Source organism: Pseudomonas sp. FW305-70 (assembly GCF_058783925.1).
The window spans coordinates 1-87,189 of record NZ_JBYSYZ010000022.1 but is presented as its reverse complement, the minus strand read 5'-3'; the positions used below and the strand labels follow the sequence as shown (position 1 = coordinate 87,189).

Below are 87,189 nucleotides of genomic sequence, written 5' to 3'. Positions count from 1 at the left end.
GCGGTAGTTCAGTCGGTTAGAATACCGGCCTGTCACGCCGGGGGTCGCGGGTTCGAGTCCCGTCCGCTGCGCCATATCTGCCCCGAGGCCCACTGAACGCCTTGGAGCTACGAAGAAACCACTGGTTACTTCGAGTCGATAGCAAAGACCCTGGTCGAAAGACCGGGGTTTTTTGTGCCTGCGATTTGGCTTTTTCTCCTGCCTCGCGACCCTCAGGGTTTCGCATCTGCCGGCCTGGCGCGGATGCCCGATGACTCTCGAAAATCCCCCTCAATAACCCGCAGCCTTGTTAAACCGGTACCTGCGCGGCCGAAATGCCTGCCTGTCATTAAATAATTCAAGCATTTACCGGGTGCAGTTCGTACAAAGGGCTTGGATTGTCTGCGCAACACTAATTAGAATGAGTCGCATTTAAAATATTTCTTCACCCAGGGTTCCTTCAGATGAGTGATGCCGCGATGCCGCCGGAGCAAGCCTTCCACGACCTGTACCGCGACCATCGGGGCTGGCTCGAAGGCTGGTTGAGACGACGCATGAGCAATGGCAGCGATGCGGCGGACCTGAGCCAGGATACCTTCGTTCGTGTCCTTGCCAGCTCTCAGCGCATCGCCGACTTGCAAGAGCCTCGCGCCTACCTGGCGACCGTCGGCAAACGACTGCTGAGCAACTTCTACAAGCGCCGCAGCCTGGAGCAAGCCTATCTCGATGCATTGGCGCTGCTGCCCGAGGACTGTGTGCCGTCCCCGGAGCAACGCTGGATCCTGCTGGAAACCCTGCAGGCCCTGGACGAATTGCTCGATGGATTGCCCGGGCCGGTACGGCGGGCGTTTCTCTTGAGTCAGCTGGAAGGCCTGGGCTACCAGGAGATTGCCGAGCGCCTGCAAGTCTCGGAACGCACGATCAAGCGCTACATGGCTCAAGCCTACGAACATTGCCTGCTGGTGGGCATGTGAACGGTTCGGCACCTTCGGCCCAGGCCCGACAAGTCGTGCGGGCCGCCGCGCAGTGGCTGGCCCTCATGGAATCCGGCTGTGCCAATGATCGGGACCGGGAGCAGCTGCAGAGCTGGCGCGACAGCCATTGCAGCCATGAGCAGGCCTGGCAGAAAGCGCAGTGCTTGCGTCAACGTTTTGCCGACCTGCCATCGGGCCTGGCCATGGCCAGTCTGGACCGGCCGCAAGCCAGTCGACGCACGGTGCTCAAGCGCGCCGTCGGTGCGGTGGCGTTGCTGCCGACCGCCTGGTTGATCAGTCGGCAGTTGCCTCTGGATACCTGGGGGGCCGACCTGCGCACCGCCACCGGGGAAAGCAAAAAAGTCCGGTTGGCCGATGGCAGCTCTGTGCAACTGAACACGGCCAGTGCCGTCGATATCGATCTGAAGAACCGGTACCTGACACTGGTGGAAGGCGAAATGGCACTGAACGTGCCCGGGACTTCGCCGCTGACGATCCTCACGCGCTTCGGGCAAGTGACCGTCAGTCAGAGCGAAGTGTGCGTGCGTCAGGGGCAGGCGGGCTGCAAGGTGTCAGTGCTTCGAGGCACGGTGCAGTTGCAGCCTCTGCACGGGCCGGTCTTTTCGTTGCGCGGCGGCCAGCAAGTCAGCCTTCAATCGGCGGGTGCCGGCGCTGTGGAGCCATTCGATGTGCTGGCCCCTGGCTGGCGTGACGGAGTGCTGATGGCGCAGAACCAACTCTTGGGGGATTTCCTGCGCGAGCTCAGTACCTATCGTCCGGGCGTGTTGCGTTGGGAGCCAGCGCTGGAATCGCTGCGCATCACCGGCAGTTTTCGCCTGGAAGACACCGATCGCATCCTCGCGCTTCTGGCGGTCAGCCTGCCGCTGGAGGTGCATTCGCGTACGCGTTATTGGGTAACGCTGGTGCCGCGCAAAAATAGTGTTTAACGCGTGTCCCCTTTTTTCGCGGCGCTTGTCATTCAAGGCAAGTGAAACGAAATCAGAGAGATTCTCAATGCCTGCAGTGATGCCTTGTAGTACGCGTCTGGCTCCATCCCGGTTGCGCCCGTTGATGCACTTGAGTCTGTTGTTGAGCCTGAGTGCCTGTCCGTTGTTCATCACTGCCGGTTGGGCCGAAGACGCGCCACGGCGCAGCTATCAGGTGCCAGCCGGTAGCCTCGGCGCAGCGCTGACCCGTTTCGCCGGGTTGGCCGGGGTCAATCTGTCCGTAGACCCGGCACTGGTGAGCGGGCGCACCAGCCCTGGCCTTTCCGGCGACTTCGCGGTGGAGGAGGGCTTTGCCCAACTGCTACAGGGTTCCGGTCTGCAACTGCAACCGGTGGGCGAGCAGGCGTACATGCTGACCCCGGCGCCAACAGGCAGCACCCTGCAACTGGGCGCTACCTCCATCTACGCGACGGCGGACACGGCGCACGGTGATCCGTATGCCGGCGGGCAGGTCGCACGCCGTGGGTCGCAAGGCTTGCTGGGCTCGAAAGACTTCATGGAGACGCCGTTCAGCGAGACCACCTACACCAGTGAGTTGGTGAAAAACCTGCAGGCTCGTACCTTGGGCGACCTGGTTGCCAGCGATCCCTCGGTTCGCGCCACCAACCCGGCGGGTGGGCGGTATGAGCAGTTCACCATTCGCGGAATGAGCCTGTTCAACAGTGATGTCTCCTACAACGGTCTCTACGGCATTCTGCCGACGTACACCATCGACATGGAAATGGCCGATCGCGTCGACGTCCTCAAAGGCCCGAGTCAGCTGATCAATGGCATCTCGCCGCGGGGCAGCGTGGGCGGCGGGATCAACGTGGTGCCCAAGCGCGCCACCGACGTGCCCATTACTTCGTTTACCGGCAACTACGCTTCCGACAGCCAGGTCGGCGGTGCGGTAGATATCGGTCGGCGCTTTGGTGAGGGGGACATGTTCGGTGTTCGTTTCAACGGCGTGAAGCAGTCCGGCGACACCGAATGGGATCACCAGAGTGTTGACCGCGAGATGGCAGTGCTGGGCCTGGATTTTCGCGGTGAGCGCCTGCGGCTCTCGACGGACGTCGGGCATAACGAGCGTGACACCGACGCCCCGCAGGAGCGTGTGCAGGTCGGCGCCAAAGCTCAGGTTCCGCACGCCAGCGATGTTCGCCACAACTATGCACAGCCGTGGAGCAAGGCTCGGACCAAGGACACCTTCGGTACGGTGACCGGCGAGTACGATGTCAGCGATTCCGTCATGGTGTACGCCGGTGCGGGGGCGCGTAAAAGTAATCACGACTTCCTTCGGCACGCCGTAGCGGTCACCAACAACGCGGGCGATTTCAGCGTTCAGCCACGTGACTTCACCCGCGACGAAAATGTCCGGACAGCCAATGCCGGGGTACGCAACTGGTTCCATACCGGTCAGGTGAGTCATGAAATCAACCTGGCTACCAGCTACTTCTACATGGACTTCGAAAACGGTGGCGCCCGTTATGCCGCCGCCCCGAGCAACCTCTACAACCCTGTGGAAACACCTACACCCATCACGCCCACGCGACTCGACTCAGAGGTTTATACCGAGAACCGTTCCAGCAGCGTGGCGTTGTCCGACACATTGGGCTTCTTCGATGACCAGGTGCTGTTGACCCTCGGTGCACGCTGGCAGCGAGTGCAGGTTGACGACTGGACGGATAATGTCAAAGGCGACACGGGCTACGATGAAGAAAAGGTTTCGCCCTCGGGCGGCATCCTGTTCAAGGCCACCGACAAGCTCTCGTTGTATGCCAACTACATGGAAGGCCTGAGCCAGGGCAAGATCGCCCCGTCGACCTCGGTGAACGAGGACGAGATCTTCCCGCCGTTCATCAGTCGGCAGGTCGAGGTCGGTGCCAAATATGATGCGGGTGCATTCGCCGTTACCACTGCGGTGTTCCGGATCAAGCAGCCGGCCTATGAAACCAACGCCACGACGCGGGTTTTCGGCCCGAACGGCAAACGCGAAAACAAGGGTGTGGAAGTCAACGTGTTCGGTGAGCCGCTCAAAGGTTTCCGTCTGGTCGGTGGCGTCATGTACATCGACAGCGAACTCACCGACACCACCAACGGCACCTTTGACGGCAACCGCGCGCCCGCCACGCCGGAATACAACGTCAGCCTGGGGGGCGAGTGGGACGTGCCGAATGTACAAGGCCTGACCCTCACCAGCCGCGGCATCTATTCCAGCTCGCAGTATCTGGACCAGTCCAACAACAAGGAAATCGATGCCTGGACGCGTATCGACGTGGGTGCGCGCTACGCCTTCAAGGTTGAAGAAAAGAACATCACCCTGCGCGCCAATGTCGAGAACGTGGCCGACAAGCGTTACTGGAGTTCGGCCGGGGCCTCGGATGACAGCGAGCCTGGATTGACGCTCGCGACGCCACGAACCTACCTGCTGTCGGCGACCGTCGACTTCTGAATCGATTCAACCGTGGATTGCGCCACAGGGAAGGGCGCGACCGAGTTGTGTCGTGAATCGATTGCAGAGGACGAAAGCATGCCCGGCCTGATTTACCCGCTCAAGAAAGAACAGCCCGATACGCCCTCCAGGCGCACGCTGCTGCGCCTGTCCCTGGGCCTGCTTGCACTCAGGTTTGCCCCGTCGACGTGGGCCCGGGCCGACGCCGCGCCGCTGCGGGTGATCACCCTGTTTCAGGGGGCCACGGACAGTGCCGTGGCGTTGGGCATCACACCCTGCGGCATTGTCGATTCCTGGAGTGAAAAGCCCACCTATCGCTACCTGCGCTCGGCGCTGGAGCCGGTGCCCCATGTCGGGCTGGAAACCCAGCCCAGCCTTGAGGACATCGCGCTGCTCAAGCCGGACGTGATCATCGCCTCGCGCTTTCGCCATGAACGTATCGCGCCGTTGCTCAAGCAGATCGCCCCGGTGGTGATGCTCGAGGAAGTGTTCGAGTTCAAAAAGACCCTGGCGTTGATGGGCCTGGCCTTGCACCGCCAGCAGCGCGCCGACGAGGTGTTGGCCCGCTGGCAGTTGCGCACGGCACAACTGCGCGAGCAACTGCAGCAGGAATTTGCCGGGCGCTGGCCGCCGACGGTGTCGATTCTGGATGTCCGTGAGGACCATATCCGCAGTTATCTGCCGGCCAGTTTTCCGGGTTCGGTGATCACCGAGCTGGGGTTTGGCTGGAGTGAGGCCAGTCGGGCGGCGAACGGGGTATCGATCAAACTCACCAGCAAGGAGAGTCTGGCGGTGGTCAATGCTGACATTTTCTTTGTCTTCTTGCGCGCGGAGAAACCGGCAGTGCAGCGAAACTATGAAAGCCTGGTGCAGCATCCGCTGTGGCAGCAAATGCGTGCGCCGCAACAGGGGCAGGTGTGGCGGGTCGACGGGGTGGCCTGGAGCCTGTCGGGCGGGATGCTCGGGGCGAACCTGATGCTCGATGACGTTGCGCGGCTGGTCACGGCGGACCTGTCCTGATGAGCAATGGTTTGAAGTTGTGCTGTGCCGCCGTCGTGTTGCTGCTCAGCGGTGTGCTGAGCCTGGCGGTCGGAGCCACCTGGATTCCGCTGTCGCACATTGCCGCCGCGTTCGTGCATCCCGATCCGCTGAGCGTCAGTCACGTGCTGGTGACCACCACGCGCCTGTCGCGCACCTTGATGGCGATGGCCGTGGGCGCGAGCCTGGCCGTGGCGGGGGCCTTGATGCAGGCGCTGACGCGCAATCCGCTGGCGTCCCCCGGGTTGTTCGGGATCAACGCCGGCGCGACGTTTTTCATCATCCTGTGCTCCTCGCTGTTTTCGCTGTCATCCCCGGATGCCTGGCTGTGGAGCGCGTTCATCGGCGCGGCCGTAGCCGGCAGCCTGGTGTGGCTGATCGGCAACATGGGGCAGGGCAGTCTCAGCCCGCTGCGCATTGTGCTGGCGGGTGCGGCGATGGCCGCCTTGTTCTCTGCGTTCAGCCAGGCGTTGCTGGTGGTCAATCAGGATGGACTGGACACGGTGCTGTTCTGGCTGGCGGGCTCGTTGACCGAGCGCAGCCTGTCGGTCGCCGCGCCACTGCTGATCTGTGGCGTACTCGGGTTGTTCGGCGCGATGTTGCTGGCGGGGCAGGTCAACGTGCTTGACGCAGGCGAGGAGATCGCCACCGGCCTGGGGCAGCGCACCGGTTTGATCCGGCTGCTGATGAGCGTGCTGGTGGTCTGTCTGGCGGGCAGTGCCGTGGCATTGGCCGGCAGCATCGGGTTTATCGGCCTGCTGGTGCCGCACATGGTGCGCAAGGGCCTGTCCATCGATCATCGCTGGTTGTTGCCGGGGTGTGCGCTACTCGGCGCGATTGTCCTGCTGCTGGCCGATACCTTGTCGCGGGTGTTGATCCTGCCGCAGGAGGTCCCGGTGGGCGTGATGACGGCACTGTTCGGCGCACCGTTTTTCATTCTGCTGGCCCGGCGTGGAGGTCGTTATGGATAAGGTCCTGACCTGGCGCCGTAGCGGCTTTTCCCGGCGGATCAATGTCGCCACGTTGTGGCGGTTGCTGGCGGCGTTGATGGTGACGGCGCTGATCATGCTCGGCTCACTGTCGCTGGGCAAAGTCATGCTGTCGCCGTTGGAGGTGCTGCGGATTGTGCTGTCGAGCCAGGACGCCAGCCTGACGTTCATCGTCGAGCAACTGCGCTTGCCGCGCATGCTCCTGGCGGCGTTGGTCGGGGCGGCGTTGTCGGTGTCGGGGTTGATTCTGCAAAGCATCATCCGCAACCCGCTGGCTTCACCTGACCTGCTGGGTATCACCAGCGGCGCCAGTGCGGCGGCCGTGCTGTATCTGGCGTTTTTCTCCGTGGCGCTGGGCCAGCAGTTTCTGCCGCTGGCGGCGATGTCCGGTGCGGGGCTGGCGGCATTGGCGATCTATCTGCTGGCCTGGAAGCAGGGGGCCTCACCGCTGCGCCTGGTGTTGATCGGGGTCGGCATCAGCGCGATGTTGACTGCCGCGACCACCTTCATCCTGGTCTTCAGTCCGCTGACCACGACCCTGTCGGCCTATGTCTGGCTGACCGGCAGCGTGTACGGCGCCAGTTGGCCGGAACCACTGGCGCTGGGGCGCTGGTTGTTGGGTATCTGCCCGCTGCTGGTGCTGCTGGCCCGGCAGGTGAGGGTGCAACAACTGGATGACGCTCTGGCCCAGGGCATTGGCGTTCGCGTGCAGTGGCTGCGCGCCGGTTTGTTGCTGGTGAGCGTGGCATTGGCTGGAGCTGCGATTGCCTGGGGCGGGGCGATCGCGTTTGTCGGGCTGATTGCGCCGCACATTGCCAAGCGCCTGGTAGCCCCGGGTTTTGGTGGCCAGGCGGCGATGGCCGCGTTGGTCGGGGCGAACCTCGTGGTGCTGGCCGACCTCGCCGGGCGTGTCCTGTTTTTGCCGCTGGATCTGCCGGCCGGGATTTTTGTCGCCGTGCTGGGCACACCCTTTTTTCTCTATTTGTTGATTAAACAGCGTCATTAAGGAATTCAACGCATGACGTCGATTGCAAGTCGCGGCCTGACCCTGAGTTACCAGCGCCAGGTCATTATTGACGCGCTGGACATGCAACTGCCCCAAGGCAAGATTTCGGTACTGATCGGCAGCAACGGCTGCGGCAAAAGCACCTTGCTCAAATCCTTCGCCCGGCTGCTCAAACCGCAGCAGGGCTCGGTGATCCTCAACGGCGTGGATATCCAGCAAAAGTCCACGGCCGCCGTGGCCAGGGAGTTGGCCATTTTGCCTCAGACCCCCAGTGCGCCGGAGGGCATCACCGTGCGGCAGTTGGTGGCGCTGGGACGTTATCCGTATCAGAGCTGGATGCAGCAGTGGTCGGCTGAAGATGAGGCCATGGTCAACCGCGCGCTGACGCAAACCAGTCTGCAGGCCCTGGCGGACCGACCGGTGGACGCGTTGTCCGGCGGGCAGCGCCAGCGCGCGTGGATCGCCATGACCCTGGCCCAGGACACCGGCATCGTGCTGCTCGACGAACCCACCACGTTTCTCGACCTGGCGCACCAGATCGAAGTGCTGGACCTGCTGCGCGACCTCAACCGGCTCGAAAACAAGACCATCATCATGGTGCTGCACGACCTCAACCTGGCCTGTCGTTACGCCGACCACATGGTTGCGGTGCACAACCGGACGGCCTTTGCCCAAGGGCGGCCCGACGAGGTGTTGACCGAACCCCTGGTCAAAACCGTATTCGACCTCAATTGCCGGATCATTGCCGATCCGTTCTTCGGCACACCGTTGTGCATTCCTTTTGGCCGGGAATTGCCGCAATGAGTCTGGCCCGGCATTTCACCGCGTCGCAGTGGACGGTGTTGTCCGGCGGCTTGCGGCTCAAGGACGGCGACGAGCGCGACCCGTTGCGCTCGCTGATGGCCCGGGACTTGTTGCAGGAGGACGTGTGCGAGCAACTGCTGGACACCTTGGGCCCGGTGATCGGCTCGCCGACCCGGGCGATCACCGCCTCGCTGCTGGGCAAGCGCTTGTCGTTTCTGGCGACCGGCGCCTGTTTGTATGCGCTGTCGGCGTATGACAAGGGACTGTTGTTGACGCTCGACAACACGCTGATTGAATACGGCCACGATGAGGGGCAGTGGACGTCGTCGATGCCCCTGCATCACGGTCTGCCGCTGACCTATGGGGCCAATGAGCGCGAGGCCTGGCGGGAGGCCCTGGTGCGGGGGCTGTTCGCGGGACTGCTGCAACCGTTGTGGCACACCTTCAACCGTGTCACCGGTGTCTCCCGGCGCATCCTCTGGGAAAACACGGCCGTGCGCGTGTACTCGCTGTATGAAAAACGCATGGCGAAAATCGACGACCCGTCAGTGCGCGAGCGCTGTGAAGCGGATTTCAATTGGCTGCTGACACACGCCGAGCCTGCGTTGTTCGGTCTCGATTACAACCCGCTGAGCCATTTCCGCCGACCGCCGACGCGGGTGGACGATGGGCAGCGCAGCATTCGCTTTCGCCGAACCTGTTGCTTCTATTACCTGGCCACCGACCCCGCTGAATACTGTTCAACCTGCCCGTTGCTACGTCCGGGGAAATGCCGATGAGATGTGCATTCAGGGTGATGGGGCAGGCGCCTGAACGATGGCTCAGGCGCCTGCCCTTCACAGAAAGTGCCTGGCTCAGCCTTGCAGATAGACCGCGTGGGTATGGGTGTATTCGTACAGCCCGTGCTTGCCATCCGCGCCGCCGATGCCGGACTTGCGCACACCGGCATGGAAGCCTTGCATGGCTTCGAAGTTCTCGCGGTTGACGTAGGTTTCGCCAAAATCCAGCTCACGCATCGCCTGCAGGGTTTTGCTCAGGTCGCGAGTGTAGATCGACGAAGTCAGGCCATAGTCGCAATCGTTGGCCAGGGCGATGGCTTCGTCCAGGTCGTCGATTATCTGGATCGGCAGCACTGGCCCGAAAATCTCTTCGCGCATGATCTCCATGTCCGCGCGGCAACCGGCTAAAACAGTGGGCTGGAAATGGAAGCCATTGGGCAGGTCGGCCACTTGCCCGCCACTGATCAGGCTGGCGCCCTGGCTCAACGCGGTGCGGACTTTGCGGTTGACGCTGTCCAGCCCCTGGCGGTTGATCAGCGGGCCCATCTCCACGTCGGGCTGGGCAATCGGATCGCCATAGCGCGTTGCACTCATGGCCGCCGCGATGCGTTCGATGAACTGATCCGCCACCTTGCGCTCGACATAGACCCGCTCGGCGCAATTGCACACCTGGCCGCTGTTGATGATCCGCGAATCGCGGATCGCCCTGACCGCCAGGTCGAGGTCTGCATCCGCCAGCACAATGGCCGGCGCCTTGCCGCCCAGTTCCAGGTTGAGCTTGGTGATGTTCGGCGCGGCGGCGGCCATGATCCGTGAGCCGGTGTCGACGCTGCCGGTGAAGCTGATCATGTCCACGCCCTTGTGCGCGCTCAGTGCCGCGCCGACTCGGCCGTCACCGCAGACCACGTTGAACACGCCGGGCGGCAGGTCGGTTTCGGCGACCAGCCGGGCAAATTCGAAGCAGTTGTTCGGGGTTTCTTCGCTGGGCTTGATGACGATGGTGTTGCCGGTCAGCAGGGCCGGGGCCATTTTTCGGGCAATCAGGAAGAAGGGGAAATTCCATGGCAGGATCCCGGCCACCACGCCCAGTGGTTTGCGGAGCAGGAAGATGTTTTCGTTCTGGCGGTCGCTGGTGATGATTTCACCTTCGATGCGCCGTGCCCATTCGGCCATGTAGTCGAGGTAGTCGGCGGTGAAATTGACTTCGACTTCTGCCAGCCCGCTGATCTTGCCTTGCTCCAGGGTGATGGTGCGCGCCAGGTGCGAGACGTTTTCCCGCAGCCTGGCGGCGATCCGGCGCAAGTAGCCGGCGCGGTCATTCGCCGGTTTGCGCGCCCAGTCTTTCTGCGCGGCACGGGCGGCAGCGAGGGCGCGGTCGACGTCCTCGGCGGTCGAGGCCGGGACTTTCGACAGCACGGCGCCGGTGGCCGGGTTGATCACATCGAGGTGGGCAGCGCTGGCCACGAACTGGCCGTCGATGAAGTTTTCGTAAACAGGCACGGATGACATGGTGCGACTCCTTGGCAGATCAGTAAGTGCGTGACGGTGCTTGAGGGGTGGCAGGTTCGCGGTAGCGGGCGAGGGTGGCCATGGCGCCTTGGCGCAGCAGGCTGATGTCGATGGCCACTGCAATGAACTGGCAGCCCCAGCGCTGGTAGCGGCGGGCGTCTTCTTCGTTGGGGGCGAGAATCCCGCAGGCCTTGCCGGCCGCCAGTGTGGCGTTCACGGCGTGTTGAATCCGCTCCTGGACTTGCGGGTGGCCGGGGTTGCCGGCGTGACCCAGGCCGATCGACAAATCCGCCGGCCCGATAAACACCGCATCCACGCCCTCGACGGCGGCAATCGCAGCGACGTTTTCCACGCCGGTGCGCGATTCCACCTGGACGATCAGGCACAGTTGTTCGTGGGCGGTATTCAGGTAATCCGGCACAGCGTCCCAGCGCGTGGCCCGGGTCAGGCCGCCGCCGACCCCGCGAATGCCGTGGGGCGGGTAGCGCATGGCACGCACCAGCGCCTGTGCCTGTTCGGCGGTTTCGACCATCGGGATCATCAGCGTCTGCGCGCCGATATCCAGCAGTTGCTTGATCAGGTTGGCATCGCCATTCACCGCGCGCACCACTGGCGCAGTCGAGTAAGGCGCCACGGCCTGCAACTGGGCGAGTACGCCGGGCACGGTGTTGGGCGCGTGCTCGCCATCGATCAGCATCCAGTCGTAACCGGTGGTGGCGACGATCTCGGCGGCGTAGCCGGTGGCGAACCCGGCCCAGATGCCGTACCGGGTTTGGCTGTTGTTCAGTGCGGCCTTGAACGCGTTGTGCGGCATGTTCATCACGAACTCCTTTCTCAGCGGTTATACGGCCGATGCAGTTGGCATTCCGGGTTGAGGGTCACGCCGAAACCTGGCTGGTCGAGTGCGGACAGGCGCATGCGGCCATTGACCGGCACCGGTTCGCCGAGCAATTGCGGGTGGAACATCGGCACCACTTCGTCAGCCTTCGGCGCCATCATCAGGAACTCGGCGAAGGGGCTGTTATGCCGGGTGGCGACGAAGTGGTAGCTGTACACCGAAGAGCCGTGGGGGATGACCAGCGCGTTGTGGGCGTCGGCCAGGGCCGAGATCTTCACCAGTTCAGTGATCCCGCCGCACCAGCCGACATCCGGCTGAATGATGTCGCAGCAGCCCATCTCCAGCAGCATGCGGAAGCCCCAGCGCGTGGCTTCATGTTCGCCGGTGGTCACCAGCATGCCCTTGGGCACGTTGTTGCGCAGGGCGGCGTAGCCCCAGTAATCGTCCGGCGGCAGGGCCTCTTCGATCCATTTCAAGCCATGTTCGTGGGCGCCGACCGCCAGTCTGGTGGCGTAGTTGAGGTCCAGGCTCATCCAGCAATCGAGCATCAGCCAGAAGTCCGGGCCGACACGCTCGCGCATGGTCGCCAGTTCTTCGAGGTTTTTGCGCAGGCCTTCTTCGCCTTCGGCCGGGCCGTGGTGCAGCGGCATCTTGCCGCCGATGAAGCCCATTTTCTGCGCCAGGTCCGGACGGGCGCCGGTGGCGTAGAACTGCAATTCGTCGCGCACCGCACCGCCGAGCAACTGGTGCACGGGCTCCTGGCGGATCTTGCCGAGCAAATCCCACAGCGCCAGGTCGACGCCGGAGATCGTGTTGATGACGATGCCCTTGCGCCCGTAATACAGGGTCGACTGGTACATCTGGTCCCAGATTTTTTCGATGTCGGTGACCCGGGCGCCTTCAAGGAAGCGCGCCAGGTGCTTCTCGACAATGTAGGCGGCCGGCTCGCCGCCCGTGGTCACGGCAAAACCGACGGTGCCGTCGCTGGCCTCGATCTCCACCACCAGGGTGCCGAGTACGTTGATGCCGAAGGTGCGGCGGCTCTGGCGGTACTCGGGGTATTTGCTCATCGGCGTGGCAATGTGATCGTCGATCCAGTGGCCGTCGGCCTGGTCGTGATAATCCGCGCCGCCGCCACGCAGGGTGAAAGCGCGGACGTGTTTGATGGTTGGAATGCCCATGGTGTGATTCCTTTTGTTAAACGGCTGTCAGGTCAAATGGTGGCCGGTTTGTTCGAGGCTTCATGGCCGGGCGCGCGTACGCCCAGCACCAGCAACGCGGCGATGACGGTGGTCACGGCCAGCACGTACAAGCCTGCTGCCGGTGAATGGAAAGCGCCTTCGGCCCAGTTCTTCAGGATGGGGGCGATGAAGCCGCCGAGGGCGCCGAACGAGTTGATCAGGGCGATCCCGGCCGCGGCAGCGCTGCCGGCGAGGTAGCTGGAGGGGAAGGTCCAGAACACCGGTTGCACGGCGATGAAGCCGGAGGCGGCAAAACACAGGGCGATGATCCCCAGCAGCGGATTGCTGAAGGTCACCGAGCAGGCGATCCCGGCGGCGGCCATCAGCAAGGTCAGGCACGCGGTGCGGCGGCGTTCGCCGGTGCGGTCGCTGTAGCCGGGGATCAGGTAGGCGGCGATCAAGGCGCAGATCCATGGAATCGCCGTGACCAGGCCGACCATCAACCCGACCTTGGTCCCCAGCAGTCCGCCGACCTGGCTTGGCAGGTAAAACACCACGCCGTAGACGCTGGCCTGGATCAACAGGTAGATCAGGCACAGGTACAGCACCGAGGGTTGGCAAATGACGTTGAGCAGGCTGCGGCCGTGGTTCTGTTTATGGCTGTCTTCCTGATCGAGCAGGCTTTGTACTTGCTGGCGTTCCTCGACGGTCAGCCACTTGGCGTCGGCCGGCCGGTTGTCCAGGTACCAGTAGGCCCAGATGCCCACCGCCGTCGCCATCAGGCCTTCAACGGCAAACAGCCACTGCCAGCCGTGGAAGCCGGCGAAGCCGTCCAGTTCCAGCAGCAGGCCGGACAACGGGCTGCCGAAGATGAACGCCAGCGGCGCACCGAAATAGAAGAAACCCATGGCCTTGCCGCGCGCGGCGCTGGGGAACCAGTAGGTGAGGTAAAGGATCACGCCGGGGAAGAAGCCGGCTTCGGCCACGCCCAGCAGGAAGCGCAGGATGTAGAAGCTGGTTTCTGTGTGGGCGAAGACCATGGCGGCGGAGACCAGGCCCCAGGTGACCATGATCCGGCACATCCACAGGCGGGCGCCGACGCGGTGCAGGATCAGGTTGCTCGGCACTTCAAGCAACGCGTAGCCCACGAAGAACACCCCGGCGCCGAAGGCGAAGGCGGCATCGCTGATGTTGGTGTCGGCTTGAAAGGCTTGCTTGGCGAACCCGACGTTGGCGCGGTCGAGGAAGGCCATGATGTACATCAGCAGGAGAAACGGGAGTAGCCGCCAGGAAATTTTGGCGAGCAGAGGCGCGGGTAGAGTCTTCATCGCAGTTTTCCTTTGGTAGGGCATTTGTTCTTATGGGGAAGACTGTACGGCCGCTGATCGATGCGTTACAAATCGAATCTAGCTCACAACTGATACCTTGAGAGTATCGATAAAAAAGGCCCGCCATGACCACGCCGATCATCTCCCGCAGCCTGCTCAATCGCTTGCGCTACAAGCATCTGCACATGCTGGTGACGCTCAGCTCCAGCCAGAACCTGCACCGCGCTTCGCAAAGCCTGAACATGTCGCAACCGGCGGCAACCCGCATGCTCCATGAGATTGAAGACATGTTCGGCTGCGATCTGTTCGAGCGCCTGCCGCGGGGGATGCGCCCGACAGCGCTGGGCCAGGAGCTGATTCGCTTTGCCGAGTCGGCCATCAGTGGTCTGGACCGTTGTGCCGAGGACCTGATGGCGCGGCAGCAGGGCGGCTACGGCTATCTGTCGATCGGTACCATCATGGGCGCGGCGCCAGGCCTGGTCATGGATTCGATTGCCGAGATCAAGGCGCTCAATCCGCAGCTGCGGATTCGTATCATGGGCGACACCAGCGACCAGGTGATCCAGTTGCTGGAACAGGGCCGCATCGACCTTGCCATCGCCCGGCGCAATGCTGCCACCGACAGTGAGCATTACGTCTTCGAGCAATTGGGTAACGAACGCTTGCTGGTGGTGGTGCACGCCGGCCACCCGCTGGCCCGGCGCAAAAAACTGGACATGGCGGAGCTGGTCAGCGGTTGGCCGTGGATCCTGCAACCGGAAACCAGTCCGGCGCGCATCGGCCTGGATCAGGCGTTGCAGCGGTTAGCCTTGCCGCTACCGGCGGACATCATCGAATGCAGTTCGGTGTACTCCATGCAGCAACTGATTCAGCTGACCGACGCGATCATGGTCCTGTCGGAAACCGCATTGCGCGACTATCTTAAAATGGGCCTGGTGGTGGCGTTACCGGTGGAACTGGATGTGCAGATGGCGCCATTCGGGTTGTTGTTGCGCAAGGGCGAGCACATCAGCCGGGAGTTGGGGTTGTTCATCGAACTGCTGCGTCGAAAAGTCGCGGTTTTTTGATTCCTTGGTCAGTTTTTAGTTTTCCGCGAAGGCATAAGCCTATAAACTTAACCTTTCGGTCAGCTTTGCACTGTCAACAACAGCCCTTTGCATCGTCGAAAAGGGCTTCTGCACGACTCGAGATTTCCAGTACATAACCAGAAGGGCGGACCCCATAACCGCCCAGAGGATGATCCATGTCCAACCGTGATATATCCCGGCGCTCGTTCCTTCAGGGCGGGCTGGTAGCGGGTGTGAGCGTGACGCTCACGCCATTGAGCAGCCAGGCGCTGGCCGCCTTGATGGAAAACAGCGTGACCGTGCCGTCCGAGCAGTGGCTCGGCAACAATGGCCAGGCGCGCGCCCGTAACGATGCCTTGTCCAAGGTCTGCGGCAGCAAGGTCTTTGCCCGCGACATCCGCGCCAAGGACATGCCGGGCTGGCCGCAGCAGCAAGGCCACGCCATGCTGCTCAAAACCATCAAGGCCGACCACATCTTCGCCGGCATCGACCTGTCGTGGCTGGGCGCCGGGTTGCAGCCGGACCGCATCGTCACCGCCGAAGACCTGGTCAAGGACGGTATCGTGTTCCCTGAGGAACACGCCCCGGATCCGTTGTTGCCGGCCGGCAAGGTGCCGATGTTCATCGGGCACCCGGTGGCGATCCTGATCTGGAACGACTTCGAGCGCTTCCGTCAGGCCAAGAACCAGCTCAAGTTCAATGACAAGGCCATCCGCTACGGCGATAAAGTGCCGTTCTATGAAGGCGATCCATACGGCAGCTTCCGCTACGTGCGCGTCGGCGGTGCGACCTCGGCCGACGAAGACGAATTCGCCAGCCTCAAGGATTCGATCCTGTTCCCGATGCTGAAAAACCGTCGTCCGGTGTGGAACTCCCAGCCGAACCTGCACGGCAACCTGACTGAGCGCGGGTTGTTCTACGCCGAGCGCATGAAGCAGCAGATCGATACGCCGCCGGACAACTGGCTGGTGTTCGACGAGCGCTACAAGACCCCATCGATCGAGCCGGCCGCCCTGGAGCCGGACAACGGCAACGGCTGGTACGACCCGGCCACCAAGACCTTGCATTTCGTTGTCGCCACCCAGTGCCCGCTGGAAACCGCGACCGAGACCGCGAAGATGATCGCGCCGTCGCGTTTCGGCCTGGCCAACCTGAACATGCACCCCGGTTACACCGTCGGTTACGGCTCCAAAGACCACAACATTTTCGTCTACTACGCAGCGCTGGCCGCGTTGTACGGCGCCGGTGTGCCGGTGCGCCTGGCCAACGACCGCTACGAGCAGTTCCAGAGCGGCATCAAGCGTCACCCGTTCGACATTCGCTACCAGTTGGCGGTGGACAAGAACGACCACAGTTTCAAGATCTTCCGCGCTGAAATGAGCGTCGACGGTGGCGGGCGAATCAACTACAGCCCGTCGGTGGCGGCGGTGGGCGCCACGGCCGCGCAATCGATCTATTACATGCCGCAGAACGACCTGCAGGTCACGGCTTACCATTCCCGTGCGGTAGAAGCCGGGTCGATGCGTGGCTACGGCACCCTGCAGAGCATGGCGTCGACCGAAATGATGGTTGACGAAATCGCCGATCGCCTCGGTATCGATGCCATTGAACTGCGCCGCAAGAACGCGCTGCGCTCGGGCATGAAAAACACCCAGGGCGCGATCCCGGCCGGTGCCTTGCGCCTGCACGAGATTCTCGACAAGGCCGCTGTCCACGAAGTCTGGAAAAACCGCGACGCGCTCAAGAAACAACGCGAAGCCGCCGATCCGGATAACTGGTACGGGGTGGGTTTTGCCATCTGCCAGAAAGACTTCGGCACCGGTTCCGAAGCGCCGATGGCCAGCATTGAATTCACCGCCGAAGGTCGCATCAGCCTGCGCCACATCGGTATCGAGATCGGCACCGGCATGTCGACCTCGCAGGCCATGGTCGTGGCCGATTTCCTTGGTGTCCCGGCGCACGAAGTGAAGACCGGTGAAACCGAATGGAAAGAGTTGCAGCTGATCAGCAGCGGCAACCCGTACATCATGAGCCAGGCCGAACAGGATAATGTCCTGCGCAACCCGCGTTGGGTCGGCAAGGTGGCTTCGGCATCGTCGGCCACCAACTCGGCGTACTACTTCAGCCACGCCACCCGTGAAGCGGCACGCGTGCTGTTCAACCACGGCCTGTGGCCGGCGGCGATGGAGATCTGGCGCCAAGGCCCTTACGGCGGTCAGGCCAACCCTTACGTGGTGCGCCGCGAAGATGCCCATTGGGTCGATGGCAAACTCACCGCCAACGGCATGGAACCATTGCCGTTCGCCATGCTGGCCAAGCGTGTTCACGAGCGCGGCCTGGTGAGCGGCGCCACGGTGCACGGTTTCAACCGCTGGAGCTGGGCCGAGGCCGAGTTCAGCATCGACGGCGTGCGTGAGCGCTTGCCGCTCGATGGCCTGGCCGTGAAGTACGGCGACGGTGCACCGAAAGCGAAGAAGGCGCAGATGAACAGCGCCGGTTTCCATTTGCTGGACCGGCAGAGCATCGCCTATCCGGCAACCCAGTTGAACAACGCGGCAGTGACTTACTACAGCCCGGTGGCGACGCTGGTGGAAGTGAAGGTCAACAAGGGTTCGAACGAGGTGTCGGTACTCAACCATCACTCGTGGGTCGAGTGCGGTCGTGTGCTGGTGCCGGAACTGGTCAAGGGCCAGCTCGAGGGCGGCATCGCCATGGGCATCGGCCATGCGCTGATGGAAGAAATGCCGCTGTACGAAGGCGGGCCGGGGGAGGGTGACTGGAACTTCAACCGTTACCGCCTGCCCATGGCGCGGCACGTCGCGGTGTGGAAGCAGACGGCGGAGATCCTGCCGCCACTCTCGCCAAGCGACCCGTCCAAGGGCATCGCCGAAGTGGTGATGATTCCGGTGGTCGGTGCCATCGGCAATGCCGTGGCCCATGCCATCGGTAAACGTGTCCGCGACCTGCCTATCACTTCTGCACGCATCAAGGAGGCCCTCAATGGCTAACCGTCCGCTTCAACTGACCCTCAACGGTCAATCCGTCGGCCCGGTGGACATCCCTGATGACCTGCCGATGATCGACTACCTGCACGAATACAAGAACCTCACCGGTTCGCGCCTGGGTTGCGGCCAGGGCATCTGTCACGCCTGCGTGGTGATCGTCGACAACCCCGACGGCACCAGCGAAGAAGTGCGCACCTGCATCACCGGTGCGCACTATTTCGAAGGCAAGAAAGTGCGGACCATCGAAGGCCATGCGACCTGCGACGAGCAGGGCAAGGTCACCGAGCTGAACCCGATCCAGCAGCGCTTCGTCGACGAATTCGCCTTCCAGTGCAGCTACTGCGCACCAGGCTTCGTCAATGCCGCGACCGTGCTGGTGGAAAAGCTGCAGCGTCAGCCGATCGTCAAAAGCCAGCTGGAAAAAGTCATCGAGGACAGCCTCGGTCATCACATCTGCCGTTGCACCGGGTACGTGCGCTACTACAGCGCCACCCGCAACGTGCTGACTGATCTCGGCCTGGTCAAGGAGGGTTAAGCATGAAGTCACTATTGTCCCGCCTGACGCTGGCGGTCGGCCTGGCTGCGCCTGTGTTGCTGGCCCACGCCGATGAGGCGCAGGTCAAGCAAGGCGCGTACCTTGCCCGCGCCGCCGATTGCATGGCCTGCCACACCGCGCCGGGTGGTGCACCCTATGCGGGCGGCCTGCCGATCGTGTCGCCGTTCGGCACGATCTACGGCACCAACATCACCCCGAGCAAAGAACACGGCATCGGCCTGTACAGCGATGACGAGTTCTTCGCCGCGCTGACCGAAGGCAAACGCCGCGATGGCGCGAACCTGTATCCGGCGATGCCGTACACCTCGTATCACCTGATGCCGCGCGCCGATTCCGATGCGATTCATGCCTACCTGAAAACCGTCGAGCCGATCGAGCGCGCCGCCCCGGTCACCCGCCTGAGCTTCCCGTTCAACGTGCGCCTGGGCCTGATGGGCTGGAACATGATGTACGGCAAGGATGTGAAGCTGGAGTCTGCCGAAGGCAAAAGCGAAGCCTGGAAGCGCGGCCAGTACATGGTCGATGTGCTCGGCCACTGTGGCGAGTGCCACACCCCGCGTGGCTTGCCGGGTGCGATGCAGCAGGACAAACGCATGACCGGCGGCATTCTCAATGGTTATCTGGCGCCAAGCCTGTTGGCCACTGACCTGGCGGCCCGTGGCTGGAATCATCAGGACCTGAGCTCGTTCCTCAAGCTCGGCATGAGCGCCCAGGGCACGATGTTCAACGAGATGTTCCCGGTGTTCCACAACAGCACCCAGGGCCTGAGCGATGCGGATCTGGCGGCCATGGCGACCTTCCTGCTGGGCGATCAGCCGCCAGCGGCGAAAGTGCTCACCGAAGTGCCGTTGGACAAACTGAGCCCGAGTGCCCAGCGTGGCCGTCAGGAATATTTGAACGTCTGCGCCGGTTGCCATGCGCCGGGTGGCGAGGGCAAGCCGCACATCGCCGTCGCCATGCGCGGCAACACCACGTTGCGCCTGGAAGACCCGCGCAACCTGCTGCGGGTGATCGACGACGGTATCGGTGAGCAGAAGTTCTCCGGGTTCGAGCACATGCAGCCGATGCCGGGCTTCGCCGAGAAGTTGAGCGACGGGCAACTCACGGATCTGCTGAACTACCTGCGTCAGGGCTGGGGTGGTCAGCCCAATGACCTGGCGGTGAACGACGTGCAGGCGTTGCGGGCCGATGCGCCGCCGCTCGAGCACAAGGCGCACTGATATGCAGCATCTCGATCTGCAAGTGGTGCGCCGGGCGCTGGAGTGGTCGACGGCCGGTCAGCGCATCTGGCTGTGCACGGTGCTGGCCACGTACGGCTCGGCACCGCGCGCACCGGGTTCGCTGCTGGCGGTGAACACTGACGGGCACTGGATTGGCTCGCTGTCCGGTGGTTGTGTCGAGGAGGATTTTCTCGAGCGAGTCGCCGAGGGCGCGTTTCTGCGGCCGGTCAGCGTCGTTCGTTACGGCGAAGGCGACGACCCACGCTCGCGCGTCAGCCTGCCCTGTGGCGGGGTGCTGGATGTGCTGGTCGAGAAGCTTGACGCCGATTGCGAGGTGCAAGCGCATTTGCGCGAGCTGGAGTCGGCGCTGTTGGGCCGACGTCGATTGATCCGTGAAGTCGATCTGCAAAGCGGTGCGCGCAGCCTGTTCGATGATCGTGAGCAGGGAGTGCGCATCGAGCGTGAAATCGACCGCGTGCGTGTGCGCGTCGGCGCGGCCCAGCGCTTGTTGCTGGCCGGCTATTCCAGTGTGGCTCAGGCCTGCGCGGAATTTGCCGTGGGCCTGGGTTTCGAGGTGATTCTGTGCGATCCGCGGGACGAAGTGCTGGAAGGCGTCGTGCTGGACAACGTGGAGATTCGCCGCCAACTGCCGTCGGTGTTCATCGCCGACGGCGGCTGCCACAGCGACACGGCGGTGGTGGCGTTGACCCACGACCCGCGTATCGATGACCTGGCAATGATGGAGGCGGTTCGCACCGAGGCGTTCTATATCGGTGTGATGGGCTCGATGCAGACCTCACAGAAGCGCTTCGAGCGGTTGCGGCGTATTGGTGGCTTGGGCGATGCCGAACTGGCGCGGATTCATGCGCCGATCGGCTTGAACCTGGGCAGCAAGACGCCAGCCGAGATTGCCCTGGCGGTACTGGCGGACATCCTGCGGATTCGCAGCGGTATCCCACGAGATCGTCTCTAACCCCCAAAACCTGTGGGAGCGAGCTTGCTCGCGATGAGGTCGTAACATCCAACACATCCGTTGGCTGCCAGACCGATATCGCGAGCAGGCTCGCTCCTACAATGTATTGCGTGTCGCTTAGTACCCGAATTTATCCCGCAATCCGTAATACCAGGCGCCCAATGCCGCAAACGGCGTACGCAGCAACTGTCCGCCAGGGAACGGGTAGTGGGGCAGGTCGGCAAACGCGTCAAAACGCTCGGCCTGGCCGCGCAACGCTTCGGCCAGCACCTTGCCCGCCAGGTGCGTGTAGGTCACGCCATGGCCGCTGCAGCCCTGGGAGTAGTAGATGTTGTCGCCCAGGCGTCCGACCTGAGGCAGGCGCGACAGGGTCAGCAGGAAGTTACCGGTCCACGCGTAATCGATCTTCACGTCCTTGAGCTGCGGGAAGGCCTTGAGCATCTTCGGTCGAATGATCGCTTCGATGTTCGCCGGATCCCGCGCGCCGTACACCACGCCGCCGCCGAAAATCAGGCGCTTGTCACCGCTGAGGCGGTAGTAGTCGAGCAGGTAATTGCAGTCTTCGACACAGTAGTCCTGAGGCAGCAGGGTCTTCGCCAGTTCATCGCCCAGTGGCTCGGTGGTAATCACCTGCGTTCCGCAAGGCATCGACTTGGCGGCCAGTTCCGGCACCAGATTACCCAGATAAGCGTTGCCGGCGACTATGATGAATTTGGCCCGGACCTTACCCTGCGGCGTGTGCACCACCGGATTCGCACCGCGCTCGATACGCACGGCCGGCGACTGCTCGTAGATCGTCCCGCCCAGGGACTCGACCGCCGCCGCTTCACCCAGCGCCAGGTTGAGCGGGTGGATGTGGCCGCCACTCATGTCCAGCATCCCGCCGACGTACTGATCACACGCCACCACTTCGCGAATGCGGCGCTGATCCATCAACTCGAGTTGGGTGTGGCCGAATCGCTCCCACAGGCGCTTCTGCGACTCCAGATGACCCATCTGCTTGGCAGTCATCGCGGCGAACACACCACCGTCCTTCAGATCGCACTGGATGTTGTACCTGGCGACCCGCTCACGAATGATCCGGCCACCTTCAAACGCCATCTGCCCCAGCAACTGAGCCTGCTTGGGGCCGACTGTGCGCTCGATGACATCGATGTCGCGGCTATAGCTGTTAACGATCTGCCCGCCATTACGCCCGGACGCCCCGAAACCCACCTTGGCGGCCTCAAGCACCGTGACCTTGAAACCGTTCTCCAGCAGAAACAGGGCAGAGGACAGCCCCGTGTAACCGGCGCCAATCACGCAGACATCGGTCTCGACGTCATCCTGCAACGCCGGGCGCGGCGGAACCGCATTGGCCGATGCGGCGTAGTAGGACTCTGGGTAGGGAGTGTTAGCCATCCGGCAGCCTCTGTTTAATATATTTTACGAGTGCGTTGATCCTACCCGAGTTGAAAATCGCCCGCCAGCCACCCGGAAAATCTTCTTTGTACCGGCAAAATTAAATATTTTGCATATTCATAGGGTTAGCGCGAAAAAAGGTGTTGACACCCCTCCGGAATTCCGTAGAATGCCGCCTCACAGCAGGCACGTAGCTCAGTTGGTTAGAGCACCACCTTGACATGGTGGGGGTCGTTGGTTCGAGTCCAATCGCGCCTACCAAACAAAATCCGCTCTGCTGGGCGGTCTGGAAGGGCTCACCGAAAGGTGGGCCCTTTTTTGTTGTCCTGGATTTCATCAAAACGTTCACAAAATATAGGGTCCGTTCACACGCGGCAATGTGAACGTCGCCAGGCGCAACGCAGAGCCTGTGGCTCAGCCGTGGTAATTGAGGCCGGCTCGATTATTTCGTCTTCCGGCTCACCAGGCTCCTGTTCCAGTGCCCTCAGGCTTTTGGCTCTGACCAATTGCGACATCTTTTCGGTAATCTCGTAAGGTGTCGTGACACTCGAAAGCATGCGAGCGGCGGTTTCAAAGTCGGCGCTTATCAGGCTCTTCAGTAGGCGCTGGTGAATGTCCTGCTGGTTGTTGATGCCGTGCTCTTTCTGACCCTCCTGAGGTCCGGCTTGAACACGCCTGGCACCTCAACCCTAAACTTCTCGAAGTGGTTCGCGAAATTGCCATGTGGTGGGTTGCCGCGTTTCTGGTGATCCTGTGATACAGCATAGTGGCTATGAGTCTGCACTTTTCGGTTACCATTGCGTACCTGGGATTAGTTTGCGATTACTCGCACGCGTTGCACATGGAAGGGAATCAATAACATGGATAGTGTGCGTTCTGTACAAGTTATCGCCGTGACCGGCGGAAAGGGCGGCGTCGGCAAGACGACTGTGGCCGTGAATCTATCATTGGCGCTGGCGAAACTTGGACGGCGAGTCGTATTGCTTGATGGCGATCTTGGCTTGGCGAATATCGATGTCCTGTTGGGGCTTTCCCAGCAGTACACGCTTGCCGATTTAATCGAAGGTCGCTGTGAGCTTTCCGATGTGCTTTTGCGCGGTCCGGGCGGGATACGAATCGTCCCCGCGGCTTCTGGCATCCAGAGCATGGTGCATTTGTCGGCGGCTCAGCACGCAGGCCTGATCCAGGCCTTCAGTGAAATCGGTGACAGTCTCGATGTGCTGGTGATTGACACAGCTGCGGGCATCGGCTCGTCGGTGGTCAGTCTCGTCCGGGCGGCCCACGAAGTCATGCTGGTGGTCTGCGACGAACCGACCTCGATCACCGATGCCTACGCACTGATCAAACTGCTTAATCGTGATTACGGAATGGACCGTTTTCGGGTGTTGGTCAATATGGTGCAGGGCCCGACGGAAGGTCGCGCGCTGTTCGCTAAATTGGCCAAAGTCACCGATCGCTTCCTCGACGTAACCCTGCGGTATGTGGGAGCGATTCCGTACGATGAATGTGCGCGCAGGGCAGTGCAGAAGCAGCGGGCAGTCTACGAACACTTTCCGCGCTCCAAGTGCGCCCAGGCATTTCAGGAAATCGCTTTATTGGTCGACGCTTGGCCTTTGCTGGCTACCCCCAGGGGGCATATGGAGTTCTTCGTTGACCGACTCGTCGATAATTCGAGGGGGTGACATCTTTCTTCTGTTCGTACGGGATTTCATGCAGAGCGCCCACAAAGTATCGGCTTCGTTCACACGGGGCAATGTGAACGGCGATTCAGGCTCAAAGTCTGGAAGGGGTTGGGGCGCAGTAGTGCGATAAATTACTCGGCCTGGAGCAGTCCCCGGCTTTAATGCCTGCGGTCAGACAATGGGTGCCAACAACTATTAAGGAATAAGAGAAGTTCCCTGGTTGGGATCAATCAGGACTTTTGCATTTGGATTAATTTAAGTTGGTTGAGTTGATTCGCAATCAGCGATGTTTAGTTCAAGTTATGTTGAATCCCTGACAGGAGTTTCTCTGCGTAGCTTCCTTTAACTGTATGAATCATATTTCGCGTGGCGGAATATCAAGCCAGTTGCGGCGCAGCTGCAGTGCAGGGCGACTGGGCTAGCATCAGGCTTCTTGTCGCTCTTGTGGCTGACGGGCATAGCGATTTATTCAGCTGGCGCCACTAACGAAACAGTCTATAGAAACTCTTGATTTTCTTTCTCGTCTTTAACACTTTTCAGGCGCCAAATATTTGAACTTCTAGAGTTGATCGAAAAGCGATTGGCTTTAGCGCGATTTATTCATACGCGTCATTACAAACTCAGCCATAAGTAAGGAAACGTCCAACTAGAACAAGCGGCGAGGAGTACTGCAATCCCGACAAAAGACAAAATATTGACAACAAAAAACAGTCACACTCTCCCAATTAAGTCGGTGATATATCATGATCAAGATCATGGCCTACTTTTTAATTGGAGCTGTAACTGCAGGATGCAACGGCATCGTAAAACCCGACTTTTCGGGTGCTGCCAATGATTCATACTTTTTAGTCCATTCGGGGTTTCCCGCACCGTATCTATACATGGCCTCGGCCGTGCAATGGAACGATGACTATGCGGTAACCACGCGCCACACTCCGTTCATCCCCAACGTGAAGTACAGCTGCAGCACGGGCTGTGATCTCGTCTTCATCCTGCACAAGGCCAACGGCCGCTACCCATCATGGCGCGCACCGCGTGTGGGCGAGAGCATCACTGCCGTTGGGGCGAGTCCTTACCTCATGACCACTACCGGGAAAGGCAAGGTGTATCAAACGCCGTTCCTCAATACCGATGAACGCAGCGGTGATCTCTATGCCATCCATGATGCCCCGCTGGTCAAGGGCATGTCGGGTGGGCCGGTCCTCACCAGTGACGGCTGTATTGTCGGCATCAATATCGGTTTCTACTCAACCACTCTGAACGATGTGAGCAATCACTCCGGTGTAAAGGGTGCTGAGAGGATCAGCATCTTTATTCCTTACTCGATCATTCAGCGCGAGTGGGGGATATTGCAGGCAAAGCTCAACGATCCACACGGCGCCAGGTATGTCGTGAAGTAACTTTTAGCTATCAGCCAATTGGCTATCGCGCCTACCAGGCAAAATCCGCCCGGCCTGGCGGTCTGGAAGGTCCCACCCTAAGGTGGGCCCTTTTTTGTTGTCTGTCGTGAATGTCGGTGCAAATAAACACGATCAAGATAAAAACCGATGCGGCGCCACTCCGTGGTGTCGGGCGACCAACAGGATGGCGATCAAAAGATAAAAACGGATTTCGATGAAGATTGACCAGTAGGCGCCATCGATAGACGGTACTTTCATGAACTCGCTGGGCATCGTCATGTTGGCGAGGTATTGAGTAAAAGTAGCTGAAAAGCGTCCATTGCCCATCAACATCACGAAGCCGCTGATCGTGAAAAACAGCTGACCCCCCGGATATCCATACTGTGCAGCTGGAATAATCCAGGGGTAAGGCATGATGGACAGATCGTCGTAAGCATGCCCCCCGAAAAGAATAATGAAAGAACAGGACGACAATTGCCGCGATAAACCGAAGTAAATTGATTTCGTTTACGCGGTCTTTAGTCATGGTTACAACCAATTGGATAACCCTGGAGTGCGGTGGTTTCTTGTTGGTAGGCGCGCATCCAGCCTTCAGACCCGACGAAAGCAAAGCCAGGTCCATCGGCACCTTGCCACGAGTCTCACCCACTGCGTTACGCCTGCGGGATTTTTTTGGGGGATTGTGATGCGAGGAGTGGGTGGGAGCCAGGCAACAGGTGATTGCATCCAGATGGCATGTTCCATTGCCAGTGCCGAATCCACTTACCTGTTGCCGGGTAAATCGATCAGTATGTCGCTTGCCTCATAAAAGGTCAGAGCGCGAAACCCGTCGCATGAACCAGATGCACCTCCTGCGCTCCAGCGATCAGGTGCATGGGGACGTTCTGTTGTACGTCAATGGACGGTACCTCGAAGCTCCCTACAATCTGGAGGTGTCGCTCGCTCAGTTCGGTCGACTCTGCTGCTTTTTCCTTAGCCATTCTCGCGTGGTTCATTGCGATTTCGTTGAGCGTTGACACGTTACATCTCCCGGTGACTGACCAAGCGTATCGCTGGAGTCCTTAAGCATTGATTGAATGGCTGCTGCGTCAGAATTATGTCGTTCCGGCGCTGCTACGCGCGATCTGTGCAATCCTCAAGCCACGGATGCGGTTGAACTCATCGTTGTGTTTTCGCAGGCGACGAATGGCGGACAACGGTGGATGATGATCCGGATTCTTGGCCATTCAGGCGTAAACTAGTGGGGCTGCCTCATTGAAAGGAGCCGCCCATGAACGTCGATCAAATCAGCAAACAGGCACCCGTAGACAAAGCCGTTTGGGATCAATACTTCTGCGCTGCGTTGATTGCCGAAAGCAATCTGACAGCCCCGGTTGTGGGCGGGGCTACGCACGAAGACAGGCAGAACCTGTTGATCGAGAGGGCTAAAGCCCTGGCCGACAAAATGATGGAAAACCGGAAGTAACCAGAGCCCAGCCATCGCGCTGGGCTCTTTGCATGCGGCGTTCTTTGCATGCGGGGGTTATGCGCCGATGCTGGCGATGTGCGCGTTGTGGGTCAGGCGATGAGCTCTACCTTGCCGCTCGCCAGGCGATAGACACCTCCCACGATCTTCAGCATGCCTTTGCTCTGCGCATCGGTCAGCAAGGGTGAAGCCTGTTTCAGGCTGTTGACCGAATTTTTGACGTTCTGCGCGGTGGCGTTTTCCATCAGGCTCCCGGGTTGCTTGAGCACGGCCTCGATGGCCGACTTGAGCGCGTCAGTCAGTTTCGGGATATGGCCGGGGAAAACCGTCTGGTCCTTGACGGCCTTGATACCGGCCTCGATGGCGCCGCAGCTCTCATGGCCGAGTACCAGAATCAGCGGGGCGCCCAGCACGGCAACCCCGTATTCAAGACTGGCCAGGCCTTCCGGGGTGACAAAGTTGCCCGCGACGCGGATGGAGAAAAGATCGCCGCGCGCAGTGTCAAACGCATACTCCGGGGCGATGCGCGAGTCAGAGCAGCTCAGCACGGCCACAAACGGATTTTGACCCGACACCAGGGCCTCTCGCTCAGCCTTGAAATCATGAGTCTTGGATGTACCGCTTACATATCGTTCATTGCCCTCCATCAGTCTTTTCAGCGCCATGTCGGGACTGATCACGTTTTGTGGTTTGGGTGGGGCTGTCGCTTTTTCGGCTGCCTGGATGATCTGGCCGGGCAGTGTGCCGGCAAGCAGCAGGGCGCCTGCGCTCAATCCGGCAAATTGAAGAAAACGACGACGGCCTGTTGTGTTTGAAGCAGAGCTTGAATCACATGATTCACACATGATTTTGTTTACTCAGTTCAATGCGGTGAGAGTGAGTTGCTGTTGGGGCTGGGACTGCCGCGGTCGCTCAATGCCAGCGCAGTGGAGTCTAGTTGGTCTGTCATATTGTGTACCGGGCCTGGTCCGAGGATGCCGTGCAAGCAGCCATTTCATGGGCTACTACTGTCAGGCTCATACAGCTTCTACCTGGCAGGAGTTTCTCGATGCTGACTCATTGGTTTCTGGCGGCGGTTCATCTTTTGGCGGTTGCGTTGGGATTCTGGGCGGTGCTGACTCGAGGCACGGCTTTTCGGCGTCTGGCCGATGGGACCGCAGAAGTGCGCAGTGTCCTGATGGCGGACAATATCTGGGGTATTTCAGCTGTCGTGTTACTGATCAGCGGGGGGATGCGAGCCTTTGGCGGGTACGAGAAAGGCACGGACTATTACCTGCATCAGCCGTTGTTTCATCTGAAGATGACGCTGTTCGTGCTGATCTTGCTGCTGGAGATTGCACCCATGGTGACGTTGATCAAATGGCGGATAGCGCTGGGCCGCAAAGTCGCCTTCGATACCGGCCGTGCGAAGCTGTTTGCACGGATCAGTCATGTCGAGGCACTGCTGGTGCTGTTGATAGTGGTGGCGGCGACTGGCATGGCGCGCGGGGTGATGTTTGCTTGATCACGCAGCGAGCGCGTCCTTCCCCAGGATAAACAAGAAACGTCCGACAGCCAGAGCCTTGAGCTTGTCGCTAGTATCGACCCCTGAAAGCCTCGATGCGATGCTGAATCTTTAGCCAGCCGTGGTTGCGCACTGAACGGGCTGGCTACTGACTGCAACAGAACTCAGGATTGCGGCTTTTCCGGGGCGGTCAGGCCGGCCTGAATGCGCTGATAAATCTCTTCACGGTGCACTGCAACGTCCTTCGGGGCGTTGATGCCGATCCTGACTTGCTGGCCGCTTACGCCCAGGATGGTGATCGTAATGTCATCACCGATATTAATGCTTTCACCGACTTTGCGGGTGAGTATCAGCATGGTCTTCTCCTTGATTGCTTTGTGGGGCACCTGATTCGGACAGTGCAGAGGTCGGTGGTATGTATAGATTAGTGCGAAGTCTCACAGTTTGGGTGCCTCTTTCTGACGCGCAGATGTGGCATTAATTCCCAAGGCGTAACTATACAGAGGCCGCCACCATGATTCTCGTTGTTTTGAGCCCATTTTATGGCACTCGTGAAGTATTCATGGATGTTAAAATCCCCGCTTTAAGCATTTAGAGGGAAACGCCGTGCGCAAAATGGTCTGGGTACTCGCGATGTTGGCACTGGCGGGATGTGGAGAGGGCAGCAGTGTGGATGCGCCGAAGCCAAAGCCGGCCGTGGCTGCCGTACCCGCGGCAGCGTCCGGCCCGCAATGGGATCTTGAAGTGCGAGGTGAAACCCCTCAGGCGGTCAGTGATTTGAGTGGCTGGCTGATCGAACACAGTTTCATGTCCAGCGTCGTCAAGGAAAATGGCAATACGCGAATCCTGATGGGGCCGTTCAATTCGAAAGCCGAGGCCGAAGCCAAACAGGATGAGGTCCGTGCTGTGCTCACTCGCTCGAAGAAACAGAACATCGAATTGCTGGTGCTTGAGCGTCCGGCCGCTCAATAACAGTCGGCAGCGAAGATGTTGGGCAAACCAAAAGGCCTCGGGGGTTTAGCCTCAAGGCCTTTTTTGTTTCAGGTGCCGCCTGGATTCAGCCGCAGGCCTTCATGTCCACCGGGCCGACGAACTCGTTGCCGCGTCCCATGACGCACCCCACGCTCTGGTTGCGTTGCCGTTCCCAGGCCTGTACGGGGTAGGTTTTGTCCCAGGCTTCGTACAGTTGTCGATCCTGTTTCGACAGGCGCAAGCCATACTGCTTGCTCATGTAGAAGTAGGTCCGGGCGATCATGCCGCGAATGGAAGGGCGGGGCATGACTTTCTTGGCCTTGAAGTCGACTTGGGTCAGGCACGAACCATACTGTCCCGACTGTTCGGGCAGCCAACCGAAACTGAAGTTGCTGCGATCGCCATTGACCTCGCCGATGCTGGGCACCAGGTTGTGCAAATCAGCTTCGGCCTTCTGGTAAACCGGATCGTAGCGGGTGCAGTTCTTGCGACCGCCTTCTTGCCAGCACTGGCGTTGATGGCCGATCTGCCAGGCCGGAACGATATGCTCCCACTCGATGCGGGATGCGCGCTTGGCATTTTTACGCGGCACATAACCGCAGGCGGCAAGGTCCACCCGGTTGCCGGTGTACTTGCAGCCACAGTAAAACTCGGTGGATTGGGGAGCGTAGAGCTTCCACGCGACCTTTTTCGCTTCGGTGAAGGTGCGCGGAGCGTCGGCTTGCGCAGCCATGACAAAAAACACAAAAAACAAAGCAAACCAGCGGGCACTCATCGAATCAATCTTCCTTCGGCACAACCCAGAAAATCTGCACGCCGCCATCGTCGCGATAGGCGAGGGTGACGTTGTCGTTCTCGTCGATTTCTTCCAGCAAGCGTTCCCATTCATCCACCGGCTCGTCAGGCAGGCGGAAGATCAGTGCTGCCCTGGCCTTTTGTGCGGTGGGGGAGTTGATGATTTTCTGAACGCGCAGGCCCATGCGTACGTAGGTGTCAGAAGAGGCAGAGGTAGTGTCCACGGAATTATCCTTATTAAGCTGTACGTGCATACAGTATTTAACTGTAGGCAATTTCGCAACTGCTTAAAAATCAAGAAAATCCTCTGACAGCGGTTTGTTCTATTTGGTGTAAGGCGCAGGGAGTTTTTTTGTCAGATCGAGCAGCGCCAATCGCCAGGACTGGAGAGTGGCGCACAGGGTGCCCGACCGGATCGGTCGGGCGAGGGCGAATCAGTATTCCCAGAACATCCGCTGCAGCTCTTTGCTGTCATTGGTCTTGGTCAGCGCGACCATCGCCAGGATTCGGGCCTTTTGCGGGTTCAGGTCGTGGGCCACGACCCAGTCGTATTTATCGTCAGGCTGTTCGGCGTTGCGCAATACGAAGCCGCCGGCGTTGACATGGGAAGAGCGAATGATCTGCACGCCGTCCTTGCGCAGAGCTTGCAGGGCAGGGACTACCCGCGACGATACCGAGCCATTGCCGGTGCCGGCGTGGATGATGGCTTTGGCGCCTGATTGGGCGAGCGCCTTGTAGGCGGTGTCGCTGACATTGCCGTAGGAATAGGCAATCTCGACGTCAGGCAGGCTCTTGATGGTCTTGATGTCGAATTCGGAATCCATGGTGTGGCGCTTGGCTGGCAAACGGAACCAGTAGGATTTGCCTTCTACCACCATGCCCAGCGGACCCCAGGGGCTTTTAAACGCTTCGGTCTTGATGTTGATCATTTTGCTGACGTCGCGACCCGACTGGATTTCATCGTTCATGGTCACCAGCACGCCTTTGCCTCGCGCATCCTTGCTGCTGGCCACGGCCACGGCGTTGTACAGGTTGAGCATGCCATCGGCGGACATCGCGGTGCCCGGGCGCATGGAACCCACGACAATGATCGGCTTGTCGGTTTTTTCCACAAGGTTCAGGAAGTACGCGGTTTCTTCCAGGGTGTCGGTGCCGTGGGTGATCACGATGCCATCGACGTCTTTGCTGTCGGCCAGTTCGGCTACGCGGCGGCCCAGTTGCAGCAGGTTTTCGTTGGTGATGCTTTCGGAAGCGATTTGCATGACCTGTTCGCCACGAACGTTGGCCACCTGGCTCAGTTCTGGAACGCCGGCGATCAATTGTTCAATGCCGACTTTCGCCGCTTGGTAGGTCGCGCTGTTGGCGGCGCTGGCGCCGGCGCCGGCAATGGTGCCACCGGTGGCCAGGATCACCACGTTGGCCAGTTTCTGTTGGGTTTCGGCTTCTTTGGCCTGAAGGGCGGTCGGCAGAAGCAGCAGCAGGGCCAAGGCGCCCGGAACAAAGGTCTTGAGTGCAGATGTCATTATTTTTCTCTTCTAGTTGTGAGACGGTGCAGATGCAGGTTCATCTAGATACGCCCCGGGCGAATCTGAACGCCGGAGGTGCGAGGAGAAGAGCAGGATCTGTACCAGTAACACCCTGAATCGAAAAATACGCTTAACTTAATGATTTGTAACGGTATTGCAGTTTGTGTCCTAAGGCGGTTCCGGGGCCGGGCGTCCGGATTGCCGAACATGTTTAGCTTTTGCGTTCGGCTCTCCGAAACGGAGGGCAGTCCTGTTCAAGACTTGAGCGCGTGAAATCTTCGTTAACGACTAAAGAAAAGCGCGCGTCGGTCGATGCTCCCCCAAGGGATCTATTTCTGCAGGAGTTCACATGTCGTTATCCATTGGCTTCCCGAATGCCGCAAACATCACCATCGGGGGGAAGCCTGCGGCGACCATTCGTGCCTCGGGCGATGCGACAGAGGATGCAGGGGCCCAGGCGCTGGGGGTAAAGGAAGGCGACGGCACCCAGGTTAAAACCGGTCCGACAGGTCTGGGGCAAAGTGCCGGCGCACAGGCCGAATCGGAAACCAGCGATAACACCAGTTTTGCGGTGAAGATCCTGCTCAAGCGCCTGAAGGAGTTGCAGCAGCAATTGCGTGAGCAACAGCAGCAATTAGCCCAGGCCCAGGCGGCGTCCTATCCGACCCCGGAAGCCAAGACCACCGCGGTAGCGGCCATTCAGGCGCAGGTTGCCGCAACCAACGGCGCCATCCTTCAGGTGAGTGCGAGTCTGGTCAAAGAGTTGACCAAGGGTTCCGGCACGGGATCGGTGGTTAACACCACGGCATGAACTGAGTGCCGTTTTTCGCCAATCCGCTCTGAAGGCACTTTTCAGGTCGTTGACAAATACCGGCAGGATTCGCATAGTCTGGGTCACGCAAACGTTTGCGCGCCCCCTGTAATGGCTTTCCATCACAGTGGGTCGTGAAGCTTACGCCAGCGCAAGCGTTGCTCACAATAATCATAAGATCGGAGTGAACCCATGAAGCTGCCATTTGCTGGACGTCTTCTCGCTGTCGCTGTGCTGGCTGCCGCATCCGCTGCACTGCCTGTCTCTTCTGCCTTCGCTGAAACCACAGAAAAACCGAAAGTCGCACTGGTCATGAAATCCCTGGCCAACGAGTTTTTCCTGACCATGGAAGACGGCGCCAAGGCCTATCAGAAAGATCACTCCGGCGAATTCGAGCTGATCTCCAACGGCATCAAGGATGAAACCGACACCGCCGGCCAGACGCGCATCGTCGAGCAGATGATCCTGGCCAAGGTCAATGCGCTGGTGATTGCGCCGGCAGATTCCAAGGCCATGGTGCCGGTGATCAAGAAGGCCATCGATGCCGGTATCACCGTGATCAACATCGACAACCAGCTGGACCCCGCCGTGGTCAAAAGCAAAAACATCAATGTACCGTTCGTAGGCCCGGACAACCGCAAGGGGGCGCGGCTGGTGGGCGACTACCTGGCCAAGCAGCTGAAGGCCGGTGACGAAGTCGGCATCATCGAAGGTGTGTCTACCACCACCAATGCCCAGCAGCGCACCGCAGGTTTCAAGGATGCGATGGAGGCGGCGCAGATCAAGGTCGTGTCGTTGCAATCCGGTGACTGGGAAATCGACAAAGGCAACAAGGTGGCCGCCTCGATTCTCAGCGAATATCCGCAAACCAAGGCCCTGTTGGCCGGCAACGACAGCATGGCGGTCGGCGCGGTGTCTGCCGTGCGCGCCGCGGGCAAGGCCGGCAAGGTGCAAGTGGTCGGCTACGACAACATCAACGCCATCCAGCCGATGCTCAAGGATGGCCGAGTGCTCGCCACTGCCGACCAGTTTGCAGCCAGGCAGGCGGTGTTCGGCATCGAGACGGCGTTGAAGATTCTCAAGGGCGAGAAGGTCGACGGCGGCGCCAATGGCGTGATCGAAACGCCGGTAGAGTTGGTCACCAAAGAGCAGGTCACACAGTAACCTTCTGGCGACGCAACGGCGCTCGTCCAGCTGGACGGGCGCGTGGAGAGTTTTTATGTCCGCTTGCGCTACGAACGCTGTCCTCTCGGTCAGCGGTATCGGCAAGACCTACGCCCAACCGGTCCTGGCCGGCATCGACCTGACGCTCATGCGCGGTGAAGTGCTGGCGCTGACCGGCGAGAACGGCGCAGGCAAAAGCACGCTGTCGAAAATCATTGGCGGGCTGGTCGCGCCGACTACCGGCCAGATGCAGTTTCAGGGGCAGGACTATCGCCCAGGCAGCCGGAGCCAGGCAGAAGACCTCGGCATCCGCATGGTCATGCAGGAACTCAATCTGCTGCCGACCCTGTCGGTGGCGGAAAACCTGTTTCTTCACAATCTGCCCAACAGCGGCGGCTGGATCAGTCGCAAGCAATTGCGCAAGGCTGCCATCGAGGCCATGGCTCAGGTCGGGCTCGACGCCATTGACCCGGATACCCTGGTCGGCGAACTGGGCATCGGTCATCAGCAAATGGTAGAGATCGCCCGCAACCTGATCGGCGATTGTCATGTGCTGATTCTCGATGAGCCCACCGCGATGCTCACGGCACGTGAAGTCGAAATGCTGTTCGAGCAGATCACCCGCCTGCAGGCTCGCGGCGTATCGATCATCTATATCTCTCATCGCCTCGAAGAACTGGCGCGGGTCGCGCAACGCATTGCCGTGCTGCGCGACGGCAATCTGGTCTGTGTCGCGCCGATGGCCAACTACAACAGCGAGCAACTGGTCACCCTGATGGTCGGTCGCGAGCTCGGTGAGCACATCGATATGGGCGCGCGCAAGATCGGCGCCCCGGTGTTGACGGTCAAGGGCCTGAGCCGATCCGACAAGGTTCGCGACGTGTCGTTCGAAGTGCGTGCCGGCGAGATTTTCGGCATTTCCGGTTTGATCGGCGCGGGGCGCACCGAGTTGTTGCGCCTGATCTTCGGCGCCGATATCGCCGACAGCGGCACGATAGCCCTGGGCTCGCCGGCGCAGGTCATTACTGTGCGTTCGCCGGTGGATGCGGTCGGGCATGGCATCGCGCTGATCACTGAAGATCGCAAGGGCGAAGGCCTTTTGTTGACGCAGTCGATCGGTGCCAATATCGCCTTGGGCAACATGCCCGGCATCTCCAGCGCCGGCTTTGTCGACAACGATGGCGAAAACGCCCTGGCCCAGCGGCAGATCGACGCCATGCGCATTCGCAGCTCCGGTCCGGCACAGTTGGTGTCCGAGTTGTCCGGTGGTAACCAGCAGAAAGTCGTCATCGGTCGCTGGCTGGAGCGCGATTGCTCGGTGCTGCTGTTCGACGAGCCGACCCGGGGCATCGACGTCGGCGCCAAGTTCGATATCTACAACCTGCTCGGTGAGTTGACCCGCAAGGGCAAGGCGCTGGTGGTGGTTTCCAGCGACTTGCGCGAGCTGATGCTGATCTGCGACCGGATCGGTGTGCTGTCAGCAGGAAGCCTGATCGATACGTTCGATCGCGACAGCTGGACCCAGGATGAGTTGCTTGCCGCTGCTTTTGCCGGCTACCAAAAACGTGATGCGCAGCGCTTCGACGCCGCGCCTAGGGATCTTCCATGAAAACCGCTTCTTTGGCCGGCACACGCAGTGGCAACTTCTATGGCCTGGGCACCTATCTGGGCCTGGCGGGTGCCTTGTTGGCGATGATCGTGCTGTTCTCGGTGTTGAGCAGTCACTTCCTGTCCTACGATACGTTCAGCACCCTGGCCAACCAGATTCCGGACCTGATGGTGCTGGCGGTCGGCATGACCTTTGTGTTGATCATCGGGGGCATCGACCTGTCGGTAGGTTCGGTGCTGGCACTGGCGGCCTCGACCGTCAGCGTGGCGATACTGGGCTGGGACTGGAGCGTGCTGCCCGCAGCGTTGCTCGGCATGGCCGTCGCGGCGCTCGCAGGCACTATCACCGGTTCGATCACGGTGGCGTGGCGGATACCGTCGTTCATCGTGTCCCTGGGCGTGCTGGAAATGGCGCGCGGAGTGGCGTACCAGATGACCGGGTCGCGTACGGCCTACATCGGCGATGCGTTCGCCTGGTTGTCCAATCCGATCGCCTTCGGCATTTCACCCTCGTTCATCATTGCGTTGCTGATCATATTCATCGCCCAGGCCGTGTTGACCCGCACGGTGTTCGGTCGCTACCTGATCGGTATCGGCACCAATGAAGAGGCCGTACGGCTGGCGGGGATCAATCCGAAGCCCTACAAAATCCTGGTGTTCAGCCTGATGGGACTGCTGGCCGGCATTGCTGCGCTGTTCCAGATTTCTCGCCTGGAAGCCGCCGACCCGAATGCCGGATCCGGTCTTGAGTTGCAGGTGATTGCCGCCGTGGTGATCGGCGGGACCAGCCTGATGGGCGGGCGCGGCTCGGTGATCAGCACGTTTTTTGGCGTTCTGATCATTTCCGTGCTGGCCGCGGGGCTGGCGCAGATCGGGGCAACCGAACCGACCAAACGCATCATTACCGGCGCCGTGATCGTGGTGGCGGTGGTGCTGGACACTTATCGCAGTCAACGCGCAAGCCGGCGGACCTGAGTCATGGCGACTATCAAAGATGTAGCAGCCCTTGCCGGCATTTCCTACACCACGGTTTCCCATGTGGTGAACAAGACCCGCCCGGTCAGTGAGGAAGTCCGGATCAAGGTCGAGGCGGCGATCAAGACCCTCGACTACGTCCCCAGCGCCGTGGCCCGTTCACTCAAGGCCAAGACTACGGCGACCATCGGCCTGTTGGTTCCCAACAGCCTCAACCCGTACTTCGCCGAGCTGGCCCGGGGGATTGAGGATTACTGCGAGCGAAACGGTTACTGCGTGATCCTGTGCAACTCCGACGACAATCCGGACAAGCAGCGCAGCTACCTGCGTGTGTTGCTGGAAAAACGCATCGACGGCCTGATCGTCGCCTCGGCCGGCGGCGACAGTGGCCTGGTACAGGGTCTGAAAGGCGTGCGCACGCCCATGGTGATCGTTGACCGCGGACTGGACGGTGTCGATGCCGACCTGGTGCGTATCGACCATGAATACGGCGCGTACCTGGCGACCCGACACCTGCTGGAGTTGGGCCACCGGGATATCGCCACGATCAGCGGGCCGGAAAACACCAGTGTGGCGCAGATGCGTCTGGCGGGTTATCGCAGGGCCTTGAAAGAGGCGGGCGTCGAAGTCTCTCCCGAGCGCGTGCTGGCAAGCGATTTCACCAGCACCGGCGGTTACAGTGCTGCCGCGATTTTGCTGGAAAGCCATCCGCCTACCGCCATTTTTGCCGCCAATGACATGATCGGCATCGGTGTGCTGCGGGCCGCCGCCGAGCGCAATATTCGCGTACCGAGCGAGTTGTCGGTGATCGGCTTCGACGATATCCAGATGAGCCGGTATGTCTACCCGTCGTTGACCACGGTGGGGCAATCGATCCTGCAGCTCGGTGAAATGGCTGCCGAAGTGCTTTTACGGCGAATCGCCACGCCGGGCCTGACGACCGATCAGCGGATCGTGACGCCGAGTATTGTCATCCGTGAATCGACGGCGCCGTTGGCCGGCGTGTTTACCCACTTCCGTTGAAAACAGAGAGCCGTTGAAAATAGAGCGCCGTTGAAAACAGAGAGCCGCTGAACCGACAGCGTCGCCGAAACAGAATCGATGAGTAGCAACGTATGCCAGCAAAAGTAGTGGTAATAGGCAGTTTGAACATGGACCTGGTGACACGGGCGCCGCGTTTGCCCAAGGGCGGTGAAACGCTGATTGGTCAGTCGTTTGCCACCGTCTCCGGCGGCAAGGGCGCCAATCAGGCTGTGGCGGCGGCACGGCTCGGAGCCCGGGTGTCGATGATCGGTTGTGTGGGCAATGACGCCTATGGTGAGGCGTTGCGCGGGGCGCTGTTGGCCGAGCAGATCGATTGCCAGGCGGTGAGCACCGTTGACGGTTCCAGCGGCGTGGCATTGATTGTGGTCGACGACAGCAGTCAGAACACCATCGTGATCGTCCCTGGTGCCAACGGTGCATTGACCGCTGAAGCCATTGACCGTTTTGATTCGGTGATACAAGCGGCGGACGTGCTCATCTGCCAGCTGGAAGTGCCCGATGCCTCCGTTGGCCATGCACTCAAGCGGGGGCGCGAGCTGGGCAAGACGGTCATCCTCAACCCGGCGCCGGCCAGCCGTCCGTTGCCATCGCACTGGTACGGGTCTATCGATTACCTGATTCCCAACGAGAGCGAAGCGTCGGCCTTGAGCGGAGTGTCGGTTGACTCCCTGGAGACCGCGCAAGCGGCGGCGACCCGGCTGATTGCCCTGGGCGCCGGCAAGGTGATCATCACCCTCGGTGCGCAAGGTTCGCTGTTTGCCGATGGCCAGCGATTCGAACATTTCCCCGCGCCCGTCGTAAAGGCTGTCGACACCACGGCGGCGGGCGATACGTTCGTCGGTGGTTTCGCTGCGGCGTTGGCTGCGGGGCAGGATGAGGTACAGGCGATCCGCTTCGGTCAGGTGGCTGCGGCGCTGTCGGTCACCCGGGCCGGCGCGCAACCTTCGATTCCCGCCTTGAGCGATGTGCAGGCGTTTAAAACTCCATGAAAAAGACACCCTTGCTCAACATCGCCTTGTCGCGGCTGATCGCCTCATTGGGGCATGGCGACATGGTCGTCATCGGCGACGCCGGTTTGCCGGTTCCACCGGGCGTTGAATTGATCGACCTGGCCTTGACCCAGGGCATTCCGGATTTTGTCAGCACCTTGAAGGTGGTGCTCAGTGAGATGCAGGTCGAAAGCCATGTGCTGGCTCAGGAGATTTTCGATAAAAAACCGTCGCCCCTGATCGCCCTGGATGAACTGAACGGTGAAGGCGCACTGGGGCGCCGTGAGGTGCTCAGCCATGAACAATTCAAGGTCCTGAGCCGACAGGCAAGGGCGATTGTTCGTACAGGCGAGTGCCAGCCGTACTGCAATATCGTGCTGTTCGCCGGGGTTACGTTTTGACGGACTGCCTGCCTTTGGATTTCCCATGCACAAGGAGTGCGCCATGTATCGCTATGCTCAGAAACTGCACCAACTGCTCCGGAGTCTGCTGCTTTTGTCCCTGATTACCGCAACGAACGCCCAGGCGGCGCAAAAAATCGACTTGATCATCGACACCGATCCGGGGGCTGACGATGTCGTTGCCCTGTTGTTCGCCCTGGCGTCGCCGGACGAGCTGAATGTCCGGGCGCTGACCACCGTTGCGGGCAACGTTCGCCTGGACAAGACCTCGCGCAATGCGCGACTGGCCCGGGAATGGGCGGGGCGCGAAGAGGTGCCGGTCTATGCGGGTGCGCCCAAGCCCCTGATGCGCACACCCATCTATGCCGAGGACATTCATGGCAAGGAAGGGTTGTCCGGCATTGCCGTGCATGAGCCCAAACAAGGCCTGGCCAAGGGCAGTGCCATCGCTTATCTGATCGACACCCTGAAATCCGCCGAGCCCCACAGCATTACCATCGCCATGCTTGGCCCGCAGACCAACCTGGCCCTGGCGCTGATCCAGGAGCCAGGTATCGTCCAGGGCATCAAGGAAGTGGTGGTCATGGGCGGTGCGCACTTCAACGGCGGCAACATCACGCCAGTGGCCGAGTTCAACCTGTTCGCCGATCCGCAAGCCGCCGAAGTGGTGCTCAAGAGTGGCGTGAAGCTGACCTACCTGCCGCTGGATGTGACCCACAAGATCCTGACCAGCGAAGCGCGTCTGAAACAGATTGCTGCGCTGAACAACAATGCCAGCCGTTTGGTGGGCGACATTCTCAATGAATACATCAAAGGCGACATGGAACACTACGGCATTTCGGGTGGCCCGGTGCATGACGCCACGGTGGTCGCTTACCTGCTCAAGCCGCAATTGTTCAGCGGTCGCTCGGTCAATGTGGTGGTCGACAGCCGCGAGGGGCCGACTTTCGGGCAAACGATCGTTGACTGGTATGACGGCTTGAAAGCGCCGAAGAATGCGTTCTGGGTTGAAAGCGGCGATGCCCAGGGCTTCTTCGATCTGCTGACCGAGCGTCTGGCCCGTCTGAAATAAGCTGCATGCCCCGCAGCTGCCTGCCTGCGGGGTTCACTCCCGCCCGCTGGCAGCGTCGCCCTTCTGGTCCGACAGGTGCTTCTCGAAAATCTGCTCGATGAACGATTGGGCGGCTTCGGTTCCAAGGTCCCTGACCAGCAGGTCGATACCGATAATGGCAAGCTCTTCCGTGCTGCCTGGACTGTAGGAGCTGTGGCCGTCCTGCCACTTTGCCTTGATGTCAGCGTCGATACTTACGGTGGTCATGATGGCACTCGTGAAGTCGGGGGGGAGGTCTGAGTGCCGAGTTAACCATTTTGCGGGGCTTTTGACACGTCGACTTAGGCATGAAAGAAGGGCTATGCGACACTTGGTCTCTGTCGAATTTTCAAGGAGCACGCTGTGCAGATCGATTTGAACTCCCCGGATGGCCTGACCCTCGAGGCCGTGCGTCAGTTGCTGGCCGGCGCCAGTGACGATGAGCACACCCAGTTGCGGGTCACCAAGGGAGGCATTGCCTATATCTCCTCGGGTGTCGTGGGCGGTACCGATATCGACGGGTTGTTGTTCCGGCTCGAAACCTGGGCCAAGGGCTCCGGATATGTCGGACGGGTCGCGGCCAGCGATGAAGTCTGGGTCATGCAGATCTTCAATGCCTTGAAAGAGAACTGGCCCAATCCGCCTTACGACTACATCGACGTCTATTGAGCGTTGTTCATATTCAGTCACGATTCAGTGATTAAGGGGAGGGCGGCGCTCAGGCAGAATCGCGGCTCGTCCGGATTGCGGGCAGGGTGCTGGCACTGCCTGCCTGTGAAACCAAACGCCAGTCTGGTTGTCGCACGATCTCAGCTTAATCATTGAATAAGGAGGCTTCATGCCTTGGAAGCTCGCGTCATTGGGTACTTTGCTGGCCGTTGCCACGCTGGCCGGTTGCAGCACTGCCTCTACGGAGTCGGCACCTGCGGATGTTGCGACGACTGACACGGGTCACAGCCGCTGTGAGGCGAAGGCTGCCGAGTTCACCATCGGCAAACAGGCATCGCCGCAGTTGCTTGAGCAGGCGCGTACCCGCGCAGGGGCGCAAAGCGCGCGGTTCCTGCTGCCAACCGATATGGTGACGCTGGAGTACCGTTCCGATCGCCTGAACCTGAACACCGATGCCAGCAGGGTGGTCACCCGGGTCAACTGCGGTTGATCCCCAGGCTTTTGTTTCATCCATAAAAAACCCCGTCACATGGACGGGGTTTTTTTAGTGCGCCTGGAAATTACTCTGGGCGAACTTGAGCAGCTTGCATACCCTTTTGGCCTTTCTCAGCCACGAAGGAAACAGTCTGGCCTTCTTTCAGGCTTTTGAAACCGTCGCTTTCGATAGCTTTGAAGTGTACGAACAGGTCGTCACCGCCACCTTGAGGAGTGATGAAGCCGAAGCCTTTTTCATCGTTGAACCATTTAACGGTGCCGGTTTGGCGATTAGACATGGTGTATCTCCAAGAAACATATATTTTCAGTAGTACTGTGCTGCTCAGGCCAACTGGGCACACCCGAGTATCATAGTCGAAATGTTCGGTTTGGGACCCCCCCGGGTGAGCTGTTTGCCGATCAGTCGTGGTTTCTTTATGCCTTGAAATGGCTGGAAGCCCCGTTTTATAAGGCTTCTAGCCGAAAGTGAAGGCGATAAAAAAAGCTGTAAAACCTTCATAAATTGTACGGAATGGCCTGTTTCGGGGGCTTTTTGCCAGTAAAACAGGGTTGAAAACGCCGATCTGTGCTTATTTTTTGGCTTTGTTCCCAGCCTTGCAGGCTGCAATCTGGTCAAAGGCTTTCTGTTTCATGGCGTCACTGGCTTTGTTATCCATCAATGCCTGGATGTCGCTGGCCGGGAACGACTTGATTGCATCCGCACCACAAGCGCAGTGGGCTTTGGCCGCGGCTTCACCGATTTTTTGCGCGGCCGCAGGCACGCACTGAGACATGTACTTCTCGCGTTCACCTTTTGGCCATTCGGCGTGGGCGGCCAGCGGCAGCAGCAGAACGATTGGTGCGACTACAGCGAAAAAACGATTCAGACGCATGCCAGGATGCTCCTTTGAGGTCGATGTCTTGTTATCTGAGCGCTAACGCGCGGCTCAAGTTCATCACTCTGGCATAAAAGCAGCTGATTTGCCGCGTTGGAAAGCCTCTGCGCAGCTACCACCGTTCATCTGTGCTAGCATGCCCCGCTCGGGCGTTTGCAGGCTCCGGCGGACCTTCAGTCCCGGTCGCGGCAGATGCACGATTAACCCTGATTTGAATCCCAGTCACTCTGGTTCGGTTTTCCGGTTGGCCGCAAGGCTCCTGCCGCTGTAAGGCAGGCGTTCGTCATTGAATGGCCTGGACCGGATCTTGTACTGGCTCATCCCAACCCACGTGACCTTTGGTAGGGGTCACCACTAGGAGAGGAGGCGCCATGCCAACTATTACTCTTCCCGACGGCAGTCAACGTTCATTCGATCACCCGGTTTCCGTAGCCGAGGTCGCCGCCTCCATCGGTGCAGGCCTGGCCAAGGCCACCGTTGCCGGCAAGGTCGATGGCAAGCTGGTCGACGCCAGTGACATCATCGACAGCGACGCGTCGCTGCAAATCATCACGCCAAAGGATGAAGAGGGGCTGGAGATCATTCGCCACTCTTGCGCCCACCTGGTTGGCCATGCGGTCAAGCAGTTGTACCCGACCGCCAAAATGGTCATCGGTCCGGTCATCGACGAAGGTTTCTATTACGACATCGCCTTCGAACGTCCTTTCACTCCGGACGACCTGGCGGCCATCGAACAGCGCATGCAGCAGCTGATCGAGAAAGATTACGACGTGATCAAGAAAGTCACTCCGCGCGCCGAAGTGATCGAAGTGTTCCAGGCCCGTGGCGAAGACTACAAGTTGCGCCTGGTCGAGGACATGCCGAACGAACAGGCCATGGGTCTGTACTATCACGAAGAATACGTCGACATGTGCCGCGGTCCGCACGTGCCGAACACCCGCTTCCTGAAATCCTTCAAGCTGACCAAGCTGTCCGGCGCCTACTGGCGTGGCGATGCCAAGAACGAGCAATTGCAGCGCGTCTACGGCACCGCATGGGCGGACAAGAAGCAACTGGCGGCTTACATCCAGCGCATCGAAGAAGCCGAAAAACGCGACCACCGCAAGATCGGCAAGCGCCTGGGCCTGTTCCACACCCAGGAAGAGTCGCCGGGCATGGTGTTCTGGCACCCGAACGGCTGGACTCTGTACCAGGTGCTCGAGCAGTACATGCGCAAGGTTCAGCGCGACAACGGCTATCTCGAAATCAAGACGCCGCAAGTCGTTGACCGCAGCCTGTGGGAGAAATCCGGGCACTGGGCCAACTACGCCGACAACATGTTCACCACCCAGTCGGAAAACCGCGACTACGCGATCAAGCCAATGAACTGCCCTTGCCACGTGCAGGTGTTCAACCAGGGCCTGAAGAGCTACCGCGAGCTGCCGATGCGCCTGGCCGAGTTCGGTGCCTGCCACCGTAACGAGCCATCGGGTGCCTTGCACGGCATCATGCGTGTGCGCGCATTCACCCAGGACGACGCCCACATCTTCTGCACCGAAGAGCAGATGCAGGCCGAGTCCGCCGCGTTCATCAAGCTGACCATGGACGTCTACGCCGATTTCGGCTTTAAAGATGTCGAGATGAAGCTGTCCACTCGTCCGGAAAAACGCGTCGGTTCCGACGAGCTTTGGGATCGCGCCGAAGCGGCACTGGCCGCAGCCCTTGACAGCGCGGGCCTGCCGTACGATCTGCAGCCGGGCGAAGGTGCGTTCTACGGTCCGAAGATCGAGTTCTCGCTGAAAGATTGCCTCGGTCGCGTCTGGCAATGTGGTACCCTGCAGCTCGATTTTAACCTGCCTGTGCGTCTGGGAGCCGAATACGTCTCCGAAGACAACAGTCGCAAGCACCCGGTGATGTTGCACCGGGCGATCCTGGGGTCCTTCGAGCGGTTCGTCGGAATCCTGATCGAGCACTACGAGGGTGCGTTCCCTGCGTGGCTGGCTCCGACCCAGGCAGTGGTGATGAATATCACTGATAAACAGGCTGATTTTGCCGCCGAAGTGGAAAAAACTCTCAACGAAAGCGGGTTTCGTGCCAAGTCTGACTTGAGAAATGAAAAGATCGGCTTTAAAATCCGCGAGCATACTTTGCTCAAGGTTCCTTATCTCTTGGTTATCGGAGATCGGGAAGTCGAGATGCAGACTGTCGCTGTGCGTACTCGTGAAGGTGCTGACCTGGGCTCGATGCCCGTCGCCCAGTTCGCTGAGTTCCTCGCCCAAGCGGTTTCCCGGCGTGGTCGCCAAGATTCGGAGTAATTATTATTAAGCGTGAAATGAGACAAGATAAACGAACTGCACCGAAAGCCCCGATCAACGAGAATATCTCGGCACGCGAGGTTCGGTTAATTGGGGCTGAAGGTGAACAGCTCGGGATTGTGTCAATCGAAGACGCGCTTCTTAAGGCTGAAGAGGCCAAGCTGGATCTGGTGGAGATTTCCGCCGATGCAGTACCACCTGTTTGCAAACTGATGGACTACGGCAAATCGATCTTCGAAAAGAAGAAGCAGATTGCTGCGGCCAAGAAAAACCAGAAGCAGATTCAGGTTAAAGAAATCAAGTTTCGTCCAGGGACGGAGGAAGGGGATTACCAGGTAAAACTGCGCAACCTGGTACGTTTCCTGAGTGACGGGGACAGGGCCAAGGTATCCTTGCGATTCCGCGGCCGTGAGATGGCCCACCAGGAGCTGGGGATGGAACTCCTCAAGCGAGTTGAAGGTGACTTGCTCGAGTACGGTTCGGTCGAACAGCATCCTAAGATGGAAGGACGCCAGCTGATCATGGTCATCGCCCCGAAAAAGAAGAAGTAATCAACAGGGCACGGCAGGCCTTCTGATTATGTTTATCAACTGAATGCGGAGTATCCGAACATGCCAAAAATGAAGACCAAAAGTGGTGCTGCTAAGCGGTTTCTGAAAACTGCTAACGGTATCAAGCACAAGCACGCTTTCAAGAGCCACATCCTGACCAAAATGTCGACCAAGCGTAAGCGTCAACTGCGCGGTAGCAGCTTGCTGCATCCGTCTGACGTGGCAAAAGTCGAGCGCATGCTGCGCCTTCGTTAATTTTAGTCAAGAATAGAGGAAGTAACTCATGGCTCGTGTAAAGCGTGGCGTCATTGCCCGTAAGCGTCACAAAAAAATTCTGAAACTTGCTAAAGGCTACTACGGCGCACGCTCCCGCGTATTCCGTGTTGCCAAGCAAGCGGTAATCAAGGCAGGCCAATACGCCTACCGTGACCGTCGTCAGAAAAAACGTCAGTTCCGCGCTCTGTGGATCGCTCGTATCAACGCTGGTGCTCGTATCAACGGTCTGTCCTACAGCCGTTTCATCGCCGGCCTGAAAAAAGCGTCCATCGAGATCGACCGTAAGGTTCTGGCTGATCTGGCAGTGAACGAAAAAGCGGCGTTTGCTGCGATTGTCGAGAAAGCTAAAGCCACCTTGGCTTAAGTACCCCCGACAGTCACCCGGCCTCGCATCTGTGGGGTCAGGTGTTAAACGTCATAAATAGGGGAAGAGCCTTCAAGCTCTTCCCCTATTTTGTATCTGGAGTCTGTACATGGAAAACCTGGATGCGCTCGTCTCTCAAGCACTAGAGGCTGTGCAAAGCGCTGAAGATATCAATGCCCTGGAGCAAATCCGGGTTCACTACCTTGGCAAGAAGGGTGAATTGACTCAGGTGATGAAGACCCTGGGGAATTTGCCGGCAGAAGAGCGTCCGCAGGTCGGCGCGCTGATCAACGTTGCCAAGGAGCGTGTCACAGAGGTCCTTAATGCGCGCAAGGCATTGTTTGAAGAAGCCGATCTGGCTGCCAAACTCTCCGCCGAGTCCATTGACGTGACCCTGCCTGGCCGCGGTCAGACCTCTGGTGGTCTGCATCCGGTTACCCGCACTCTGGAACGCGTCGAACAGTTCTTCACCCGCATCGGCTACGGCATCGCCGAAGGCCCTGAGGTCGAAGACGACTATCACAACTTCGAAGCGCTCAACATCCCAGGCCATCACCCGGCCCGGTCGATGCATGACACCTTCTATTTCAATGCGAACATGCTGTTGCGCACCCATACCTCGCCGGTACAGGTCCGCACCATGGAGTCCAAGCAGCCGCCGATCCGCATCGTCTGCCCAGGCCGCGTATACCGCAGCGACTCCGATATCACCCACTCGCCGATGTTCCACCAGGTCGAAGGCCTGCTGATCGATCGCGACATCAATTTCGCCGACCTCAAAGGCACCATCGAAGAATTCCTGCGGGTGTTCTTCGAAAAAGAGCTGGCGGTGCGTTTCCGTCCTTCTTACTTCCCGTTCACCGAGCCATCCGCTGAAGTCGACATGGAATGCGTGATGTGCAGCGGTAAAGGCTGCCGCGTCTGCAAGCAGACCGGCTGGCTGGAAGTGATGGGCTGCGGCATGGTTCACCCGAACGTGCTGCGCATGTCCGGTATCGACCCGGAAGAGTTCTCGGGCTTTGCCTTCGGCATGGGCGTTGAGCGTCTGGCCATGCTGCGTTACGGCGTGAACGACTTGCGTCTGTTCTTCGACAACGACTTGCGGTTCCTCGCGCAATTTCGCTAGTCGTAACGAATTCTTAGGAGAGCAGGATGAAATTCAGTGAACAATGGCTGCGTGGCTGGGTTAGCCCGCAGGTAAGTCGCGATGAGCTGGTTGCTCGTCTGTCGATGGCCGGTCTTGAGGTCGATAGCGTTACGCCGGCCGCCGGTGTTTTCAGTGGCGTGGTGGTTGGCGAGGTGCTGAGCACCGAGCAGCACCCGGACGCCGACAAGCTGCGCGTGTGCCAGGTCAGTAACGGCTCGGAAACCTTCCAGGTGGTTTGCGGTGCGCCCAACGTGCGCCCGGGCCTGAAGATTCCTTTCGCCATGATCGGCGCGGAGTTGCCAGGTGACTTCAAGATCAAGAAGGCCAAGCTGCGTGGCGTTGAATCCAACGGCATGCTGTGCTCGCAATCCGAGCTGCAGGTCGGTGAAGGTAACGACGGTCTGATGGAACTGCCGGCCGATGCGCCGGTGGGCAAGGATTTCCGCGTTTACCTGGACCTGGAAGACGCCAGCATCGAGGTTGACCTGACCCCGAACCGTGGCGACTGCCTGTCCCTGGCCGGCCTGGCCCGTGAAGTGGGTGCTTTGTACGCCGCTCCAGTGGTCCGTCCGGTGGTGGCTTCGGTGCCTGCCGCGCATGACGAAGTGCGTTCGGTAGAAGTGTTGGCGCCAGCCGCGTGCCCGCGTTATCTGGGTCGTGTGATCCGTAACGTCGACCTGTCCAGGCCTACACCGCTGTGGATGGTAGAGCGCCTGCGTCGCGCGGATGTGCGCAGCATCGATGCTGCCGTCGACATCACCAACTACGTGATGCTGGAGCTGGGTCAGCCACTGCACGCCTTCGATCTCGCCGAAATCAACGGTGGCATCCGTGTACGCATGGCCGAAGACGGTGAGAAGCTGGTGCTGCTCGACGGTCAGGAAGTCAGCCTGCGTAGCGATACGCTGGTGATTGCCGACCACTCCCGCGCACTGGCAATCGCTGGCGTCATGGGTGGCGAGCACAGCGGTGTGTCCGCGACCACGCGTGATGTGTTCCTGGAAAGCGCCTTCTTCGACCAGATCGCCGTGGCAGGCAAGGCCCGTTCCTATGGCCTGCACACCGATGCATCCCATCGCTATGAGCGTGGCGTGGACTGGCAACTGGCCCGCGAGGCCATGGAGCGCGCGACTGGCCTGCTGCTGGAAATCACCGGTGGTGAAGCGGGTCCGATCATCGAGACCGTCAGCGAACAGCACCTGCCGAACATTGCTCCGGTCACCCTGCGTGCCCAGCGCATTACCCAGATGCTGGGCATGGAAATGGATTCGGCTGAAGTGGAGCGTCTGCTCAATGCCTTGGGCCTGACCATTACTGCCGACGGGGCAGGGCAGTGGCGTGTAGAAGTGCCAAGCCATCGCTTCGATATCAGTCTGGAAGTCGACCTGATCGAAGAACTGGCACGCCTGTACGGCTACAACCGTCTGCCGGTTCGTTATCCGCAAGCGCGTCTGGCGCCGCAAGCCAAGGCCGAAGCCCGTAGCGACCTGCCTGAACTGCGCCGCCTGCTGGTTGCCCGTGGATATCAGGAAGCAATTACCTACAGCTTCATCGATCCGAAACAGTTCGAGCTGTTTAATCCGGGTGTTGAGCCGTTGCTGCTCGCCAATCCGATCTCCAATGACATGGCCGCGATGCGTTCGTCCTTGTGGCCGGGTCTGGTCAAGGCGCTTCAGCACAACCTGAACCGCCAGCAGGATCGCGTACGTCTGTTCGAAAGCGGCCTGCGTTTTGTCGGTCAGCTCGAAGGCCTGAAGCAAGAGCCGATGCTCGCCGGTGTGGTTTGTGGCAGTCGGTTGCCGGAAGGCTGGGCACAGGGTCGCGATACCGTCGACTTCTTTGACGTCAAGGCTGACGTGGAAGCGGTGCTGGGCTTCGCCGGCGCCCTGGATGCGTTCACTTTCGTGCCTGGCAAGCACCCGGCATTGCACCCGGGCCAAACCGCACGCATTGAACGCGATGGTCGTCTGGTCGGCTTCATTGGCGCGATCCACCCCGAATTGTCGAAAACCCTCGGTCTCGACCGTCCGGTCTTCGTCTTCGAGCTGGTTCTGGCGGAAGTCGCGTCGGGCAAAATGCCTGAATTCCACGAGTTATCGCGCTTTCCTGAAGTGCGTCGTGACCTTGCACTGATTGCGCACAAAGATGTTGCAGCCACGGCTGTGCTGGACGTAATCCGTGAAAATGCAGGCGAATGGCTGACAGACCTCAGGCTATTTGACGTGTATCAGGGTAAAGGCATTGATCCTGATAGAAAAAGCCTCGCAGTCGGCTTGACCTGGCAGCATCCATCGCGCACTCTTAATGACGATGAGGTGAATACCGCAACGCAAAACATCCTCACCTCGCTCGAACAAAGGTTGAACGCCACGTTAAGGAAGTGACGTATGGGGGCTCTGACGAAAGCTGAGATGGCGGAACGTCTGTATGAAGAGCTGGGCCTGAATAAACGGGAGGCCAAGGAATTGGTCGAACTGTTTTTTGAAGAAATCAGGCACGCTCTCGAAGACAACGAACAAGTCAAATTGTCCGGTTTCGGCAATTTCGACCTTCGGGACAAACGCCAGCGGCCTGGCCGCAATCCGAAAACGGGGGAAGAAATCCCGATCACGGCTCGCCGTGTGGTCACCTTTCGTCCAGGGCAGAAGTTGAAGGCCCGAGTTGAGGCTTATGCTGGAACCAAGTCATAACGACGAGCTCCCCGTCATCCCGGGCAAACGCTACTTCACCATTGGTGAAGTCAGCGAGCTGTGTGCGGTAAAACCACACGTGCTGCGCTACTGGGAGCAGGAGTTTCCTCAGCTCAACCCGGTCAAGCGCCGCGGAAACCGCCGGTATTATCAGCGCCAGGACGTGCTGATGATCCGGCAGATCCGCGCGCTTCTTTATGATCAGGGGTTCACCATCGGCGGAGCGCGCCTGCGCTTGTCCGGTGATGAGGCCAAAGACGACACCACCCAATACAAGCAAATGATCCGCCAGATGATCGCCGAGCTCGAAGATGTTCTGGTGGTACTCAAGAAATAAATTCCTGCTTTTAAATACTTCCAGTTTTCAAAAGCTTGCGATATATTCTTGAGCGTTCCTCGAGATGAGGAACGGGTAACACGCCTAGTCGGGGCGTAGCGCAGTCCGGTAGCGCACTAGCATGGGGTGCTAGGGGTCGAGTGTTCGAATCACTCCGTCCCGACCATTATTCCTGAGTAAAATCAGACACTTAAGCCGATCAGATAGATCGGCTTTTTTGTGCCTGCGCAAAACCCGCGCAAAACTGGCGCAAAACTACCCAGTGATTTCGCTGATATTCAGGTCCGGAATTGCCTCGGTCCAGATGATTTCCTCGTGGTCCCGCTGATAGTTTTTGGTCATGCCTTCGCTCGCATGGCCTGCGATCTTCTGCCCATCCTTTCCGGCTTTCTTGTACAGGTGCAGCGACAGCGCTCGCACTTCGTGGAAGCCTGGCATCTCTTCCTCCTTCCATCCTGCGTAGCAATTCGCTGCCTCCCTGGCTTCTTTGAATGCTCGCGTCAAATACCTTTCCTCAACCTTCGTCCAGTGGTCCTTAGTCTGCGCCTGCTTCTGTTTCCGGCGATCAGGCTTTCGATGCACCAAGTATGGCGACGCGGTGTCGTCACGGCAGCGGCTGATTACAGCCTGTAGCTCGGGCGTCACTCGAAAGCGAATCCACGCCGCGTCACTGGCCTTGGCCGTCTTCTTCTGCACCAAGTACAGAAACCCCTCCCGAACTCCGTCGAACCGCATGTCCAGAATGTCCGTTCGGCGCTGGGCAGTGATCAGGGCGAGGTCGATCGCATTCTGTAACCAGGCTGGTGATTTCTCCCGGATGGCTATCAAGCCTTCGACGGTATGGCGCTTCCGTTGTTTCTTTTCGATCCGGTTGATGGTGCTGGCTGCCGGGTTGTCCGGGCACAGGCCCTTGGCCGCTGCATGGTTGAAGATGTCGATCAGTAGGGCCCGGCATTGGTTCGCGGTGCGCGGGGTGAGTACGTCCAGCATCTCCGCGATCATGCGGATCGTAATCTGATCGACTGCTTTCCCTTCGAATTGCTTACGGAAGCGCCGAAAGTGCACCGCGTACAGATTGAGCGTGCCCTTGGCCAGCTCGCGGGGAGGCAGCACGTCGCGTTCGTAGGTATCCAGGAATCCGGCAAACGATTCGGTAGAGGTGTTCATCACAGCACCGACCAGGTCGGCTCCACGCATGAACTCCAGATTCAACTGCTTCGCGGCGTCGATTGCCTTGATGCGGTCGGTACCGAACTGAAACCACTTGCCGTCGGTTGGCCGGCGGTAGCGATAAGTCGAGCGCCGCGCATCGAAGTACAGGTTCTGCGGAAGGCTCTTGTTCGCAGTGTTGCGCGGCCGTGGTGCCATCATGCAGCTCCTTTCAATACCATCGCCACCAGGTCGTTGCCGTCCGAGCGGGTGAATGCGGTCCAGTCAACGTACCAGAGTTTCCCGATCTGCTCGCCGGGGACTATGCCGTTGCGGATGTGGTTGCGAATTGCCTGGGGGCATTGCGGGGTTCCGTTTTCGCCCCAGCGCCGGCGCTGAAACTCGCTGATCTTGATCAGTTCTTTTTTCATTGGATGCTCCATGCCGCGCGTGGCGGCAGAGGGTGGGTGTTTGGAATTCTGATGAAGGGCGTGAGGCACGCTTTGAAGGTGAGCTACGGTTTATTGGTTCACCTCGCCAGTTGCGTTGCACAGCTCCCCTCCTGAAGTGACTGGTGAGGTGAACCCTTACCGCCGCGGCCCCTTGTATATGAGCCAGAGCATGTAGAGCGGCGCTGCTATTGGGATGGCCTTGGGGTCATCTCGCTGGATTTTTCGGTCAGCTTCCATTTGGTGTTGTTGCTCTGGCTGTGATCGGCCTCGACAAACCCATCACGTTTCATCCTCTCCAGTTCCCGGCGAATCTCGGGGGTGTCGTGGGCGCCGGAGACGTGAAACTTGAACCACCAGATGGGAAACCAGCCGCGGACACATTTCTCGTTCTTTCGCATGTACTCGATGATCCGCTCTCGCAAGGACGCGGCAATTTCTTCAGGCATGACTTCGTCCTTGCCGCTATAGCGGCTATCAAATCCACATCAGGGAGAGGTATCGTTGCCGCCATAAAAAAATGGAGGTGGGGGATGGTCGTACACGGAGTTGAATACTGGTTTTGCTGTGCTTCAAGCGTTGTCGAAGGTCACGATGGCCTTGCGATGGAATGCTGGAGAGATAACAACGGCCCGTTGTTTGAAATCTTTCGAAACGACGAAACGCTTCGTTTTGAGGTGACCCTGTTCGCTGAGAATGTTCCGCTTGAACTGCTTGAGTACGCGGTCCCGATTGCCCGAGAGTGGTTAGGAGATTTTGTACCCTATCCCTGACGTCGAGTATTTGCCGCTATCGCCACTGACTTTGAAGGGGGAGGGAATTAGTGCTGGGCGTGAGTTGCGTTCCAGCGCTCGAAGGCTTCCTGCGTGGTGTCGGCAACTATCTTTTCGTCGCACTGGTAGCAGCTCGCTACGCCGCCGGACGCGCCGACATCTCGGTGACCTTGCGTACATGGGTTCATGTGCCAGTCGTCATCCTTTTCGGGATCTGCGTCAGCGGCCTCGACAACCAGCGTCTTCCCACAGGAGTGGCAGAATTGCATGCCGTTCTCTGTCGGTCCGTCCTCATGAAAGGACCAGGCCACACCGCAGTCGCTGTTCCAGATTCCGGAGTCGTCCTCTTGGCTCCACTCGCACGTGCCCTCGCGGTCATCAAGTCGCTGATCCGCTGCGTTCAGGTGCTGCTGCAAGGCGTCACGCTCGCTGCGAAACTGATTGATGTTGTCCTGTGCCTGATCAACGATTTGCTGTGCTTCGTACTTGTCGATTCAATTGCCGATGTCCTTGGCCTTAACTACGCGCTTGCCGTCGGGCGAGTGCAGTAAGCCGTAGTGCTTGAGTGAGCAGATTTTGTCCCAGTACTCCATGCCCTGACGCGGCGTGGTGACTGAGTTGGATTGGTTTTCTGTGGGCATGGGGGGACCTCGTCGGTATAGTCGATATCCATTAATAATGGGGGCGACAAAATGGCGGACAGTCTTTTTCATTACACAGACGTTGGCGCTGTGAAATCTATTCTAGAGAATCGAGAATTTTGGCTGACCGACATACGGTTTTTAAACGATTCTCAGGAATTAAATGATGGCGTAGTGTTTATACTTGACGCCCTTTCAGAGTTGAAGAAGGGTGCGGAGAGCGGCGATTCGTTTATTCTTCAAGCTATAAATGAGTTGAGTTTTGCATTCGATAGTCATATGTCAGATTGGATTGATAATCAACCTACGTTTGTCTGTTCGTTCAGTGAGTCGGTCGACCAGCTTAGTCAATGGAGAGCTTATGGGTCTTATGCGATAGAGTTTGATAGTGATCTACTTTTGGGAGATGTTGAACTTTTTGACTGTGTGTATGATCGAGAGTTAAAGATTAAAATAGCTGCTGAAGATGTCAGTCAGTCGGTGCAAGGACTCGCACGAGACTTTAAGGAATTTGGCGATGAAATCCAAGAAGATTCCTTGATTCACCTATCTACTCTCGTGAGAACCGCGTCTACATTCAAAGATAAAAATTTTTATGAAGAGCATGAGGTTCGATGTGCCATTGACTTATCGATACCAAGCTCGGATTTAAAATTTCGCCAGCGGGGAAGCTTATTGATTCCATATACTACTGTTAAATTTGCATTTGAATGTATTAAAGCAATTCACATTGGGCCTATGCGCGACCAAGACCTCGCCTATACTGCGATGAAGGCATTTGTTTCAAATATAGAACACGAGGGCTTGAAGCAGGGATGGGGTAACAGTCGCCAAATAAAAGTAGTTAAATCCAACATTCCTTACAGGGCGCCCTGATCCCGCCTCTTTAAGCGGCCAGTCGTTGGTAAAGCTCGATGACGTCGACGGCATTGGCCCTGACCAGGGCTTCCGCTTCATCGGGACAGACGCTGTTGCCGATCAGCCGGACCTGATCCGTCTTTCGCCGGGGCATGCCCGGGGGGAGGGTGGTAAGGGATCAGCTACAGTTCAGCGAACAATAATGGAGGTGAGTTATGCGATGCTTTGTTTGTGATGAGCCAGCGACGGATATCCCTGATGTTCAAGAAGGCCGGCTGGTGGATTGTGCGGGCTGCGGCTGGTATCGCATCTCTGGAACTGCGCTTCAATTGATGCGTAACAACGTTCGAGTTTTCAACGTACCCAGGAGCAAGGACTGGCTCCGGAGTCAGAGGGAACGTGGAACATTGCAACCGCTTATTGAGGCGCAAAACAATCTGTGGGACTGATCAACCCAGACCGTCGAGCTGCCGCAGAATCCGCATCCCGACCCAGCGCACGACAGTGACCGCCTTGCTGTTCCCGATCGCCCTGTAGCGCGGGCCGTCAGGGCAATCGCTTGCTGGCTTGCCGCGGAATAGGTGAGAGCAACTATTAATGCAATTGCTCTCATATGTAGATTACGACTGTGGTTCGATGCTAAAGATGTGAGCTTTAAGCTTTTCGTTCTTTTTATGGCCGTTCTCGCCATGGTGAATTTCACGATGGCAAGTTGGGCAAATCGCCCCAATGTATCGAGGGTGATCCAGGCCTCCATCGGAAAGTCGATTGATGTGGTGGGGTTCGAGATAAGGTGAACCATTTTTCTTTTTGAATGGTGCGTCCTCGTTGCAGCTCTCGCATTTTCCGAGTGCCCTTTTCAACACATAGTCCGCTATGCGTTTACTACGACGATAAACTGTCCTAAGAGCGGATCCCTTGCCTGCGCTTGCACCAGCTTTTGCAGCAGCTAGAGCTAGTCGCCTTGCCTCGGCCAGCGTCATGCTCGGATCCAAATCATCATCATCCTCCTCATCATCAGCGATGTATTGAAGGTCGATTTCTAGCCCCATAGGAAACAAGTTAAAAATGACTACTTTTCGATCATTCCCTTTCTTGTCTGGCCCACGGCCCCACTCATGATTCGCGCAATAAAACTCTCCCAGATAGCGTTGACCCTGGCTTTTTCCTAACGACTCGAATAGGTGAAGAGCCTTACCTTTTACGGCGTGTTCGAGAATCGCAAGGTTTCCATTGGTGAGTGTCATATCGCCGGTTTGGCCTTCACCCGTGTAGGCAAAAACCCCATTTTCATCACGCGTGTCCGTATACCCATACTGTTCGCCTGAGTTCCCAGTGAAAATAAAGATCGCCGGAGACCGTGCTGATGCTGAGATTCCGTTCCGGTGGCTGCCACCAAATAACTTATGTATTTCTGTTTGCCTGTCGTAAACCTGGCCAATCACAAACCGAAGTTCTGGCTCAGATGTTCGTGGAAGGTCAACGATCATGAACCCGTGACGCTCCAGGTATCCGTTTGTAGGCTTTCCACCAGAGAAGTCACCTACCGGAGTGCCTGTAGCCAGAGAAACGATCTTCTTCGGGGGGTAAAGTTGGTTGTTCGCGCTAATCGCATAGCGTTGAGCTTGATTGTCCATCCAGTCCTTCCACTTTGGCCTGTGCCGAAACTTCTCGTCGAACAGTTTTAGCGCGCGTTCAAGCTTTTCTTTTTTGACGGTAGGTAATTTCAAAGTGACTTCCTTGTGGACGGGGCATTCACCGGGTGATGAATGCTCACCTGCCGAGCAATTTCGTGCAATAGCGAAATGGTAGCTTATCGCGGTGAGCCAGGCGGTTCAGGTGCCCAGTCGATGCCGAGCCATGCTCGCAGCGCCAATGCCGCTGCAGACGTTCCCGCATTTGATGGGTGAGAAGGCGGCTTTGCCGGCTGGCGTGATTCGTTGAAGTGGAGTATTTGTGTCCGACTCGGCATGAAGTTGGACTTAGGAGTTGGGTATGGGAAAAAAGCTGGAGTTGTGGGGTGGCATAGGTACTGTTGTTTATTTGCTATTAATTTCAGTAACCGTGGGATTTAAGTTTCAAGAATTTCAAGATCTTAAGCTTAATGAATTAGGAGACTTCCTAGCGGGTGTATTTGGTCCTATAGCTTTCCTATGGTTGGTGCTCGGATTTCTGCAGCAAGGTAGGGAACTAAAGTTGAGTTCAGATGCTTTGCAACTTCAGGCGGTGGAATTGCAGAACTCGGTAGAGCAACAAAAGGAAATGGTGTCGGTGGCAAGAGAGCAAGTTTCAGCCGAGTTAGAACAGATCAGGATAGAACGCGACCGTCGACTCGCGGCATTGGAGCCGATTTTTGCATTTAGGGAGGTCTACGGCTATTTGCAAAATGATGAGTATCTTTTTGTTGGTAGCATAACTAATGCTGGAAACAAAATTACTGATTTAAGTATCTCTGTTGACAATGCAGCATACAGGCTTCCTCATGCTTATTTTTCTTCACTTCTCCATGGGGTAGCGGTAAATTTTCATCTGTATTTAAGCAGTCTTGATGAGCATTCTGAGGTTGTTTTTACATTTAACTATAAAAATGATGAAGGGGCTTATGGCTCTCAGTCATTTAAGATGGTTCCGATTCCACCAGAGCCAAATCGGGGGCCTGGCTTACTTCGCGTATAGAATTGATGGGTAGGCTGGCGTGATTCGTTGAAGTGGGGTATTTCTGTTCGACCCGGCCCGGTACGGAGCCGGATCAAGGAGCTGTGATGAGCGAGTTTGAAGTTTTCTCTTTTGCCAAGAAGATGACCGATGCGGTCGGAACACTACGCGATGCGGGTCATCTTGTTCCCGCAGTGATGCTTACATACGCAGGCATCGACCAGATGGCTTGGCTATCGATTCCTCAAGAGCGCTCATCTGCAAAGGATTTCAAGGCTTGGGTGGAGGGATACATGCTTTCCAAGAATCCGATGGCTTGCACAGCAAGTGAGCTTTGGGAGGCTCGTAACGGTCTGCTACACACAGGGACTGCTGAATCCTCTGCCAATCAGAACGACAGCTCTATTCGCAAAATCCTTTACACCTATGGCAGTGCACACTGTGCTTCCAATAGCTCAAACGATACTGTGTTCATAAAGGCCGAAGACCTGATAGTTGGGTATCTGACAGGGGTGCTTTGGTTTATGGAAGACCTGAAAGCAGAACCGGCCAAGCTTCAATCTGCGTTGGAGAAACTGAAACGAACGCTTACTTCGCGCGGATTACCGTCTGATTGATCCATGTGATGGATTAATGATTTCGTCGTCTGGCTCGCCTGGATCTTTTGCCAGGGCGCGGAGGCTCTGGGTGCGGAATGACTGCGACACCTTTTCGGATATCTCGTAGGGTGTCGTGACACTCCGCAGCATCCACGCGGCAGTCTCGAAGTCGGCGGCAATCACATTGCGCAGGAGGTTTTGATACAGCTCCTGCTGGTTGTTGAAGCCGTGTTCTTTCATCAGGCGCTTGAGGTCCGACATGAACACGCCTGCCACCTCAATCTTGAATACGCCGATTCCCTTCGCTGCATCGTCCGTAGCTTTCTTCTCGCGCTTCCTGCGCTGCTTCATGGCTTCCGCCGTCGGCTCCTGCTGTTCCTCGGCCATAGACTGCCTCTTCAATTCCGTGGGCTGGTAGATCCAGCCATGTCTGTCGTCGGCGCTGGCGCACTTGGTTGCTGATGCGTCTCATGCTGCCCTCTGCTGATTCCATACACCTACGGCGTCAAACACACGAGCCGCCTGTTCTTCTGTCAGCGAGACCTCGGCAGGAATGGCAATCCAGCCCGAAGCGACCCGATGATTTGGATTGCTTTCGGCGACCAGGGCTTTGTAGGTGTCCTCGATCACGTCTTCGAGGTGGGCGGCCAGATAGTTGCCTTGAGGGGCGACCTCTACCGATTTGGTGTAGCGGTGGCCGCGCTGATCGCGGCACTGGACGCTGATATAGATCGTCCAGCGATGGGCAAAGTCGCAGACGGCTTCGGCCATGCGTTGTCCTGGCGGGATGCTCTTGCAGCTCTTCCGATTGAGCATCCCTTGGCGTCCGGTGGGGTCGATGTGGACCACCGCGACGTGATTGGAATTGAGCAGTGCCCGGCTCGCTCGCTCTATCCGGGTACGCATGTTGTTGGGCTTTCGCTTTTTCATTGCGTCACCGCAATCTGGCGATTGGCCTTTGCTTCAAACTGCATGGCGAGTTCGTGAGCGGCCTTGTAGTCGTTACGGAAGGCGCGAGTCTTGCCGGTGGTGCGGTCTTTAATCTGATACATGCCGAAGCTTCCGCCGGCGACTTGGTAACGCACTGGTTTGTCTAGGGCTCGTCGATCAACACGACTGTAGAACCCGGAGCGGGCGGCCTTTGTTCGTTGCAGCAGTTCACCGACCTCATCGATGCGCTCTTGAAATGATGGATGCATGGTTGATTCCTCGGAGTAGGTTAGGTGTACTCATCAGCACCCTGGCCACCTGCTGCTGGCCATTGGGCAGGGAAGGGGGCTGATTGATAAAAGGCTGGCGTAAAAAAGCCCGATCGAAACCGGGCTATTGTTTGCGTCACGAAGACCCGCTTAAGTGATCGCTGGTGTTGCCATCGGGAGCGTCGATAGGCCCGCCTGAATGCGCTGCGTGATTTCTTCTCGATGCACAGCGACATCCTTGGGCGCGCTTGTCCCGATGCGTACCTGTTGGCCGTTCACACCCAGTACGGTGATCGTGATGTCATTGCCTATGTTGATGCTTTCACCTGCTTTACGAGTCAAAATCAGCATTGTCCATTTCCTTGCATTAGTTGGTTTCCCAATGCCGCCTTGTAAGAAGCGGCATCAGTGAAACGTCACTGCATTACGCGGATTTCATTGCGAGGGAACCACGCTCCGTCAACCTGAACCATGCAGCCAACAAAGGCGGCGTAGCGGGTCTCTCGGTCAGTCTGGACGCCGTAGTAGGAGCAAGTGGCCCGAGATGCTAGGTTGCTCAGCAACATGCCGCCGGCGATCAGTGCCAGCAGGGTCAGCAGAACTTTTGTCGCGGGCTTCATGCCTCGATGCCGTAGTCAGCTAGGCGCAGACCGAAATGCATGCCTATTTCCTTCAGCACCACCAACTCCGCTGGCTCGATCAGACCATCAGCTTGGGCAACGGCAAGAATGTTGACGAAGGCTTCCTCCGCGTCGGCCGGAACGTTTTTGATGTCGGCCAGTTCACGCTTGATCGCCAATCGACCTACTTGGAAGTTGGCGTTCAACTGGCCTGTGAAGCGATTGATGGTTTCGGTGATCTCGCTGCCGAAGTGCGTCAAATTCGGGTTGGAGCGGATCAACTCATCCAGCTTGGAAACCTCGCTGGCTTCAATCTCACCATCAGCTGCAGCGACCAATAGGCCGCCGCCGACAATGGCCTGCATCAAGTCGCGGTTAACGACCTTCTTCATTTCGGCCTGGGCGTTGCCGACTTGCTTTCCGAAAAGCTTTTTCATTCCGAACATGGTGTTTCCTCATTGCAGGGGAGGGGATTTCCCACATAGCCCTGCTGGCAAGGCTATGAAGTGAAATCTGATTGGGCTGTCAGCGGGACTCAGATACGGCGCACTTAGGTGGGAGTCGCCCACGCCGGGTGCGTTAGTCTTTTTGCTGGTGACAGCCTTGTATCGGTGAGGTTGTTAAAGAGCGGCGGGAGATCCCGCGTCGCCGGTCTATTTCGTGGCAACGACTTAAATATCTCCTGCGGAGCTATTGAAGTCAACTCCACGGGAGATAAATATTCCTATGGCCATAAAAAAAACCCGCATTGCGCGAGTTTTTATGGCGATCAAATATTGGCAGGCAGTCTCCAGGAGACACGGATGGCGTCGTCTTCTTCTGGGCTCAACGTTACGTCTTCGGTATCGGCTATGTCCTCAAGGAGTCGCTTCCAATCTTGTGGGCATTCATCTGAGGTTTTACGAATGACGGCTGTCTTTCGTTTCTGAGCGGTTGGGGCGCTAATGATTTTTTGGATGCGGAGACCGAGAAGCTCAAATGAGTCCGGCAATGTTGGTTTGTTTTGTGGTTTTGCCATAGCACTGCTCCATTTGTGTATGGATCTACACTGAGCGGTTTGCCTTGATAGTGCTAAATATTAATGATTAAAAACAATCATTTAATAAAAAACCCGCTGTTGGCGGGCTTTAGGAGGGAGGGATCCAGGGGGGCAAATTGAGCGGATCAGATTTAGATTCTGCCCAATACTTTACTTGGGGCAAGGATTGCCCCTACGTAATGAATATTCTCGATATCAGACCGAGCGATCGTCAGTCGTTCACCGTATGCCGTGTTTATCGACATGAGGCTGACTTCTTCATCGGTTTCGAAGAGAAGTTCCTTGACCATGCTTTGGCCATCGGTAGTGGTGATCATCACATACTCACCTGGCACTAGGCGGTGATTGGGCTCGCAAACGGCGATCCAACCACTACGAATTGCCGGAGCCATCGAATCACCCTTAAGTCGGAGTGCATAGGCGTCCTCATCTCTGGAGTAGGTCTCAACCCAGCCAGCAGCCTGGTCAAGACTTGTCCAGTAGCCTTCGTGACCGAGTTGCGCTGTTCCAACAATATCGATTCGACGAGGAGAGCTGGTAATTGGCGGGCCTGGTTCGACGTTTGACTGCAATGATTCGACTGATGGAACAGCATTGGCAGCAATCGCTAAATCAGAGATTTCTTTTGCGATCCGGGGGCTAAACCGCTCTACGGGTATGCCAAGCATTTTAGCTATCTCAGCTGCCATTTCCTTGTTGAGCGCACGGTTACCATTCAAGTGACTGCTAAGCGTGCCTTGGCTCATGCCTACGGAGAGCGCGATCTCTTCTTGAGTCAGCTTCTCACCTTTAGGGGCACGCGCATTGTAGGAAGCCAGCTCCGCTTTTAATGCGGCGCACTCCGTCTTTTCCCAGTCAAGTAATGGTCGTCTGTCATTTTTCATTTCCGAAGAATATTCCCGGTGGAGATACATTGCCATCTCCTTTGGAGTTGATTAAAAAAGCTCCATGGGAGATATTATCGCCTCAGATACACCACCGGAGATCGGACAGTGCGTCAAATCACCCTCAGCCAATTTGCTACCGAGAAGGGGCAGACCAAGGCCGGAAATTTGTTAGGCATGACCCAAAGTTCAGTAAATAAAGCTCTGCAGGCAGGGCGTGACGTATTTGTTACGGAGCACGCAGATGGCTCTTTCACCGCTGAAGAGCTCAGACCATTCCCGGTCCAAAGCGCCAAAAGGTCGCGTCGCCGGATGCTGCCCATTTCATGAGCAAACTTTGAGCGCAACGGCGCCGAGAGAAAACTAGACGATGAAATCGCCAGTGCTAGACACCCGTCGCAAAGCAGTCATTGCCTCCGCCAATGCATTCCCTGGTGGACTTGTATACGCCTCTGACTTTCTTGGCGAGGAGAATCTCAAGCGTTTCAAGAACCGGATTTACGAGTCAGCAGGCGTCAAGCCCCTCACCGACGATGAGGTCTGCACGCTTGAGACAGAAGCCAAAACCACCTTCTTGCCGGACTACATCTGCGCGATGTACGGCGGCGTTTTTGTTCGCCTGCCTGAGGTTGGCGATCTGGACAACGTAGACATGCACCAGCGCTCGTTGCGTACCTCTGTGAAGCGTGGTCGGGTTGACCAGTTTCTTGCCCTGGCGCTGGAGGACGGTGAAATCACTGCTGCGGAAGCCGCAGAAATTCTGGCCTTGCACGCCAAGCACTTGGCTGCCCGGCACGAGGAGGTGACCGCACTGATTGAGCTGCACAAATCGAAACGCCCAGCCCCACCGCCAAGCGGGAAGGGTTGATATGCAGTTCACGATCACGATCAACCAGGTGAAAGCGCTGGAGTGGGGGTTGAACTCGCAACAGGCGCTGCTGTTTTCCTTTGTCTACGAGTGCCCCAGCTGGGCAAGGCCAATCAAGACCGATAAGGGGATTTTCTTTGCATTGAGCAAGGGGAAAATCGTCGAGGAATTGCCCCTGCTCACCGACAAACCAGATACCGCGTACCGACTTCTCAAAGGGCTCGAGACCGCAGGGCTGATCGAACTATCCCACACGGCAAACATCAGTTTGTTTCGTTTGACCGAGAAGGCCAAAGAGTGGAATCGCAAGTTGGACGGGTCGGAAAAATATCCGACCTCTGAGGTGTGTGAGGGTCGGAAAAAAATCCGATCTACCTCGGAAAAATCTCCGAGTAAGGTCGGAAAAATATCCGAACAGGGTCGGAAAAAAATCCGAGGAGGGTCGGAAATATTTCCGACAAATCAGGGTACCAGTAATCAGGGTACCAATCAGGTAACCAGTAATCAGGAGAAACAGGGCGCTAACGCGCCAGGAAAGTCACCAAAGTTTGACCCGTTGTTGGCCAAGCCGGAAAACGTCAGCGTTGAGGTTTGGTCCGACTGGTGTCAGCACCGCAAGGAAATCCACAAACCCCTCACCGCCAAGAGTTGTGAACAACAGGCCAAGGCTTTGGCGAGCCATCCAACCCCCGATTCTGTGCTGACCCTTTCGATCAGCAACGGATGGACCGGGATCTTCCCCGACAAAACGGTCAACCCCGCACATCCACCTCCGGCCAGCCGACACTCCGGCTTCGACACTCGCGATTACAAGGCCGGCACCAAGGAGAACGCCAATGGCACTTTCCGTCTCTAACTTCGGCGCTCAAATGGACCGCAAATTCGGTGTCATCGGCCGTCAGCCGGCGAGCTGCCTGGATCATGGCGGTTACTCGGCGGTCATTCTCAGGGACGGCAGCCTGTCTGGTTGCCCCATCTGCGCGAGCAACAAGCGCGACATGCAAGAGCTCGAGCGCAAGCGCTGTCAGTTTCGGATAGTTCAGCACTCAAGCGCCCGGATTCCGAAGCGTTTCGCGGAAAAGACATTCGCCGATTTCGTCGTGTCGAATCCGGCCCAGCAGATTGCCCTGGATGCGTGCAGCGACTACGTCGACAACTTTTCGAAGCATCGCCGGGAAGGGCGCTGCATGTTGCTGTTGGGGAAGGTCGGTACCGGCAAGACCCACCTGGCCATTGCCTCGGCCAGTCATCTGATCAACGAATGCATGGTCAAGGCGATTTACCGCACGGTGGGCACGCTCATCGGCGAGATTCGTGCGACGTTCAATGATCGCTCAGGCGAGTCCGAAGCACACATCTTGCGTGAGGTGATTGGCGCGGACCTGCTGGTGCTCGATGAAGTCGGTGCAACCAAGCAGAGCGAGTTCGAGCTGGCCACTCTGTTCAGCATCATCAATGGTCGTTACGAGCAATGCCGTCCGACGATCATCGTCAGCAACCTGTCTCCCACCGAACTGAACGACGCCATTGGTGCGCGTTGTGTCGACCGCATCCGCGAAAACGGCTGCATCGGCGTGGCATTCGAGTGGGAATCTCAACGCGGTAAGGAGGGCTTCTGATGAACGCCGCCAAGCAACAAAACATGCTCGCCGGGCAATCGTCGCTCGCCCGCAAAGTATTTCAAGTCGTGCCAATCCAGGAGCGCTGGAGTGCTCACGATATTTTCAATTCGTTGATGGTTGCCGAAACCACGGGTGCCCAGTTTCCGGCCATACGTCGTGGTCTTGGCGAGTTGAAGGACGCAGGCCTCATTCGCGAACCCGTTAACGGACACTTCCAGCGTACCGCCATCACCATCACGCCCCAGAGAGAACAGAACATGTCGAAAGAAACCAAGCCGGCCGTGGCTACCACCAAGAAACTAGAGGGTAGCGCTCTGGATACATTGGCGGTGCTGTCCGGCGAGGTAATCAGCTTTGCCGAGGAGGTCGGTCAGCGCATGAAGAAGCTCGCCGCGCGTATCGAGGAAGTGGCTCTTTCGGTTGAGACAGAGCGTGAGGTCAACGCTGAAGCACTCGACAATTTCAAGCTGCTGCAATCTCTGCTGAAGGGGGGCTAATGGACCAGTGCATGGGGATTTTTTTGGAGATACCTGATCGCCGCTTGGCTATTCCGGATCCGGCGAACTATCGGTTTGCCGTGTTCTGCTGCTCTTTCAAAATGGACTTGGGCAGCACTCCCGATCATGCATTGGCGTTGTTCGTTGACCAGGCAATGGCTGAGCGCTACGGCGCCTGGATGTGGCCTACCACGTTCGAGGTTGTTGACCTTGAAGAGTCTACTGGTGCCCGAGTATGACGGCCTTGGTGAAAACCCTGACGGTGAAGCTGTCGGACGCCGAGATCGATCGAAACGCCAAGAAGCTGCACGTCCGCGATCTGCGCGATGCCAGTCACCCGGCGTTGCACTTTCGATTCGCGAAAAACCGTGCACGCGGTTCTTGGTATCTGCTGAACAAGCGCGCCTGGCATCGTATTGGTGGATTTCCGGAGCTGAGCACCAAGCAGGTGGTTGCGGCTCTGCCAACTGTCCGCCTGCGGGTTGCTGCCGAAGAAGGCTCGGCCCTTTCCAAGTGGCTCACTGCCGGAGAGCTGATTGGGTGGTACGCCGAGCGCATGGCGCGTGATCGCAACCTGTCCAGCAAGCGCAAGAAGACCGGCGCTTCGATGATCAAGTGCCACCTGATTCCGCGCCTCGGCGACCTGCCGTTGGCCGCCATCGACAAGGCGACCCTCGACAGCCAGCTCATGTGGCCATTGCAGGCAAGCATTTCCATCGACTACGTGCGCTCGGTGTTTCAACTGCTGGCCCTGGCCTTCCGTCAAGCGTTCAAGCTGGGTCACATCTCGTTCAACCCGATGGCGAGCATCAGGTTCAACGACTTCTCCAAGGCGAAGGTTGGGATCAAGCCGTCTCGCTTGCGCGGCGTGCAGCTGCAAGGGCTGCTGGTGCAACTGGCTGACGTCATGGTGATGACGCCACTGGATGCCATGCTTGCGCTGATGATGCTTTGCCACGGCACGCGGATCGGCGAAACCCGACAGGCGCGCTGGTCGCATATCTGCCTGGCGGAAGGTGAGTGGTTCATTCCCGCCGAGCACACAAAAACCGGTGTAGAGCATCACCTACCGCTGACGGATCAAACGCGTGCCTTGTTGATCCAGTACCGCGAGATCCAGTCCACCCGTGGTTATGACGGCCAATACCTATTCCCGGCGCGCAATGGCAAAGCGCTGAGCGAAGGGCAGGCCAGTGCGGTGTTCACCCGCCTTGGCAAAGGCGAGTGGACTAGTCACGACTTACGCAAGTTGGCTCGCACCGGCTGGGCAGACATTGGTATTGACCACTTGATTGGTGAGCTACTCATCAACCACGCGATGGGGCACAACGTGAAAGTGTACATCCAGTCCGACGTGATGAGTCGCAAGCGTGATGCCTTAACGAGGTGGCACTACATGCTAGACAGTCGCGGCTTCAAGCGTATTCACGGGCAGACAGGCGTTAGATTTGGAGATTCCGGTATTGCGCTGGAAGCCTTACAGGGCAAGGGCTGCAAGGCTATTCAAGAATCAACCATAGGCGAGGATTCAAAACATGCAGAAAGGGCAGGGGCTTGGCTTTAAGAGGCAGCGTATCGAGCTAGAGCCTTGCCCGATCTGTAAGGGGAAAGCGGTAGTGAAAGGGCTGTTTTATGAGTTGATTTGTACTGCTTGCAACGGTTCAGGTTGGGTTATTCGGGGCAGCAGGTTGGTGCTTTCTTCGGATGAGTTAGTTACCCAGTTGAGCTTCAAATTGCAGCAGGCTCAGCGCGAAATTGAGGTGTTGAAGCGTGGGCCATCGATAACAGGCCCGGCCACGTACTACCAACAGAACAACCGTCGCGGTGCCGGCGGATCGAATTTCACCGGGGACTGAGGGGTAACTACACATGATGATTCGAAAACCAGCGCTGCATCCATTAGGCGAAACGGAATACCTTCTAGAGCAATGGGGATGGTGGCGTATGGATGGAAGGGGAATCCCCAGCTATGCCTCGCCCATGTTGGCACTGATGCGCGATGCAATGCCGTCGCCTGCCAAGTCGTACTGCATCACCGACGAGCTTGCCTGTGTCGTGGATGCCGCGTTGGCTCGCTTGTGTAAACGTGATCAGCAGATGGGGGATATTGTCTGGCTGTACTTCGGGGCGAAATGGCCGGCAGTTCGGGTCGGTCGGTATCACCACGTGAGCGAGGGGAAAGCTCGGGAGCTAATGAAGGCCGGAGTAGCTTGGATTGATTGCGTTCTCGAGAGTATCAAAGATGGGGGGGCGACAAGATATACGGGAAAGCATTCTGATAGCCCATTCTTAGGGACTGTCGAAATCACAGCTGGTAATTGCACCGACTTGCCCCCCAAATGCATACCACCTGACCAGGCATTGCATCAGTATTGACTATCTTTTGCGGAGGCTTGAGTGGCCACGTCTTAGTGACGAGCAGCCGCATTCGACCCAGGCTTTGTGAAAACGTTTTAGAGCAAGGTTGGCAGTTGAGATCGGAACGAAAATCGTGCTTCTACGTAAAATCTCGGGCTGCCTGAGAACCAACGCCGACAGATTTTACGTAGCAACGCAGACTTCAAGACGATGCTTGCGTTTTTACACAGCCTGGACCCGAAGTTGCCGTTCACTACCCGCCGCGAGTCCCCCAATGTTGCCGGTCGTATGTCCACATATCATCGCGGGTGGGGGGCAAAAAAGATTCCTTCATCGGGAGCCTTGACTCGTGGGTCGTCACGACTAATCTGAAATGGATCCATAGTTTTTAAGCCTACTGGAATTGAATAATCGAGAATTGTGAGCAGCTAACAAGGTACTTATCTGGAGTATTTCAGCATGTCAGACCAATTAACTCAGCAACTGAAAGATATTCTTGCACTTCGCACTGCGATCCGCTCTCAGCCGAGATTACAGTTGGAAATAAGAGCCGCTCTCTCAAGACTCTTTAGAGAATATAAGGTGAAAGTTGAAGACCATACGCTCGGCAGCCTAATTCTTGCAATATATCCCGAATTGAATTCAACCGACGTAACTGTTGGTGACCTTCCCATTCCAAACCTCGGACCGGCACCTCGGTAATGAACCCGGTTAATCTCTTGTCCTCGCTCGAGCCAAGCATCTGTGATGCTTGGTTGAAGGTGCTTAAAAAAGCGTCAAATTGGAGAGGTGCGGAGGTTATACAGCTTGCTGAGGCAAGTGAAATATGGAGTGGCGTAAAGTCCTCACATAGAAATGCAGATGTTCTTCAACGCAAGAACAACCTTCGTATTTACGGCGAATTTGACAAGATACTTTCAGATATTGCTTTTGAGTTTTTATCAAAGCTCGAAAAGCAATCAAGGCTGAGCATAAATGGAACTCAGTTAGTTAGATATCGTCCGGGTGGTTTTTTTACTCCGCATCGCGATAATAATAGTATTATTGAAGATCGTATTTTCACCATTATAATTTATCTGAATGATGATTTTGTTGGTGGCGAGACATGCCTTGATGAACTGGGAGACGTTATCATACCAATAAAAGGTCGAGTGCTAATATTTGCATCTGATATTATTCATTCAGCAAGGCCGGTAAGTTCTGGGATTAAGTACGTTGTTGTTGCATGGTTGACAATTCCGCAGATACATTGGATTTGATTGCAGGAGATGATGGAATTGCTTACTAAATATCCTGAATTTATCGAGAGATATAGTGTAACTGGATTTCCAGAGGTAATTGTAGCTCGGGCTATTTTAAATTCTGCCACTATCCTTAAAGCAGAGGAGCATTATTCACAACAGTTACTTTCTGGAAATTTTCAGGTTGATAGGCTCCACCAGCTTGACAGGCTCTATTTTAGGGATGACAGCTTCGGGCTAATTTTGCTCAGGGAGATAGAGCCACTTGCGAGCGAGATTATCGGCGTACGACTTAATTCGCTGTACTCCTTTGCCAGCTACTATCGCCGAGGGGCAAACTTGTTACGTCATTATGACAGAGATGAGTGCGAGCTTACGGTGGGGTTTCGTCTTTTCGATTCAACAGTGGACAGTGATAGTTCGAAGCCATATCTTTCGTTTGGTAGCCCAACCGAATCTACCGACGTGATAATGACATCAGTCGATGCCGCAATGTTCTACGGTGCTATCACACCGCATTGGCGCGCACAACTCAATGAAGACTACCTCTGTACACTATTACTCCATTACAGAGCCAGACTCTCCTGAAAGTCTCAGGGCTCGGACGTTATTGAATAATGACCTTATGATACTTGATCTTGTGAAGGCCCAAGCAGCTTCTACACGCATCGCGCTAGGGAGAATGCTCCCAGCACCGTTTCACCCATTGATAGCCATTAATAGCTTCAATCCGGAATGGATTGGGGGCAGAGATGTTTACCAGACTCTAACGTCCGCTCCTGGTCGTTATCAGCCGTTATGAATGTCTCATGCACACCGGTGAATATGACTGGTCAAGTGATGTCGATTTCGCAAGCAAAATAGGATTTTCCGAATACCTATAAAAACAGTTGTCCATATGGAATAGCTCTGCTTTTATAGCAACGTGTTCAGCTGTACAGCGCGACACCATAGAAGCGCTCGACCATTGCGTCGGGCTTTTTATTTGCTGCTCCAAAGCCTCGCCATTGTGCGGGGCTTCTTTGTTTTTGGAATTCCCATCAGCGAAGAGCGCCACCTTTTGATACCTCAACTCCCTATCGGGAACGCGCCGAGATGTTGTCCATGCCGGATAAACCAGATACCTGGGCCATTGTTTTCACGTGGCTGAGTCAGCACTCGCAGACGATTTTGGCGGCACTTCTGTCATTGTGCATGACCGTGCTGCGAGTGTTTTACTCCGGCGGCACCTGGAAGGATGCACTTATCGAGGGCCCCATGTGCGTCCTGCTATCCCTGAGCATTATCTGGGGTTTTGAGCTGATGGGCTTATCGCCGTCGTTGGCCCAGCCGGTCGGTATTTGGGTCGGTTTCCTTGGGGTAAAGAAAATCGCCCACTGGGCAGATCGGATTGCTGAAAGCAAATTTTCCAAATCAGATTCGACCCAGTGAAGCTATGTCCTTGGGTGCTACCTCTTGTGCTCCTGACGGCTTATACCTTTACGGGCCACATCCATTGTGGTGAGTCGCCTGCATGTCAGCCTTTCACCGCTCAATAATTCAATCGTGAGTTTTAGATAATGGCCTACACCCAATATGACACTGTCGTCACCAACACTCCCGAAGAGCTGGTGGCCAAACTGGCACAGGCCATTACTGATGGCTGGCAGCCGTATGGAAGTCCTGTCTCCATCACGGAAGGCTTTCAAGTGCTTCAGGCTGTGGTCAAGGGAACGAGCAATACCAGTGGTGCGCCAGGCGACATCACCTCGGACAACATTACGGACGCCTCGGATGTCGGCAAGGCGGTGCTGGTGAGCGTCGATGCCGCCGCTGCTCGTGTTGCTACAGGCAGTGGGACTTCGAATTTTTCGGGGAGCTACAACGACCTGAGTGACAAACCAGCCATTCCCGTCGAGGGTGACGCCGCGATGCTGGAAGTCGGTACCGACCTCGTCGCGCATACCTGGTCAGCCAAATTGATCCATGACGAGATTGCCCGCCAGATTGCAGCGCTATCAGCATGAGCTTCAAACAAGCGATCTCGACTGCCTCCGTTTCAAACGCGGTCTTCAACCGGCGCGGGATCTTCGAGGTCTCCAAATCCATCGGGGACCCTGGCAACTTTCAAGGAACACGGGGCATAAGACTCGCGCAAACGCGTTAGCGGCAGCCCTCCCAGCTTAGTTAACTGGTTAACTGGCTTGGTTAACCGGGCTGAAAGCCTTATGGGCTGCGGCTTACAGGGCGGTTAACTTAGGAGTTAACCAGGTTAACTCGGCTATCCCCTGATTCATCTGTAAGCCACGCGGGCCGTGGCCTGCAGAGCGGTTAACTTAGGAGTTAACCGAGCAAAACAGTTGGTTAACTCCTTCAGTCGCTATCAGAACACCTGAAAGCCAAGCGGGCTGTGGCTCTCCAGCGGTTAACCCTGAGTTAACCGAGTGAATTAGTTGGTTAACTCTCGGCTCCGCCGGGTTAACCGAAAGGCATGGACATGACAGCACTCACCAAAGCGGAGTTCGCCACGCGCCAGGGCTGGTCGAAACCCTATGTGTCGAAGTTGGCCAAGAGCGGACGCCTGGTTCTGATGGCGGACGGCATGGTGGATGTCGAGGCAACGGACCGACTCCTGTTCAGCACCGCGGATCCGAGCAAAGCCAATGTGGCGGCACGGCACGAGCGCGAACGAATTCAGCGCAGGCCGGAAGGAAATACCCCGGCCCCTCACATCGAATACGAACCACCAACCACTGTTTCGCTCCAGGCACCATTGTCCGCCGAAGGCATACCTGACTTTCAGGAGTCCCGTGCCTACCGCGAGTTCTATGAGTCACGTCTGACGGAGAGCGAGTTTCACAAGAATCGTGGCGCCCATGTCGAGCTGGAAGCGGTTAAAACGGCGGCGTACACGACGGGGCGGATGTTGCGGGATCTGTTGCTGGGCATGCCGCCACAGTTGGCGCCTGAACTAGCCGCCATGAGCGATCACTGGCAAATCGAAAAGCACCTCACCGCGGCATTGCGCCGCGTGCTGGACGATGCTGAACGGATGTCCTCGACAGACCTCATTCATTCTTTGACTGCAGCGAGTTAATCCATGTCAGCGGAAATGCCCGACGGTGCAGCGGTGTACCGGGAGGCGTATTTCCGCGGGCTGCGGCCAGAGCCTGATGTCTGGATCGATCAGTGGGCTGACGAGTTCATGCGTATTCCGCGTGATGCGGGGGCCGCCGAGCCCGGGCAGTACCGCACGGCGCGAACACCGTATGCCCGTGAACCGATGCGTTGTCTGTCGCCGGCACATCCGTGCAAACGCGTGGTGACCATGGTGGCCTCGCAGTTGATGAAAACCCAAATCGCCTTGAACTGGATTGGCGGCCTGATCCATATGGCGCCGTCAAACATTCTCACGCTGTTGCCCAGTCTGGGGTTGGCCAAGCGAGTCTCGTCGCGCATCGGCAAGACCATCAAGGCCACCCCAGTGCTGCGCGAACGGGTGGCGGCGAACCGTTCGCGTGATGCGCGCAACACCATGGACACCAAGGAGTTCGAAGGTGGTTCGTTGTACGTCACCACTGCCGGCTCGGCGGCGAACCTGTCGGAGTTGTCGGCCCGGTACATCTATGGCGATGAAGTGGATCGCTGGGTGGTGGACGTTGGCGAGGAGGGCGACCCCATTGAATTGGCTGAAACCCGGGGCAGTACGTTTGGCCGTAACGCCAAGTTCTATTTTTCCAGCTCGCCGACGATCCGGGGTGCCTCGCGCATTGCCGATCTGTTCGAGACCAGCGACCAGCGTTTTTACTATGTGCCGTGCCCGACCTGCGGGCACATGCAAGTCCTGGAATGGGAGCGCTTGCATTACTCGGCGGATTGCCAACTGGCGCACTACGAGTGTGCCGGGCCTGACTGTGATGTCCTGATCGAAGAACATCACAAGGGCGAGATGTTGGCCAAGGGCGAATGGCGCGCGCATGCCAAGGGCGATGGCGAAACCGTCGGTTTCAACCTTAATGCGTTGTACTCGCCGCCCGGCTGGACCGGTTGGACTTCCTTGGCCAAGCAGTTCGAGAAGGCCAAAACAGCCATGTCTCGCGGTGATCTGGAACCCATGCAGGTGTTCTATAACACCCGTTTGGCCAAGGTCTGGGACAGCGCCCAAGAGCAAACCAAAGCGGATGTCCTGATGGCTCGGGCACGCTTGGAGACTTACGGGCTGGGGTCAATGCCGTCCGCCGTGCTGATGCTCACGGCCTCGGTCGACGTTCAGGCCAACCGGCTGGAGTTCATGGTGGTCGGGTGGGGGGCCGGCATGGAGCGCTGGATCATCGACTACCAGGTGATCTGGGGCGACCCCTCCGACGAACGAACCTGGGCGGTGCTCGATGACAAACTCAAGGCGCGTTACCCGCATCCGTGTGGCGCGGAGCTGACAATCCGGGCAGCGGGCATCGACTCCGGCGGTAACCACACCGACGAGGTGTACCAATTCTGCCGGCTACGGCGCTGGCGCAACATCTTCGCAGTCAAGGGGGCGAGCAAGCCGGGTCGTCCGGTGATTGCGCAGCGGCCATCGATGATGGATGTCACCTGGAAAGGCCTGACCGAACGCAAGGGCGTGGAGCTGTGGTTTGTCGGCACCGATACCGCGAAGGACTGGATTTACAACCGCTATCCGGTGGAGGACGGCCCTGGTGCACTGCACTTTGCCAACGACTTGCCGGATGACTTTTTTGCCCAGTGCGTGGCCGAGCGCAAGGTGACTCGCTACGTCAAAGGCTACAAAAAAATCGAGTGGGTCAAGGGCAAGGCGGAACGCAACGAGGCGCTCGATTTGATGGTGTACAGCCTAGCGATGGCGCATTACCTGGGACTGAACCGTTACAAGGAACACGACTGGGAGCGGGTGAAAAATGCTCTGTTTCAGGCGGCGCCACCGGGTGAGAAGGCCGTCATGGCTGAGCGTATTAGCACCCCGGCGAAACCGCGGCAGCAACCTGCCGATCCCGTATCACTACCGGCCAAGCCGGCAGCGGCACCGATGCTGATTGCACGCCCCCCACAGCGTCGAAGCTCCAGCAGTGGCTACCTCAAGCGACGCTGAGTGGGACGCGCGCAGTTGCACACCACGTTGTTTACTTCTTTAGAGCGAATCCCCATGGCCTTTACCCAACAGCAACTCGATGCGGTCGAGAAGGCAATCGCGCGCGGTGAAAAAATCGTGCGCTACGCGGATCGCAACGTTGAGTACCGCGACATCGACGAACTGCTCAGGGCACGCGACGAAATTCGCAGCTCGCTGATCGCAGCGGCCGGTCCTCGGTCGCGCATCGTGCGGCTTTACCATGGAGGCAAGGGACTGTAATGGCTCGTCAGTTTCCCACCTTGGGCCGCAGCGGTTTCCTGATGCCGTCGAATATCAAGGCCAGTTATGAAGGGGCCGCCGAAGGGCGTCGTTCCGCCAGTTGGGATGCACCCGACGCCGGCTTCAACAGCATTGCCATTCCGGCGCTGCGCAACCTGCGTTCGCGCTCCCGCGCGGCGGTGCGCAACGATCCGTACGCCTTCAACATCATTGATAAACGGGTCAGCAATCTGATCGGCACTGGCATCACGCCACGGCCGAAAACTCAGGACGATGAGCTGCGGCATCTGCTGCAGGAACTCTGGGCCGACTGGACCGAAGAGTCCGATGCCGACGGCTTGACCGACTTCTATGGGCAACAGGCATTGATCGCTCGGACGGTGGAAACAGCCGGCGAATGTTTTATCCGCTTGCGGCCACGCAGCCTTGACGAAGGCTTGGTGGTGCCGTTGCAACTGCAGGTGCTAACCCCGGAGTTTGTGCCGCACGACAAGTTTGAGATGGCGCGCAACGGCAACATCATCCGCGCCGGGATCGAGTTCAGTCCGGACAGCCGTCGGGTGGCGTACTGGATGTACCGTTCGCATCCCGGCGATGTCTCCTCATTGAACAGCGGGTACAACCAGTTGGTGCGGGTACCGGCCAGTCAGGTGCTGCACATTTTTGAACCGGTTGAGCCAGGGCAGCTGCGTGGCTTGCCACGTTTGTCACCGGTGCTCAAACGCTTGCGCAGCCTGGACAACTACGACGATGCGGTGTTGTTCCGCCAGGAGGTGGCCAACCTGTTCGCCGGCTTCATCAAGAAACCGTCGCCGGATGACATCCAGACCCCGGTGGACCCGGTGACCGGTGCGCCGCTGAACCTGGCCTCGGACGGTTTCACGCCCATGGTGGCGTTGGAACCCGGGACCATGCAGGAGTTGTTGCCCGGCGAGGAGGTCGAGTTTTCCACGCCGCCGGATGCGGGCAACAACTATGCGGACTTCATGCGTCAGCAATTGATGGCGGCAGCGGCCGGCGCCGGGATGCCGTACGAAATCCTCACTGGCGACATGCGTGAAGTAAATGACCGCGCACTGCGCGTGGTGCTCACCGAGTTCCGGCGTCGTTTGGAGCAACTGCAATTTGGTGTGTATGTGCACCAGTTGTGTCGCCCGGTGCGGGCAGCCTGGATGGACATGGCGGTGCTCAGCGGTGCCGTGCTGTTGCCGGACTACACCCAGCGCCGTCGTGAGTACCTGCGCACGCGCTGGGTGCCACAAGGGTGGGCCTACATCCATCCGGTTCAGGATGTTCAGTCACGCACGATGGAGGTTAACGCAGGCTTTGCCTCGCGCAGCGAGATGGTCCTGCGCACCGGTTATGACGCGGAAACGGTAGACGAAGAAAACGCCGCTGATGCCGAACGAGCTCGGGGCAAGGGCCTCAATTACAGCACTCTCGTCGAACTGCTTCAGGCTTTCGACGACAAGGAGCAAACATGAGCAAAAACACGCCTCCGCGCATTTACAACAGGGCCGGCCAGCGGGTGCAGGTGCAGGACAAAAGCTGGTACGCCGTGCACGCCAGCGGCGAAGCCACCGAGCGGGTGATTGAAGTCTTTGTGTACGGCGAGATCGGCACCTGGGGCATTACCGCCAGTCAGTTTATGCAGGATCTGCGCGCCGTGGATGATGGGGTGTCGCCGGTGATCGCGGCGTTCAACAGCATCGGCGGCGACCTGTTTGACGGGTTGGCCATGCACAACACGTTGTCACGGCTGGGCGAGCGTTGCACGGCACGGATCGATGCCTTGGCCGCGAGCGCGGCCAGTGTCGCGGTGTGCGGTGCACACAAGGTGGTGATCGCATCCAACGCGATGCTGATGATTCATAACCCGTGGACGTACGCGGCTGGCGACGCCGATAGCTTTCGTAAAGTGGCCGATGTTCTCGATCAAACCATGGAGGCGATTATCGCGGCCTACAAGGCCAAGGCACCGGACATCGATGAGGTGGAATTACGAGGTTTGGTGGCCGCCGAAACCTGGTTGACCGCCAGTGAGGCGGTGGCTTTGGGGTTGGCCGACGAGGTGGGCGATGGAGTGCAGGTGAAGGCGTGTCTGGGGCAGGGCGGGGTGATGCAGCGTTACCAGCACACCCCAGCTGAATTGCTGGCCCAGCTCAATGAGGCGCCCGATCCGGCTCCGGAGGTGGAGCCAAACGATCCACTCGCGCCTGCCGTCGACTCGGCCAAGCTGGCGTTGATGATCACTCAGCGTTGTGCAGAGGCGGGGATCAGTAACCTGATCGCGCCGCTCCTCAGCTCGACCCAGCTTGAAAGCGAGGAGATCGTCCAGGCGGGTCTGACCCGGGCCAAGGCGGTGCATGACCTGTGTGTCGCGGCACGGCTGCCAGAACTCAGCGTCGAGTATGTGACAGCAGGACTGGATGCTCCCGCGGTACGCGCGCGGTTGTTCGACAAAATCGTCAGCAGCGGCAACGGCTTCGAAATCGACAACAGCTTGCCCCTCAATGATGACCCAGCGCCGAAGGTGCAGGCGAAACAACCGGATCCCCCTTCAATTTGGGCAGCCCGTCAGGCCGCCCATGCGGGGCAATCCAACAGTGCAAAAGGAGCACGAGCATGACCGTAAAGTACGAAACGCTACACGCTGGCGAGTTTCTGCTCTCTGAGGGGGCCGGGAAGATCTCTCGTGAATCCATTCTGGTGGCCGCTGGCCCCGCCTTGAATGCCGGCCAAGTGCTGGGGCTGGTGACCGCGACCAATGAGTTTGCGCCTTACGATCCCGCCGCCACCGATGGTTCGGAAGTAGCGACCTGCATCCTGTACGGGCCGCTGGGTGAATCGACCGAGGAGCGTCGAGCCAGCGCGGTGGTGCGGCTGGCCGAAGTCAGCGAGATGCACTTGACCGGTTTTGACGCTGATGCCGAGGTCGCCTTGGCGGCTCAATTCGTCATCACCCGCTAAGTCGGTCCCCCTTTTTCCAACCCCGCCTTGTGCGGGGTTTTGTCTTTCTGGAGAGTTCTCTCATGGCCGATATTGGTATTTTTACCGACGATGTTTTTTCTGTGTCCTCGCTGACGGCGGCAATCAACGAGCAGGAATACCTGCCGGGTCGCATCAGCAGCCTGGGTCTGTTTCGCGAGGAAGGCATCAGCACTCTGACCGTGCAGATCGAAAAGGACGGCAACACCCTGGCGCTGGTGCCGGCGGGTGAGCGTGGCACCTCGGGTCTGGTCGTGGGTGCAAGCAAGCGTCAGATGATCCCGTTTAACACCGTGCACCTGCCGCAGCGTTTCACCATCAAGGCCGACGAGATTCAGGGCATTCGTGCCTTTGGTACGACGACCGAGCTGCAGGCTGTGCAGGGCGTAGTCAATACGCGCCTGAGCAAAGCCAAGCGTCAGCTCGACGCCACCCATGAATTTCAGCGCATGGGCGCGCTCAATGGCCTGGTGCTCGACGCGGATGGCTCGACGGTCCTGCTGAACATCTATCAGGCGTTTGGTGTGCAACAACAGAGCTTGTCCATGGGCCTGAATGACTCGGCCACCAAGATCCGGGTCAAGTGCGCCGAAGCATTGGACATGCAGGACGATGAGCTGGGTAGCGTCACCAGCTCGGGCGCGCGGGCCTTTTGCGGCAAGAACTTCTGGAACAAGCTGATCACGCACAAATCGGTAGAGGAAACCTACCTCAATACGATCCAGGCCGCGGAATTGCGTGGTGATGCGCGTGATAGTTTCGAGCTGGGCGGCATTGTCTGGGAGCGTTATCGCGGGCGCATCGCCGGCGTGTCGTTTATCCATGACGATACAGCGCTGTTGATTCCTGAAGGTGTGCCGGATCTGTACATCTCCTGTTTTGCTCCGGCGGACTACATGGAAACCGCCAACACCCAAGGCTTGCCGTATTACAGCAAGCTGGAGCCATTGCCGTTCAACAAGGGCATGGCCGGTGAAGCCCAATCCAACCCGCTGCACCTGTGCACACGTCCACGGGCGCAGATCCTGCTGACGCTCTGACCATGGCCTTTCGGGACCTGGTCGCGGAGATCGACAGCGTGGTGTTCGACACCCTGGCCGACGTTGGCTACATCGAAGGTCGGCGCGTGTTGGGCATGTTCTCGGCACCCTGGTTGCAGCCCAAGGTCGGGCGCTTGAACACCGGCCTGCGCGATCCGTGTTTTCACATCCGAGTGGCCGATGCTCAGGGCGTGGAAAAAACACAGACGGTGCACATAGAGTTGCCCGCCCTGGACGGTGGCGGCGAGTACACCCTGACTCACCTTGAGCCGGCGGGTGATGGCCTCGTGGCCTTGTCTCTGAGGTTAAAAGCATGAGTGCCGTTCCGGTGACGTTGCAACTTTCGGCCAACGATATGCAGGCCTTTGAACAGCTGGCCAAGGTGATGCCCAAGGCCGTTGCCGCGGCGCAACGGCGGGCGATCAACAAGACGTTGGGCTGGTTGGCCACGCACATGGCGCGCGATGTCAGCAAACAGGAGCGGATTGCCGTGCGGGCAGTCCGTCAGCGCCTGCGCAGCTACCCCATCAAAGGCCAAGGCCAGTTGGGCAAACTCTGGTTTGGCACCAACCCGATGGAGGCCAGCCGGATAGGGAATCCCCGTCAAGGTAAGGCCGGTGTCTCGGTGGCGGGGCGGCGTTATCAGGGCGCGTTTTATAAACGCGTGTATGGCAACAAGGCCGATATCTGGATTCGCACCTCCAGCAAACATTTCAACCCGGATGACTATCCCGGCAGCACCGCCTCCGCGGGTGGCGGCACGAGTTCGGGCTGGATCGCAGAAAACGACGATCGCTTTCCACTGGCCAAGGCCAAGGTCTCGCTCGAAGACGTTGAAGGTCCGTTTTACACCTGGGCCAACAAGGCCGACGAGCGTCTGCTGGTCGTGTTCAAGCAAGAGATGAACTTTGAACTGCATAAATACCTGAAGGGGAGCACCCGTGTCTGATCCTGCCTTTTCGCTGGATGCGTTGTACGCTGCCATCGAAGAACACCTCCGCCAAGCGTTGCCGACGGTGCGATTTGTCGCGACCTGTCCGGACATTCAGGATCGGGTGGCGCTGCCGGCGGTGTTCCTGGAACCGGTGGAGTTTGAACCCGGGCAGGACATCGGTACCGGTGAAACGGTACTCGTTCAGCGCTTTGAAGCGCGGGTCATTGTCGCGCCTGAGTTAGCCCGTCATCAGCAACTGGGCGCCCAGTTGGCGGCACAGATCGCGGTGCTATTGCGAGCGCAGACTTGGGGGCTGGATAACGTCGAACAGGCGCAGTTCGTCGCCTCGCGCCAGGACTGGACCAAGCCGGAACTGGATGGTTACACCGTGTGGATGGTGGAGTGGACTCAGCAGATCTATCTCGGCGAAGTCGAGTGGCTGTGGCCGGTCGAACCTCCGGGCACGCTGTACCTGAACGTCGACGGCTGCACCGGTACCGGCAATGAAGATCACTACTTTCAGCCGGAGGATCTGGCATGGGATACGCCAGCGCTGAACACGACCGGATGATTGCGGCAATGCTGCTGCCTTGTGTGGTGGTCGGCATCGATCTGATGGCCGGCCGGGTGCGGGTCAAGGCCGGTACCTGGGTCAGTGCCTGGGTGCGCTGGCACAGCCTGGCCGCCGGCAAGGCCCGTCACTGGCGGGCGCCGAGTCCGGGGGAGCAGGGCGCATTGTTCAGCCCCAGCGGTGATCCGACCCTGGGCACCTTTATCCCGGGGCTGTATGGCAACGCCGGAACGCCGCCGGACAACCGCGATCACGTCGAGGCCTGGTACTTCGACGATGGCGGCTCGCTGGTCTACGACTGGCAGGCCGGCAGTTACAGCATTGACCTGCCCAATGGCAGCCGCGCGACCATCACGGTCGGTGGCTCGCAGTTTGAAGTGACACCGGATCAAGTTCGGGTGACGGCCAGCCAGATCACCCTGGTGGGTGAGGTGAGCATCGATGGTGCGCTAAGCGTGTCCGGCGACATCAGCGGCGCCGGCACGATCATGGATGCCGGGGGCAACAGCAGCAACCACTCGCATTGAGTGAACATTCACCTTCAGCCCGCCGCGTGCGGGCTTTTTCATGTCTGGAGAAAAAGCATGACGAGTAAAACCAAGGACGTATCGGTAGCCAGCGATGAGCCGATCCCGGCCACGCCGGCCGCGCTCTGTACCTTCCGCGACACGCTGTATACCTCGCGGGTGCTGGTTCTGCTGGAGGCCGGGCGCACCTTGAAAGTGGACAAGGGCCAGGTTGCGGTGGCCTCGGAGGACACGGTCGCGCTCGAGTATTTGCAGGGCCGCAAGGATTTTGTCGCGGTCGAGGGCTGATCCAATGATCGGGATGATCGGACTGGATCGCCGCACCGGCCAGCTGATTTCCGGCCTCGATCACCTGCGCCAGTCCATCGAGGACATCTTGTCGACGCCCTTGGGCAGCCGGCGCATGCGCCCGGAGTACGGCAGCAAGCTGCGGCGCTTTGTCGACCTGCCGGTCAATGACGGCTGGAAAAGTGCCGTGCAGGCGGAGGTAGCCAGCACACTCGGGCGTTGGGAACCACGCCTGAAACTGGGCCGGGTGCGCGCCGTGGCCATCCTCGACGGGCGTATCACCTTTGAGCTGACCGGGCAGTACCTGGGCAGCGACGTGACTTTGGAGGTGTCCGCATGACCATGGAACTGGCGGCCCTGCCGCCGCCGCAAGTGCTGGAAGACCTCGACTTTGAGGTGGTCTACCAGGAGAAGCTGGAAGCCTTCCGCCTGAGCATGGGCGACAACTGGAGCGCGGAGCTGGAAAGCGACCCGGTGCTCAAGCTGATCGAGCAGGCCGCGTATGGCGCTTTGCAGAACCGGGCGCGGGTCAACGACGCGGGCAAGGCCTTGCTGTTGGCCCATGCCGAGCGGGCCGACCTCGATCACCTGGCCGCCAACGTCAACCTGCAACGCCTGGTGATTCAGGCCGGAGATCCGAGCACGGTGCCGCCGACGCCGCAGGTGTTCGAAGAGGACGATGCCCTGCGCGAGCGGGTGCAGCTGTCATATGAGGGGCTGACCACGGCGGGGCCGCGCAACAGCTACATCCTGCACGCGCGCAACGCCTCGGGCCTGGTGGCCGATGCCACGGCGGAAAGTCCGTCACCGGCCGTGGTGGTGGTCACCGTGCTCAGCCTGGAAGGCAGCGGCGCGGCCTCGCCAGAACTGCTGGAAGAGGTCCGGCTGCACCTCAATGACGAGGACGTGCGGCCGGTGGCCGATCGGCTCACGGTGCAAAGCGCCGTGGTGATCGATTACCACATTGAAGCAGTGCTGTACCCGCAGGCACCGGGGCCGGAAAACGAAGCCTATCTAGCCGAAAGCCAGAAACGCCTGAGCGAGTGGATCAACCCGCGTCGTCGCCTGGGGCTGGAAGTGGCGCGTTCAGGCGTCGATGCGCAACTGCACGTTCCCGGCATCGCCCGGGTCGAGCTGCTGGACTGGACCGACATCAGGCCGAGCAAGGCCGAGGCGGCGTACTGCACGGGCTACAGCGTGGTGCTGGGAGCCAGTCTGACATGAGCAGTCAGCTACCCCTCAACAGCACGCCGCTGGAGTTGGCCGTGGAAGCGGCCAACTACGAAAACACGCTGATTCCACTGCGCAGTTTGTACAACGCCGACACCTGCCCTGAACACCTGTTGCCGTACCTGGCCTCGGCCTGGTCGGTGGACCGCTGGAACAACAACTGGACCCAGGAGGCCAAGCGCACGGCAATCCGTTCGGCGTACGACGTGCACGCGCGCAAAGGCACCATCGGGGCGCTGCGTCGGGTGGTCGAGCCCTTGGGCTACCTGATCGACGTCGTGGAATGGTTCGACACCGTGCCGGAAGGCGTGCCCGGCACCTTCGCTCTGGAGGTCGGCCTGAATGACGCCGGCATCACCGAAGAACTGTACGAGGAACTGGCATGGTTGATCGACGACGCCCGCCCGGTCAGCCGGCACATGACCAACCTGGCGCTCAGTCTGCAGACCGAGGGGGTGTTGGGCATTGCCGTGTGCGTGCAAGAGGGTGAGGAGATCGACGTGTACCCCCCGGCCCCGCAAGACATCGACGTGACCGGCACTTTTTGCCCGGCGCTCTGCGTCGATGAAACCGATACTTTGGACGTTTATCCCTATGATTGATAAGACCAGTCAGTTTTTTGCCATTCTCACGGCAGTCGGCGAAGCCAAACACGCCAATGCCATCGCCATGGGCCTGGAATGGATGTTCACCGAGATGGGCTTGGGCGATGCCAACGGCACCGACCCGATTCCCGATCGCCTGCAGACCCAGTTGATCAACGAATGGCGCCGGGCGCCGATCAACCAGATCCGCGTCGATCCGGCCAACCCCAACACGGTGATCACCGAGCAGATCATTCCGCCGGAAGTGGGCGGTGAGTGGATTCGCGAGATCGGCCTGTACGATGTCGACGGCGACCTGGTGGCGGTGGCCAACTGCGCGCCGAGCTACAAACCGTTGCTGGACCAAGGCAGTGGCAAGACCCAGGTCGTGCGGATGAACTTCATCGTCAGCAGCTCGGCGAACATCGTGCTGAAGATCGACCCGGCGGTGGTGCTGGCCACGCGTGAATACGTCGACCTGGCGATCAGCGAAGCGCTGGCCAAGCTGGATCACAAACAGTCAGCGCGGGTGGCGGCGACCGCCGCCATTGCCCTGAGCAATGTGCAGACCATCGATGACGTGGCCGTGGTCGCCGGTGATCGCGTGCTGGTGACCGCCCAGGCGCTGCCCCAAGAGAATGGCCTCTATGTCGTCAGCGCCGAAGGCTGGACGCGGGCCGCCGATGCCGACAACAGCCTGGAAGTGACCCCGGGGTTGTTTATCCACGTCGAGGAGGGCACGACCAACGGCGACAGCCTCTGGCAGTTGGTCACCGATGCGCCGATCACCCTCGGCACCACCGGTTTGCAGTTTGAAATGATCGCAGGCGGCAGTGGGGGCGGTGTGGGCACGTTTCGCAGTGTCACCGTCGATGCCCTTGGGCGTGTGATCGCTGGCACCAACCCGACCACCCTGGACGGCTACGGCATCACCGACGCCCTGGCGGCCAGCGAAAACCTGGCCGATGTCGCGGATGTGGTCGAGGCCCGGAATAACCTCGGGCTGGGCACCGCCGCGACCGCTGATGCTCAAACCTATCTCCACGATCCAACGCCTGATGCGCTGATGAAGGTCGGAGCGTTCGGCTGGGGCGGGCCCGCCTATGCGGTCAGTGATGTTGACATCGGTGGCTTGAACGCGGAAACGGCCCTCTATTTCATCAGCAATGGCATAGGAGGGCCTGGAGGCGGGATCTATGAGGGTTGGGTTCGCGTCTCGGCGATTACACCAGGTCAATACGCCTTCCAGGAGATTTATGGGAATGCCGACCACACCCTACACCGCCGGGCCTTGACTGCCGGTGTTTGGGGCGAATGGGAAAGCATCTGGGACTCAACCAATCTGGTTAAACAAACCTCTCCCCAAGATGACACCCCAAGTCATGTATTGCTCACGGGTGCTTATGGCATCGGTCACGGGGGGATTGTCCTTCCCGACGGCACTGATCTAAACACAATCACCACCGTGGGCATTTACCGGGTGAACACCAGCCTGAACATGCCTGCCGGCGGTCAATTCTCCCCCATGCTGGTTGCAGTCAGTCAAGACACCCTCTGGCAACAAATCACCAGCTATAACTCCGGTACAACCTATACCCGAGGCGCAGTTCAGACCCCAGAGGGATATGAATTCAGTGAGTGGGTAACGGGTTGGAACACGAGTAACTTCAACCCTGGTGCGTACCAGGCGGCACTGGGTTTCACTCCCGTGCAGCAAGGTGGGGTGGCGGGTCAGGACGCCAATAAAATCTACATTGGCTATGAAAACGCCTCGGGCAAAATAAAAATACAGGTTGATGCGCAGGATTTCGGGGGGATCTGGACCGAAAGCAATTTTGATCCTGCTGCCATATTCTCGCTTCCTGTCGGCGTGCCGTTTCCATGGCCAACCGCTACGCCACCCGACAAATGCGTTTTGATGGGGGGGCAGCCGTTCAATGTCGAGTGGTACCCGGCATTGGCAGCCGTGTATCCCAGCGGCTTCCTGCCAGACATGCGCGCCGAGTCGATTCGTGGTCTGGATGGCGGGCGCGGAATCGACCCCGACTCTGGGCGTGCCGTGTTGAGCCTTCAACTCGACACGCTACAAAACATGACGGGTGAACTCAGGCTACAGGACGATGATTCGATGTTGCTGGTGAATACCGCGACCGGCGTATTTACGGCTACGGGTTACATGACGAGTGATATACCCGCTGCACCACGAGTCAGTACAACGGGCAACATGTCTGTAACTTTCAATCCATCGGCGGTTGCCCGTGTGAGTACGGAAACCCGTATGCGTAACGTGGCTTACAACTACATCTGCAGGATGTATTGATGACTACTTTAGTGAATGGCTTTTTTGATGAGAGTGGGTGGATCGACGTTTACACCTTCAACGAAACCACTGGTGAATACCTCGGACAGCACGACATCTATGTGAGTCGCGGCTGCGGTCTACCGGCTGGCGCAACGCTGGAGGCGCCGCCTGAAGCCCCGGAGCAGCAGGTGGTCGTCAGGCAACAGAATGCGTGGGGCGTGGTGCCTGACTATCGTGGCGTGGTTTTCCGCACCACCGATGGTGCCGAGGTGACGCACTCGATGCCGGGCGAGTTACCGGCCGAGCTGACGACCTTGCCGCGACCGAGTTCGGCCTATATTTGGGATGGTCTCGACTGGGTATTAGATGCCGCGCTCGATCTGGCGCTACAGAGCCGGCGAGAACGATCGTGGATCGAAAATGAACTGCACTGGGCGGGCCGAGAGATCGACAAGCATCTGGATGCTGACCCGGCTGCGCTCAGCACGGAATCTGCCTGGCGCACCTACCGCAATGAACTGCGGGCCTGGCCTCTTTCGCCAGACTTTCCAGCCAGTGATAAACGGCCGTTAAAGCCGGACGGTCTGACCAGCACCGCGTCCTGACGCCCCGCATTGCCGGGGCGTTTTCTTTTCCATGCTGCACGTCACTGCACATCCCTACGGCCTCGCTTATGCGGGGCTTTTTCGTTTCTGGAGCATCACTCTATGAGTTTCTTTCACGGCGTCACCGTGACCCTGGTGGACACCGGCGCCCGGCATATCGCCACCCCGTCCGCGTCAATCATTGGCCTGTGCAACACCTTCACCGTGGGGCCGCCGGCAACCGCAGCGGCCAACGAATTGCTGCTGATCACCCGCGAGAGCGAAGCGGTCGCCGCCTGGGGGCCGGATGCGGCGATCACCCAGGACTGCAAGGCCATTTTCAAGCGGTCGAAGACGGTGATTGTCGCTGTCGGTGTGCCGCTATTGGACGACCCGGCCGAGCAGCTGTCCGCGATCATCGGTGGCGTTTGGGCCGACGGTAGCCGTACCGGCATGCAGGCGTTACTCAACGGCAAAAGCAAGTTCAACGCCCAGCCACGGTTGCTTGTGACTCCGGGGTATTCGGCGACGCTGGTGGTGGCGACTGAGCTGGTGGCGCTGGGTGACAAGATGCGGGCCATGGCCATCCTCGACGGGCCGAACACCACCGACGAAGCCGCCATCGAATACGCCGGCAACTTCGGCAGCAAACACGCCTACATGGTCGATCCGGGCGTGCAGTTCTGGGACACCGGAATCAGTGCCACGGTCAACGCGCCGGCGTCGGCCTGGACCGCCGGCCTGTTTGCCTGGACCGATGCCACCTACGGTTTCTGGGCCTCTCCGTCGAACAAGGAGTTTGTCGGCATCACCGGCACCACGCGGCCAATTGAGTTTCTTGATGGTGATCCCTCCTGCCGGGCCAACGTGCTGAACAACGCGAACATCACCACGATCATTCGTGATGACGGCTATCGCCTGTGGGGCAACCGCACACTGTCCAGTGACCCGAAATGGAAGTTCGTCACCCGCGTGCGCACGTTGGATATCGTCATGGACGCCATCCTCTACGCGCACAAGTGGGCCGTCGACCGCTCGATCACTGCGACCTACGTCAAGGACGTGACCGAAGGCCTGCAGGCGTTCATGCGCGACCTGAAGAATCAGGGCGCGATCATCAACTTTGAGGTCTATGCCGACGAAGAGCTGAACACCTCCAGCGAACTCAGCGACGGCAAGGTGTACTGGAACATCCGGTTCACCGATGTGCCGCCGGCTGAAAACCCGAACTTCCGCGTGGAGGTGACCGATCAGTGGATCACTGAAGTGCTGGACACCGCTGCCTAAGGAGGCCGTTTTATGATTCCTGAAGTGCTCTACAACACCAACCTGTTCGTGGACGGCATCAGCCTGCAAGGCGACGTGCCGAGCCTGACCCTGCCCAAGTTGACCCTCAAGACTGACGAATACCGCGCGGGCGGCATGGATGCGCCGGTCGAGATCGACATGGGCACCGAAAAACTGGAGGCCAGCTTCATTACCAATGGCGTGCGCCGCGAGGTGCTGAAGTTTTTTGGTCAGGCTGATCTGACCGCGTTCAACGCCTCGTTCCGCGGAGCCTTCAAGGGCCAGAAAGGTTCGGTCAAGGCGGTGATCGCCACCCTGCGTGGCAGCCTCAAGGAAGTCGATCCGGGGGACTGGAAGCCGGGCGAAAAGGGCGAGTTCAAGTACGCCGTTGCGGTGACCTATTACAAGCTGGAGATCGACGGCAGCGTGATGTTTGAAATCGATCCCCTCAACTCGATCCGCGTCATCGATGGCACCGATCAACTGGCCGCCGTGCGGTCTGCCCTGGGCATGTAAGGAGTAACACCATGAGCAATTCGAAAGACAACGTCCTGCCGAAGTGGCTGCAACTGGGCAGCGGCATCGCCACCGTGACCCTGTCCCGGGCGAGCCAGGCCAACGGTATTCAGGTCGACAAACTGACCCTGCGCGAACCGACGGTGCGCGAAATGCGCGCCGCCACCCTGCAGGGCGGTAGCAACGAAGAAGAGCAGGAAATGGTCTTGTTCTGCAGCTTGGCGAGCATCGGCCGTGCGGATCTGGAGGGGCTGCTGATGCGCGATTACCGTCGTTTGCAGACCGCTTATTTTCGTCTGGGAGCAGATGACGGGGTTTAACTCCGCACTGCAAAAGGCCCTGGCCAAACGCTTGGCCATCGAGCTGAACTTTTCAGCGGCCGAGATTCAGGGGTTGTCGTTTTCCGAGATGGTTTGGTGGCTCACGGACTGAGCCTAATCCCGTCGCACACAGGTAACCTGCATGGCGAACAAACTCTCGCTCGGGCTGGTGATTGGCGGTGCCGTCGATTCCTCCCTCGGCGCCGCCTTCAAGAACGTCAGCGGCGAAATGAAAAAGCTCGAGGCGCAAACCACCCGCGCCAAGGGTTTGCAGAAAGTCATCGGCGAGACCATGCGTCTGCGCGATGAATGGAAAAGAGCCCACGACAGTGGGGCGGCCAACGCCGATGCCTTGCTACGCAAACTGGAAACCAACACCAACAGCCTGCGCAAGCAGGGTGTCGAGGTCGGACGCCTGCGTCAGGAGTACCTAGCGCTGGGCAAGGTGGTGCGCAGTGCCGAGTTCAAGGCCAAAGGGATGGGGCAGTTGGAAGAGGGGCGGGAGAGCCTGCGCAGCGGATTCGGCACGGCGGTGGCCGGTACCACCTTGGCGGCCGTGCCGACCAAAATCAGCGCGGACTTTCAGGCGATCATTCGTGACATCGCGATCAAGTCCGGTACCGCCAACACCCAGCAGGAAATGAACACCGCCCGCGACATCGTTCAGACCTCAAAAGACACCGGCATGGCCAACACCCAGGTGGCCGAGCTGGTAAACCAACTGGTTGGCGGCGGGATGGATCTGACTGAAGCGCTGAAGTACGCCCCGGTGGCGGCGAAGTTTGCAGTCGGGCAGGGCGCGTCGGGCACCGACACGGCAAAAATGATTTTGGCGATGCAGAACAACGCTAAGATCTCCGACCCGAAAAAAGTGGAACAGGCCCTGGCGTCGGTCGCACTGCTCGGCCAGCAAGGCAGCTTCGAAGCGGCCGACATGGCCAAGTGGTTTCCGGAACTGTTGGCGCAGATGGCCAGCAGCGGTATCACCGGGCAGGACGCGGTCACCCAACTGGGCGCCATGCTGCAGGTGCAAATCAAGAGTGCCGGCAGCGCCGATGAGGCAGCGAACAACCTGAAAAACTGGGTCGCGAAAATCGGTTCAGGGGAAACGGTCAAAGGTTATGCCGATGCCGGGATCGACTATCAGGGCTCGATGAACGCCGCCATTGGCAAGGGCCTGTCGACCTTTGAAGCCAGTTTCGAACTGGCCCGCCGGTACGTGGAAAAGACCGACCCGAAGAAGGCCAAACAGATGGATCAGGGCCTGACCAAAATCAGCCAGGAGACGGACCCGGCCAAGGCACAGGTGATGGCCGATGCCCTGGCCGCGACCCTGCGTACTGGCGACGTGTTTGCCGATATGCAGGTCAAAACCGCGTTGATGGCGTACACGCAGAACAAGAAACTCTACGCGGACCTGAAAAGGGATGCCTCGGACCCCAACGGCCAACGCAAGGACATTCTCGACAAAAACTTGCGCGAGCGGCGGGAAGGCTCGTCACAGCGTTGGGCTGAAACCGGTCAGGCGTTCAACGATTCGCTGCGGGCCATCGGGGATGCCTTGCGTCCGGCGACGGATGCGCTGGCCACCGGGATTGGGGCAGCAGCGCGTGGTTTGACCGCCTTGTCCGAGGAAACACCCAAGGCGGTGCTGGGCCTGGCGGCACTCGCTGCCGGAGCGTTGGTGCTGGGCAAGGCCTGGGCTGCGCTGAAGATCGGTCGGGGGCTGGTCAACCTCGCGCGCGGTTCGGTGGGCGGCAAGTCCGACATCGTGCAGCGAGTGTTTGTCACCAACCCCGACGACGTCGGTGGCGGGTTGGAGGATGGACTCGGCAAGCGCCGCAAGGGCAAGTTGCCCATCGGTGGCGCGGTGTCCAGGGGACTCACCGTGGCGAAACGCCTCGGGCCTCTGGCCCTGATCGGTAGCGGCCTGAAAATAGCGGACACCTATCAGCATGCGAAAACCAAGGATGAAAAAGCCGAGGGCTACGGTGGCGCGGTGGGTGGGCT

100 protein-coding genes, 2 tRNA genes and 1 pseudogene are annotated in these 87,189 nt (G+C 58.6%); 77 read left to right on the top strand and 26 right to left on the bottom strand.

The features are described from left to right. Positions 1-443 precede the first annotated feature (443 nt). The 8 genes from AC3WN7_RS17550 (at position 444) to AC3WN7_RS17515 (ending at position 9,007) form a co-directional block, all read left to right on the top strand. A complete protein-coding gene (locus AC3WN7_RS17550; protein WP_102674362.1) occupies positions 444-953 on the top strand; it encodes a sigma-70 family RNA polymerase sigma factor in 510 nt (169 codons plus the stop codon). Continuing rightward, complete coding sequence (locus AC3WN7_RS17545) at positions 950-1,900, top strand: FecR domain-containing protein (RefSeq protein ID WP_102674363.1); 951 nt, start codon at positions 950-952, stop codon at positions 1,898-1,900. The genes AC3WN7_RS17550 and AC3WN7_RS17545 overlap by 4 nt, the downstream gene beginning before the upstream one ends. 67 nt (positions 1,901-1,967) lie before the next feature. Beyond that, positions 1,968-4,391 (top strand): TonB-dependent receptor, encoded by a 2,424-nt coding sequence (locus tag AC3WN7_RS17540; protein ID WP_102674364.1) that lies wholly within the window; start codon positions 1,968-1,970, stop codon positions 4,389-4,391. A 78-nt stretch (positions 4,392-4,469) separates the two neighbouring features. Beyond that, a complete protein-coding gene (locus tag AC3WN7_RS17535) occupies positions 4,470-5,411 on the top strand; it encodes an ABC transporter substrate-binding protein (protein WP_102674365.1) in 942 nt (313 codons plus the stop codon). Further along, positions 5,411-6,400: a FecCD family ABC transporter permease gene (locus AC3WN7_RS17530; protein WP_015095877.1), complete on the top strand. Its 990-nt coding sequence runs from the start codon at positions 5,411-5,413 to the stop codon at positions 6,398-6,400. Before AC3WN7_RS17535 ends, AC3WN7_RS17530 begins: the two co-directional genes overlap by 1 nt. Then, entirely contained in the window at positions 6,393-7,424 is a 1,032-nt protein-coding gene (locus AC3WN7_RS17525; protein ID WP_102674366.1) for a FecCD family ABC transporter permease, read from the top strand. The genes AC3WN7_RS17530 and AC3WN7_RS17525 overlap by 8 nt, the downstream gene beginning before the upstream one ends. Before the next feature lie 12 nt (positions 7,425-7,436). Further along, the gene (locus AC3WN7_RS17520) at positions 7,437-8,228 is read left to right on the top strand and encodes an ABC transporter ATP-binding protein (protein ID WP_015095875.1); all 792 of its coding nucleotides are present in this window, start codon (positions 7,437-7,439) and stop codon (positions 8,226-8,228) included. Next, positions 8,225-9,007, top strand: coding sequence for an IucA/IucC family C-terminal-domain containing protein (locus AC3WN7_RS17515; RefSeq protein ID WP_102674367.1), 783 nt, complete (start codon positions 8,225-8,227; stop codon positions 9,005-9,007). The genes AC3WN7_RS17520 and AC3WN7_RS17515 overlap by 4 nt, the downstream gene beginning before the upstream one ends. A gap of 75 nt (positions 9,008-9,082) precedes the next feature. Here the strand turns inward: AC3WN7_RS17515 and aldA are convergent, their stop codons facing one another. Genes aldA through AC3WN7_RS17495 form a run of 4 tightly spaced genes read right to left on the bottom strand, consistent with a single transcriptional unit; the run spans position 9,083 to position 13,863 of the window. Beyond that, positions 9,083-10,516: an aldehyde dehydrogenase gene (gene aldA / locus AC3WN7_RS17510; RefSeq protein ID WP_102674368.1), complete on the bottom strand. Its 1,434-nt coding sequence runs from the start codon at positions 10,514-10,516 to the stop codon at positions 9,083-9,085. Positions 10,517-10,535: 19 nt separating this feature from the next. Further along, a complete protein-coding gene (locus tag AC3WN7_RS17505) occupies positions 10,536-11,336 on the bottom strand; it encodes an aldolase/citrate lyase family protein (protein ID WP_095965312.1) in 801 nt (266 codons plus the stop codon). Between the two features lie 14 nt (positions 11,337-11,350). Further along, a complete protein-coding gene (gene rhmD, locus AC3WN7_RS17500) occupies positions 11,351-12,535 on the bottom strand; it encodes an L-rhamnonate dehydratase (RefSeq protein ID WP_008047298.1) in 1,185 nt (394 codons plus the stop codon). A gap of 32 nt (positions 12,536-12,567) precedes the next feature. Beyond that, entirely contained in the window at positions 12,568-13,863 is a 1,296-nt protein-coding gene (locus AC3WN7_RS17495) for an MFS transporter (protein ID WP_102674369.1), read from the bottom strand. 125 nt (positions 13,864-13,988) lie between these two features. Here AC3WN7_RS17495 and AC3WN7_RS17490 point away from each other — a divergent pair, with 125 nt between their 5' ends. From AC3WN7_RS17490 to AC3WN7_RS17470, 5 genes are all read left to right on the top strand, one after another. After that, entirely contained in the window at positions 13,989-14,930 is a 942-nt protein-coding gene (locus AC3WN7_RS17490; RefSeq protein ID WP_015095870.1) for a LysR family transcriptional regulator, read from the top strand. Positions 14,931-15,106: 176 nt separating this feature from the next. After that, positions 15,107-17,938, top strand: coding sequence for a xanthine dehydrogenase family protein molybdopterin-binding subunit (locus tag AC3WN7_RS17485; RefSeq protein WP_095965314.1), 2,832 nt, complete (start codon positions 15,107-15,109; stop codon positions 17,936-17,938). After that, positions 17,931-18,470: a (2Fe-2S)-binding protein gene (locus AC3WN7_RS17480; protein ID WP_015095868.1), complete on the top strand. Its 540-nt coding sequence runs from the start codon at positions 17,931-17,933 to the stop codon at positions 18,468-18,470. The genes AC3WN7_RS17485 and AC3WN7_RS17480 overlap by 8 nt, the downstream gene beginning before the upstream one ends. A 2-nt stretch (positions 18,471-18,472) precedes the next feature. Then, the gene (locus AC3WN7_RS17475; protein ID WP_102674370.1) at positions 18,473-19,711 is read left to right on the top strand and encodes a c-type cytochrome; all 1,239 of its coding nucleotides are present in this window, start codon (positions 18,473-18,475) and stop codon (positions 19,709-19,711) included. Between the two features lies 1 nt (position 19,712). Further along, entirely contained in the window at positions 19,713-20,684 is a 972-nt protein-coding gene (locus AC3WN7_RS17470; RefSeq protein ID WP_102674371.1) for an XdhC family protein, read from the top strand. 117 nt (positions 20,685-20,801) lie between these two features. Here the strand turns inward: AC3WN7_RS17470 and AC3WN7_RS17465 are convergent, their stop codons facing one another. After that, complete coding sequence (locus AC3WN7_RS17465; protein ID WP_102674372.1) at positions 20,802-22,085, bottom strand: NAD(P)/FAD-dependent oxidoreductase; 1,284 nt, start codon at positions 22,083-22,085, stop codon at positions 20,802-20,804. 184 nt (positions 22,086-22,269) lie between these two features. Here AC3WN7_RS17465 and AC3WN7_RS17460 point away from each other — a divergent pair. From AC3WN7_RS17460 to AC3WN7_RS17450, 3 genes are all read left to right on the top strand, one after another. Next, a tRNA-Val gene (locus AC3WN7_RS17460) sits at positions 22,270-22,346 on the top strand. A 599-nt stretch (positions 22,347-22,945) separates the two neighbouring features. Then, positions 22,946-23,767 (top strand): MinD/ParA family protein, encoded by an 822-nt coding sequence (locus tag AC3WN7_RS17455; protein WP_095965318.1) that lies wholly within the window; start codon positions 22,946-22,948, stop codon positions 23,765-23,767. A gap of 743 nt (positions 23,768-24,510) precedes the next feature. Next, positions 24,511-25,167: a trypsin-like peptidase domain-containing protein gene (locus AC3WN7_RS17450; RefSeq protein WP_102674373.1), complete on the top strand. Its 657-nt coding sequence runs from the start codon at positions 24,511-24,513 to the stop codon at positions 25,165-25,167. A gap of 132 nt (positions 25,168-25,299) precedes the next feature. Here AC3WN7_RS17450 and AC3WN7_RS17445 read toward each other — a convergent pair whose 3' ends face one another. Both AC3WN7_RS17445 and AC3WN7_RS17440 read right to left on the bottom strand, forming a co-directional pair. Then, positions 25,300-25,581: a hypothetical protein gene (locus AC3WN7_RS17445; RefSeq protein WP_095965320.1), complete on the bottom strand. Its 282-nt coding sequence runs from the start codon at positions 25,579-25,581 to the stop codon at positions 25,300-25,302. Positions 25,582-25,979: 398 nt separating this feature from the next. After that, on the bottom strand, positions 25,980-26,186 hold the full coding sequence (locus AC3WN7_RS17440) for a hypothetical protein (protein WP_095965321.1): 207 nt from the start codon (positions 26,184-26,186) through the stop codon (positions 25,980-25,982). Between the two features lie 251 nt (positions 26,187-26,437). On the opposite strand from AC3WN7_RS17440, the gene AC3WN7_RS17435 reads away from it, so the two are divergent. Further along, positions 26,438-26,632 (top strand): hypothetical protein, encoded by a 195-nt coding sequence (locus tag AC3WN7_RS17435; RefSeq protein WP_095965322.1) that lies wholly within the window; start codon positions 26,438-26,440, stop codon positions 26,630-26,632. Between the two features lie 92 nt (positions 26,633-26,724). Here AC3WN7_RS17435 and AC3WN7_RS17430 read toward each other — a convergent pair whose 3' ends face one another. After that, a complete protein-coding gene (locus tag AC3WN7_RS17430) occupies positions 26,725-27,477 on the bottom strand; it encodes a carbonic anhydrase (protein ID WP_102674374.1) in 753 nt (250 codons plus the stop codon). A 203-nt stretch (positions 27,478-27,680) separates the two neighbouring features. Between AC3WN7_RS17430 and AC3WN7_RS17425 the strand changes: the two genes are divergently transcribed. Then, positions 27,681-28,136, top strand: a complete 456-nt coding sequence (locus AC3WN7_RS17425; RefSeq protein WP_095965324.1) for a DUF2214 family protein — start codon at positions 27,681-27,683, stop codon at positions 28,134-28,136. 164 nt (positions 28,137-28,300) lie between these two features. On the opposite strand, the gene csrA (AC3WN7_RS17420) is transcribed toward AC3WN7_RS17425, so the two are convergent. Then, positions 28,301-28,492, bottom strand: coding sequence for a carbon storage regulator CsrA (gene csrA / locus AC3WN7_RS17420; protein WP_007975691.1), 192 nt, complete (start codon positions 28,490-28,492; stop codon positions 28,301-28,303). A gap of 250 nt (positions 28,493-28,742) precedes the next feature. Here csrA (AC3WN7_RS17420) and AC3WN7_RS17415 point away from each other — a divergent pair, with 250 nt between their 5' ends. Continuing rightward, positions 28,743-29,108: a penicillin-binding protein activator LpoB gene (locus tag AC3WN7_RS17415; RefSeq protein WP_102674375.1), complete on the top strand. Its 366-nt coding sequence runs from the start codon at positions 28,743-28,745 to the stop codon at positions 29,106-29,108. 85 nt (positions 29,109-29,193) lie between these two features. Here the strand turns inward: AC3WN7_RS17415 and AC3WN7_RS17410 are convergent, their stop codons facing one another. From AC3WN7_RS17410 to AC3WN7_RS17400, 3 genes are all read right to left on the bottom strand, one after another. Continuing rightward, positions 29,194-29,883, bottom strand: coding sequence for an endonuclease (locus AC3WN7_RS17410; protein ID WP_095965326.1), 690 nt, complete (start codon positions 29,881-29,883; stop codon positions 29,194-29,196). A gap of 4 nt (positions 29,884-29,887) precedes the next feature. Next, complete coding sequence (locus tag AC3WN7_RS17405) at positions 29,888-30,157, bottom strand: DUF1654 domain-containing protein (RefSeq protein ID WP_095965327.1); 270 nt, start codon at positions 30,155-30,157, stop codon at positions 29,888-29,890. A 180-nt stretch (positions 30,158-30,337) separates the two neighbouring features. Then, positions 30,338-31,426 (bottom strand): asparaginase, encoded by a 1,089-nt coding sequence (locus AC3WN7_RS17400; RefSeq protein WP_007975695.1) that lies wholly within the window; start codon positions 31,424-31,426, stop codon positions 30,338-30,340. A gap of 352 nt (positions 31,427-31,778) precedes the next feature. Between AC3WN7_RS17400 and AC3WN7_RS17395 the strand changes: the two genes are divergently transcribed. The 8 genes from AC3WN7_RS17395 to AC3WN7_RS17360 all read left to right on the top strand — a co-directional run bounded on the left by AC3WN7_RS17395 (position 31,779) and on the right by AC3WN7_RS17360 (position 39,493). After that, positions 31,779-32,240: a hypothetical protein gene (locus AC3WN7_RS17395; protein ID WP_102674376.1), complete on the top strand. Its 462-nt coding sequence runs from the start codon at positions 31,779-31,781 to the stop codon at positions 32,238-32,240. 192 nt (positions 32,241-32,432) lie between these two features. Further along, a complete protein-coding gene (locus AC3WN7_RS17390) occupies positions 32,433-33,404 on the top strand; it encodes a sugar ABC transporter substrate-binding protein (RefSeq protein WP_102674377.1) in 972 nt (323 codons plus the stop codon). 55 nt (positions 33,405-33,459) lie between these two features. Next, a complete protein-coding gene (locus AC3WN7_RS17385) occupies positions 33,460-35,013 on the top strand; it encodes a sugar ABC transporter ATP-binding protein (RefSeq protein WP_102674378.1) in 1,554 nt (517 codons plus the stop codon). Further along, positions 35,010-35,987, top strand: a complete 978-nt coding sequence (locus tag AC3WN7_RS17380; protein ID WP_102674379.1) for an ABC transporter permease — start codon at positions 35,010-35,012, stop codon at positions 35,985-35,987. Before AC3WN7_RS17385 ends, AC3WN7_RS17380 begins: the two co-directional genes overlap by 4 nt. Before the next feature lie 3 nt (positions 35,988-35,990). Next, positions 35,991-37,010: a LacI family DNA-binding transcriptional regulator gene (locus AC3WN7_RS17375; protein WP_102674380.1), complete on the top strand. Its 1,020-nt coding sequence runs from the start codon at positions 35,991-35,993 to the stop codon at positions 37,008-37,010. Positions 37,011-37,102: 92 nt separating this feature from the next. Continuing rightward, positions 37,103-38,020 carry a ribokinase gene (gene rbsK, locus AC3WN7_RS17370; protein ID WP_102674381.1) on the top strand — a complete coding sequence of 306 codons (918 nt, stop codon included), beginning with the start codon at positions 37,103-37,105 and terminating at the stop codon, positions 38,018-38,020. Continuing rightward, positions 38,017-38,421, top strand: a complete 405-nt coding sequence (gene rbsD, locus AC3WN7_RS17365; protein ID WP_095965334.1) for a D-ribose pyranase — start codon at positions 38,017-38,019, stop codon at positions 38,419-38,421. Before rbsK ends, rbsD begins: the two co-directional genes overlap by 4 nt. Before the next feature lie 43 nt (positions 38,422-38,464). Further along, positions 38,465-39,493: a nucleoside hydrolase gene (locus AC3WN7_RS17360; RefSeq protein WP_102674382.1), complete on the top strand. Its 1,029-nt coding sequence runs from the start codon at positions 38,465-38,467 to the stop codon at positions 39,491-39,493. A gap of 33 nt (positions 39,494-39,526) precedes the next feature. On the opposite strand, the gene AC3WN7_RS17355 is transcribed toward AC3WN7_RS17360, so the two are convergent. Then, entirely contained in the window at positions 39,527-39,739 is a 213-nt protein-coding gene (locus tag AC3WN7_RS17355; RefSeq protein WP_102674383.1) for a hypothetical protein, read from the bottom strand. 135 nt (positions 39,740-39,874) lie between these two features. Between AC3WN7_RS17355 and AC3WN7_RS17350 the strand changes: the two genes are divergently transcribed. After that, positions 39,875-40,180, top strand: a complete 306-nt coding sequence (locus tag AC3WN7_RS17350) for a hypothetical protein (RefSeq protein WP_007975706.1) — start codon at positions 39,875-39,877, stop codon at positions 40,178-40,180. Positions 40,181-40,349: 169 nt separating this feature from the next. Continuing rightward, the gene (locus AC3WN7_RS17345) at positions 40,350-40,670 is read left to right on the top strand and encodes an I78 family peptidase inhibitor (protein WP_102674384.1); all 321 of its coding nucleotides are present in this window, start codon (positions 40,350-40,352) and stop codon (positions 40,668-40,670) included. 70 nt (positions 40,671-40,740) lie between these two features. Here AC3WN7_RS17345 and AC3WN7_RS17340 read toward each other — a convergent pair whose 3' ends face one another. Then, a complete protein-coding gene (locus tag AC3WN7_RS17340) occupies positions 40,741-40,953 on the bottom strand; it encodes a cold-shock protein (RefSeq protein WP_003179963.1) in 213 nt (70 codons plus the stop codon). Positions 40,954-41,244: 291 nt separating this feature from the next. Further along, a complete protein-coding gene (locus tag AC3WN7_RS17335) occupies positions 41,245-41,547 on the bottom strand; it encodes a hypothetical protein (RefSeq protein ID WP_095965338.1) in 303 nt (100 codons plus the stop codon). A gap of 374 nt (positions 41,548-41,921) precedes the next feature. On the opposite strand from AC3WN7_RS17335, the gene thrS reads away from it, so the two are divergent. The 9 genes from thrS to AC3WN7_RS17290 all read left to right on the top strand — a co-directional run bounded on the left by thrS (position 41,922) and on the right by AC3WN7_RS17290 (position 49,375). Then, positions 41,922-43,844: a threonine--tRNA ligase gene (thrS, locus tag AC3WN7_RS17330; RefSeq protein ID WP_102674385.1), complete on the top strand. Its 1,923-nt coding sequence runs from the start codon at positions 41,922-41,924 to the stop codon at positions 43,842-43,844. Next, entirely contained in the window at positions 43,844-44,395 is a 552-nt protein-coding gene (gene infC, locus AC3WN7_RS17325) for a translation initiation factor IF-3 (protein WP_172435703.1), read from the top strand. The genes thrS and infC overlap by 1 nt, the downstream gene beginning before the upstream one ends. A 60-nt stretch (positions 44,396-44,455) precedes the next feature. Then, a complete protein-coding gene (rpmI, locus tag AC3WN7_RS17320; RefSeq protein WP_002553160.1) occupies positions 44,456-44,650 on the top strand; it encodes a 50S ribosomal protein L35 in 195 nt (64 codons plus the stop codon). Between the two features lie 28 nt (positions 44,651-44,678). Further along, positions 44,679-45,035: a 50S ribosomal protein L20 gene (gene rplT, locus AC3WN7_RS17315; RefSeq protein WP_007905879.1), complete on the top strand. Its 357-nt coding sequence runs from the start codon at positions 44,679-44,681 to the stop codon at positions 45,033-45,035. Positions 45,036-45,144: 109 nt separating this feature from the next. After that, on the top strand, positions 45,145-46,161 hold the full coding sequence (gene pheS / locus AC3WN7_RS17310) for a phenylalanine--tRNA ligase subunit alpha (RefSeq protein ID WP_007975711.1): 1,017 nt from the start codon (positions 45,145-45,147) through the stop codon (positions 46,159-46,161). Between the two features lie 26 nt (positions 46,162-46,187). After that, a complete protein-coding gene (gene pheT / locus AC3WN7_RS17305; RefSeq protein ID WP_102674386.1) occupies positions 46,188-48,566 on the top strand; it encodes a phenylalanine--tRNA ligase subunit beta in 2,379 nt (792 codons plus the stop codon). A gap of 3 nt (positions 48,567-48,569) precedes the next feature. Next, positions 48,570-48,872, top strand: a complete 303-nt coding sequence (gene ihfA / locus AC3WN7_RS17300) for an integration host factor subunit alpha (protein ID WP_002553164.1) — start codon at positions 48,570-48,572, stop codon at positions 48,870-48,872. Next, a complete protein-coding gene (locus AC3WN7_RS17295) occupies positions 48,853-49,209 on the top strand; it encodes a MerR family transcriptional regulator (protein ID WP_003179985.1) in 357 nt (118 codons plus the stop codon). The genes ihfA and AC3WN7_RS17295 overlap by 20 nt, the downstream gene beginning before the upstream one ends. Positions 49,210-49,298: 89 nt before the next feature. Further along, positions 49,299-49,375 (top strand) — tRNA-Pro (locus AC3WN7_RS17290). 89 nt (positions 49,376-49,464) lie between these two features. On the opposite strand, the gene AC3WN7_RS17285 is transcribed toward AC3WN7_RS17290, so the two are convergent. The 3 genes from AC3WN7_RS17285 to AC3WN7_RS17275 form a co-directional block, all read right to left on the bottom strand. Next, complete coding sequence (locus AC3WN7_RS17285) at positions 49,465-50,577, bottom strand: phage integrase Arm DNA-binding domain-containing protein (RefSeq protein WP_102674387.1); 1,113 nt, start codon at positions 50,575-50,577, stop codon at positions 49,465-49,467. After that, positions 50,577-50,789: a hypothetical protein gene (locus AC3WN7_RS17280; protein ID WP_095943640.1), complete on the bottom strand. Its 213-nt coding sequence runs from the start codon at positions 50,787-50,789 to the stop codon at positions 50,577-50,579. Before AC3WN7_RS17280 ends, AC3WN7_RS17285 begins: the two co-directional genes overlap by 1 nt. A 206-nt stretch (positions 50,790-50,995) precedes the next feature. Continuing rightward, a complete protein-coding gene (locus AC3WN7_RS17275; protein ID WP_102674388.1) occupies positions 50,996-51,256 on the bottom strand; it encodes a hypothetical protein in 261 nt (86 codons plus the stop codon). A gap of 84 nt (positions 51,257-51,340) precedes the next feature. Between AC3WN7_RS17275 and AC3WN7_RS17270 the strand changes: the two genes are divergently transcribed. From AC3WN7_RS17270 to AC3WN7_RS17260, 3 genes are all read left to right on the top strand, one after another. Continuing rightward, positions 51,341-51,580, top strand: a complete 240-nt coding sequence (locus AC3WN7_RS17270; RefSeq protein WP_102674389.1) for a hypothetical protein — start codon at positions 51,341-51,343, stop codon at positions 51,578-51,580. 50 nt (positions 51,581-51,630) lie between these two features. Beyond that, positions 51,631-52,131, top strand: a complete 501-nt coding sequence (locus AC3WN7_RS17265; RefSeq protein WP_158247838.1) for a hypothetical protein — start codon at positions 51,631-51,633, stop codon at positions 52,129-52,131. Between the two features lie 141 nt (positions 52,132-52,272). Beyond that, entirely contained in the window at positions 52,273-53,097 is an 825-nt protein-coding gene (locus AC3WN7_RS17260; RefSeq protein WP_102674392.1) for a DUF2971 domain-containing protein, read from the top strand. A 602-nt stretch (positions 53,098-53,699) separates the two neighbouring features. Here the strand turns inward: AC3WN7_RS17260 and AC3WN7_RS17255 are convergent. Beyond that, entirely contained in the window at positions 53,700-54,809 is a 1,110-nt protein-coding gene (locus AC3WN7_RS17255) for an HNH endonuclease (RefSeq protein ID WP_102674393.1), read from the bottom strand. A 265-nt stretch (positions 54,810-55,074) separates the two neighbouring features. Between AC3WN7_RS17255 and AC3WN7_RS17250 the strand changes: the two genes are divergently transcribed. Further along, positions 55,075-55,755, top strand: coding sequence for a hypothetical protein (locus AC3WN7_RS17250; protein ID WP_102674394.1), 681 nt, complete (start codon positions 55,075-55,077; stop codon positions 55,753-55,755). An 86-nt stretch (positions 55,756-55,841) separates the two neighbouring features. After that, positions 55,842-56,351, top strand: a complete 510-nt coding sequence (locus AC3WN7_RS17245; RefSeq protein ID WP_102674395.1) for a hypothetical protein — start codon at positions 55,842-55,844, stop codon at positions 56,349-56,351. Here AC3WN7_RS17245 and AC3WN7_RS17240 read toward each other — a convergent pair. The 7 genes from AC3WN7_RS17240 to AC3WN7_RS17210 all read right to left on the bottom strand — a co-directional run bounded on the left by AC3WN7_RS17240 (position 56,337) and on the right by AC3WN7_RS17210 (position 60,105). After that, positions 56,337-56,720 (bottom strand): hypothetical protein, encoded by a 384-nt coding sequence (locus AC3WN7_RS17240; protein WP_102674396.1) that lies wholly within the window; start codon positions 56,718-56,720, stop codon positions 56,337-56,339. The two genes, AC3WN7_RS17245 and AC3WN7_RS17240, sit on opposite strands and share 15 nt — an antisense overlap. A gap of 81 nt (positions 56,721-56,801) precedes the next feature. Next, positions 56,802-57,263, bottom strand: coding sequence for a hypothetical protein (locus AC3WN7_RS17235; protein WP_102674397.1), 462 nt, complete (start codon positions 57,261-57,263; stop codon positions 56,802-56,804). Further along, positions 57,260-57,532, bottom strand: a complete 273-nt coding sequence (locus AC3WN7_RS17230; RefSeq protein WP_102674398.1) for a hypothetical protein — start codon at positions 57,530-57,532, stop codon at positions 57,260-57,262. The genes AC3WN7_RS17235 and AC3WN7_RS17230 overlap by 4 nt, the downstream gene beginning before the upstream one ends. A 150-nt stretch (positions 57,533-57,682) precedes the next feature. After that, positions 57,683-57,883 (bottom strand): carbon storage regulator CsrA, encoded by a 201-nt coding sequence (gene csrA / locus AC3WN7_RS17225; RefSeq protein ID WP_102674399.1) that lies wholly within the window; start codon positions 57,881-57,883, stop codon positions 57,683-57,685. Positions 57,884-58,148: 265 nt separating this feature from the next. After that, the gene (locus tag AC3WN7_RS17220; protein WP_102674401.1) at positions 58,149-58,598 is read right to left on the bottom strand and encodes a tellurite resistance TerB family protein; all 450 of its coding nucleotides are present in this window, start codon (positions 58,596-58,598) and stop codon (positions 58,149-58,151) included. Positions 58,599-58,921: 323 nt separating this feature from the next. Next, entirely contained in the window at positions 58,922-59,170 is a 249-nt protein-coding gene (locus tag AC3WN7_RS17215) for a DUF1654 domain-containing protein (RefSeq protein ID WP_102674402.1), read from the bottom strand. A 152-nt stretch (positions 59,171-59,322) separates the two neighbouring features. Then, the gene (locus AC3WN7_RS17210) at positions 59,323-60,105 is read right to left on the bottom strand and encodes a LexA family transcriptional regulator (protein WP_102674403.1); all 783 of its coding nucleotides are present in this window, start codon (positions 60,103-60,105) and stop codon (positions 59,323-59,325) included. 78 nt (positions 60,106-60,183) lie between these two features. Between AC3WN7_RS17210 and AC3WN7_RS17205 the strand changes: the two genes are divergently transcribed. The 34 genes and pseudogenes from AC3WN7_RS17205 to AC3WN7_RS17040 all read left to right on the top strand — a co-directional run. Next, positions 60,184-60,405 carry a Cro/CI family transcriptional regulator gene (locus AC3WN7_RS17205; protein WP_081500267.1) on the top strand — a complete coding sequence of 74 codons (222 nt, stop codon included), beginning with the start codon at positions 60,184-60,186 and terminating at the stop codon, positions 60,403-60,405. Positions 60,406-60,445: 40 nt separating this feature from the next. Further along, on the top strand, positions 60,446-60,943 hold the full coding sequence (locus AC3WN7_RS17200; RefSeq protein ID WP_102674404.1) for a YmfL family putative regulatory protein: 498 nt from the start codon (positions 60,446-60,448) through the stop codon (positions 60,941-60,943). Between the two features lies 1 nt (position 60,944). After that, complete coding sequence (locus AC3WN7_RS17195; RefSeq protein WP_256585676.1) at positions 60,945-61,799, top strand: phage replication initiator YdaU family protein; 855 nt, start codon at positions 60,945-60,947, stop codon at positions 61,797-61,799. Further along, complete coding sequence (locus AC3WN7_RS17190; protein ID WP_102674405.1) at positions 61,780-62,562, top strand: ATP-binding protein; 783 nt, start codon at positions 61,780-61,782, stop codon at positions 62,560-62,562. Before AC3WN7_RS17195 ends, AC3WN7_RS17190 begins: the two co-directional genes overlap by 20 nt. Then, a complete protein-coding gene (locus tag AC3WN7_RS17185) occupies positions 62,562-63,062 on the top strand; it encodes a hypothetical protein (RefSeq protein ID WP_102674406.1) in 501 nt (166 codons plus the stop codon). The genes AC3WN7_RS17190 and AC3WN7_RS17185 overlap by 1 nt, the downstream gene beginning before the upstream one ends. 29 nt (positions 63,063-63,091) lie before the next feature. Further along, a complete protein-coding gene (locus tag AC3WN7_RS17180) occupies positions 63,092-63,301 on the top strand; it encodes a hypothetical protein (protein WP_102674431.1) in 210 nt (69 codons plus the stop codon). Next, positions 63,298-64,626, top strand: a complete 1,329-nt coding sequence (locus tag AC3WN7_RS17175) for a tyrosine-type recombinase/integrase (protein ID WP_102674407.1) — start codon at positions 63,298-63,300, stop codon at positions 64,624-64,626. The genes AC3WN7_RS17180 and AC3WN7_RS17175 overlap by 4 nt, the downstream gene beginning before the upstream one ends. Beyond that, on the top strand, positions 64,598-64,918 hold the full coding sequence (locus AC3WN7_RS17170; protein WP_102674408.1) for a hypothetical protein: 321 nt from the start codon (positions 64,598-64,600) through the stop codon (positions 64,916-64,918). The genes AC3WN7_RS17175 and AC3WN7_RS17170 overlap by 29 nt, the downstream gene beginning before the upstream one ends. Positions 64,919-64,931: 13 nt before the next feature. Next, positions 64,932-65,306, top strand: a pseudogene (locus AC3WN7_RS17165) (antiterminator Q family protein); the annotation flags it as partial. Positions 65,307-66,121: 815 nt separating this feature from the next. Beyond that, positions 66,122-66,679 carry a prolyl hydroxylase family protein gene (locus AC3WN7_RS17160; protein ID WP_102674409.1) on the top strand — a complete coding sequence of 186 codons (558 nt, stop codon included), beginning with the start codon at positions 66,122-66,124 and terminating at the stop codon, positions 66,677-66,679. 12 nt (positions 66,680-66,691) lie between these two features. Continuing rightward, positions 66,692-67,249 carry a hypothetical protein gene (locus AC3WN7_RS17155; protein WP_492575330.1) on the top strand — a complete coding sequence of 186 codons (558 nt, stop codon included), beginning with the start codon at positions 66,692-66,694 and terminating at the stop codon, positions 67,247-67,249. A gap of 516 nt (positions 67,250-67,765) precedes the next feature. Then, positions 67,766-68,092 carry a phage holin, lambda family gene (locus AC3WN7_RS17150; RefSeq protein ID WP_409077328.1) on the top strand — a complete coding sequence of 109 codons (327 nt, stop codon included), beginning with the start codon at positions 67,766-67,768 and terminating at the stop codon, positions 68,090-68,092. Positions 68,093-68,220: 128 nt separating this feature from the next. Next, positions 68,221-68,667: a DUF1737 domain-containing protein gene (locus AC3WN7_RS17145; RefSeq protein ID WP_102674412.1), complete on the top strand. Its 447-nt coding sequence runs from the start codon at positions 68,221-68,223 to the stop codon at positions 68,665-68,667. Between the two features lie 470 nt (positions 68,668-69,137). After that, positions 69,138-69,737 carry a terminase small subunit gene (locus AC3WN7_RS17140; protein ID WP_102674413.1) on the top strand — a complete coding sequence of 200 codons (600 nt, stop codon included), beginning with the start codon at positions 69,138-69,140 and terminating at the stop codon, positions 69,735-69,737. Between the two features lie 3 nt (positions 69,738-69,740). Continuing rightward, entirely contained in the window at positions 69,741-71,747 is a 2,007-nt protein-coding gene (locus AC3WN7_RS17135) for a phage terminase large subunit family protein (RefSeq protein ID WP_102674414.1), read from the top strand. A 54-nt stretch (positions 71,748-71,801) separates the two neighbouring features. Next, a complete protein-coding gene (locus AC3WN7_RS17130) occupies positions 71,802-72,008 on the top strand; it encodes a phage head-tail joining protein (RefSeq protein ID WP_027923826.1) in 207 nt (68 codons plus the stop codon). Then, positions 72,008-73,492, top strand: a complete 1,485-nt coding sequence (locus AC3WN7_RS17125; RefSeq protein ID WP_102674415.1) for a phage portal protein — start codon at positions 72,008-72,010, stop codon at positions 73,490-73,492. Before AC3WN7_RS17130 ends, AC3WN7_RS17125 begins: the two co-directional genes overlap by 1 nt. Then, positions 73,489-74,637, top strand: coding sequence for a head maturation protease, ClpP-related (locus AC3WN7_RS17120; protein WP_102674416.1), 1,149 nt, complete (start codon positions 73,489-73,491; stop codon positions 74,635-74,637). Before AC3WN7_RS17125 ends, AC3WN7_RS17120 begins: the two co-directional genes overlap by 4 nt. After that, positions 74,634-74,978 carry a head decoration protein gene (locus AC3WN7_RS17115; RefSeq protein WP_102674417.1) on the top strand — a complete coding sequence of 115 codons (345 nt, stop codon included), beginning with the start codon at positions 74,634-74,636 and terminating at the stop codon, positions 74,976-74,978. Before AC3WN7_RS17120 ends, AC3WN7_RS17115 begins: the two co-directional genes overlap by 4 nt. A gap of 62 nt (positions 74,979-75,040) precedes the next feature. After that, the gene (locus AC3WN7_RS17110) at positions 75,041-76,036 is read left to right on the top strand and encodes a major capsid protein (RefSeq protein WP_102674418.1); all 996 of its coding nucleotides are present in this window, start codon (positions 75,041-75,043) and stop codon (positions 76,034-76,036) included. Between the two features lie 2 nt (positions 76,037-76,038). Continuing rightward, the gene (locus tag AC3WN7_RS17105; RefSeq protein WP_102674419.1) at positions 76,039-76,353 is read left to right on the top strand and encodes a head-tail joining protein; all 315 of its coding nucleotides are present in this window, start codon (positions 76,039-76,041) and stop codon (positions 76,351-76,353) included. After that, positions 76,350-76,985, top strand: coding sequence for a phage tail protein (locus AC3WN7_RS17100; protein ID WP_102674420.1), 636 nt, complete (start codon positions 76,350-76,352; stop codon positions 76,983-76,985). Before AC3WN7_RS17105 ends, AC3WN7_RS17100 begins: the two co-directional genes overlap by 4 nt. Then, positions 76,978-77,541 (top strand): hypothetical protein, encoded by a 564-nt coding sequence (locus AC3WN7_RS17095; protein WP_102674421.1) that lies wholly within the window; start codon positions 76,978-76,980, stop codon positions 77,539-77,541. Before AC3WN7_RS17100 ends, AC3WN7_RS17095 begins: the two co-directional genes overlap by 8 nt. Beyond that, on the top strand, positions 77,508-78,068 hold the full coding sequence (locus AC3WN7_RS17090; RefSeq protein WP_102674422.1) for a phage baseplate assembly protein V: 561 nt from the start codon (positions 77,508-77,510) through the stop codon (positions 78,066-78,068). The genes AC3WN7_RS17095 and AC3WN7_RS17090 overlap by 34 nt, the downstream gene beginning before the upstream one ends. A 57-nt stretch (positions 78,069-78,125) precedes the next feature. Further along, positions 78,126-78,356, top strand: coding sequence for a hypothetical protein (locus AC3WN7_RS17085; protein WP_219735594.1), 231 nt, complete (start codon positions 78,126-78,128; stop codon positions 78,354-78,356). Positions 78,357-78,369: 13 nt separating this feature from the next. Continuing rightward, positions 78,370-78,696 (top strand): GPW/gp25 family protein, encoded by a 327-nt coding sequence (locus tag AC3WN7_RS17080; RefSeq protein WP_043302559.1) that lies wholly within the window; start codon positions 78,370-78,372, stop codon positions 78,694-78,696. Beyond that, positions 78,693-79,580, top strand: coding sequence for a baseplate assembly protein (locus tag AC3WN7_RS17075; protein ID WP_102674423.1), 888 nt, complete (start codon positions 78,693-78,695; stop codon positions 79,578-79,580). The genes AC3WN7_RS17080 and AC3WN7_RS17075 overlap by 4 nt, the downstream gene beginning before the upstream one ends. Next, positions 79,577-80,188, top strand: coding sequence for a phage tail protein I (locus AC3WN7_RS17070; RefSeq protein ID WP_102674424.1), 612 nt, complete (start codon positions 79,577-79,579; stop codon positions 80,186-80,188). The genes AC3WN7_RS17075 and AC3WN7_RS17070 overlap by 4 nt, the downstream gene beginning before the upstream one ends. Continuing rightward, positions 80,181-82,490, top strand: a complete 2,310-nt coding sequence (locus AC3WN7_RS17065; RefSeq protein WP_102674425.1) for a phage tail protein — start codon at positions 80,181-80,183, stop codon at positions 82,488-82,490. The genes AC3WN7_RS17070 and AC3WN7_RS17065 overlap by 8 nt, the downstream gene beginning before the upstream one ends. Continuing rightward, positions 82,490-83,077: a hypothetical protein gene (locus AC3WN7_RS17060; protein WP_102674426.1), complete on the top strand. Its 588-nt coding sequence runs from the start codon at positions 82,490-82,492 to the stop codon at positions 83,075-83,077. The genes AC3WN7_RS17065 and AC3WN7_RS17060 overlap by 1 nt, the downstream gene beginning before the upstream one ends. A 102-nt stretch (positions 83,078-83,179) precedes the next feature. Continuing rightward, entirely contained in the window at positions 83,180-84,343 is a 1,164-nt protein-coding gene (locus AC3WN7_RS17055; protein WP_102674427.1) for a phage tail sheath C-terminal domain-containing protein, read from the top strand. A gap of 12 nt (positions 84,344-84,355) precedes the next feature. Beyond that, positions 84,356-84,859 carry a phage major tail tube protein gene (locus AC3WN7_RS17050; RefSeq protein WP_102674428.1) on the top strand — a complete coding sequence of 168 codons (504 nt, stop codon included), beginning with the start codon at positions 84,356-84,358 and terminating at the stop codon, positions 84,857-84,859. 11 nt (positions 84,860-84,870) lie between these two features. Then, positions 84,871-85,179 (top strand): phage tail assembly protein, encoded by a 309-nt coding sequence (locus tag AC3WN7_RS17045; RefSeq protein WP_102674429.1) that lies wholly within the window; start codon positions 84,871-84,873, stop codon positions 85,177-85,179. Between the two features lie 142 nt (positions 85,180-85,321). Further along, positions 85,322-87,189: phage tail tape measure protein (locus AC3WN7_RS17040; protein ID WP_102674430.1), on the top strand; the 1,868-nt coding region annotated here is incomplete at its 3' end.

Bases quoted from the DNA above. Each gene is read 5' to 3' on its own strand.
- AC3WN7_RS17210 (WP_102674403.1), bottom strand. From the start codon at position 60,105: ATGTATCTCCACCGGGAATATTCTTCGGAAATGAAAAATGACAGACGA.
- ihfA (WP_002553164.1), top strand. From the start codon at position 48,570: ATGGGGGCTCTGACGAAAGCTGAGATGGCGGAACGTCTGTATGAAGAG.
- AC3WN7_RS17240 (WP_102674396.1), bottom strand. From the start codon at position 56,720: ATGGCCGAGGAACAGCAGGAGCCGACGGCGGAAGCCATGAAGCAGCGC.
- AC3WN7_RS17140 (WP_102674413.1), top strand. From the start codon at position 69,138: ATGACAGCACTCACCAAAGCGGAGTTCGCCACGCGCCAGGGCTGGTCG.
- AC3WN7_RS17125 (WP_102674415.1), top strand. From the start codon at position 72,008: ATGGCTCGTCAGTTTCCCACCTTGGGCCGCAGCGGTTTCCTGATGCCG.
- AC3WN7_RS17505 (WP_095965312.1), bottom strand. From the start codon at position 11,336: ATGAACATGCCGCACAACGCGTTCAAGGCCGCACTGAACAACAGCCAA.
- AC3WN7_RS17450 (WP_102674373.1), top strand. From the start codon at position 24,511: ATGATCAAGATCATGGCCTACTTTTTAATTGGAGCTGTAACTGCAGGA.
- AC3WN7_RS17540 (WP_102674364.1), top strand. From the start codon at position 1,968: ATGCCTGCAGTGATGCCTTGTAGTACGCGTCTGGCTCCATCCCGGTTG.
- AC3WN7_RS17235 (WP_102674397.1), bottom strand. From the start codon at position 57,263: ATGAAAAAGCGAAAGCCCAACAACATGCGTACCCGGATAGAGCGAGCG.
- AC3WN7_RS17185 (WP_102674406.1), top strand. From the start codon at position 62,562: ATGAACGCCGCCAAGCAACAAAACATGCTCGCCGGGCAATCGTCGCTC.
- AC3WN7_RS17190 (WP_102674405.1), top strand. From the start codon at position 61,780: ATGGCACTTTCCGTCTCTAACTTCGGCGCTCAAATGGACCGCAAATTC.
- AC3WN7_RS17060 (WP_102674426.1), top strand. From the start codon at position 82,490: ATGACTACTTTAGTGAATGGCTTTTTTGATGAGAGTGGGTGGATCGAC.
- AC3WN7_RS17485 (WP_095965314.1), top strand. From the start codon at position 15,107: ATGTCCAACCGTGATATATCCCGGCGCTCGTTCCTTCAGGGCGGGCTG.
- AC3WN7_RS17535 (WP_102674365.1), top strand. From the start codon at position 4,470: ATGCCCGGCCTGATTTACCCGCTCAAGAAAGAACAGCCCGATACGCCC.
- AC3WN7_RS17160 (WP_102674409.1), top strand. From the start codon at position 66,122: ATGAACCCGGTTAATCTCTTGTCCTCGCTCGAGCCAAGCATCTGTGAT.
- AC3WN7_RS17100 (WP_102674420.1), top strand. From the start codon at position 76,350: ATGAGTGCCGTTCCGGTGACGTTGCAACTTTCGGCCAACGATATGCAG.
- AC3WN7_RS17130 (WP_027923826.1), top strand. From the start codon at position 71,802: ATGGCCTTTACCCAACAGCAACTCGATGCGGTCGAGAAGGCAATCGCG.
- AC3WN7_RS17070 (WP_102674424.1), top strand. From the start codon at position 79,577: ATGAGCAGTCAGCTACCCCTCAACAGCACGCCGCTGGAGTTGGCCGTG.
- AC3WN7_RS17090 (WP_102674422.1), top strand. From the start codon at position 77,508: ATGGGATACGCCAGCGCTGAACACGACCGGATGATTGCGGCAATGCTG.
- AC3WN7_RS17275 (WP_102674388.1), bottom strand. From the start codon at position 51,256: ATGCCTGAAGAAATTGCCGCGTCCTTGCGAGAGCGGATCATCGAGTAC.
- AC3WN7_RS17250 (WP_102674394.1), top strand. From the start codon at position 55,075: ATGGGAAAAAAGCTGGAGTTGTGGGGTGGCATAGGTACTGTTGTTTAT.
- AC3WN7_RS17280 (WP_095943640.1), bottom strand. From the start codon at position 50,789: ATGAAAAAAGAACTGATCAAGATCAGCGAGTTTCAGCGCCGGCGCTGG.
- AC3WN7_RS17150 (WP_409077328.1), top strand. From the start codon at position 67,766: ATGCCGGATAAACCAGATACCTGGGCCATTGTTTTCACGTGGCTGAGT.
- AC3WN7_RS17170 (WP_102674408.1), top strand. From the start codon at position 64,598: ATGCAGAAAGGGCAGGGGCTTGGCTTTAAGAGGCAGCGTATCGAGCTA.
- AC3WN7_RS17220 (WP_102674401.1), bottom strand. From the start codon at position 58,598: ATGTTCGGAATGAAAAAGCTTTTCGGAAAGCAAGTCGGCAACGCCCAG.
- AC3WN7_RS17120 (WP_102674416.1), top strand. From the start codon at position 73,489: ATGAGCAAAAACACGCCTCCGCGCATTTACAACAGGGCCGGCCAGCGG.
- AC3WN7_RS17525 (WP_102674366.1), top strand. From the start codon at position 6,393: ATGGATAAGGTCCTGACCTGGCGCCGTAGCGGCTTTTCCCGGCGGATC.
- AC3WN7_RS17390 (WP_102674377.1), top strand. From the start codon at position 32,433: ATGAAGCTGCCATTTGCTGGACGTCTTCTCGCTGTCGCTGTGCTGGCT.
- pheT (WP_102674386.1), top strand. From the start codon at position 46,188: ATGAAATTCAGTGAACAATGGCTGCGTGGCTGGGTTAGCCCGCAGGTA.
- AC3WN7_RS17245 (WP_102674395.1), top strand. From the start codon at position 55,842: ATGAGCGAGTTTGAAGTTTTCTCTTTTGCCAAGAAGATGACCGATGCG.
- AC3WN7_RS17355 (WP_102674383.1), bottom strand. From the start codon at position 39,739: ATGACCACCGTAAGTATCGACGCTGACATCAAGGCAAAGTGGCAGGAC.
- AC3WN7_RS17475 (WP_102674370.1), top strand. From the start codon at position 18,473: ATGAAGTCACTATTGTCCCGCCTGACGCTGGCGGTCGGCCTGGCTGCG.
- AC3WN7_RS17490 (WP_015095870.1), top strand. From the start codon at position 13,989: ATGACCACGCCGATCATCTCCCGCAGCCTGCTCAATCGCTTGCGCTAC.
- AC3WN7_RS17145 (WP_102674412.1), top strand. From the start codon at position 68,221: ATGGCCTACACCCAATATGACACTGTCGTCACCAACACTCCCGAAGAG.
- AC3WN7_RS17045 (WP_102674429.1), top strand. From the start codon at position 84,871: ATGAGCAATTCGAAAGACAACGTCCTGCCGAAGTGGCTGCAACTGGGC.
- AC3WN7_RS17055 (WP_102674427.1), top strand. From the start codon at position 83,180: ATGAGTTTCTTTCACGGCGTCACCGTGACCCTGGTGGACACCGGCGCC.
- AC3WN7_RS17135 (WP_102674414.1), top strand. From the start codon at position 69,741: ATGTCAGCGGAAATGCCCGACGGTGCAGCGGTGTACCGGGAGGCGTAT.
- csrA (WP_007975691.1), bottom strand. From the start codon at position 28,492: ATGCTGATACTCACCCGCAAAGTCGGTGAAAGCATTAATATCGGTGAT.
- AC3WN7_RS17455 (WP_095965318.1), top strand. From the start codon at position 22,946: ATGGATAGTGTGCGTTCTGTACAAGTTATCGCCGTGACCGGCGGAAAG.
- AC3WN7_RS17465 (WP_102674372.1), bottom strand. From the start codon at position 22,085: ATGGCTAACACTCCCTACCCAGAGTCCTACTACGCCGCATCGGCCAAT.
- AC3WN7_RS17115 (WP_102674417.1), top strand. From the start codon at position 74,634: ATGACCGTAAAGTACGAAACGCTACACGCTGGCGAGTTTCTGCTCTCT.
- AC3WN7_RS17110 (WP_102674418.1), top strand. From the start codon at position 75,041: ATGGCCGATATTGGTATTTTTACCGACGATGTTTTTTCTGTGTCCTCG.
- AC3WN7_RS17470 (WP_102674371.1), top strand. From the start codon at position 19,713: ATGCAGCATCTCGATCTGCAAGTGGTGCGCCGGGCGCTGGAGTGGTCG.
- AC3WN7_RS17230 (WP_102674398.1), bottom strand. From the start codon at position 57,532: ATGCATCCATCATTTCAAGAGCGCATCGATGAGGTCGGTGAACTGCTG.
- rpmI (WP_002553160.1), top strand. From the start codon at position 44,456: ATGCCAAAAATGAAGACCAAAAGTGGTGCTGCTAAGCGGTTTCTGAAA.
- AC3WN7_RS17385 (WP_102674378.1), top strand. From the start codon at position 33,460: ATGTCCGCTTGCGCTACGAACGCTGTCCTCTCGGTCAGCGGTATCGGC.
- rplT (WP_007905879.1), top strand. From the start codon at position 44,679: ATGGCTCGTGTAAAGCGTGGCGTCATTGCCCGTAAGCGTCACAAAAAA.
- thrS (WP_102674385.1), top strand. From the start codon at position 41,922: ATGCCAACTATTACTCTTCCCGACGGCAGTCAACGTTCATTCGATCAC.
- AC3WN7_RS17400 (WP_007975695.1), bottom strand. From the start codon at position 31,426: ATGACATCTGCACTCAAGACCTTTGTTCCGGGCGCCTTGGCCCTGCTG.
- AC3WN7_RS17085 (WP_219735594.1), top strand. From the start codon at position 78,126: ATGACGAGTAAAACCAAGGACGTATCGGTAGCCAGCGATGAGCCGATC.
- AC3WN7_RS17360 (WP_102674382.1), top strand. From the start codon at position 38,465: ATGTATCGCTATGCTCAGAAACTGCACCAACTGCTCCGGAGTCTGCTG.
- AC3WN7_RS17375 (WP_102674380.1), top strand. From the start codon at position 35,991: ATGGCGACTATCAAAGATGTAGCAGCCCTTGCCGGCATTTCCTACACC.
- AC3WN7_RS17405 (WP_095965327.1), bottom strand. From the start codon at position 30,157: ATGCACGTACAGCTTAATAAGGATAATTCCGTGGACACTACCTCTGCC.
- AC3WN7_RS17065 (WP_102674425.1), top strand. From the start codon at position 80,181: ATGATTGATAAGACCAGTCAGTTTTTTGCCATTCTCACGGCAGTCGGC.
- AC3WN7_RS17395 (WP_102674376.1), top strand. From the start codon at position 31,779: ATGTCGTTATCCATTGGCTTCCCGAATGCCGCAAACATCACCATCGGG.
- AC3WN7_RS17550 (WP_102674362.1), top strand. From the start codon at position 444: ATGAGTGATGCCGCGATGCCGCCGGAGCAAGCCTTCCACGACCTGTAC.
- AC3WN7_RS17200 (WP_102674404.1), top strand. From the start codon at position 60,446: ATGAAATCGCCAGTGCTAGACACCCGTCGCAAAGCAGTCATTGCCTCC.
- AC3WN7_RS17495 (WP_102674369.1), bottom strand. From the start codon at position 13,863: ATGAAGACTCTACCCGCGCCTCTGCTCGCCAAAATTTCCTGGCGGCTA.
- AC3WN7_RS17270 (WP_102674389.1), top strand. From the start codon at position 51,341: ATGGTCGTACACGGAGTTGAATACTGGTTTTGCTGTGCTTCAAGCGTT.
- csrA (WP_102674399.1), bottom strand. From the start codon at position 57,883: ATGCTGATTTTGACTCGTAAAGCAGGTGAAAGCATCAACATAGGCAAT.
- AC3WN7_RS17530 (WP_015095877.1), top strand. From the start codon at position 5,411: ATGAGCAATGGTTTGAAGTTGTGCTGTGCCGCCGTCGTGTTGCTGCTC.
- AC3WN7_RS17445 (WP_095965320.1), bottom strand. From the start codon at position 25,581: ATGCCTTACCCCTGGATTATTCCAGCTGCACAGTATGGATATCCGGGG.
- AC3WN7_RS17050 (WP_102674428.1), top strand. From the start codon at position 84,356: ATGATTCCTGAAGTGCTCTACAACACCAACCTGTTCGTGGACGGCATC.
- AC3WN7_RS17155 (WP_492575330.1), top strand. From the start codon at position 66,692: ATGGAATTGCTTACTAAATATCCTGAATTTATCGAGAGATATAGTGTA.
- AC3WN7_RS17215 (WP_102674402.1), bottom strand. From the start codon at position 59,170: ATGGCAAAACCACAAAACAAACCAACATTGCCGGACTCATTTGAGCTT.
- AC3WN7_RS17075 (WP_102674423.1), top strand. From the start codon at position 78,693: ATGACCATGGAACTGGCGGCCCTGCCGCCGCCGCAAGTGCTGGAAGAC.
- AC3WN7_RS17260 (WP_102674392.1), top strand. From the start codon at position 52,273: ATGGCGGACAGTCTTTTTCATTACACAGACGTTGGCGCTGTGAAATCT.
- rbsD (WP_095965334.1), top strand. From the start codon at position 38,017: ATGAAAAAGACACCCTTGCTCAACATCGCCTTGTCGCGGCTGATCGCC.
- AC3WN7_RS17105 (WP_102674419.1), top strand. From the start codon at position 76,039: ATGGCCTTTCGGGACCTGGTCGCGGAGATCGACAGCGTGGTGTTCGAC.
- pheS (WP_007975711.1), top strand. From the start codon at position 45,145: ATGGAAAACCTGGATGCGCTCGTCTCTCAAGCACTAGAGGCTGTGCAA.
- AC3WN7_RS17480 (WP_015095868.1), top strand. From the start codon at position 17,931: ATGGCTAACCGTCCGCTTCAACTGACCCTCAACGGTCAATCCGTCGGC.
- rbsK (WP_102674381.1), top strand. From the start codon at position 37,103: ATGCCAGCAAAAGTAGTGGTAATAGGCAGTTTGAACATGGACCTGGTG.
- AC3WN7_RS17410 (WP_095965326.1), bottom strand. From the start codon at position 29,883: ATGAGTGCCCGCTGGTTTGCTTTGTTTTTTGTGTTTTTTGTCATGGCT.
- AC3WN7_RS17195 (WP_256585676.1), top strand. From the start codon at position 60,945: ATGCAGTTCACGATCACGATCAACCAGGTGAAAGCGCTGGAGTGGGGG.
- AC3WN7_RS17295 (WP_003179985.1), top strand. From the start codon at position 48,853: ATGCTGGAACCAAGTCATAACGACGAGCTCCCCGTCATCCCGGGCAAA.
- AC3WN7_RS17425 (WP_095965324.1), top strand. From the start codon at position 27,681: ATGCTGACTCATTGGTTTCTGGCGGCGGTTCATCTTTTGGCGGTTGCG.
- AC3WN7_RS17285 (WP_102674387.1), bottom strand. From the start codon at position 50,577: ATGGCACCACGGCCGCGCAACACTGCGAACAAGAGCCTTCCGCAGAAC.
- AC3WN7_RS17430 (WP_102674374.1), bottom strand. From the start codon at position 27,477: ATGTGTGAATCATGTGATTCAAGCTCTGCTTCAAACACAACAGGCCGT.
- AC3WN7_RS17335 (WP_095965338.1), bottom strand. From the start codon at position 41,547: ATGCGTCTGAATCGTTTTTTCGCTGTAGTCGCACCAATCGTTCTGCTG.
- AC3WN7_RS17435 (WP_095965322.1), top strand. From the start codon at position 26,438: ATGAACGTCGATCAAATCAGCAAACAGGCACCCGTAGACAAAGCCGTT.
- AC3WN7_RS17380 (WP_102674379.1), top strand. From the start codon at position 35,010: ATGAAAACCGCTTCTTTGGCCGGCACACGCAGTGGCAACTTCTATGGC.
- rhmD (WP_008047298.1), bottom strand. From the start codon at position 12,535: ATGGGCATTCCAACCATCAAACACGTCCGCGCTTTCACCCTGCGTGGC.
- AC3WN7_RS17340 (WP_003179963.1), bottom strand. From the start codon at position 40,953: ATGTCTAATCGCCAAACCGGCACCGTTAAATGGTTCAACGATGAAAAA.
- AC3WN7_RS17520 (WP_015095875.1), top strand. From the start codon at position 7,437: ATGACGTCGATTGCAAGTCGCGGCCTGACCCTGAGTTACCAGCGCCAG.
- AC3WN7_RS17080 (WP_043302559.1), top strand. From the start codon at position 78,370: ATGATCGGACTGGATCGCCGCACCGGCCAGCTGATTTCCGGCCTCGAT.
- AC3WN7_RS17345 (WP_102674384.1), top strand. From the start codon at position 40,350: ATGCCTTGGAAGCTCGCGTCATTGGGTACTTTGCTGGCCGTTGCCACG.
- AC3WN7_RS17175 (WP_102674407.1), top strand. From the start codon at position 63,298: ATGACGGCCTTGGTGAAAACCCTGACGGTGAAGCTGTCGGACGCCGAG.
- aldA (WP_102674368.1), bottom strand. From the start codon at position 10,516: ATGTCATCCGTGCCTGTTTACGAAAACTTCATCGACGGCCAGTTCGTG.
- AC3WN7_RS17515 (WP_102674367.1), top strand. From the start codon at position 8,225: ATGAGTCTGGCCCGGCATTTCACCGCGTCGCAGTGGACGGTGTTGTCC.